The 83428-nt window shown below is 63.3% G+C and carries 77 protein-coding genes, 3 tRNA genes, 2 rRNA genes and 1 pseudogene (1 of these 83 cut by a window edge); 47 read left to right on the top strand and 36 right to left on the bottom strand.

The window, feature by feature from the left end; all coding sequences use genetic code 11:
• The first annotated feature begins 227 nt into the window (after positions 1-227).
• Together FCS99_RS07250 and rrf are read left to right on the top strand one after the other, a co-directional pair.
• Positions 228-3018: ribosomal RNA gene (locus FCS99_RS07250) — 23S ribosomal RNA — on the top strand.
• Positions 3019-3115: 97 nt separating this feature from the next.
• Positions 3116-3230: ribosomal RNA gene (rrf, locus tag FCS99_RS07245) — 5S ribosomal RNA — on the top strand.
• A gap of 98 nt (positions 3231-3328) precedes the next feature.
• Here rrf and FCS99_RS07240 read toward each other — a convergent pair.
• Positions 3329-4564 (bottom strand): prolyl hydroxylase family protein, encoded by a 1236-nt coding sequence (locus tag FCS99_RS07240; protein WP_138511416.1) that lies wholly within the window; start codon positions 4562-4564, stop codon positions 3329-3331.
• Positions 4565-4686: 122 nt separating this feature from the next.
• Here FCS99_RS07240 and FCS99_RS07235 point away from each other — a divergent pair.
• Positions 4687-4763: transfer RNA gene (locus FCS99_RS07235), tRNA-Met, on the top strand.
• 275 nt (positions 4764-5038) lie between these two features.
• Entirely contained in the window at positions 5039-5890 is an 852-nt protein-coding gene (locus tag FCS99_RS07230) for an HNH endonuclease (RefSeq protein WP_138511415.1), read from the top strand.
• 112 nt (positions 5891-6002) lie between these two features.
• On the opposite strand, the gene FCS99_RS07225 is transcribed toward FCS99_RS07230, so the two are convergent.
• The 7 genes from FCS99_RS07225 to FCS99_RS07195 all read right to left on the bottom strand — a co-directional run bounded on the left by FCS99_RS07225 (position 6003) and on the right by FCS99_RS07195 (position 13916).
• On the bottom strand, positions 6003-6374 hold the full coding sequence (locus FCS99_RS07225; protein WP_138511414.1) for a hypothetical protein: 372 nt from the start codon (positions 6372-6374) through the stop codon (positions 6003-6005).
• Between the two features lie 140 nt (positions 6375-6514).
• On the bottom strand, positions 6515-7381 hold the full coding sequence (locus FCS99_RS07220; RefSeq protein ID WP_138511413.1) for a hypothetical protein: 867 nt from the start codon (positions 7379-7381) through the stop codon (positions 6515-6517).
• Complete coding sequence (locus FCS99_RS07215; protein ID WP_171036278.1) at positions 7378-9783, bottom strand: fimbria/pilus outer membrane usher protein; 2406 nt, start codon at positions 9781-9783, stop codon at positions 7378-7380. Before FCS99_RS07215 ends, FCS99_RS07220 begins: the two co-directional genes overlap by 4 nt.
• Positions 9784-9803: 20 nt before the next feature.
• Positions 9804-10514 (bottom strand): fimbrial biogenesis chaperone, encoded by a 711-nt coding sequence (locus FCS99_RS07210; protein ID WP_138511411.1) that lies wholly within the window; start codon positions 10512-10514, stop codon positions 9804-9806.
• Between the two features lie 90 nt (positions 10515-10604).
• On the bottom strand, positions 10605-11162 hold the full coding sequence (locus FCS99_RS07205) for a hypothetical protein (RefSeq protein WP_138511410.1): 558 nt from the start codon (positions 11160-11162) through the stop codon (positions 10605-10607).
• Between the two features lie 214 nt (positions 11163-11376).
• Positions 11377-12024 carry a response regulator gene (locus FCS99_RS07200; protein ID WP_138511409.1) on the bottom strand — a complete coding sequence of 216 codons (648 nt, stop codon included), beginning with the start codon at positions 12022-12024 and terminating at the stop codon, positions 11377-11379.
• Complete coding sequence (locus tag FCS99_RS07195; RefSeq protein ID WP_138511408.1) at positions 12021-13916, bottom strand: sensor histidine kinase; 1896 nt, start codon at positions 13914-13916, stop codon at positions 12021-12023. Before FCS99_RS07195 ends, FCS99_RS07200 begins: the two co-directional genes overlap by 4 nt.
• A 166-nt stretch (positions 13917-14082) precedes the next feature.
• On the opposite strand from FCS99_RS07195, the gene FCS99_RS07190 reads away from it, so the two are divergent.
• Complete coding sequence (locus tag FCS99_RS07190) at positions 14083-14430, top strand: hypothetical protein (RefSeq protein ID WP_138511407.1); 348 nt, start codon at positions 14083-14085, stop codon at positions 14428-14430.
• A gap of 2 nt (positions 14431-14432) precedes the next feature.
• Here FCS99_RS07190 and thrC read toward each other — a convergent pair whose 3' ends face one another.
• From thrC to FCS99_RS07170, 5 genes are all read right to left on the bottom strand, one after another.
• Positions 14433-15731: a threonine synthase gene (gene thrC / locus FCS99_RS07185; protein WP_138511406.1), complete on the bottom strand. Its 1299-nt coding sequence runs from the start codon at positions 15729-15731 to the stop codon at positions 14433-14435.
• 2 nt (positions 15732-15733) lie between these two features.
• Positions 15734-16687, bottom strand: a complete 954-nt coding sequence (locus FCS99_RS07180) for a homoserine kinase (protein WP_138511405.1) — start codon at positions 16685-16687, stop codon at positions 15734-15736.
• The gene (locus FCS99_RS07175) at positions 16684-18468 is read right to left on the bottom strand and encodes a homoserine dehydrogenase (protein ID WP_138511404.1); all 1785 of its coding nucleotides are present in this window, start codon (positions 18466-18468) and stop codon (positions 16684-16686) included. The genes FCS99_RS07180 and FCS99_RS07175 overlap by 4 nt, the downstream gene beginning before the upstream one ends.
• Before the next feature lie 113 nt (positions 18469-18581).
• The gene (locus FCS99_RS16095; protein ID WP_171036277.1) at positions 18582-18731 is read right to left on the bottom strand and encodes a hypothetical protein; all 150 of its coding nucleotides are present in this window, start codon (positions 18729-18731) and stop codon (positions 18582-18584) included.
• A 235-nt stretch (positions 18732-18966) separates the two neighbouring features.
• Positions 18967-20592 (bottom strand): phosphoenolpyruvate carboxykinase, encoded by a 1626-nt coding sequence (locus tag FCS99_RS07170; protein ID WP_138511403.1) that lies wholly within the window; start codon positions 20590-20592, stop codon positions 18967-18969.
• Between the two features lie 308 nt (positions 20593-20900).
• On the opposite strand from FCS99_RS07170, the gene FCS99_RS07165 reads away from it, so the two are divergent.
• Positions 20901-21932 (top strand): DUF2891 domain-containing protein, encoded by a 1032-nt coding sequence (locus FCS99_RS07165; RefSeq protein ID WP_233352698.1) that lies wholly within the window; start codon positions 20901-20903, stop codon positions 21930-21932.
• A gap of 6 nt (positions 21933-21938) precedes the next feature.
• Here the strand turns inward: FCS99_RS07165 and FCS99_RS07160 are convergent, their stop codons facing one another.
• Positions 21939-22841, bottom strand: a complete 903-nt coding sequence (locus FCS99_RS07160; RefSeq protein ID WP_138511401.1) for a pirin family protein — start codon at positions 22839-22841, stop codon at positions 21939-21941.
• A gap of 166 nt (positions 22842-23007) precedes the next feature.
• On the opposite strand from FCS99_RS07160, the gene FCS99_RS07155 reads away from it, so the two are divergent.
• Complete coding sequence (locus FCS99_RS07155) at positions 23008-24357, top strand: M20/M25/M40 family metallo-hydrolase (RefSeq protein WP_407658276.1); 1350 nt, start codon at positions 23008-23010, stop codon at positions 24355-24357.
• Positions 24358-24439: 82 nt separating this feature from the next.
• Here FCS99_RS07155 and FCS99_RS07150 read toward each other — a convergent pair whose 3' ends face one another.
• The 4 genes from FCS99_RS07150 to FCS99_RS07135 all read right to left on the bottom strand — a co-directional run bounded on the left by FCS99_RS07150 (position 24440) and on the right by FCS99_RS07135 (position 27412).
• Positions 24440-25111, bottom strand: coding sequence for a glutathione S-transferase family protein (locus tag FCS99_RS07150; RefSeq protein ID WP_138511399.1), 672 nt, complete (start codon positions 25109-25111; stop codon positions 24440-24442).
• Between the two features lie 74 nt (positions 25112-25185).
• Positions 25186-25512: a hypothetical protein gene (locus FCS99_RS07145; protein ID WP_138511398.1), complete on the bottom strand. Its 327-nt coding sequence runs from the start codon at positions 25510-25512 to the stop codon at positions 25186-25188.
• A 127-nt stretch (positions 25513-25639) separates the two neighbouring features.
• A complete protein-coding gene (locus FCS99_RS07140; RefSeq protein WP_138511397.1) occupies positions 25640-26425 on the bottom strand; it encodes a hypothetical protein in 786 nt (261 codons plus the stop codon).
• A 57-nt stretch (positions 26426-26482) separates the two neighbouring features.
• Positions 26483-27412 carry a hypothetical protein gene (locus tag FCS99_RS07135; protein ID WP_138511396.1) on the bottom strand — a complete coding sequence of 310 codons (930 nt, stop codon included), beginning with the start codon at positions 27410-27412 and terminating at the stop codon, positions 26483-26485.
• 185 nt (positions 27413-27597) lie between these two features.
• Here FCS99_RS07135 and FCS99_RS07130 point away from each other — a divergent pair, with 185 nt between their 5' ends.
• Together FCS99_RS07130 and FCS99_RS07125 are read left to right on the top strand one after the other, a co-directional pair.
• Complete coding sequence (locus tag FCS99_RS07130) at positions 27598-29316, top strand: amidase (RefSeq protein ID WP_138511395.1); 1719 nt, start codon at positions 27598-27600, stop codon at positions 29314-29316.
• A gap of 48 nt (positions 29317-29364) precedes the next feature.
• A complete protein-coding gene (locus FCS99_RS07125) occupies positions 29365-29994 on the top strand; it encodes a glutathione S-transferase family protein (RefSeq protein WP_138511394.1) in 630 nt (209 codons plus the stop codon).
• Here the strand turns inward: FCS99_RS07125 and FCS99_RS07120 are convergent.
• Complete coding sequence (locus FCS99_RS07120; RefSeq protein ID WP_233352697.1) at positions 29991-32042, bottom strand: S9 family peptidase; 2052 nt, start codon at positions 32040-32042, stop codon at positions 29991-29993. The genes FCS99_RS07125 and FCS99_RS07120 overlap by 4 nt on opposite strands.
• Before the next feature lie 273 nt (positions 32043-32315).
• On the opposite strand from FCS99_RS07120, the gene FCS99_RS07115 reads away from it, so the two are divergent.
• From FCS99_RS07115 to FCS99_RS07100, 4 genes are all read left to right on the top strand, one after another.
• Positions 32316-34862, top strand: coding sequence for a TonB-dependent receptor (locus FCS99_RS07115; protein ID WP_138511392.1), 2547 nt, complete (start codon positions 32316-32318; stop codon positions 34860-34862).
• A 205-nt stretch (positions 34863-35067) separates the two neighbouring features.
• Complete coding sequence (locus tag FCS99_RS07110) at positions 35068-36102, top strand: hypothetical protein (RefSeq protein ID WP_138511391.1); 1035 nt, start codon at positions 35068-35070, stop codon at positions 36100-36102.
• A gap of 3 nt (positions 36103-36105) precedes the next feature.
• Complete coding sequence (locus tag FCS99_RS07105) at positions 36106-36681, top strand: hypothetical protein (protein WP_138511390.1); 576 nt, start codon at positions 36106-36108, stop codon at positions 36679-36681.
• Between the two features lie 4 nt (positions 36682-36685).
• Positions 36686-37048, top strand: a complete 363-nt coding sequence (locus tag FCS99_RS07100; protein WP_233352696.1) for an MmcQ/YjbR family DNA-binding protein — start codon at positions 36686-36688, stop codon at positions 37046-37048.
• Between the two features lie 13 nt (positions 37049-37061).
• Here the strand turns inward: FCS99_RS07100 and FCS99_RS07095 are convergent, their stop codons facing one another.
• The 4 genes from FCS99_RS07095 to FCS99_RS07080 all read right to left on the bottom strand — a co-directional run bounded on the left by FCS99_RS07095 (position 37062) and on the right by FCS99_RS07080 (position 41551).
• Entirely contained in the window at positions 37062-37538 is a 477-nt protein-coding gene (locus FCS99_RS07095; protein WP_138511389.1) for a CC0125/CC1285 family lipoprotein, read from the bottom strand.
• A 73-nt stretch (positions 37539-37611) separates the two neighbouring features.
• Positions 37612-39756, bottom strand: a complete 2145-nt coding sequence (gene scpA / locus FCS99_RS07090) for a methylmalonyl-CoA mutase (RefSeq protein ID WP_138511388.1) — start codon at positions 39754-39756, stop codon at positions 37612-37614.
• On the bottom strand, positions 39753-40124 hold the full coding sequence (locus FCS99_RS07085; RefSeq protein ID WP_138511387.1) for a hypothetical protein: 372 nt from the start codon (positions 40122-40124) through the stop codon (positions 39753-39755). Before FCS99_RS07085 ends, scpA begins: the two co-directional genes overlap by 4 nt.
• The gene (locus FCS99_RS07080) at positions 40124-41551 is read right to left on the bottom strand and encodes a methylmalonyl-CoA mutase family protein (RefSeq protein ID WP_138511386.1); all 1428 of its coding nucleotides are present in this window, start codon (positions 41549-41551) and stop codon (positions 40124-40126) included. Before FCS99_RS07080 ends, FCS99_RS07085 begins: the two co-directional genes overlap by 1 nt.
• Positions 41552-41722: 171 nt before the next feature.
• Between FCS99_RS07080 and FCS99_RS07075 the strand changes: the two genes are divergently transcribed.
• Positions 41723-42451: a DUF2793 domain-containing protein gene (locus FCS99_RS07075; RefSeq protein ID WP_233352695.1), complete on the top strand. Its 729-nt coding sequence runs from the start codon at positions 41723-41725 to the stop codon at positions 42449-42451.
• On the opposite strand, the gene pip is transcribed toward FCS99_RS07075, so the two are convergent.
• The 3 genes from pip to FCS99_RS07060 form a co-directional block, all read right to left on the bottom strand.
• On the bottom strand, positions 42448-43470 hold the full coding sequence (pip, locus tag FCS99_RS07070; protein WP_138511384.1) for a prolyl aminopeptidase: 1023 nt from the start codon (positions 43468-43470) through the stop codon (positions 42448-42450). The genes FCS99_RS07075 and pip overlap by 4 nt on opposite strands.
• A gap of 47 nt (positions 43471-43517) precedes the next feature.
• Positions 43518-43973: a hypothetical protein gene (locus FCS99_RS07065; protein ID WP_138511383.1), complete on the bottom strand. Its 456-nt coding sequence runs from the start codon at positions 43971-43973 to the stop codon at positions 43518-43520.
• A 90-nt stretch (positions 43974-44063) separates the two neighbouring features.
• Positions 44064-45131, bottom strand: a complete 1068-nt coding sequence (locus FCS99_RS07060; protein ID WP_138511382.1) for a serine hydrolase domain-containing protein — start codon at positions 45129-45131, stop codon at positions 44064-44066.
• A gap of 93 nt (positions 45132-45224) precedes the next feature.
• On the opposite strand from FCS99_RS07060, the gene FCS99_RS07055 reads away from it, so the two are divergent.
• On the top strand, positions 45225-45779 hold the full coding sequence (locus FCS99_RS07055; protein ID WP_138511381.1) for a winged helix-turn-helix domain-containing protein: 555 nt from the start codon (positions 45225-45227) through the stop codon (positions 45777-45779).
• Positions 45780-45806: 27 nt separating this feature from the next.
• Here the strand turns inward: FCS99_RS07055 and FCS99_RS07050 are convergent, their stop codons facing one another.
• Together FCS99_RS07050 and FCS99_RS07045 are read right to left on the bottom strand one after the other, a co-directional pair.
• Positions 45807-46001, bottom strand: coding sequence for a hypothetical protein (locus tag FCS99_RS07050; protein WP_138511380.1), 195 nt, complete (start codon positions 45999-46001; stop codon positions 45807-45809).
• Between the two features lie 211 nt (positions 46002-46212).
• Positions 46213-46287 (bottom strand) — tRNA-Thr (locus tag FCS99_RS07045).
• Between the two features lie 104 nt (positions 46288-46391).
• On the opposite strand from FCS99_RS07045, the gene FCS99_RS07040 reads away from it, so the two are divergent.
• From FCS99_RS07040 to FCS99_RS07000, 9 genes are all read left to right on the top strand, one after another.
• Positions 46392-46613, top strand: a complete 222-nt coding sequence (locus FCS99_RS07040; RefSeq protein WP_138511379.1) for a hypothetical protein — start codon at positions 46392-46394, stop codon at positions 46611-46613.
• A 63-nt stretch (positions 46614-46676) separates the two neighbouring features.
• Complete coding sequence (murA, locus tag FCS99_RS07035) at positions 46677-47942, top strand: UDP-N-acetylglucosamine 1-carboxyvinyltransferase (protein ID WP_138511378.1); 1266 nt, start codon at positions 46677-46679, stop codon at positions 47940-47942.
• 27 nt (positions 47943-47969) lie between these two features.
• Positions 47970-48419, top strand: coding sequence for a DUF2948 family protein (locus tag FCS99_RS07030; RefSeq protein WP_171036276.1), 450 nt, complete (start codon positions 47970-47972; stop codon positions 48417-48419).
• Positions 48412-48894, top strand: a complete 483-nt coding sequence (locus FCS99_RS07025; RefSeq protein ID WP_138511377.1) for a UPF0262 family protein — start codon at positions 48412-48414, stop codon at positions 48892-48894. Before FCS99_RS07030 ends, FCS99_RS07025 begins: the two co-directional genes overlap by 8 nt.
• Entirely contained in the window at positions 48891-49322 is a 432-nt protein-coding gene (locus tag FCS99_RS07020; protein ID WP_138511376.1) for an arsenate-mycothiol transferase ArsC, read from the top strand. Before FCS99_RS07025 ends, FCS99_RS07020 begins: the two co-directional genes overlap by 4 nt.
• Positions 49323-49440: 118 nt before the next feature.
• On the top strand, positions 49441-49659 hold the full coding sequence (infA, locus tag FCS99_RS07015) for a translation initiation factor IF-1 (RefSeq protein WP_019961978.1): 219 nt from the start codon (positions 49441-49443) through the stop codon (positions 49657-49659).
• A gap of 19 nt (positions 49660-49678) precedes the next feature.
• Positions 49679-50308, top strand: coding sequence for a Maf family nucleotide pyrophosphatase (locus FCS99_RS07010; RefSeq protein WP_138511375.1), 630 nt, complete (start codon positions 49679-49681; stop codon positions 50306-50308).
• Complete coding sequence (locus FCS99_RS07005; RefSeq protein ID WP_138511374.1) at positions 50305-51378, top strand: ribonuclease E/G; 1074 nt, start codon at positions 50305-50307, stop codon at positions 51376-51378. The genes FCS99_RS07010 and FCS99_RS07005 overlap by 4 nt, the downstream gene beginning before the upstream one ends.
• Positions 51379-51401: 23 nt before the next feature.
• Positions 51402-51569, top strand: coding sequence for a DNA gyrase inhibitor YacG (locus FCS99_RS07000; protein WP_138511747.1), 168 nt, complete (start codon positions 51402-51404; stop codon positions 51567-51569).
• 434 nt (positions 51570-52003) lie between these two features.
• Here the strand turns inward: FCS99_RS07000 and FCS99_RS06995 are convergent.
• A tRNA-Phe gene (locus tag FCS99_RS06995) sits at positions 52004-52079 on the bottom strand.
• Positions 52080-52330: 251 nt separating this feature from the next.
• On the opposite strand from FCS99_RS06995, the gene FCS99_RS06990 reads away from it, so the two are divergent.
• Positions 52331-53170: a flagellin gene (locus FCS99_RS06990; protein ID WP_138511373.1), complete on the top strand. Its 840-nt coding sequence runs from the start codon at positions 52331-52333 to the stop codon at positions 53168-53170.
• Between the two features lie 18 nt (positions 53171-53188).
• Here FCS99_RS06990 and FCS99_RS06985 read toward each other — a convergent pair whose 3' ends face one another.
• On the bottom strand, positions 53189-54607 hold the full coding sequence (locus FCS99_RS06985) for a hypothetical protein (RefSeq protein ID WP_138511372.1): 1419 nt from the start codon (positions 54605-54607) through the stop codon (positions 53189-53191).
• Between the two features lie 273 nt (positions 54608-54880).
• A complete protein-coding gene (locus FCS99_RS06980; protein WP_138511371.1) occupies positions 54881-55981 on the bottom strand; it encodes an NADH:flavin oxidoreductase in 1101 nt (366 codons plus the stop codon).
• A 129-nt stretch (positions 55982-56110) separates the two neighbouring features.
• On the opposite strand from FCS99_RS06980, the gene FCS99_RS06975 reads away from it, so the two are divergent.
• From FCS99_RS06975 to FCS99_RS06965, 3 genes are read left to right on the top strand one after another with little or no spacing between them, the layout of a single operon-like run.
• Complete coding sequence (locus FCS99_RS06975; protein ID WP_407658275.1) at positions 56111-57673, top strand: flavin-containing monooxygenase; 1563 nt, start codon at positions 56111-56113, stop codon at positions 57671-57673.
• A complete protein-coding gene (locus FCS99_RS06970; protein ID WP_138511369.1) occupies positions 57670-58497 on the top strand; it encodes an SDR family NAD(P)-dependent oxidoreductase in 828 nt (275 codons plus the stop codon). Before FCS99_RS06975 ends, FCS99_RS06970 begins: the two co-directional genes overlap by 4 nt.
• Before the next feature lie 10 nt (positions 58498-58507).
• Positions 58508-59461 (top strand): alpha/beta fold hydrolase, encoded by a 954-nt coding sequence (locus tag FCS99_RS06965; RefSeq protein WP_138511368.1) that lies wholly within the window; start codon positions 58508-58510, stop codon positions 59459-59461.
• Here the strand turns inward: FCS99_RS06965 and mnmH are convergent.
• Positions 59458-60516, bottom strand: coding sequence for a tRNA 2-selenouridine(34) synthase MnmH (gene mnmH / locus FCS99_RS06960; protein WP_138511367.1), 1059 nt, complete (start codon positions 60514-60516; stop codon positions 59458-59460). The genes FCS99_RS06965 and mnmH overlap by 4 nt on opposite strands.
• A 54-nt stretch (positions 60517-60570) precedes the next feature.
• Here mnmH and selD point away from each other — a divergent pair, with 54 nt between their 5' ends.
• Both selD and FCS99_RS06950 read left to right on the top strand, forming a co-directional pair.
• Entirely contained in the window at positions 60571-61623 is a 1053-nt protein-coding gene (gene selD, locus FCS99_RS06955; protein WP_138511366.1) for a selenide, water dikinase SelD, read from the top strand.
• A 101-nt stretch (positions 61624-61724) separates the two neighbouring features.
• Positions 61725-62753 (top strand): hypothetical protein, encoded by a 1029-nt coding sequence (locus FCS99_RS06950; protein WP_138511365.1) that lies wholly within the window; start codon positions 61725-61727, stop codon positions 62751-62753.
• An 11-nt stretch (positions 62754-62764) separates the two neighbouring features.
• Here FCS99_RS06950 and FCS99_RS06945 read toward each other — a convergent pair whose 3' ends face one another.
• Entirely contained in the window at positions 62765-63553 is a 789-nt protein-coding gene (locus FCS99_RS06945) for an exodeoxyribonuclease III (protein ID WP_138511364.1), read from the bottom strand.
• 99 nt (positions 63554-63652) lie between these two features.
• Here FCS99_RS06945 and FCS99_RS06940 point away from each other — a divergent pair, with 99 nt between their 5' ends.
• Positions 63653-64003: a hypothetical protein gene (locus FCS99_RS06940; RefSeq protein ID WP_138511363.1), complete on the top strand. Its 351-nt coding sequence runs from the start codon at positions 63653-63655 to the stop codon at positions 64001-64003.
• A 63-nt stretch (positions 64004-64066) separates the two neighbouring features.
• Complete coding sequence (locus tag FCS99_RS06935) at positions 64067-65317, top strand: M1 family aminopeptidase (RefSeq protein WP_138511362.1); 1251 nt, start codon at positions 64067-64069, stop codon at positions 65315-65317.
• A 1-nt stretch (position 65318) separates the two neighbouring features.
• Here the strand turns inward: FCS99_RS06935 and FCS99_RS06930 are convergent, their stop codons facing one another.
• The 3 genes from FCS99_RS06930 to erpA are packed head-to-tail and all read right to left on the bottom strand — an operon-like array spanning position 65319 to position 66714.
• Complete coding sequence (locus tag FCS99_RS06930; protein WP_138511361.1) at positions 65319-65999, bottom strand: nitroreductase; 681 nt, start codon at positions 65997-65999, stop codon at positions 65319-65321.
• A 15-nt stretch (positions 66000-66014) separates the two neighbouring features.
• Positions 66015-66368 carry a DUF1428 domain-containing protein gene (locus FCS99_RS06925; RefSeq protein WP_138511360.1) on the bottom strand — a complete coding sequence of 118 codons (354 nt, stop codon included), beginning with the start codon at positions 66366-66368 and terminating at the stop codon, positions 66015-66017.
• 16 nt (positions 66369-66384) lie between these two features.
• The gene (erpA, locus tag FCS99_RS06920) at positions 66385-66714 is read right to left on the bottom strand and encodes an iron-sulfur cluster insertion protein ErpA (RefSeq protein WP_138511359.1); all 330 of its coding nucleotides are present in this window, start codon (positions 66712-66714) and stop codon (positions 66385-66387) included.
• A gap of 82 nt (positions 66715-66796) precedes the next feature.
• Here erpA and FCS99_RS06915 point away from each other — a divergent pair, with 82 nt between their 5' ends.
• The 15 genes and pseudogenes from FCS99_RS06915 to FCS99_RS06850 all read left to right on the top strand — a co-directional run.
• Complete coding sequence (locus FCS99_RS06915; protein WP_138511358.1) at positions 66797-67987, top strand: deoxyguanosinetriphosphate triphosphohydrolase; 1191 nt, start codon at positions 66797-66799, stop codon at positions 67985-67987.
• Positions 67988-68103: 116 nt separating this feature from the next.
• Positions 68104-68961, top strand: coding sequence for an SPOR domain-containing protein (locus FCS99_RS06910; protein ID WP_138511357.1), 858 nt, complete (start codon positions 68104-68106; stop codon positions 68959-68961).
• The gene (nagZ, locus tag FCS99_RS06905; protein WP_138511356.1) at positions 68958-69986 is read left to right on the top strand and encodes a beta-N-acetylhexosaminidase; all 1029 of its coding nucleotides are present in this window, start codon (positions 68958-68960) and stop codon (positions 69984-69986) included. The genes FCS99_RS06910 and nagZ overlap by 4 nt, the downstream gene beginning before the upstream one ends.
• A 13-nt stretch (positions 69987-69999) precedes the next feature.
• On the top strand, positions 70000-70809 hold the full coding sequence (locus FCS99_RS06900; protein ID WP_138511355.1) for a segregation and condensation protein A: 810 nt from the start codon (positions 70000-70002) through the stop codon (positions 70807-70809).
• Complete coding sequence (scpB, locus tag FCS99_RS06895; protein ID WP_138511354.1) at positions 70802-71611, top strand: SMC-Scp complex subunit ScpB; 810 nt, start codon at positions 70802-70804, stop codon at positions 71609-71611. The genes FCS99_RS06900 and scpB overlap by 8 nt, the downstream gene beginning before the upstream one ends.
• A gap of 103 nt (positions 71612-71714) precedes the next feature.
• Positions 71715-71933, top strand: a complete 219-nt coding sequence (locus FCS99_RS06890) for a twin-arginine translocase TatA/TatE family subunit (protein ID WP_138511353.1) — start codon at positions 71715-71717, stop codon at positions 71931-71933.
• A 3-nt stretch (positions 71934-71936) separates the two neighbouring features.
• Positions 71937-72338 (top strand): Sec-independent protein translocase protein TatB, encoded by a 402-nt coding sequence (gene tatB / locus FCS99_RS06885; protein WP_138511352.1) that lies wholly within the window; start codon positions 71937-71939, stop codon positions 72336-72338.
• Positions 72339-72340: 2 nt separating this feature from the next.
• Positions 72341-73153: a twin-arginine translocase subunit TatC gene (gene tatC / locus FCS99_RS06880; RefSeq protein WP_138511351.1), complete on the top strand. Its 813-nt coding sequence runs from the start codon at positions 72341-72343 to the stop codon at positions 73151-73153.
• Positions 73154-73232: 79 nt separating this feature from the next.
• Entirely contained in the window at positions 73233-74510 is a 1278-nt protein-coding gene (gene serS, locus FCS99_RS06875; RefSeq protein ID WP_138511350.1) for a serine--tRNA ligase, read from the top strand.
• 220 nt (positions 74511-74730) lie between these two features.
• Positions 74731-75105, top strand: a pseudogene (locus FCS99_RS16390) (calcium-binding protein); the annotation flags it as partial.
• 63 nt (positions 75106-75168) lie between these two features.
• The gene (locus tag FCS99_RS06870) at positions 75169-80439 is read left to right on the top strand and encodes a VCBS domain-containing protein (protein ID WP_233352692.1); all 5271 of its coding nucleotides are present in this window, start codon (positions 75169-75171) and stop codon (positions 80437-80439) included.
• A gap of 139 nt (positions 80440-80578) precedes the next feature.
• Positions 80579-81373, top strand: a complete 795-nt coding sequence (gene surE, locus FCS99_RS06865) for a 5'/3'-nucleotidase SurE (protein ID WP_138511348.1) — start codon at positions 80579-80581, stop codon at positions 81371-81373.
• 14 nt (positions 81374-81387) lie between these two features.
• Positions 81388-82029 carry a protein-L-isoaspartate(D-aspartate) O-methyltransferase gene (locus FCS99_RS06860; protein WP_138511347.1) on the top strand — a complete coding sequence of 214 codons (642 nt, stop codon included), beginning with the start codon at positions 81388-81390 and terminating at the stop codon, positions 82027-82029.
• A 234-nt stretch (positions 82030-82263) separates the two neighbouring features.
• Entirely contained in the window at positions 82264-82497 is a 234-nt protein-coding gene (locus FCS99_RS06855; RefSeq protein WP_138511346.1) for a hypothetical protein, read from the top strand.
• A gap of 131 nt (positions 82498-82628) precedes the next feature.
• A protein-coding gene (locus tag FCS99_RS06850) for a M23 family metallopeptidase (RefSeq protein ID WP_171036275.1) crosses the window boundary here: on the top strand, positions 82629-83428 show its 5' portion. 124 nt of this gene lie beyond the right edge of the window; the window shows 800 of its 924 coding nt (coding positions 1-800); it begins with the start codon at positions 82629-82631; the stop codon falls past the right edge of the window.

Here is an 83428-nt window from a genome sequence, read left to right as displayed (position 1 = left end):
GCGGTAGAAAGACACAAGTTTCGGGTCCTGCGGAAGCGTGGATCTGAATATTTGACATAGTTGTGGAGGGCATGGCCGCTTAGGTCATGTCGAAGAGACATCCTGACCGAGGTTCATGTACCGGGTCTTGTCGCAATCGCCATCGGCTCTTCTGGTTTGCACGACCAGGGGATCAAGCCGGCGGAATGAGCGGCGAGGCGTTCACCGTGCATGAGCATCAATTTCAAGATCAAGTGTCAAAAGGGCGTTTAGTGGATGCCTTGGCATGTAGAGGCGATGAAGGACGTGGCACGCTGCGATAAGTCTCGGGGAGTTGCGAGCAGACTTTGATCCGAGAATATCCGAATGGGGAAACCCACCTTTACGGACCCTGGCGGTCGTTCGGTTGAGCAATCAGCCGGCCGATCACCAGAGTTCGTGTGAGGTATCTAAACCTGAATACATAGGGTTTAGAAGCAAACCCGGGGAACTGAAACATCTAAGTACCCGGAGGAAAGGACATCAATTGAGACTCCGCTAGTAGTGGCGAGCGAACGCGGATCAGGCCAGTGCTCTTATCAATGGAAGTGGAATCGTCTGGAAAGTCGGGCCGCAGTGGGTGACAGCCCCGTACACGTAGCAAAGATAAGAGACTCGAGTAGGGCGGGACACGTGAAATCCTGTCTGAACATGGGGGGACCATCCTCCAAGCCTAAGTACTCCTACATGACCGATAGTGAACCAGTACCGTGAGGGAAAGGTGAAAAGCACCCCGACGAGGGGAGTGAAACAGACCCTGAAACTGGACGCCTACAAGCAGTCGGAGGGCGCAAGCCTGACGGCGTACCTTTTGTATAATGGGTCAGCGACTTCGTCTCTCGAGCAAGCTTAAGCCGATAGGTGTAGGCGTAGCGAAAGCGAGTCTGAATAGGGCGACTGAGTTCGAGGGATGAGACCCGAAGCCGGGTGATCTAGCCATGAGCAGGTTGAAGGTGAGGTAACACTCACTGGAGGACCGAACCCACGTCTGTTGAAAAAGACGGGGATGACTTGTGGCTAGGGGTGAAAGGCCAATCAAACCCGGAAATAGCTGGTTCTCCGCGAAATCTATTTAGGTAGAGCGTCATCCTTATACCCATGGGGGTAGAGCACTGGATGGGCTAGGGGGCCCCAACGGCTTACCAAACCTAACCAAACTCCGAATACCATGGAGTACTAGATGGCAGACACACTGCGGGTGCTAAGGTCCGTAGTGGAGAGGGAAACAGCCCTGACCGCCAGCTAAGGTCCCTAAGTTATCACTAAGTGGGAAACGATGTGGGAGTGCTTAGACAACCAGGAGGTTGGCTTAGAAGCAGCCATCCTTTAAAGAAAGCGTAACAGCTCACTGGTCAAGCGCTCCTGCGCGGAAAATGTAACGGGGCTTAAGTGATACACCGAAGCTGCGGGCTCAACTTTGTTGAGCGGTAGCGGAGCGTTCCGTAGGCCGATGAAGGCAGACCCGCGAGGGCTGCTGGAGGTATCGGAAGTGAGAATGCTGACATGAGTAGCGATAAAGGGGGTGAGAGACCCCCTCGCCGAAAGTCCAAGGGTTCCTGCGCAATGCTAATCAGCGCAGGGTTAGTCGGCCCCTAAGGCGAGGCTGAAAAGCGTAGTCGATGGGAAGCAGGTTAATATTCCTGCACCGGCGGGTAGTGACGGATTCCGTAAGTCGTCAATCCTTATCGGATTGAATTGGCGGCGATGGCGTCCCTGGAAATAGCTCCCGCATTAGACCGTACCCGAAACCGACACAGGTGGACTGGTAGAGCATACCAAGGCGCTTGAGAGAACTATGCTGAAGGAACTCGGCAAATTGCTCCCGTAAGTTCGCGAGAAGGGAGCCTTCGCATTGGGCAACCAGTGCGGAGGGGCACAGACCAGGGGGTGGCGACTGTTTACTAAAAACACAGGGCTCTGCGAAGTCGCAAGACGACGTATAGGGTCTGACGCCTGCCCGGTGCCGGAAGGTTAAAAGGAGGAGTGAGAGCTCCGAATTGAAGCCCCGGTAAACGGCGGCCGTAACTATAACGGTCCTAAGGTAGCGAAATTCCTTGTCGGGTAAGTTCCGACCTGCACGAATGGCGTAACGACTTCCCCGCTGTCTCCAGCATAGACTCAGCGAAATTGAATTCTCCGTGAAGATGCGGAGTTCCCGCGGTCAGACGGAAAGACCCCGTGCACCTTTACTACAGCTTCACAGTGGTATTAGCGATTATTTGTGTAGGATAGGCGGGAGACTTTGAAACCATGGCGCCAGCTGTGGTGGAGTCATCCTTGAAATACCGCCCTGATAATTGTTGATATCTAACCGCGGCCCATGAACCTGGGTCCGGGACCCTGTGTGGCGGGTAGTTTGACTGGGGCGGTCGCCTCCCAAAGAGTAACGGAGGCGCGCGATGGTGGGCTCAGAGCGGTCGGAAATCGCTCGTTGAGTGCAATGGCATAAGCCCGCCTGACTGAGAGACTGACAGGTCGATCAGAGTCGAAAGACGGCCATAGTGATCCGGTGGTCCCGCATGGAAGGGCCATCGCTCAACGGATAAAAGGTACGCCGGGGATAACAGGCTGATGATGCCCAAGAGTCCATATCGACGGCATTGTTTGGCACCTCGATGTCGGCTCATCGCATCCTGGGGCTGGAGCAGGTCCCAAGGGTTTGGCTGTTCGCCAATTAAAGCGGTACGTGAGCTGGGTTTAGAACGTCGTGAGACAGTTCGGTCCCTATCTGCCGTGGGTGTCGGAAAATTGAGAGGAGCTGCCCCTAGTACGAGAGGACCGGGGTGGACGTATCTCTGGTGGACCTGTTGTTGCGCCAGCAGCATAGCAGGGTAGCTATATACGGAAGGGATAACCGCTGAATGCATCTAAGCGGGAAGCCCCCCTCAAAACCAGTTTTCCCTTGAGAGTCGAGGAAGACTACCTCGTTGATAGGCCAGATGTGGAAGTGTGGTGACACATGAAGCTGACTGGTACTAATTACTCGATAGGCTTGATCTTATGATGCTCATGCCCGGCGATCGCTTCGTCGGACTAAGCAAAGCAACACCTCAAACAAAATCAGAAATGTCTCTTCTTTCCGGATCTAACGCGCTGACCGGGTGGTTATTGCAGGGGGACCACACACGTTCCCATCCCGAACACGACCGTTAAGACCCCTAGCGCCGATGGTACTGCATCTTAAGGTGTGGGAGAGTAGGTCGCTGCCCGGTCTGCCCGTTAGATCCCGATTACTCCACGATTTATGTTCTTAAAAAGCCCCGCTCAGCGGGGCTTTTTTTGTGTCCGGATTCCGGAAAATGCGTTGAAATCAGGCGCGTTCCCGCAGCCAGAGGCTGGCCAGGATCTTCATGCCGGCCGTCACGGGCTCGCCCGAATGAAGCGTGCGTTTGTCGGGCTCCCCCTCGGCGTCGACATTCGCGAAGCTGAAGCCGTCGCCGATAACGCCCTGATCCCATTTGATATCCAGGCGCGGAAAGGCGGTCGCGCCACCGGTAAAACCCTCATTCAGGCGCACCAGGCTGGTCGCAATGCGCTGGCCGCGCGCCGCCAGATCGGCACTGGCCCGGGCACCATCATCCACCATGAAGTCGAAATGTGCCCGATATTCCTCGCCGGGCCGGTAGACCAGGACCGAGAGCGGCTCGCCCTGGGCATAGTGACAGCCGGACAGGCCGGCCATGACCGACTTGATGCCCCACAGCGCCAGATCCATGGCACCGTCCGACAGTGTTGCCGTCAGCGACGTGCGATAGGGATCGGCGCGGGTCTGCCCGGTTTGAGGATCGAAGATCTGGGCCGGTTGCAGCAGCGGTGCCGCGCCGGCGGCGAGATAATCACAGGCCACCGCCGGCAGTGCCGCCGGAAAGCGGGTCAGCCGTGGGGCGTCACTCAACACGTCCGCCTGGCCTCGCGGCGTGAGACCGTCCAGGGACAGGTCGCCGAGCTCAGTCAGACTGACGGAGGATCCGGCCTCGTCCTCTGTTTCGGGCAAAGCCTTGACCGGCTCAACCAGCGCCGCCGCCAGCGGGTGGCCGGCCCGGGCCAGGGCCTGGCCCTGTTCCACCAGTCCGGCGGGCCGGGTGCCCGTCTCGGCACAGCGCCGCAAGCGGGCCGCAATCGCGTGGCCCGACCCGTTGCGTGCGGCAAAGGCAAAGGCCCGGTCGGCCAGCTCGTCCTGTCCCGCAAGCAGCGCCAGAAGGCCCAGCTCGAACGCTGCACCGGCATCTTGCCGGTCCAGGGCATCGGTCCGTCTCAACGCCAGGCCGGCCGCTGGCCCGGCGCCATGAACGGCCTCCAGAAAGGCGTGGTGCCGATCGCGGGCAGGTGAGGGCGGCGCGGCCGCAATCCAAGCCCGCGGGCGCTCAGCGAGCCCGGCAGGGGCATCCGGCAGCCCGGTCAGGTGCAGGGCCAGATACATGGCCTGGGCATGCCCGGCACATACCCCGTGCTCCAGCCCGTCCAAGGCGCTTTCAAACTGGCCGGACTGCCAGGCCGCCAGGGCAGCCTGAAGCGTTTCGGCGTCGGATGTCGGCGCGTGGCTCATGCCCTTATCTTACCGCATGCTTCGGGCTGCCCGTAAAGCGCAGCTGGCTGGTTGACGACACATGTCTGTCATCCTACATACGCGCCTCTTCCCGGCTCTGTTGCGCCGCGAAGCCATCCTGATGCGGGGTGGAGCAGTCCGGTAGCTCGTCAGGCTCATAACCTGAAGGTCGTAGGTTCAAATCCTACCCCCGCACCCAATGAAAAGGCGTCCCGTCCGGGGCGCCTTTTTTGGTTTCTGGATTGGTCCGCTGAGGAAGTGGAGCACTCGTTTTGAGCGCGATCCAGCCGTGATCGATTTCGTTGAGTTGGCGCCTCAGAGGGCGAAGCGAACTCCAGCAATTGTAATGCGCGTGCCGGAAGCTAGCGCGTCGATTGCTCAAGGGATCGTTAGAGCTCCGAGACCCTTACAATTGACGCCGCGTGTGTTGCGGAATTCTATGGCGCAAGCTGTGGGCAAGCGAAGGGGATTCTTTTGGATTTCGTATTGAACCGAGAATATTCGCGGAGAGACGACATCCACGAAATTTTCGGAGGGCAACAGCAAGGCGGGATTTCGACCCCAAATTCTCATCCTTACGTCTTTCTGTTCACCGGCGGACCCGGAACCGCATATGGCTACGAAGACAGATGGATTGACGAAGATTGCTTCACCTACACGGGTGAGGGCCAAGTCGGCGACATGGAATTCGTACGAGGCAATCGAGCGATCCGAGATCACCTTCAAAACGGAAAAGCTCTCTTATTGTTTGAAACGACGGGTAAGGGCGGACCGGTCGTGTTTAGGGGGCAGTTCTTCTGTCAAAGTTGGGAGTATTTTCAGGGCCCGGATGTCGAAGACAATTTGAGGCGGTCCATCCGGTTTCATCTTATCCGTCTCGGAACGGACCGAAGTGGTGGACGCAGAAACGGCTCTGCAACTGCGCCGAATGCTTCCAAATCCTTTGCCGAGTTACGGGGGAAGGCCCTGGCTGTCGGAACAGAGCCACTAAATTCGGATTCCAAAGTCGCAAGTCGAAATTACTATGAGCGAAGCGACTTAGTTCGTGAATACGTGTTGGCGCGGGCGAATGGAATTTGTGAGCTGACCGGGCGCCCCGCTCCGTTTTTTCGCAAAGACGGATCCCCGTATTTGGAGGTGCACCATACGCGTATGGTGTCCGATGAGGGGCCAGACCATCCTCTTTATGTGGGCGCAATTCATCCTGCTGTTCACCGCGAAATTCACTATGGAATAAACGGAGAGCAATTGAACCAGGAACTGCTCCAGAAAATAGCCAGGATCGAAACAGCCCTCGCCGAGAGTGTTGATGACGGAGTCGGGTAGGCGGCCTGCAGCAATCGAAATGACAGCTGGGTTGGTTTCCGCCGCCCCGCACCCATTGAAAAGGCGTCCCGTCCGGGGCGCCTTTTTTGTTTCGGGCTTCAGAAGCTTGGGCTCAAACCGCCTCGATGCGGATGGCCAGGGCGCCGGTCAGGTCGAAAGGGTTTTCGACGCGGATGCTGATCTGGCGGGTGCCGGGACGGGTCTGGGTGACCAGAACCTGGCCGGAGCGCAGCTGGATGCCGGCATCGCCGACCAGGCTTTCGGCACCGTCCAGGACGATGTCCTGATCTCCGACCAGAAGCCGGATCCGGTATTGCTCGGCATTGCAGCGGGTTTCCAGGCGCAGCACGCCGTCTTCCCAGTTCTCGGCATTGATATCCGCGATGGCGCAGCGGGTGGAGACGTGGGCGTTGAGACCGTAGGAGAGCTCGTGGGCGGTAGCCGGGGCGCTCGCGAGCAGGCTCGCCGACACAAGTGCCGCCATGCCCGTCACACCGCGAATTGTCCCTAACACACGCATTCCAGACCCAGTCGGTTGTCCGATCAGGGCCCATGGATACCTGCTCCGGCGCCATCGCGCGCGCGAAACTTGTTTTCAGGGCTAATGCGACTTTAAGAAAATATCTAAAATGGGATGAAACTCAGCGTCACCACGTCCGAGTAGCGACCGGCATAGCTGGCAGGGACGGCATCGACATCCACGGTCATGCGCCCGGTCTGGATGTCGCTGGACCGGTAGGGCAAATCCACGGTGGCGCCGGCCGCACCGGTCAGGTCTACCGGCGTGCCGGACAGGCTGGCGCGATAGGGAATGCGCCCAAAGGCTTCACCGCGTTCATGGACGAGATAGCCGCGATTGTCGGAAACCAGAGTGACCGCCACTGCACTATTGGTCCGGTAGAAGAAGTCCGACTCGCCCCTCGCCCCATTGCCGACATCGCCCAGATCAATGGCCTGGTGTCCGCCAGCGCTTTCGCCTTCAAAGCGCAGGGCGGGTTCCGCCTGGACCTGGACGGGCAGGCGGGTCTCGCGGTCTCCGGTGGTGAAATTCAAGGTCTGGCCGTAACTGTCCGGCACCACGAACTGGCCCGCCGCCAGTCGGTAGAATTCAAAGGTCAGCGTCTCACCATTGACCAGACGCCGGACGGCCTGCGAGCTCATCCGCCAGGTGGAGCCGTCCTGACGGACCGCGTCGGACCGCTCCCAATCAGCTTGCAGAAACGAGCCGGAGGCTTGAAGGAGCGGATTGGCGGCACTGCCATTCTCGATGGCGATCGTGATCACTTCGCGCTCGCAGCTGCGGCTCAGATCCTGCGCCTCCACGCGCAGCTGGAGGGCGATGATCGTGTCGGTGGCGCGGCTGGCATCATAGCTGAAACCGGATTGCTGGGAGGCCTCGACACCGAAGCCCTCGCACGGGGCCGGTTGTGCACGGGCCGGGGCGGACAGGGCCAGCGCGCCCAGGGCGATCAGGCTGCACAGGCGGATCATGGCTCTCGCTCCGCGGTCAGGGGGCCCAGATCGATATAGGCCGCATCACCGTCCGGCACGCTGAAGCGGAAACGCCAGCCCGGCCGGGAATCCAGGCGTGCTTCATATTCGCCCGGCAGGAGGGCGTTGAAGGCGGCCCGGCCGGTCCGGTTGGTGAAGAAGGGCTGCTGGGCCCCGGTTTCCAGATTTTCCAGCATGCCAAACTCCAGCTGGGCCGGCCCTTCTTCCAGCAGAAGGGTCGCGACGGCCGTGCGGAAGGCCGCCGTTCCGACTACGATCCGCGTTCCGGTCAGGCTGCCGGGCAGGACGGTGTAGCGGCCCGGTCCGATATCATAGCCCGGCGGTGCGTCGGGCGCATCCACGCGCAGGGGCAGGGGTCGGAAAGGGGCTTCGGTGCGGATGATGGCGGGCCCGAATTCGTCCACTTGGGCCAAGGCGACGGTGGAGGCTCCGGTCGTGATCTGAACCGCACTGTCGTGCAGGCTGGCATGCCGGTCAAACATGACGAAGCCGCGCCCCGGATCCCGACCCATCCCCCATTGCCCGTCGGCATAGGCGAGGCCGGTCTGAAGGCGAAGGCCCAGCGTGGCGCGCTCGTCCAGCGTTGCGGTCTCCGGCGTATAGGCGCCGTCCAGCTGCACGCCCAGGCGCGAGGTCTCAACGCCGATCGAGCTCTGCCAGTCGGTCTGAGACTCCCGGTGCACGGCAGACGCCCGGGCCTGCAGGTTGGGAATTCCGCCACCACGCGAGCGGCGGACGTCAAACCGCGAGGTGCCGCTCAGACTGTCATGGCTGTAGCTGGCATAATTGCGCCCCCCGAAGCGGCGGCTCAGCGTCAGGAAGAGGCCGGTCTCGTCGTCGCGGGCCTCATAGGCGGTGTGGCGCAGCGTGGCCGAGGCGATGACCTCGCCAAAGCGCCGGTTGATCCCGGAGAAGACGGATGCGCTCCGGCCGTCCGGGGAGTGGGTGTCCTGATATTGCGCTCCTGCCGTGATCGAGAGCCGGTCCGACAGATTGACCCGGGCATCGCCGCCCAGGCTCCAGCGCGTATCGGACAGGCTGGCCGGATCGGCCAGGTTGGCGAAGTGGTCGCCATAATAGTCCAGCCGGAGATTGAGCGTCGTATAGCGGGTGTCCGGCCAGTAAGGCCCTCCGGAAAAGGCAAGTGCGATGGCCCCGTCTGCCGGGCTGAAGCGGCCATCGCTGGCCGTGAATTCACCTTGCAGGACACCGCCCCAGACCGGCCAGGCGCCGCCGCCGCTCAGCGATTGGAGGTCGGGCGTCACGGCCAGACCGCCGGTCACCGTCAGGCTGGAATGGATACCCCTTGTCCACATCGCGCCCAAGACAGGCCTGTCGAAGTCATAGCTGAATCCGGTCGCGTCCGCGTCCCGGGCAAAGCCGGCCGCCCAGACCATTTCGTCCAGGCCCGGGGCCAGGAGCGCGATATTGGCGGACAGGGAGAAGCTGTCGACTTCATGGCGGCCCAGATCATCCTCGACCATGATGGTCACGGTGTTGGAAGTGTTGGCCAGCGGAATGTCGCGCAGGTCAATCGGGCCGGGCCCGGCCGAGAACCGGTCGACCAGGGCACCGTTGACATAGACTTCGACCGTGGAGGGCCGCTCCAGAAGAAGGGAGCGGTCGCCGGTTGGGCGGATATTCCGGGTGGGCTGCAGCGCGCGGTAATTGGTTTCGTAGGACAGGCCCAGCAGGTTGAGAACGCCCTGGTTTCGCGCCAGTTGCGGGGCGAGGTCGCCGGCTGAGAGGCGTTCGGCAGATGCGGGACGGTCGATGAAGGCCAGGACGCGGTCGCGCCGCAGGCTTTCCTCGCCGCTCGCGGTAAACGCATAGCGGCCGCCCCAGTCGATTGAGACGCCCCGGGCGCCGCCGAAATTCAGGAAGCCATTGAGGCTGAGATCACCGCTCGCCCCCCGCGAGTCTGTCACGCTGTCATTGAGACGGGCGGCACCGGTCACGCCAAAGGCAAAGCCGGATGGCTCGATCACCTCATCGCCCCAGATCACCCAGTCCGGGGCCAGCGATGTGGAACTTGCCGCCCGCCGCTCAAGCGCGATTTCCAGCTCCAGTGTCAGGCTCTGCGGATTGAGAGACAGGTCCAGGCCGAGGGCCGCGATCTGTTCCACGGGCAAAGGGGCAGAGCCCAGGGCCAGAAGCGCTTCCCGGGTTTCCGCATTGACCAGCCCGTCGATCGCGGCCGCGAGGCCTGTGGGCGAAATGCGGATCAGCTCACGGGTCGTGGTGTCGACCAGGACGGACGGGTAGCGTGTCTCATCGACGATGAGGGGCAGGCTGACCGTGAAGGCCTGATCGGGCTGACGGGCCTCGGCCGGCTCCGGTGCCAGGACCAGCAGGGCGGTGGTCAGGAGAAAAGTTCGCACGGCCCCCACGCTGCGCGCGCCTAGTCCAAGCTGATCCGAACGTCGCCGTCCGGCAGGTCTGTGATCGCCAGGTGGAAGTCGCGGACCGAATGGGGCGGGATGATCGGGTTCTCGACCAGTTCAGCCAGTTGGGCGGGCTCGAGGCGCAGGGTCTCGCTGCCAAGGCTGATGCGTAGCGACATGTCGGACAGCATGGCGAAGTCCGTACCCTCATTGACCGCCTGGAAGTGCAGCCCGTCGGCCTCGCGGCGGATCTCCGTCAGCGTAACATCGGCCTCGGCCGCGTCCGCGCGCAGATAGACGGCGACGCCGAAATTATAGGCGAAGACCACACCGGTGAAGCCGGGCTGGGAGACCGGGACTTCCTGCACTTCGGCGACATAGGCCTGGCTGTCCGTGATCGTGGGGTCGCCGATATAGGTGAGGCGCACGGCCTGGCTCTCACCCGGTTCGATCAGGGCGAGGGGCGGAAAGACGGAGAAGTCCTCGTCCGCGACCACGAATTCCTGGCGACCGTCCGGATGCACGATCCGGCGCTTCATCACGATCTCCACCGGCAGGCGGGTCTCGCGCGTATTGGTGATGGAGATGACGGTGGAGGTCCGGTTGCTGCCCAGATCGAGGATCAGGCGCATCGGCTCGACTTCATAGGCCAGGGCCAGGCCGGCGGCGCAGATCATGGCGATGATGGCAGCCGCCAGGCGGGCGATGGGACGGGACCAGACAGTCATGACAGGCGCTCCGGACGGAAGACCGGCCCGAGGGCCGGAGACGTGCAGGCAGTTTCAAACCGCCTCTGCACGCTTCTAGCACGTTGCGGCTTATTTGGCAGTGACGGTGATCGTCACGACATCCGAATAATCACCCGCAAAAACGAAGGTATAGCTGGCACCGTCGGCCGAGGCATTGGTCGAGCGCACGCCATAGACGCGGAAGTCGACATTGCCGGTCACGCCGGTCAGGAAGCTGTTCCCGCTCAGATCGGCATTGGCGGCGCCGGTCAGCTGGGTCCAGTTCATGTTCAGGCCATTGGTCCCGGTATGGCGCATCTCATAGGCGATCTGGTTCTGCGTCCCGCCATTGGTGCCGCTGCGATACAGATAGCCGCCATTGGTCGAGCTGATCGTGCGGGTGAAACCGTTCGGCGAGTTACAGGCATAGGAAGCCGTACCGGCGGATTGCTCGACCGTGGCCGTGGTTTCCGTGTTTGACAGGTCGCCGAAATCGACATCGATGCTGGAACCGGTGGAATTGTACACACCGCAGACCGAGCTGACTTGCGCGCTCAAATCATAGGAAAGTTGATTGTTCTGGGCGAAGGCCGAACCGGACAGCAGGGCTGCGGCGGCGACGGCCGAAGTAAGAATGGTCTTGGTCAATTGCAGCCCCCAATAGGCTCGGTTTCTCTCTGCGCCGCCATCCATCCGGATCGGCAACGCTACTGAATTGGGGGGCGTTTCAGGCTAAAAACAGGGCAGAAAAAGGCCGAACCGCGAATTTGCGGCCCGATTTCCGCCATGGTTCGGACGGTTTTGCGCCCGATTTGTTCAGCTGCGGTTCACATGGTTCACACGCATTAAGGTAAACCGTTTATTATGAACGGGAATTCGAGGTAAGCCCCATTCGGGTCGCGTGCCAGGACGCTTCAGCGCGCGACGAGATTCCGAGCTTGCGATAGATGGATTTAATATGACTGGCGACCGTGCTTTCGGCGAGATCGAGGGCCTGAGCGACATCGACATTGCGATGCCCCCGTCCGATGAGGGCCAAAACCTCCCTTTCGCGGCCGGTCAGGTCCTCCTCCGGGTCGGCCGCCGGGCCGGTGAAGCGGAAATGTTCCATGATCCGTCGGGCAATTGAAGGCGACAGGGCCGGCAGGCCATCAGCCAGCCGGCGCAATTGCGTGGTGAGAAGCTCGGCCGGATTCTCCTTGAGCAGATAGCCCTGCGCGCCGGCCGAAAGGGCCGCAACGATATGCGCATCATCCCCCATCACCGTGGTCACGATCGGGATCGCGCCCGGGCAGACCAGGGTCAAGCTGCGCAGGACTTCCAGTCCGGACCCGTCGGGCAGGCCGAGATCGATGAGGGCGAGGTCGAAATCGGAGGCCGCCGCGGCAGCCAGTCCGGCGCGCATGCTGGAGGCTTCCTCGATCCGGCTGTCGGGAAAGGCGGTCTGCACAATGTCACCGAGCCATTCGCGGGTCTGGGCTATGTCTTCGACGATCAGGACGCGTTTCATGAGGGGATCTCCCGCGACTTCAGCGCAAACACCAATTCTATCCGCGTGCCCGTCTCGGAGGCGTCCACGGTCAGTTCACCGGCCAGCCCGGTGGCTCGGGTCTTCATGTTGGACAGGCCATTGCCCCGTCCCTGTCTGGAGACGTCATATCCGCGGCCATCATCGGCAATCACCAGTTTGACCCTGTCGCCGGCCCGGTCGAGATGCACTTCCAGTTTTTCGGCGCCGGAATGCCGGATCGTATTGCTGACGGCTTCGCGCAAGATTGAACGCAGGGCGTGGGTGGCCGAAGTCGATAAATCGGGGGCTTGGCCGATGGCGTTGTGCCAATCCAGCGCGATCCCGACCGCCGCCAGGCGATCGGCGGTTTCCATACGAAGATCGGCCAAGGTTTCGTCCAGGTCGAGACCCGGCTTGGAGGCATTGTTGATGATATCGCGCAGGTCGGTGAGGGTTTCGCGGATCATGACATCCTTGCGGTCGCGATCGCCCGAATGCAGCGCGCCCAGCAATTGGGCACCGATATTGTCGTGCATGTCGCGTGCGATCCGGCCGCGCTCCTCGGCGACGCCGCGATCATAGGCCTGCCGGCTTTCCTCTGCGCGGGCCATCAGCGAGATCAACTGGCGCACGGTGTCGACATGGCGCGGTGAGAACAGGGCGCGACCCTGCCAAGGATAGCGCAGGGTCAGGCCGGGATGGCCGGCCAGGGCAGGTACATGGAGTTCCACGCCGTCCTCACCCAGCCGGGGTTCATCGCTTGCGTCGGATCCGGTCGCGATCTCCAGCGGAGAGAAGAGCCGGTCGAGAAGGGTCCGCCAACGGGCATGCCGGTCACGATCCGACCTGCCAAACGCGATGTCGACAACCGACAGGAAGAGCTCGTCTTCCTTCAGTCCCGGCCGGGGCAAGAGCCGGCGCCCGATCAGGTCGCGCAAGGGGAGGTAGACCAGGGCGACGGCCAGAAGGGAGATACCGAAAGCGGAGGACGGCTCCAGCGAAACCAGGGATACCAGCGCGCCGTCCAGGACCAGCAGCAGGGCAGCACCGGCGACGTAAAACAGAATGCGATAGGCCCAGTCGCCCAGTTCGAACAGGCGGAACTGGCGCAGGCCGGCGGCCACCCCGATATAGATCAGGAGGAAGAAGGCAAAGGAATACTGGGCTTCCAGGATGGGCGGTCTTCTGAGCGCGCCAGGAATGGCGGTCAGCGTGATGAAGCCACCGGCGCCGAACAGAACCGCCAGGCCGAACCAGATAGCCACAGCCCGAGCCTTGGGATCCCGGTCTGTTGCCAGGACCTGTGCCGAGACGGCGACACAGATCAACAGCATTTCCAGCACGGTGATCAGATGCAGATTGAGACCGTTGAAGGAGCCAGTGCTGAACGCCATGGTCAGATCGAACAGGGTCCATCCGCCGAAGACGAGGACCGCCGCCAGGGTCAGACTGCGATGGGCGGGCAGGCGGGCCGGATAGTTGATGAACAGAGCCACCATCACAATGCCGAAGACTGACGCCCCTGCGGCGTTGAGCGTGATCAGGCCTGTGGCCACGTCATCGCCGACTCCCGCTTGGGCAAAGCGGAAAGGAATGGGCGCATAGGTGAAGCACAATGTGGCCAGGCCGCTCAGCGCGAACAGGCGGGCCGCCGTGTCGCGCGGGCGCAAAGCCCAGACCCAGCCGGAAATCGCCAGCGCACCGAAGCCGGTGACAATCTGGATCCAGTAGACCGGAGAGACCTCCAGCAATGATCGGTAGGGCTGGCCGGGTTCAGCCGGCCGCATCACGGCCCAGCTGGCCAGGGCAGTTGCCAGCATGCCGATTGTCAGGACCAGGGCCAGACGCGTGTTGGGCGTCATCCAGGGTGTATGGGCTCGGGCCTGGGACATGAGGCTGGTTTACTCCTGACGGGACGGCGTCACTGAACAGGTCTTGTACGCGGTCCCTTCTCCCCCTGCGCTCCCCGGAACGGGGGATATTGGGCGGGTATTACAGCGCTAGTATGCGCCCAAGTCCAATGGCAATCGGGCCAGGGCAGGGAGAGGGGGAAGCCTCATGAAAATGAGTGTGAAACTGGCTGTGATCGCAATGGCCGGGATCATCCTGACAGGGTGTGTGAGTGTCGGGCCACTGGTGCGTCCGGGGGACCCCACCGGCGTCATCGAGATCATCAACCGGGCCAATGGCCCGATCGAAATCGTTACCATGTCGCGCTGCAGCGCGTCCTGGTACGGGCCCAATCGTTTGCCCCGGGGCATGGTCATCCCTGCCGGTCGATCCTATCGCTTCACCGTTTCGGCCGGATGCTGGGATGTCGCCGCCGGCACGGTCGGGATGGGCAGTGCAACGCAGCGCATGCAGGTCCGGGCCGGTGGCGGTGTCCGCTACACCGTGACCCGCTAGACTCAGGCCGGAACACCGCTCTCCAGAGCCCGGGCCAGCGCGTCCGATGAGCCGGGAATATCCCGGACGCGCACCGGCCGCTCCAGAACGTCGGCGAGGGCTGGCGGCAGATCGACCGTCCGGCCGATGACCGGTTCCACCACATCGGCGAACTTGGCCGGATGGGCGGTGGCACCGAGCACCCAGGGGCGTTCGGCTTTCTGGTCTGCCGGAATACGGGCATGGGCTTCCAGGGCCGTGGCGGTGTGCGGGCAGGCGACATAGCCGGTCGTCTCGAAAACCTGCTTCATCCGGGCGCGGATCGCCTCATCCGTCACCCGCTCCACGCCATCGATACGGGCCTCGGCCAGACCGGCCAACCGTTCAAAATTGCTCGGCGCGCCGACGTCCATGGCATTGGCGATCGTGGCGATGGAGGGGCGGGCCTCATACTGGCCGGAGGCGTGCCAGTCCGCCAGCGTGGCATTGGCATTGGTCGCCAGCACGACCGGTCCGATCGGCAGGCCCAGCTCCCGCGCCATCAGCGCGGCCAGCGCATTGCCCAGATTGCCGGTGGGGATCACCAGGCCCGGCTTTTTGCCGGTCCGGGCGTACACATCCAGTGCGGCGCGGGCCCAGTAGACCATTTGCGGCAGGAGCCGGCCGATGCTGATGGAATTGGCCGAGGTGAGGGCATGCTCCGCGCTCAGGGCCTTGTCCGCGAAAGCGGCCTTCACCAGGGCTTGGCAGGTATCGAAATCACCTTCCACGCGCAGGGCTTCCACCGGCGGTTCCCAGCAGCACAATTGATGCTCCTGGAAAGCGGAGATCCGGCTCTTGGGAAACAGGATGACCGCGCGGGTGCCCGGCAGGCCTTCCGCGGCACAACCGACGGCCCCGCCGGTATCGCCGGAGGTCGCGACCAGGACCGTGATGGGCGTTTCCGCACCCTGGCCCAGGGCCGAGAAACAGCGGAACAGGAAGCGCGCGCCGAAATCCTTGAAAGCGCCGGTCGGGCCGTGAAACAGCTCCAGCACTTGCAGGTCGTGTTGATCCGGATCCGGCTGCACCAGCGGGGCGGGGAAGTTGAACGCATCGGCGCAGATCGCCGGGGCCTGCCCGTCCAGCGGGGAGTCCGCAAAGAAGGGAGCCAGCATGATGCAGCCCAGATCGCCCAGGCCTGTCGTGGCCTCAAGCGCTGCGAGATTTAGCCCAGGCAGGGCTTCGGGCAGGTAGAGGCCGCCATCGGGCGCGGCGCCGGCCTTCAGCGCTGCGTCGGCGGTCACCTTGGGCGCCTGGCCCCGCGTAGATTGGTACAGCATGCTCAGCCCACCTGTTCGAGCAGTTCGATCCGCAAGCCGGACGAATCCAGCGGCGCGGCATAGGCCTTGGCTTCGCAATCGGCCAGGGCAAAGGCCGCGGCCATCGCGCTTTCCACGCGGTCCCGATCCTCGGTGCGCGCCCAGGCAAAGACGGAGGGTCCCGATCCGGAGAAGGAACAGCCGAGTGCGCCCGCCTCCAGGGCGGCCGCCTGGACATCACCGAGTTCCGGAAGCAGGGGCAGGCGCTGGGGCTCGATGAAGATGTCCTTCAAACCGCTGGCGACGAGGTCGAGATCATTGGTGACACAGCCGGCCACGAAGGCGGCCATGTTGCGAGAATGCTCCAGCGCCGTACCGCGCGCCACATCAGGGGCGAGCAGGTCACGGGCCTGTTGGGTTTCGATCTTCCGCTTGGGATGAAAAAGGATGCAGGCCACCCCGGAGGGAAGGGGCAGCCTGCGGATAAGCGGAGGGTCCAGCCGTGCCGCCAGGACGAGCCCGCCATGCAGGGCGGCCATGACATTGTCCCAGGGGGGCGGATCGGCGGAAACTTTCTCGCCTTCCATGGCCAGAGGCAGCAGGGCCTCCGGCGAGAAGGCTTCGGCGAGTACCGCATTGGCGGCACCGGCGGCGGCCACGGCAGACGCCGCGGACCCGCCCATGCCGGCACTCAGCGGCACGCCCTTGTGCACATCGACCCGCAGGCCGAAATCGGCCTTGGCGGCATCGAGCACGGCGGCCGCCGCGGCAAGGGCGCAATTGCGGTCGGTTGCGGCGGGCAGGCTGTCGACCAGGCCGCTCACCTGACCCAGGCGGACACCGCGCTGGGCCTCGACCGTGACCGAGACCGTGTCCCGGGCGGCATCGAAGGCGAGCCCGAGCACATCGAATCCGACGCCGACATTGCCGACACTGGCCGGTGCGCTGGCACGTGCGGTATTGAGCTTGGCTTTCATGCGACCTGTCCCGACGACATTCGCGGAATACGGCTCAGCGGGGTTTCCTGCAAGGGAGACGCGTGCAGATCCCCGGACAGATAGGCGCGCTGGATGTCCATGATGTCGGCAAACACGGCTTCGGCAGTGGGCCAGCGTCCGGCGCCCTTGCCTTGCACGGAGACCGTCCGCTGGGGCATGCGGATGAGAAAGCCATTGCCTTCATTCACCAGGCCCGCAAACGGATGTTCCGGCGGCAGGGCCTCGATATCGACCCGGGCCTCGACCCGGCCGTCGGCCGTGACTTCACAACGGGCCACCTGTTTGAACACCAGGCCCTGTTCCTGAACCGCCTTGATCCGCTGGGCGCTCAGATCATTCAGGCTCTCGCAGGCGATCTGGTCGGGCGCCAGGGTTACGCCGAAGGCGTGACGGATGATGATGGAGAGTTTGTCGGCCGCGTCGAGACCGTCCAGATCCGTGCTCGGATCGGCCTCGGCAAAGCCCAGGCGCTGGGCCTCGGAGACGGCTTCGGCGAGGCGGACCCCTTTCTGCATTTGGCCGAAGATGAAATTGCACGTCCCGTTCATCACGCCCTCGACGGACAGGATGGAGCCCTGGGCGCCGAGCAGGTCGATCAGTTCGAGCACCGGCACACCGCCGCCGACAGCGGCCGAGTATTTCAGCTCCCGCCCATGCTGGCGGGCGAGATCGTGCAGGCGTTCCAGGTCCAGGGCCACGACGGCCTTGTTGGCGGAGACGAGATGATGGCCCTCGCGCAGCACGGTCTGGCTCAGCGAGCGGGCGATGTCCGTGCCGCCCATGGCTTCAACCACGATGTCCGGATTGCCCTCCAGGGCCTCGGCCGGATCACTGGTGAAGCGAAGCTCAGGGGCGTTGGCGGCGTGCTGGTCCGGATCGCGCACGAGGACCGGGCCCAGTTCGAACCGGCCGGGATGGGCGAGCAAGTGGGAGCAGACACCGGCACCGACAGCGCCGTGGCCGAGGACGGCGACGCGCAGGCGCTTGGGCGTTTCCACCGGGCCGGCCTGTTTCTCCACGGCGGCGATGCGCGTGGCGAACGGGCTGCCCAGGGCCGCGACTTCGATCACGACATTGTTCTGCTTGGCGCGGAAGATGGCCTTTTCCTGTACCAGGCCGCGGCTCACCTTGGCCGCTTCATCATAGTCCAGCTGGTCGAGACGGACGGCCTCCGGGTTCTTGGCCGGGTCATCCGTATAGACCCCGTCGACATCCTTGATCAGGCGGACGCGGTCGGCGCCCAGCCAGTGCGAGAACTCCACCGCCGTCAGGTCGGTCCCACCGCGGCCCAGGGTGACGGGCCCCTCGACGCCCTCACCGAAGAAACCGGGTGCCACGATGACATCGGCGCTTTCGAAATGGGCGAGAACCCGGTCGGCATCCAGCCCGGTCAGATTGGCGTCCAGGGCTTCACCTTCAGCCTGCAAATCCATCTCGTGCGGATCCAGAACGGCAGACGGAACGCCGGAGCGCTGCAGCGCCAGACCCATCAGGGCTGCAGACTTCAGCTCGCCGCAGCGCACGAGGCGGGCGAGCAGGGCGTCGGAACATCCTTCCCCGACATCGCCACCGACAGCGAACAGGGAATCGGTTTCTCCCTCGAGTGCGGAGACCACCGCGACAACTTTCTCGCCATTGCGCGTATGGCGGTAGATCTCGTGGGCAGCGCGGGCATAGTCATCCGGCTTCTGGAGAACGGAACTGCCGAATTTGAGCACACAAAGCTTCAGCGGTTTTCGGGCATCGAGGTCGAGGGGCATGATCTGGGTCCTTGGGTCTGTCGGTGAAGGTGAAGTCTGAAAATCGGGCATGAAAAAACCCGCTTCCCGGGGCCGGGGAGCGGGTTCGGTGTGTTGCGGTTCTTGATTAACCGCTAGCGCACGCCGGCCGCCCCCCGTGTCCAGGAGGTCGTGGTAATCATGGTAATGGTACCGAGGCCGCCATCGATCGCGCAGCCGAGACCGGACAGACCGGTGGCGGTCTGGGTCGTGAGGCTGTCGAGGATCATCAACTGGCGTTGCATGTCGGTCGTTTCCATGACGCGGCGTTGTGCTGCGTTTGCGAATTCGTGCCAAGAAAGGCGCATTTGAGAGCCTGGGTCAAACAGTTTTTTTGTGACAACCCGGTTTCAGCTGTCATTCGTGCAATATTTTCTCTCAAGATATTCCTAACAGAAAAATCTTGCCTCACCGGTTTCCGGGCATGAAAAAGCCCCGGCCGATCGGCCGGGGCTGTTCCTGTCGCGCTCTGTGGAAACGCTATTCTGCGGCTGTTTCCAGCGTCTTGGCGCGTTCGCGCAGTTTCGGCGCGGCGGCCCGGACTTCCGGGCTGACATGGGCGTCGAAGGTTTTGAAATTTTCGACGAACATGGCGACCAGCTTGGCGGCCTGGGCGTCATAGGCTGCGGGGTCCGACCAGGTGGAACGCGGGTCGAGGATGCTGTCATCCACGCCCGGCACGGAGACCGGCACCATGAAGCCGAAATTGGGGTCTTCGCGGAACTGGGCCGCATTCAGCGATCCGTCCAGGGCCGCATTGAGCAGGCCGCGCGTGGCCTTGATCGGCATGCGCTGGCCGGCCCCATAGGCGCCGCCCGTCCAGCCGGTGGAGACCAGCCAGCAATCCACATCATGTTCGGCGATCAGCTCGCGCAGCAGATTGCCGTACTCGCTGGGGTGACGCGGCATGAAGGGCGCCCCGAAACAGGTCGAGAAGGTCGCCGACGGCTCGGTCACGCCCTTTTCCGTGCCGGCCACCTTGGCGGTATAGCCGGACAGGAAATGGTACATGGCCTGCGCCGGGGTCAGCTTGGCGATCGGCGGCATGACACCGAACGCGTCGCAGGTCAGCATGACCAGGTTTTTCGGCTGGCCACAGCGTCCGGTCTCCGACGCGTTCGGAATGGCGCTCATCGGATAGGCGCCGCGGCTATTCTCGGCCAGGGATCCGTCATCGAGGTCGAGCTGGCGGGAGACCGGGTCCATGACCACGTTTTCCAGCACCGTGCCCCACATCTTGGTGGTCGCGAAGATTTCCGGCTCGGCCTCGGCCGACAGGCGGATCATCTTGGCGTAGCAACCGCCCTCGAAATTGAAGAGTCCGTTCTCCGACCAGCCATGCTCGTCATCGCCCACCAGGGTGCGGGAGGCGTCGGCGGAGAGGGTGGTCTTTCCGGTTCCCGACAGGCCGAAGAAGATCGCGGCGTCATCCCTGTCGCCGACATTCACCGAGCAGTGCATCGGCATGATCTTCTTCTTGGGCAGCAGATAATTGAGGATGGTGAAGACCGACTTCTTGGTCTCGCCGGCATAGGATGTACCACCGATCAGCACCATGCGGCGATTGAAGTCGACCGCGATCACCGTCTCCGACCGGCAGCCATGACGGGCTGGATCGGCCTTGAAGCTCGGCAGGTTGATGATCGTGAATTTGGCGTCGAAACCGGCATATTCGTCAGCCTCCGGCACGCGAAGCAGGTGCCGGATGAAGAGCGAGTGCCAGGCCAGTTCATTGACCACGCGCACGGGCAGGCGATGATCGAGATCGGCACCGCCGAACAATTGCTGGACGAAGACTTCCTTGCCTTCCATGTGGGCCTGGAAATCCTGCCACAGGGCTTCGAAATTCTCCGGTGTGATGGCGGCATTGCTGTCCCACCAGACTTGGTCCTCGGTCTCCGCATCGCGGACCGTGAACTTGTCCTTGGCGGACCGGCCCGTATGGGCGCCGGTCTTCACGACGAGCGGGCCGCCTTCCGCAACCTCGCCTTCGCCACGCCGGACGGCTTCTTCATAAAGACGGGCTTCATTCCAGTTCAGATTCACCTGACCGGCCTTGATACCCAGACCCTCGAGCCCGCCGTCGCGGACCTCTGTATTGGACATTTGTCTTCCCCCAGTGAATCCGGGGCCTTGGGCCGTCCGGATGGGTCACTTTCCTCGTGGCGAACGGTCTGCAGAGCATCCGTCACGCGCGTTTATGTCCGGACTCCAGCAATAAGCTTGCCAGTCAATCCGAATGCTTTTGTATGATCGCGGTAGCAGATCGCCGGGGGGTGGAAAAGCCCTTACGGCACGAGGGAAATTGAAAGCAAAGCCCGGGGAAGTCCATGTTATCGCGAACATTTTTGAGCGCCATTGCGATTTTTACGTTTCATTGCAGCGACATCGCTCAAGCACAGGCTGATGAGGCCATGACAAATCAAAATCAGCACTTTCTCCAGCTTGCCCTGGACTGCGTGCAGCGCGAATACCCGAACAAGATCTCTCACGTGCTGCAGTCGGATTCGGACGCGCTCACCCCGCGCGAACTCCATCCGGCCTTTTACGGTTGCTATGACTGGCATTCGGCCGTGCATGGCCATTGGCTGATTGTCCGCCTGCTGCGCGAGGATCCGGACAATCCGCTGGCCGAGGCGGCGACGGCTGCGCTGGACGCCAATCTCAATGCGGACACCATGATCGGCGAAGTGGCTTATTTCCAGGGTGAGGGCCGGGCCTCCTATGAACGCCCCTATGGCCTGGCCTGGTTGCTTCAGCTGGATATGGAATTGCGTGAATGGGATGATCCGCGAGCCGAGCGCTGGCGCACCGCCCTGACCCCCTTGGTCGAGGTCGTGGCCGAACGGTATCGCAGCTGGCTGCCGAACCTGCTCTACCCGATCCGGATCGGTACCCACAACCAGTCCGCCTTCGGCTTTGCCCTGGCGCTGGACTGGGCCCGGACCGCCGGGGATGAGGAACTCGAGGTGATGCTGGTCGAGAAAACCCTGTCTTTTCACGAAGGGGATGTGAACTGCCCGATCGGATATGAACCCTCCGGCGAGGACTTCCTCTCACCCTGTCTGATGGAGGCGGACCTGATGCGTCGCGTTCTGCCGCAGGCCGAGTTCGCAGCCTGGCTGACGGACTTCCTGCCGGGCATCCCGACGGATGGCAGCGCGGACTGGCTGGAGCCTGGTCAGGTGCTCGATCCGAGTGACGGCAAGCTGGTCCATCTGGACGGTGTGAACCTGTCGCGGGCCTGGAATCTCGACGCTATCGCCCATGCCCTGCCGGAGGGGGATGCCCGCATCCCGTCCCTGCTGGCCGCCGCCCAGGCGCATGGCGAAACCGGGACCGCTTCCGTGACCGGGGATGATTATGCCGGCGGTCACTGGCTGGCCAGTTTCGCGACCTATTACGTCACCGGTCGCGGCCGGGAAGCGCCGGCCGCTTCAGAATAGCACGCGCTAGCCCGGCTTGGCGGGCAGGGGAATGTGCTCGTGCTCGTGCGGCGGCAGGGTGAAACGGCCTGTCTCCGGGAAGTTCGTCTCGGCCGCCATCGCCCAGTCCTGACGGGCCTGGTCGATATGGGCCTGGTCGGTTGAGACCAGATTCCAGTCGATCAGGCGCGGCCCCAGGGGCGCGCCGCCGGAAATCATGATCCGGCTGTCGGCCTTTGCGCTCAGTTCGGCGCTCGCACCGGGCTCCAGCACCGCCATTTCGCCGGGCACGAGGGATTGGCCGTCGATGCTGATATCGCCGGTCACCAGATAGATGGAGACTTCCTCATGCTCCAAATCGATCCGGCTGGTCGAGCCGGCCGGTGCTTCTCCATGCAGGTAGACGATCGGCGAGAAGACCTCGACCGGTGACGTCTCATCCCAGGCCGTGCCCAGGATGAGCACATAATCGATCCCGTCCCGCGTGAAGCGCGGCAGGCTGTCGGCACCATGGTGGAAAAAGGCCGGCTCCATGTCCTGCTTGTCTTCCGGCAGCGCCACCCAGGTCTGGATGCCGAACATGTCGTGTCCGGCCTCGCGTTCTTCCGGCGGTGTGCGTTCGGAGTGCACCACGCCGCGCCCGGCCGTCATCCAGTTCACATCACCCGGGCGGATCACCTGTTCCACGCCCAGACTGTCGCGATGGCCCAGCGCGCCGTCGAACAGATAGGTCACCGTGGCCAGACCGATATGCGGGTGCGGGCGGACATCAATGCCATGGCCCGGCTCGAACCGGGCCGGACCCATCTGGTCGAAGAAGATGAACGGGCCGACCATCCGGTGGCCGGGGGCGGGCAGGACGCGTTTCACTTCAAAACCGCCCAGATCGCGGGTCCGTCCCTTGATGATCCGTGTCAGTGTCGTTGTCATCGCATCTCTCCCTGGCCGGGCTGTCCCGGCTTCCGTCTCGGATTACACCGGCATCACTTGCGCCAGCGCTTCAGGCCATCATAGTGGCGTCCGTCCAATGTGTGGGGAGGTCCCGATGAAAGCAATTATCGCGCTTGGAATGACCGTTTTTCTGTCTGCGGAAACAATGGGTCAGGAGCGCTTCGAGATCCCGGCGGAAAACGCCGCCACGGCGCAGGCTCTGGTCGAGACCGCGCTGGAGAGTGATCTGGGTTACGAGATCGTGGAATCCCTGACCACGGACGTCGGGCCGCGCCTGGCCGGTTCCGAAGCCGAAGCCCGGGCCCGTGCCTGGGGTGAGGCGCTCGGCACCGAGCTGGGGTTCGACCGGGTGGACGTGGAAGGCTTCACCATGCCCTTCTGGGATCGTGGCGAGCTGAGCATCACCATGACCGCGCCCTATGAGCAGGACCTCTACGGCACCGCCCTGGGCGGGTCCGGCACGGGGGAGTTCGAGGCGGAGATCGTCTATTTCCGCACGGTGGATGACCTGATCGCGGTTGAGGATGGCGCTCTGGAGGGCCGGATTGCCTTCATCGATGGCGACATCATGGTCCCCAGCCAGACCGGTGCCGGTTACGGGCCCGCCAATCAGCGTCGCCGCATCGGCTGGCAGCATGCCGAGCGTGCCGGGGCGGAAGCCCTGGTCGTGCGCTCGGTGGGCTCGGACAGCCACCGTTTCCCGCATACGGGCATGATGAGCGCCATGAATGGCCGCTGGGCCGAAATCCCGGTGATCGCCGTCTCCAATCCCGATGCCGACCATCTGCGCCGCCTGCACAATTCGGGTACGCCGATCGCGCTGAGCATCGACTCCACCGCCGGATGGCATGGTGAAGTGACCAGCGGCAATGTCGTGCTGGAACTGACCGGCCGGGAAAATCCGGAAGAGATCGTCCTGATCGGCGGCCATCTGGACAGCTGGGATCTGGGTACGGGTGCGGTCGATGACGGCGCCGGTGTGGCCATTACGACGGCCGCGGCGGCCTTGATCGCCGATCTGCCCGAGCGTCCGCGCCGCACCATCCGTGTGGTCATGTTCGGGGCCGAGGAAGTCGGTCTTCTGGGCGCCTTTGCCTATGCCGAACAGCATGCCGACGAGCTGGAGAACCATGTCCTGGCCACCGAATCCGACTTTGGCGCCCGGACGATCTGGCAATTGGTGTCCAACGTGTCCGGCGAGGCCAATCCGGCCGTCGACGAGATCGGCCGCATCATTGCGCCGCTGGGGATCATCCGCGGCGGGTCCGATGTGCCCGGTGGCGGGCCGGATATCATCCCGCTGGCGGCCGCCGGCGTGCCGACCGTCCGTCTCAACCAGAACGGCACGGACTATTTCGACCTGCACCACACGCCGGATGACACGCTCGACAAGATTGACCCGGACGAGCTGGCCCAGAACGTCGCGGCCTATGCCGCCCTGGTCTATCTCGCCGCCGAGCTGGACGTGGACTTCCGGGACGCGGCCGACGACTAGGCCCGGCCCCAACCGAGACAGCAGAAAGGCGGACCGGATGACCGGCCCGCCTTTTTTCTTGGCGTCTCGCAATCGTGGCGCTCTAGCTGCCGACAATCCCGTATTCACCACCCTTTTCCAGGGCGCGCGCATAGGCGGGGCGGGAATGAATCCGGTCCAGCCAGGCATGGATGTTGGGATAGGTTGTCTTGTCGATACCGGCCCGAGCCGAGGCCGCTTCCAGCGGGAAGCTCATCTGGATGTCGGCGGCGGTGAAGCTGTCGCCAGCCAGCCAGTCCGATTGACCGAGTACGTCCTCGATATAGCGGAAAATATTGTCGATCTCCGGATCCACGAAGGCACGCAAACGGGCCACGATGGATTTGGCAATCGGTTTGGCGAAGAAGGGCATCTTGGCCTTGCCGATCTGGTCGACCAGGAGCCGGATCAGCATGGGCGGCATGGCCGAACCTTCGGAAAAATGCATCCAGTAGACATAGGCGCGATGGGCGGGGGTGCCGGCATCCGGCTTGAGCTGGGTCGCATAGGTATCAACCAGGTATTCAACGATCGCGCCGGACTCGGCGACGGTGATGTCCCCGTCCGTGATCACCGGTGACTTGCCCAGCGGATGGACCGCTTTGAGAGAGGCGGGTGCGCGCATGGTCTGGGCATCGCGCATGTATTTCTCGATCGTGTAATCGGTTCCGATCTCTTCCAGCAGCCAGAGCACGCGTTGGGAGCGGGAGTTGTTGAGGTGATGCACCGTTATCATGGCGGTCGTCCCGGTTGGTTATGTCCTTGACCGGGAAGATAGGCTGCTGACCCCGCAGGGCAATGCCTGGTGTGTCAGTCGATCAGCGGGGCAATTTCATCACCCGCCGGAGCCCGCCATCCGGGCAGATCAAGCCCCAGGCCGAGCCCGGCATGATTGAAGCGGTGCTGCAGTTCCTCAGCCAGGGCCCGGTGGCCGCCGGCGAAATCCATGATGGTGTAGAGGCTGAGTTGGGCCACATGCCCGACATGGGTGTGACCATGGTCGGCCAGGCAATAGGCCAGTTCGAGCAGGTGCGGCTGACGGGCACAGAAGGTAAGGATGTCCTTGTCGGCCAGGACCCGGGCCTCGGCCGTCAGACCCTCTGCGGACCGGTCATGTTTCAGCGCCGGAAACGGCATGGCTCACCCAATCGATAGCGGTGATCAAATCACCGAACACAAGATATTGTGTGGCACCGGCTGATTCAGGTGAATGCATATCCTATGCATCCACGGGTCTGGGATGTGGAAAACTGCGCAGAGGGGGTCAGATGTCGGCCCAGTAGGCGCGAATGCCCAATTGCTGGAAGACCGCATTCCAGTAGTCCATCAGGATGCCGCGCTGTTCCATCTCCCAGTTTTCCCGGGGGATGAGGCGGATTTCCAGCTGAACACCCCGCAGGCTGTCGCCATAGGTGTCGCGGATGGCGGCGGCCACTTCTTCGACCGGCGGAACCCGGTTCTCGAAGGCGCGACGGCGGCCATAGACCGAGAACACGTCCGAATTCTGCAGCATGTCGGAGACCAGCACGATGCGTCGGCCCGGGGCCGTGCGGTCGAAGGCGGGATCCAGGCCCAGGCGGGCCAGAGCCTCGATGATCGGGGAAGAGGGCGCGTCCTTGGGGGTCACCAGATCGGCCAGGGCCCGGTCCAGCGGATCCGCGAACAGGGCCTCATAGCGCGCCTGGATGCGTTCGGGATTGCGATAGAGCGGGTTCACCTGCTCGCCCGCACCCGGATTGCACAGCGAGAACCGGTTGGTATTGCGCAGTTCGCCGCTTTCATTGAGTTCGTACAGGGAAAGGCGTTCGCCGACCGCAAGGGCATCCCGTTCATGCAGGATCAGATCGGCGATACTGTCGGCCTGCTGCGGGGAGTAGAGATCGGTCTTGTCGATCACCACCACGCGGTGCGGCGGCACCGTGTCGGCCAAGCACAGGGTCTGGCTGTCATACTCGGCCGGTTTGAGGACAAAGGCGGCATAGCTGATGGCGCCAACGACCACCGCAATGATTGCCAGATTGAAAAGCCCGATGGCGTCGCGTCCGGACATGCCCCCTCCGTCGCTGGTGTCCCCGCTGGCGGCTTCGCGCCGCCAGTGGAAACAAGCTTAACGCTGCTCGCCCGGTCCGGCCAGATCGTTGCAGATCTCGTCCAGCAGGTTTTTCGCCTCGACCAGGTCTTCCAGCTCACCCTGGGAGAGTTTCTTGGCGTCTTTCCAGCCGGCTTCCAGCGCCTTTTCCAGGTCGCGGGACGCGGTTTCCAGGCGGCGGGTGACACCGCCATAGCCGGGAATGGCATCGTCGAATGTGCGGCCCTTGAAGGCGGCGATGACGGCAAATGTCGAGCCCAGCACGAAGAGCAGCAGCGCTTCCAGCGTCTCGATGCCGAACGGGTTGGTGCGCGCCTCGGTGACCGGCGTCAGCACGGTGCCGGTGGTTTCCGCACCGCCCAGCGCCAGCGTCGCCGCATTGAATTCCAGCAGGTCGCGGAAGTGCGAGGCGGTCAGGTTCAGCATCAGCAGGGCGATCACGGTGATGCCCACACCCACGGCGGCCAGACCGGCCAGGATCGGCTTGTGACGGTTGGACATGTGGCGCAGGCCGATGAAGCCGACCAGGAAGAAGGCGGCGATCACATTGGTGAAGGAGACGGTGATGGCTTGCAGCCAGCCGCCCAGCAGACCCAGATCGGAGCCCTTCGAGAAGAAATAGGCATTGGCCAGGCCCTCGAACAGGACCAGCGTGGCCAGCACGGAAAAGTGCAGGATGTGGGATTGCGGGTAGATGGCCGCGCGGTCGATCGGTTTGATCGCCGGCTTGGCGTCGGTGCCGGCGGTATCGTCCACGGCGCCGCCCCAGGTGCGGCGGAATTTGCGCAGATCGGCGAGCCGTGCGCGGGCGATGGCCGAGGCGCGCGACAGCGCAATCATGGCGGCCGGTGACCGCGTATCTCGAAATTCGGCGATGTCCGGACGCAGTTCGACGATGTCATCGTCACGGAACTCATTCCGGTCCAGGATAGTTTGATCCAAGGGCATGGCCTCTCCCCCCGCATTGAAGAGCCCGGATGGGCACGTGAATTAGGGTTAATGATCAATTGTGAAGTGAAATGGGGCGGATTAAGGCAATTTGTGGGTGAAAGTGTTCATCCACGCGATGGCCGGGATTGAACTGGACCCCGGACCAGCCCAGTTTTCCGGCGAGGATAATCGGGGGGAAATCCATGACCGCATTCGATTCTGGCCGCCGCAATCTGCTCATGGGCGGCACCATCGCGGCCATGACCGCCGGCACGGCCGGTGCCGCTTTCGGCCAGGAGCGCGTCACCGCCGAGACCGTCCAGTGTGCCGAGGCCTTGTTCGACATCAGCTATACGGATGCCGAGCGCGAACAGGTCGTGCTGGAAATCGACGACTGGATCGCCCAGAAATCCCGCCTGCGGGCCGTCGACAAACCCAATGATCTGTCCCCGGCCACCGTCTTCGATCCGCGCCTGCCCGGTATCGGCTTCCGCGACCAGATCGCCGGCCTGACACCGTCCGGCACCGAGCCCGGTCCGCTGCCGTCGAACGATTCCGACATCGCCTTTGCACCGGTCTGGAAACTCTCCGCCTGGATTGCCAGCGGGGCGCTGTCCTCACGCCGTCTTACCGAGATCTACCTGTCCCGCATCGACCAGCATGCCGGCCGGCTGGAGTGCTTCGTGACAGTCACTGCGGATGTGGCCCGGGCCGAGGCGGATGCCTGTGATGCCGATCTGGCCGCCGGACGCTATCGCGGTCCGCTGCACGGCATTCCCTACGGCATGAAGGACATTATCGATGTCGCCGGCATTCCCGCCACCTGGGGGGCCGAACCCTGGCGGGACCGGGTCGCGGACACCGACGCCCATATTGCCGGCCTTCTGCGCGAGGCCGGGGCCGTTCTGCTGGGCAAGACGACCAATGGTGCCATTGCCTATGGGGATCGCTGGTTCGACGGGCTGACGCGCAATCCCTTTAACCCGAATGAAGGCTCCTCCGGCTCCAGTGCCGGTTCCGCGTCCGCGACTGCGGCCGGCCTGGTCGGCTTTGCCATCGGAACCGAGACGCTGGGGTCCATCGTTTCGCCCTCCAATCGCTGTGGCACGACCGGGCTGCGCCCGACCTTCGGGCGCGTGTCCCGGGCCGGGGCCATGGCGCTGTGCTGGTCGCTCGACAAGATCGGTCCGATCGGCCGCGCGGTAGAGGACACCGGCTTCGTCCTGTCCGCGATCAATGGCCATGATGCAGCCGATGCCGGATCGATCCCGATGGGATTGGATATTGATGCCGGAATGGATGTGCGGGGCATGCGTGTCGGTTATGTCCCGGCATGGTTTGAGTCCGGTTCTGATGCCGATCGGGCCGCTTTGCAGGCCGCCCGTGATGCCGGTGTGGACCTGGTCGAGGTCACGCTGCCCGAGCGTCCGATCGATGCGCTCTACGCCGTTGTGGAAGCGGAATCCGCGGCCGCCTTCGAGCATCTGACCCTGTCCGGCGAGGATGATACGCTGAGCTGGCAGGCCCCGGCCGCCTGGCCCAATACCTGGCGCCGGGCCCGTTTCATCTCAGCGGTCGACCTGATCAATATCGACCGGCTCCGCCGTCAGGTGATGCAGGATATGCATGAGATTTTCCAAGGGCTTGATGCGATGATCGGGCCCAATTATGCCGGCGGCATGCTGGTCATTACCAATTATACCGGCCATCCGCAACTGGCCTTCCGCTCCGGCTTCTCCGACCAGCCCTCGCGGACGATTTTCGGTGGTGAACAGCCCGGTGCTGATGGGCCGCGCTTCCGTGTTCCGCAGACCACCAGCCTGTGGGCGCCCTTGTTCGAGGAAGGTAATCTGATCGCGCTGGGGCGGGCCCTGGAGGCGCGCCTCGGCGTTTCGGACGAACGACCTTCAGACTTCAGCTGATTGAATTTTCACAATAAAACGGACCGGTAACGGTCCATGGGGAGAGACATGAAATTCTACGATTACACCCGCGCACCCAATCCGCGCCGTGCTCGCATCTTCATGGCGGAGAAGGGGATCGAGGTCGAAACCGTTCAGGTCGATCTGGGGACGCAGGAACAATTCGAGGACTGGTTCCGGGCCATCAATCCCCGCTGCACCGTACCGGCGCTGCAGCTGGAGGACGGCACCGTGCTTTGCGACAATGCCTCCATCGCCCGCTATTTCGAGGAGGTTTATCCCGACCCGCCCCTGTTGGGCACGACCCCGACCGAGAAGGCCCTGGTCGCCGAATGGTGGGTCCGGGTCGAGAGCGAAGGCATGATGGGCGTTGCCGAAGCCCTGCGGAACACGTCCGAATTCTTCAAGAACAACGCCATTACCGGCTCAGAACGTTATGCCCAGATCCCCGAACTCGCCGAACGCGGCCGCGCCCGCGCCGCCGCCTTTCTCAAGGTGATGGACGAGCGCCTTCAGGAGAGCGCTTTCCTCGCCGGCGAGACTTTCAGCGCCGCCGATATTGCCGGTCTGACGCTGATCGATTTCTGCCGCTGGATCAAACTGCCGGTTCCCGAGGAATACGAGGCCTTGCACCGCTGGTACGAGGCCGTCGCAAACCGGCCCAGCGCCAAGGCCTAGTTTTCCGCCGCGTCGTCGGCGCCGGGATCATACATCTCGAACCAGCGCAGGATTTCCCCCACCTTGCTCAACAAGCGGCTCGGCCGCGAATTGGAGATGGAGTGGAAACTGTCCGGGATCACGACCAGCCGGGTCGGCACGCCGCGCAAATGCAGGGCCGAATAGTATTGTTCGGTCTCTGCGCGTGGTGTGCGGACATCGGCTCCGCCCACCATCATCAGGGTCGGGGTCTCCACATTGCCGACCAGGGAGAGCGGCGAGCGGCGCCAGTACTCGTCCGGGTCTTCCCAAGGCGCGCTGGCGAACCAGTAGCGGTAGAAGAATTGCGGCAGGTCCGAATAGAGGACGAAGCTGGCCCAGTTGATCACCGGTTTGACCACCGCGGCCGCGGCGAACCGGTCCGTATTACCGATGATCCAGGCGGTCAGCACACCGCCGCCAGACCCGCCGGTCACGAACAGCCGGTCCTCATCGATGAAGCCCCGGTCGATCATGTGATCCACCGCGCCCATCAGGTCGTCATAATCATTCCCCGGATAGTCATGATGGATCAGGTTCGCGAACTCATAGCCGTAGGAGGTTGAGCCGCGCGGATTGGTGTAGACCACGACATAGCCCGCCGCAGCATAAAGCTGGAATTCGGCCGAGAAGCTGGGCCCGTATGCGGAAAACGGACCGCCATGGATTTCCAGCAAAAGCGGGTATTCATTCGCCGGGTCGAATTCGGGCGGATAGAGTACCCAGCCCTGGATTTCCCGGCCGTCATGGGGTGAGGCCCAGCGGATTTCCTCCGCTTGTGACAGTGTCAGCCCGGGCAGGATGTCGGCATTGAGATCGGTCACGACGGTCAAGGCCTCGCCGGCCGGACCGGTCGCAATCTCGGACGGGTGTGTGGAATTGCCGGCGGTTATCGCCAGCACGTCATTGTCCGACACGGAGAAGCTTCCGCCTGTATAGGCTCGCCCGAAAGTCGGCCCGATCAGCGTGTCCGCGACGACCTCGACTTCGCCATCCAGACTGAGACGGGCGACTTCCGTGCCGCCTTCATTGTCGTACTGGACATAAAGGGACTGTCCGTCGCCGCTCCACTCAAACCCATTGATCGAGCGGTCCAGCTCCCTGGTCAGGGCGCGCGGTGCTGCGGCATCCGGCCCGGCCAGGTAGAGCTCCGTGTTGTGATAGCCCATTCGACGGTCGTCAAAGCCCAGATAGGCCAGCTGCGATCCGTCCGGTGAGGGGCGGGGGTGGCCGTCAGGGCCGGCCCGGTCGGTCAATTGGGTGATCTCGCCGGTCTCCAGAGACAGGCGGAAGAGTTCCGTGTCGGGTGCCTGACCTTCGCCATCGGGGCGCCGGTCGGCGGAAAAGACCAGGCTTTGCCCGTCAGCCGCCCAGGCGAAATCACCGGACGCGCCCAGGGTATCATTCGTCAGCTGCCGCACCTCGCCGCCCTCGGCCGACATGATGAAGAGTTGCAGATTGCCGGTCGGAATATCGCCGCTCCCGTCAAAGCGGAAATTCAGCCGGTCCTCGACCAAGGCTGCCGCCGCCCAGTCCCGATCCCCATGATCGGGCAGGTTTGCCGGTGCCACGCCGGCTGTCGGGATGAAGGCCGACCAGGCCAGCTGGCTGCCGTCGGGCGACCAGGCGAGGGCGCTCAGACCGGTGTCGAGATTGGTCAGTTTGCGGATGTCACCGCTGGACCGGTCAAAGATCTGCAGCGATGTGCCGGTATCGCTGGCCATGACAAAGGCCAGATGACGGCCGTCCGGCGACCAGACAGGGGAGTGGCTTTCACCAGCGGACGTCGGCAGGGCGCGGTGAGTCTGACCATCAGCGGAGACCAGCCAGATCGCGGATTGTGTGCGGTCCGTATCGAAGTCGTTTGTGCGGCGCACATAAGCCACCAGCATACCGTCCGATGTAATTTGCGGATCGGACGCCGCTTCCAGCTCAAACACGTCGACAGGCTGGATCGGGTGTGGCGGCTGGGCCCAAGCCGGGCTGACGGCCAAGGCCGCAATGATTAATGCTGCAATACGATTCGTCACACGCGTTCTCCCCTGAAGCAGGACCAAATGTAGGGCGGTTTTCCGATCCTCCGCAATGCCGGGCCCTGCCAGTTGTGACAGGTATGCAACACAGGGTGGGAAAACGCCGGAAAATGTCGCCGCTGCAGGTGCGAACGGCCAAAAATGCAGAAAAGTGGCTTCACCTCTGTGCCGATTTCTACCAATGTCCGCCAGCATCCATACCCGACTTAGGAAAACGGATGTGAACGACAGGCAGTCCCAAGCTGCCGACCAACGGGAGGAAGATAGAGTATGTCAGCGATTCATCGCACCCTTTTGCTTGCCGCAACTTCAGCCATCGCCCTGACTGCGGGCCAGGCTGCCGCCCAGGAAGCTCGCAGCGTCGACGTCATCACCGTGACGGCGCAGAAGCGTGAGCAGGGCATCCAGGACGTGCCGGTTGCCGTCACGGCCTATAATGAAGAGCTTCTCACCAATGCCGGTGTGAGCGACATCAAGGACCTCGCCGTCATCGCGCCGGGCCTGAACGTCACCTCGACCTCGAACGAATATTCCACCACGGCCCGTATCCGTGGCATCGGGACCGTGGGTGACAACCCGGGTCTGGAATCCTCCGTCGGTGTCGTGATCGACGGCGTGCCGCGTTCGCGCAACGGGATCAGCTTCGGCGATCTGGGCGAACTGTCCTCGATCGAAGTGCTGCGCGGCCCGCAGGGCACCCTGTTCGGTGCCAACACCTCGGCCGGTATTATCAACATCAACACCAAGCGCCCGGAATATGAGTTCGGTGCCCACGCCGAAGCCACGATCTCCGGCGGCGGTGCCGATGGCTGGGGCCTGGCCGGTGGCGTCACCGGTGGTCTGAGCGACAGCGTCGCCGTGCGCCTTTACGGCGCCCAGCGCGAACGTGACGGCTTCCAGACGGTGAACACCTTCTCCGGTCCGCGGACCGAAACGGAAGACGCCAACCAGAACTTCTACACGATGCGCGGTCAGATCCTGTTTGATCTGTCCGACGATGTGAGCCTGCTTCTGGGCGCCGACTACACCAGCCGCGACGAAGACTGCTGCGCGGCGCCGAGCCTCGTCTCCGGCCCGACGGCACCGATCGTCAATGCGCTGGTCCCGGGTGGCCGTGAAATGCCGGGTTCGGAAGATCCGTTTGCCCGCGTCGTCAATTCCAACCGCGACACCACGCAGGAAATCGAAGACTACGGCATCCAGGGCGAACTGAACTGGAATTTCGACAATTTCGATCTCACCGTGATCGCTTCTGACCGCGACTTCTCCCTGATGTCCGGCCAAGACACCGACTTCACGGGCATGGACGCTGTCTATCGCCTGCCGGAAGACAATACGGTCGATTTCGCCTCCACCACGTTCGAAGCGCGCGTGTCCGGCTCCACGGATAATTTCGACTGGATGTTCGGCACCTATTACGCCAACGAGACGCTGGTTCGTCGTGACGCTATCCTGACCGGCGTGCACTTTGAACCCTTCCTGTCGCTGCTGGCCTCCGGTGGTACTTCGCCGACAACGATCGTCGACATCGCCAATGCGGCTGCCGGCGTGTCGGCCTTCCTCGGCAATCCGGTTCCCGGCTTCACCGGCCTGACGGCGGGTTCGGGCATTCCGGCCGGTGCCTGGAACGTCAATGGCGACACCTATACGCAAGGTACCGAAAGCCTGTCCTTCTTCACGCACAATACGTGGCGGATCACGGACAGCACGGACCTGACCTTCGGTCTGCGTCACACGTCCACGGAAAAGATGGCCACCTTCGATTGGGGTGACAGCGAAAGCCCGGCTTGTGCTGTGTGGGAACACGCGGTGGGTCCGGCTCTCGACTTCTCCACGCCGCAGGCCCAGACCTTCCTGACGGTCCTGTCTGGTGCGTCCGGCCTGCCGGCCGCCAGCCTGGCCCAGCTGGGCACCTTCTCGTGCCTGCCGCAGAGCCGTGACGTGTTCTCGATGATCAGCCACACCCAGTCGTTCGAAGAGAACGAGCTGTCGGGCATGGCGTCCGTCTCGCACCGTTTCAACGAAGACCTGCTGGCCTATGGCACGTATTCGCGTGGCTACAAGGCGGGTGGCTTCAACCTGGACCGCTTCACGCAGGCCGGTTCCTCCGCGGTGAACTTCACCAACGTGCTGGCTGATCCGGAAACCTACCCGGCCGCCTTCGCGCCGGAGACGGTCGACAGCTTCGAGATCGGTATCAAGACCGAGTGGTTCAACGACTCGCTGCTGGCGAACTTCTACCTGTTCCGTTCGGACTTCGAGAACTACCAGCTCAACACGTTCAACGGTCTGTCCTTCTTCGTGACCTCGATCGACGGGGCCTCGACGCAGGGCGGTGAACTGGAACTGCTGTGGTATCCGGAATCCATGGAAGGCCTGACCGTCCAGGGTGGCATCACCTACGCCGACGCTTCCTATGACGAGTTCGCCCCGACCGGTACGCCGGACGTGGACGTGCTCTCCGGCCGTCAGTTCTCCCTGTCTCCGGAATGGTATGCGTCCGGTGCGATCACCTATGAAGGTGAGTTCGAGAACGGCCTGACCTGGCTGGCCCACCTCGACGGTCGCTGGATGTCCGAGCAGAACACGGGTTCCGACCTGGATCCGGAAAAGGTCCAGGAAGCCTACGCGATCTTCAATGGCCGCGTCGGTATCGGTTCGGAAGACGGCAGCTGGTCGCTTGAGGCCTGGGGTCGCAACCTGTTCGACGAAGACTACATCCAGGTCGGTTTTGACGGCCCGTTCCAGTCGGGTTCGTTCAATGCCTTCCTCGGCCAGCCGCGGACCTATGGTCTGACGCTGCGCGCCCGCTACTAAGCCCGTCAAACGGCTTTCAATCGCGGAAGGGCCGGGGCGTATGCTCCGGCCCTTTCACGTTGGGGTTACAAAGCGGCATTCTGCCCTCTGGAGAGGCGCGTTTTTTAATGCTACGTCCGAAATAGCCGGTTGCCCTGAAACCGCCGAATTCAACTGATTGAACCCTGCGCGGGGATGGTGTTTTCACGCGATGAAGAATTTTGAGATGACGACCCGGGTTCGCAACGTCCTGCTGATTTCGGCTGCGGCGATCCTGAGCACGGCTGTTTTGCTGTTTTCCGTCGGCCCGTTCTCGATCGGCGCGATCGAGGCCCGCCTTCAGGCCGGAGCCGAAAGCGCGCTCAGCCTGCGCGGACATGACTGGGCGCATGTCCGGATGGATGGCCAAACCGCCATCGTCACGGGTGCGGCGCCCACGGATACGGCCCGGGCCGATGCCCTGTCGACCGTGGCCGCGTCGACCTGGTCGGGCGGGCGCGTTGCGGGCGGTGTGACACGCGTCATTGATGAAACCATCGATGCCCGGCTTGAGCAGGGCTTTGTCTTTCGCGCCGACGTGGCCCTGAATGGGCGCGTCCTGTTGCGCGGTGATGCCACCACCGCTGCAGCGCGCTCGGCGCTGACGCAGTTTGCGGAATCGCAATTCACCCATGGGGCGGATACCGATCTGACCCTGGTGCCGGGCGGTTCGGCCTCGCCGGCCTGGCAAGATGCGGCGACCCGGCTTCTGGGCCAGTTGGCCCGGCTGGACCGGGGTGCGCTGGTCCTCCAGGGCCAGTATGGCGTCCTTGTCGGGGAAGCGGCCAATCCGCAGACGGTCCAATCCGTGGCAAGCGCGCTCCGCAACCTGCCGGAGCCCTATCAGGGGGCCTGGATCCTGACGCCGGCCGGCATGCCGCCGGACGCGCATATTCCTGATGTGGCAGCCTGTGCCGCCATCATCCGGGCCGCCCAAGGCGCCGATACGCTGCGGTTCGACCGTGAAGGTGCGGCGCCCAGCCCGCTGACGGCCGTGTCCCTGCGGCGGGTGGGACGGGTTTTCCAAGCCTGCCCGTCCGATACCCAGCTGACGGTCAGCGTGCTCCGTGAAGCCCTGGCCGCCGGTCTTGATGCGGCCCGCCTTGATGAGGTGTCGGTCCTGCTCGGCAATGGCGTGGCGGAAAATCCGCGGGTGTCCGTGGTATTGGTACAAGATCAGGACCGGGTCATCCGGTTCTCAGTTTCGACTTTCGGGGGTTAGCGCATGTTCTACCTGGTCTGGCAAATGGGTCTTCTTTTGCTCGCGGCGATCGCGGCCGGTGTCTTCATCGGCTACCAGATCTGGAGCGGTGATGCCCGCAGCGCCGAGGCCGACAAGGCCTTGGCCGAGAATGCGCGTCTGCGGCAGGAAAACGAAAACCTCGCTCGCCGTCTGGGCGAAGCCTCCGTGAAGTCCGTCACCGCCGAAGCAACGCCGGAAGCGCCGGTTGTCGAGGCCAAGCCCGAGCCCGCGCCCGAGCCTGAAAGCAAGCCGGCCGCCGCTGCAAAACCCGCAGCCAAATCCGAGGCGAAGGCGGCTGCGAAACCGAAAGCAGCAGCCAAGCCGAAAGCCAAGTCTATCCCCAAACCGGCAAGCCCGGCCGGCCAGGATGATCTGACCAGGATCAAGGGCCTGGGCCCGAAAGCGGCTGCGGCCCTGCAGGCCGGCGGCGTGACGACGATTGCGCAGATTGCGGAATGGACCGAGACGGATGTCGATGTCTGGGATGACCGCATCAATGGCCGTGGCCGGATCGCGCGCGATCAATGGGTGGAACAGGCCAAGTCCCTGACGGACTGACCCCTTGGACCAGATCGCTTTCAACACATTCTGCCAGACCATGCCGGCCACATCACACGTCGTGCAATGGGGCGGTTCGGATGTCTGGAAGGTCGGCGGCAAAGTCTTCGTTGTGGCCGGGTTTGACGCAGAGGAGGGGCCACGCTTCTCCTTCAAGGTCTCTGACCTGTCCTTTGAAATCCTCAAGGAACAGCCGGGCCTGCGACCGGCACCCTATCTGGCCTCGCGCGGCATGACCTGGATCCAGCATTATGCCGAACCGGGGCTGAGCGATGAGGACCTGAAAGTCTACATCGCGGAAAGCCATCGCATTGTGGCGTCCGGTCTCAGCCAGAAGAAACAGCGCGAGCTGGGTCTGCTGGACTAGGCGTCTGCCCTGATTAATTGTCCGCGGCGTATTCCAGGATGGCCCGGGCATCATAGGCATCGCCCTGTTCAGGGCGGGGGCCGTCACGCAGCAGGACTTCCAGCACGACCTCCTTGTCGCCGGCATTGCCGTCAATCCGGATGCCGATGCCGACACCACTTCCCGAGAAACCGCCTGACCCCCAGGTGTGCCCGACCGAGCCGCCCACACCGACCGGATTGCGGTCATTGCCCTCATGATGCCGGCTGACGACCTGGAACCAGTCCCGGCCTTCGCGCAGGGTCAGTTCGGCGGCCCGTCGCAGGGCATAGTCCTCGGCCTGCTGGAAGGTCGTATCCGACCCCGCTGCAAAGCGGACGCGATAGCGGTCCTGCTCGATCCGTGTTTCAGAGAAGCCGCGGTCTGATCCATTGGCGGCTTCGTACTGGGTCGGGGCAGAGGCACAAGCGGCTACGGCCAGCAGGGTCAGGGTGACTAGGATGCGCTTCATGATGGAACCTCGCTGAGTCAGTTCCATCATCCTGCCATACCCCGGCTGACCGTGCGATGAACATTGAACCGGTCTAGGCCAGCTCTGCCTTATCCATGCCCATGCGTTCCAGCATGACCACCGCACTATCGGCGATGATCGTGCCTGGCGGGAAGACCGCAGCCGCGCCCATCTGGCGCAGGACCGGCTCATCATCCGGCGGGATCACCCCGCCGACGATCACCAGAATGTCCTCGCGCCCCTGATCGCGCAGGGCATCGCGCAATTGCGGTACCAGGGTGAGGTGTCCGGCAGCGAGAGACGAGGCCGCGGCCGCGTCGACATTCTCCTGCGCGGCCAGTTCGGCGGCTTCTTCCGGCGTCTGGAAGAGCGGGCCGATGACCACATCCCAGCCCAGATCCATATAGGCCGAGGCGACCACTTTCTGGCCGCGGTCATGGCCGTCCTGGCCCAGCTTGGCGATCAGGATTTTCGGCTTCTTGCCATGACGCTTGGCATAGGCTTCCGCCATCGCTTTCGCCTTGGCGACCCGGTCATCATCACCGGCGGCCTCGCCATAAACACCCTTCACGGCACGGATTTCCGCGACATGGCGGTTGAAGGCCTTTTCCATTGCATCGGAAATCTCGCCGACCGTGGCTTTGGCGCGGGCCGCTTTGACAGCCAGATCGAGCAGATTGCCTTCGCCGGACTCTGCCGCCCGGGTGATATCCTCCAGCGTGCTCTGCACGGCGGCCGGATCGCGTTCGGCGCGCAGCTTTTCCAGCTTCTCGATCTGCTGTTTGCGCACCAGGTAATTGTCGACCTTGAGGACCGGGACATCTTCCTCTTCGGCAAGGCGGAATTTGTTGACGCCGGCGATGGTCTGGCGGCCACTGTCGATCAGGGCCTGGGTACGCGCGGCGGCTTCCTCGATGCGAAGCTTGGGAATGCCGGCCTCGATGGCCTTGGCCATGCCGCCCTGTTCATCGACCTCGGCGATATGGTCCAGCGCGCGGGCGGCCAGATCATGGGTCAGGCGTTCGATGTAATGGCTGCCGCCCCAGGGATCGATCGCATCACACAGATGCGCCTCACCCGCCAGCAAAAGCTGGGTGTTGCGGGCGATGCGGGCGGAGAAATCCGTCGGCAGGGCCAGCGCCTCGTCCAGCGAGTTGGTGTGCAGGGATTGGGTGTGTCCGTCCACGGCGGCGATGGCTTCCAGCGCCGTGCGGCCGACATTGTTGAACACGTCCTGCGCCGCCAGCGACCAGCCGGAGGTCTGGCAGTGCGTGCGCAGACAGATCGACTTGTCGGACTTTGGATTGAAACGTTCCTTCACCAACTTCGCCCAGAGCAGGCGCGCGGCGCGCAGCTTGGCGATCTCCATGAAGACATTCATGCCGATGCCGAAGAAGAAGGAGAGGCGCGGCGCGAAGGCGTCGACATCGAGCCCGGCATCAATCCCAGTCTGGATGTATTCCAGACCGTCCGCGATCGTATAGGCCAGTTCCAGATCCGCCGGCGCTCCGGCTTCCTGCATGTGATAGCCGGAGATCGAGATCGAGTTGAACCGCGGCATGTGCGTCGAGGTGTACTCGAAAATGTCCGAGATGATCCGCATGGAGGGCAGGGGCGGGTAGATATAGGTGTTGCGGACCATGAATTCCTTGAGGATGTCGTTCTGGATGGTCCCGGAGAGTTTCTCCGCACTGACGCCCTGTTCCTCGGCCGCCACGATATAGAGCGCCATCACCGGCAGGACGGCGCCATTCATCGTCATCGAGACCGACATCTCGTCCAGCGGAATGCCGTCGAACAGGGTGCGCGTGTCATAAATGCTGTCGATGGCGACACCGGCCATGCCGACATCGCCCGCCACACGCGGATGGTCACTGTCATAGCCGCGGTGCGTGGCCAGGTCGAAGGCCACCGAGAGGCCCTTCTGACCGGCGGCCAGATTGCGGCGATAGAAGGCGTTGGAATCCTCGGCGGTGGAGAAACCGGCATATTGCCGGATCGTCCAGGGCCGCTGCAGATACATGGTCGGATAGGGGCCGCGCACGAAGGGCGCCGCGCCCGGGACCGAGCCCAGGAAGTCGATACCCTCGGCATCGCTCGCCCGGTATTGCGACTGGACGGGAATGCCTTCAGCGGTGGTCAGCGGTTCACGCGAACCGGCACCGGCGGGCTGGGCGTCGCCCAGATCGATCGTGGTGAAATCGGGGAAAGTGCTCATTGGGCGGCCTCCTCGAAGTTCGCACTCGCGCGAGCCAGTCGGAACCACTCATCGCTTGGTTCATCGAGCAAGCTGGCCTCTTCAAGCAGCAACACATTATTTTGACCGCTAGGCTCAACCACGCCCAGAATCACCGTGTTTGAGTCATTTGCGTGAAGTTCTGCTTGAACGACCAAACCAGCTCGTCGCTCGCCGTCAACGGCGGTCCAAATAATCGGCCGGGGAAGTGTCAGGTTTTGGGCCAAGGCAGCCGCACCAGACTGCGCAAACACCGCACCACCGGGACCAACATCAATAGCTTGCGCTGGTCGATCCATAACGCAGGAGAACTCCGCCCAATCGGACGGCTCGTAAGGAAGCTCGCACATCACTTGGCCTCCTCGAAATCAGCCGCCAGCCGCATCGGCATCAGCGCGCCCTCCGGTTCGTCCAGGTCCGGCCAGGTGTCCAGCGTCTCAACCGCCCGCGGGTCCGGATCGACATATTGCGTCACCCCCAGGATCGGCGTCTGGCCGTCCTCGATCAGGGCCAGGCGCTTGTCTCGGACCTCGAAAATGTCCTCTTGCAGCCAGCCCTTGGCGAAGGCTTCGACCAGTCCGCCCTTGGCTTCGATCGTCTGGAACAGCGCCCAGGCCTCCCGGGCCAGACCGTCCGACAGGCTTTCATGCAGATAGGAGCCGGCAGCCGGGTCGGTGACGGCACCGAGATGGCTTTCCTCGGCCAGCAGGATGTGGAGATTGCGCGCCACGCGGCGGGCAAAGCCGGTCGGGCGTCCGATAGCCTCGGTCAGCGGGCGGACCGTGATGGCGTCGGCACCGCCGGCAGCGGCTGCAAACCCGGCACAGGCATTGCGGATGAGATTGGTCCAGGGATCCCGGGCCGACAGCATGCGGGCCGCGGTGCTGGCGTGCAGGCTGAGCCGTGTCGCATCGCCCGTGGCGCCGAAGCTCTGCGTGATGCGCGCGAAAAGGCGGCGTGCGGCGCGCAGCTTGGCAATGGTCAGATGGATGTCGGCATCGGCCGTCAGGCGCGCTTCGATCAGGCCGGCAGCGGTATCGGCATCCAGGCCCGCCTCCATCATCCAGCGCATATAGGTCGCGGCGGAGGCGGCCATCAGAGCCAGTTCCTGGGTTTCCGACCCGCCAGCCTCGAACGCGAGCGAGGCATCGAGGCGGAAGACTTTCAGTTTCGGGAAGGCCGCCTGGCTGAGTTCGACCAGCTCTATCGCCTTGGGCCGGCATTGATCGTCCAGCGCCACGCCCTGGCGGGCCGCGCGTTCCACCGGATGCAGGCCCAGCCCGCCTTCCAGCGTCTCACCATCGAGACGGCGGCGGGCGAACAGGGTGAGCAGGAGATGGGCGTGATGGCCCTGGCCGTCCAGACTGTCCAGATGGACCGGCGCCAGGGACAGGTCGACGCCTTTCAGGGCCGTGTCCAGCAGCTCGATCTCATTGGCCTTCAGCCCGTGCGTGCCCTTGGAGTGCAGGCGCAGTTCCAGTTCGGAGACGCCGCCCATCAGATCCTCCAGGGCGGCCTTGTTGGCGCCTTCCGGATCGGCTTCCACCAGGGTCTGGCGCATGCCCCAGGGCAGGTGGAGATCGCGTGGAGCTGCGTCCACAGCGTGGGCGCCATCGGGGCGGTCAAAGAAAACCGGGCCGCGTGTGATCCCGTCAATCGTCTCGCGATCCAGGGTTTCGAACGCGGCGCCGCGAAGCGCTTTTTCCGCCAGGCCTTGCCAGGCGGATGATTCAATAGCCGGAAATCCCGCAGCCAGGGCGCGGATAGTGTCACTCATCGTGCTGTCCTCTCCTCGCGCGCCTCCCCGGCCAGAGAGCGCCACACGCGCAGGAGAAAAGGCACCAAGCCTTCGAAGGTCAAGTCCGGATGCAGATCAGGGACAGTTGCGCGCGCTATCCGCAGGTCCGGACCTGTCCGCCAGTCTCAGGGAAAGCCTTGGAGAGCCCTGATGAGTGAAACCAGTCCGAATCTCGACCTGCCCCTGATCCAGCCGGCCCAGGCGCAAAAACATGTCACCGTGAATGAAGCCCTCCTGCGGCTGGACAGCCTGACCCAGGCCTGCGTGGAAAGCCGCAGCCTGCAGGCCCAGCCGGCCGGACCGGAGAATGGTCAGGCCTGGATCCTGCCGGACGGCGCGGTCGGTGATGATTGGTCGGCTGCGGCGACCGGCTCTCTTGCGGTCTTCCGGGATGGGGCCTGGCAGATGCTGGCGCCGAGGGAGGGCTGGTCTGTTCATGTCCGCGATGAAGGCCGACCCGTGCGGTATGACGGCCTGTCTGGTGTCTGGCACAGCGCGCCCGTGCGCCAGCCGCTGGCGCTGGGGCTCGCCGGGGCCGGTCTTGAAGCCCAGATCATCAGTGAGACCCTGACGGATGTGTCCGGTGCCAGTGTGGTGTCCAGCCAGCTCATTCCCGATCGGTCCATTCTGTTGGGCGTCAGCGTGCGCGTCGCGGAGACCATCACCGGGGCGGCGAGTTTCAATTGCGGGCTGGCCGGTGAGACCAGTGCTTTTGGCGGCTCGCTCGGCACGGCGCAGGGGAGTGCCAATATCGGCGTGATCGGTCCGCGCCCCTTCTATTCCGACACACCGGTCACGCTGACCGCAAATGGCGGGGATTTCACGGGCGGGCGCGTGGCGCTGGCGCTGCACCTCCTGCGACTGACCGCGTCCCTTTAGCCGATCTTGGTGACCAGGTCGGCCATGATCCGATTGAGCACGATCTGGGTCGTCTCGGTCATGCCATGCCCGTTGACCGGCACCAGATCGAAACCGGCATGCGGGCAGGCTGCGGCCAGTTCGAAGGCCGCGCTGGCCGGGCAGACCATGTCATAGCGCGATTGCAGGATATGCATCGGGACGCCGGCCAGGCGATGCGCATCGCGCAGCAACTGGTCCGGTTCCAGGAAACAGTCATGGCGGAAATAGTGCGCCTCGATCAGTGAATGCGCGGCGACAAACTTGGCGCCGCGGGCCTGCAAGCCCTCGCGGACGGCCTCGGCCGGATTGTCCAGATAGGAGAGCCGGTCCTCATACTCGGTCCAGCGGTAGAGCGCCGAACGGCGCAGGGCTTCCAGTGAAGCCTCCGGGTCGGCCAGGGCGGCATCCAGCTGTTTCAGCCCGTCGGCGACTTCCGCCAGCATGGCCTCGAAATACCAGTCCATCGTGGCGCGAACGGAGGCGCGGGCCGCGTCCGGTACCGGCGCGATGAAGTGTTCGAACGCGTCCGGGAATGCCATGCGGGACCCGTTGGGGCCTTGGGTCCAGTCAATATCGGCCGGGCGGCCCAGGAAAATGCCTTCCACGACCAGGCCGGACACCCGGTCCGGATGCGCCTGCGCATAGGCCAGGGCGAGGGTCGATCCCCAGGACGGGCCGAACACGGTCCAGCGGTCGATACCCAGATGCGTGCGCAGGGCTTCGATGTCCGCAATCAGGTGGGACGTCGTATTCGCTTCGAGGTCCAGATGCGGCGTGGACCGGCCGCAGCCGCGCTGGTCGAACAGGACCAGGTTGAACACGTCCGGATCGAACATGCGCCGGTATTTGGGCGCCGCGCCGGAACCGGGGCCGCCATGCAGGAAGAGCAGGGGGATGCCATCGGCCTTGGCGCACAGGTCATAGGCCAGCTCATGACCGTCCGTGACGGCCAGGCGTCCGGTGAAACGCGGTTCGGTATCCGGAAAGTAATGGGTCATGCGATCAGGCTAGCCCTGCCCGGCAATGCCCGCCAAGCGGGATTGCATCAGGGACGGACATCCAGAAGCAGCGGACGCGCCGACCGGCTGGCCCGTTCCAGGCTCGACAGGGCCGCGTCCGGCTGGTCGTCATGCGGGCCCTCCAGCCGGCCACCGATCAGAACCGTGCTCGACCATTGGCAATCGCCATTGCGTCGCACGGCTTCGACCTCATGGACGAGGACGTCCGGCCCGTCCGCGATCGGGCTGTAAACGGGGCGGACGGTTTGGCCCAGGCCGGTCTCGACCTTGTCGCGGGCAGCGGCCAAATCCAGCGGGCAGGCCTGGCGTGTATCCAGATCATCGGTGATGTTGATGAAGGTGTAGACGACATCGCGCTGGGGAGCCGGGTCCGGCAGAAGACCGGTCGCCCGCAATTCCGGCGTGAACACGATCAGCGCACCCGCAGCCGATCCCGTCACGGCCAGCGCCATCACGGCCCGGAAAACATCAGAACGAAACATGCCCGGCAATCCCCCGTCGAACGCGGGCAAACTAGGCGGGCCGGGCGTCTGCGTCCAGACGGGAAAGACGCCCGGCCTTGCCCGCCGGGGCTAGTCAGCCGTTTCGGCTGCCAGCAGGGCTCGCGCCAGCGCCCGCTCTGCGCTGTCCGGATCCACGTCCCACTGGTCCGATGTGACGAAGATCGCCACATCATGGTCGGCATAGTAGCGCCAATGGCCGTTGAAGGCCCGGCTGCCGCCATTGTGCCAGTAGACCCGGCCCAGATCCGGCAAATCCTCCACGACCAGGCCATATCCATAATGGCTGGGCGCATTCTCGCCTTCGCGTTGATAGGGCTGATGGGCGCGTTCTGTCGCTGCCGGACCGGCCAACTCACCCCGCTCATAGGCCAGCACCCAGGCCAGCATGTCGGACGGTGTCGACAGCATGCCGCCATTGCCGATCAGGTGCCAGGAGGCACGGTTCCCGCCCCAGGACGTCGCGGTCACCGCCTCAGCCGCCAGGCTGTCACAGCATTGCGATTCGTAGCCGGTGTGCGTCAGGCCGGCCGGTTCGAGAAAATTCCGGCGCAGATAGGTGTCATAGTCTTCGCCCGTGATGACTTCCACGACCGCCGCCAAGAGGGAGTAGCCGACATTGGAATACTCGTAGCGTGCGCCCGGCTCGAACAGGAGCGGGGTCTCCCAGGCGCGGGCGAGATAGGCGTCGCGATCCAGATACTCGGTGTCCTCGCCCAGCGCATGCGGCAGGCCGGCCGAATGCGTCAGCATCTGGTGGACGGTGATGTCCGCCTTGTCGGCCGGGACCGGTCCGAACAGGTCAGCCAGATTCGTGTCCGGGGTCAGCTGCCCGTCCTCGATCAGGCGGGCCAGCACCATGCCGGTGAAACTCTTGCTCATGGAGAGGATGTCGATCGGTGTGTCGGGGCCGAATTCCATTTCGGCGCTGTCCTCACCGCGGGCATACACGGTCTGGCCCTGGTGCGCGATCATGACAAAGCCGGTGAAGCCGGCCTCCACCAAACGGTCGAAGGCCACGTCGAGACGGGGCTGGACCTGCTCTTGTGACATCGCGGGCGGCTCGCCCGGCTGGGCGGAGGCCGCCGGGGGAACGGCCAGCAGGCTCAGGCCCAGGGCCAGACATGCGAAACGGGTCATGCTTGATTTCCTTTCATTTTCGCGGAAGGTGCGGGAAAGCCTGATCCGCTACGTTTGGCGGCGCTGCCTGACCTGACGAAAACGTTTCGAAACATGTCTGATCGCCTTCCCATCGCCTCCCACACCGCTGTGACGTCCTGTGTCCGTGTCGGCCAAGCGGTCTGCGAGCTGAAGTCGGGACGGGTCTGGCGCGAGGGCCGCGAAGACCGGCTGGAGCCGCGACTGTCTGGCGTGCTGGCCCTGTTGACCCAGCGGGCGCCGGACGTGATTTCCCGCGATGAGTTTCTCGACCTGGTCTGGGACGGGGAGGGGAGTGATGAGGCGCTGACGCAATCCATATCCCGCCTGCGCCGGCTGCTGGGCGACGCGGGCGCCATCAAGACACATCCGCGGATCGGCTACAGCCTCGCCGTGGCCATCGAGCCGTTGGAGTCGGTATCATCCGTGATGAAAAACAAGCCGGATTCGGCCATCCGGTTTGTGCGCCGGAACCCTTGGCGTTTGGCCGTGGCCGCTGTTCTTCTGGTGGCTGTCGCTTTGGCGGCAATTCGCTTGCTGTTCCCGCCGATGGAACGCGAAATCGAATTCATCGTCCAAGACAGTGAGGGCGGCGAGGTCGAGTTTGAAGTGCAGCGGGACGGCAATTGAGGCTAGCCCGGCCGAGAGAGCGGGCCGTCAGCGCAGGAAGAAATAGGCCAGCGCGACGAGAATCCAGAACACCGTCATGATCGCCAACCCATTGATCACGCCACGCGCCGGACGCGACGGGTCATCTTGTTCCGGAGCCTTCGATTCGGCTTGATCGGGACGGGATCGGGAAGTCGACCGCTTGGGCGGCGTGTCGAGCAGGGTCGCTGTAAAGGGTTTCAAGGCACTGACGGGGTTGGGTTACTACACGGGGTTCAAACTCGGGCCGTCTCGTTAGCACGGTTTGCCAAAGCGCCAAAATTCCTCGGGGTATTGGCCGGAGCTATTTAGCTCATTGCCCAGCAGCCTTGAGCGCATTCCATGTGAGCATCGACCCCAACACCGTTGGTCGGTGACAGGCTCGGGTCGAGCGGAACGGGAATAATCAGGAAAATGGTGCCGCTAGAGTGAATTGAACACTCGACCTCTCCCTTACCAAGGGAACGCTCTACCCCTGAGCTATAGCGGCGCACCGGGTGCCTGTCGGCAACGAGAGCCGGGCATATAACGCACCGGGCCCGCCACGCCAAGAGTGTCTTGACGTGATGTGCAGCGTTCGGCAGGACCAATTGCATGAGTGATGCAGAAAACACATCCGGGCCGGCGGCGCGCAAGCGGGCCGCCAAGCCTGAAGCCGGTTCCAAGGAAGAACGCCTGGCCGAGGCCCTGCGCGCCAATCTGCGCCGGCGCAAGGCTGCGGCGAAGAAGCCGGCTGCGTCGGGGACGGCTGATGAGGCAGGCAATGACAGTGCGCCTGCACAAAGCGCCTCAGAAAAACCCGCGAAATCGTCATAATGCCGCCGGTTTCCACCCTCTGGATGTCGGGCATCCGGACAGGCAATCGGTAAGGGAGTGAGCATGGACCGTATCGTCATCCAGGGCGGCACGCGGCTGGAAGGCCGTATTCCGATCAGCGGCGCCAAGAATTCGGCTCTGAAACTCATGGCGGCAGCCTTGCTCACCGACGAGCCGATGACGCTGACCAATATGCCGCGCCTCGCCGATTCGCGGTTCATGGGGCATTTGCTGGCCAGTCTCGGCGTCACGGTCGAGGAAGCGCCGAACGCGCAGCTCAATCTTCACGCCGCCGAATTCTCCGATACCTACGCATCCTATGATCTGGTGCGGAAAATGCGCGCGACCTTCAACGTACTCGGTCCGCTGATCGCGCGCGAAGGCAAGGCCAAGGTCTCCCTGCCGGGCGGATGCGCCATCGGGGCGCGTCCGGTCGATCTGCATCTCAAGGCGCTCGAGGCGCTGGGGGCGACAATCGAACTGTCGGAAGGCTATGTCGAGGCGACCGCGCCCAAGGGCGGTCTGGTCGGTGCCGAGATCGATCTGCCCTTCGCCTCTGTCGGGGCGACCGAGCACGCCATGCTCGCCGCAGCGCTCGCCCGCGGGGAAAGCGTGATCGAGAATGCGGCCCGCGAACCGGAGATCGGCGATCTGGCCGATTGTCTGACCGCCATGGGCGCCGTCGTGGACGGCGCCGGCACCAGCACGATCCGCATTCAGGGGCGCGAAAAGCTCAAGGGCATCACCCACCGCGTTGTGGGTGACCGGATCGAGACCGCCACCTATGCGCTGGCCGTGGCCGCTGCCGGCGGGGACGCCGTGCTGGACGGCGCCGTCCATGCCCACAACAAGGCGCTCTGGTCGGCCATGACCAAGGCCGGGGTCACGGTCGAAGCAGTCGAGAACGGCGTCCGCATTGCCCGCAATGGCAGCGGTCTGGACAGTGTCGATATCGAGACCCAGCCCTATCCGGGCTTCCCGACCGATGCGCAGGCCCAATTCATGGCGCTGATGACGCTGGCCTCGGGCACGTCCGTGATCCGCGAGACGATTTTCGAGAACCGCTTCATGCACGCGCCGGAACTGGCCCGCCTGGGTGCCGACATTACCGTGCACGGAAATGAGGCCGTGGTGCGCGGCGTGAAAACCCTCAAAGGGGCGCCGGTCATGGCGACCGATCTGCGCGCCTCCGTCAGTCTGGTCATTGCGGGACTTGCCGCGGAAGGTGAAACCGTGGTCAACCGGGTCTACCATCTCGATCGTGGTTTCGAACGCTTGGAAGCCAAGCTGACCGGCTGCGGAGCCCGCATCGAGCGCCAGGCTGAATAGTCACGACACAGCAGGAGCCTTTAGAGCGTGAGCCGAGATCCGATCCCCCTTCGCCTCGTCGCTTTTGACCAGCAGGACCTGGAGCCGATTTCGGCTGCCCTGCAGGATGCTGTGGCCCTGTTGGGTGATTTCGAGTTCGACCGCCGCAACAAGCGCTTCACCATCGCCTTCAACCGCTTCCAGTGGGAGGCCGGGCGCCGCAATCGCCGGGTCCGCGCCGGATTGCAGCTGGGCGGTGTCCTGGCCGCGCGCAGCCGCAATATCCGCCAGGGGGCGGAGGATGCCGTCGTCAATCTGCTGACCATCCGCTTCGACCCTGCCGAGGAACCGGCCGGACAGGTCGTGCTGGTATTTTCCGGTGGCGGAGAGCTCCAGCTTGATGTGGAATGCCTGGATGTGGTGATGGCCGACCTCAGCGGAAGCTGGCGGGCGTCCGGCCGGCCCGAGCATGCAGACGAGGCGAGCAGCAATGAGTGAAGCGCCGGACCGGATCGTCAGGATCGATCTTGATGCCGCCAGCATGGGGCCGGGCGATGTGAACGCCGACCATGAGCGGCGCGTGGCCATTGCCGACCTGCTGGAGTCCAACCAGTTCCGCCCGTCCGGGGATGCCGAGGGCCCCTTCGCCTTGCGCCTGGCGATCGAGGATGACCGCCTGGTCTTCGACGTCCGCCTGGAGGACGACACACCCGTGCGGGCCTTCGTGTTCGCGCTCGGCCCGCTGCGCCGGATCATCAAGGATTATTTTCTGATCTGCGAAAGCTATTACGAAGCCGTCCGCGATGCGCCGCTGGCCCAGATCGAGGCCATCGATATGGGGCGCCGCGGAGTCCATAATGAGGGCTCCACGCTTCTGCGCGAGCGCCTGCAGGGCAAGATCGAGGTCGACTTTGATACCGCACGGCGTCTCTTCACCCTGATCTGCGCCCTTCACCGGCGGGCGGCCGCATGAGCCATCCCTCCGTCCTTTTCGTCTGCGGGCGCAATGCCATCCGTTCGCCCATGGGTGCCGCGCTCTGGGACCAGCGCTTCGGGGCCGGTTCAGCGCGCTCCTGCGGCGTGATCCCGGCCGCTTTCGTCGACCCTTTCATGGTCTCGGTCATGCTGGAAAAAGGCATCGACCTGGAGGACTTTTCCCCCATCGCCCTCAATGGTGTCGGAGAGCCGGCCGCGCAGCTTGTAGTCTCCTTGTCGACCGCCGCCGAGCGGACAGCGCGGGACTATGCATCCCGCACCGGTGCCGAATTCCAGGCCTGGCCGATCCCTGATCCCAGCGAGACCGGCGGCAATCGGGATATGCGCATTGCAGCCTATCGCGAGACCCGCGATGCCATCGCGGCGCGCATCGCCCAGTGGGAAGCCAGCGCAAAAAGCGCCTGAAGCCTCGACTTTCCCCCATGCAAGGGACTATATAGCGCGCTCTGGCCCGCCGGGTGACTGGCGAGTCGGCGCTGCAATCCATGAATTTCATGCCTTTAGAAGGCGAATGAGGAGCCGCATGGCGAAAGAAGAGTTGTTGGAGTTCCCGGGCGAAGTCACTGAACTTCTTCCCAACGCGACCTTCCGGGTCAAGCTCGAGAACGACCATGAGATCATTGCCCACACGGCGGGCAAGATGCGCAAAAACCGCATCCGCGTACTGGCCGGCGACAAGGTTCTTGTCGAAATGACGCCTTATGATCTGACCAAGGGCCGGATCACCTATCGCTTCAAGTAAGCCCGGTGCGGGACGCGCGATGACGTCTGCCGAAACGGACAAACCGCGTCCACGCCTGATCCTGGCCTCTGCCTCGCCCCGCCGCCATGATTTGCTGCGCGGGGCCGGGCTGACGCCGGACGCGGTTGAACCCACTCATATCGACGAGTTCGAGATTCCCGGTGAATTGCCCGGACCGCTGGCCCTGCGCCTGGCGCAGGAAAAGTGTGCCGCGCATCCCGGCAGTGACGACGCCTACGTTCTGGCGGCCGACACGGTCGTCGGCGTGGGGCGCCGCATCCTGCCCAAGACGCTGGAAGCGGATGAGGCCCGGGCCTGTCTCAAACTCATGTCCGGCCGCAATCACCGTGTCTTCACCGGTATTGCCGCCCGCGCGCCCGACGGGCGCATGGCGGCGCGTGTGGTGGAGACACGGGTGAAGATGAAGCCGCTCTCGACGGATGAGATCGAGGCCTATATCGCGTCGGGCGAGTGGCACGGCAAGGCGGGCGGTTATGCCATCCAGGGCCGGGCCGGCTGTTTCATCGTCAATCTGATCGGCTCTTTCACCGGTGTGGTCGGCCTGCCGCTCTACGAAACCGCCAACCTTCTCGCCGGGCTGGGCTATCCGGTGACATCCTGCATCGCCCAGAAGGAGCCAGGCGCATGAACCGCCAGATCCTGATCGAGGAAAATATCGGCGAGACCCGCGCCGCCGTGGTCGAGAATGGCCGCATCGTGGAACTGCACCAGGAGCGCTGGAGCGAGGCCGGGCAGGGCGCCATTGAAGGCGAGATCTATCGCGGCCGCGTGCGCCGCGTCGAACCGGCCCTCAATGCCGCCTTTGTCGATCTCGGTGTCGGGCCGGAAGGCTTTCTGCCCTTCGGCAAGTCCGGGCGCCCGCGCGGCCTGCATGAAGGCGCCGCCCTTGGCGTCCGGGTCACGCGCGAAGCCTATGCCGAGAAAGGGCCCAACCTCGCCCTGGTCGAGGTGGAGGACGGCGACGCCCCGGAATGCCTGGAGCCCGCGCCCATCCTGGCCCAGCGCCTGGTGAAGGCCTTTGGCGATGCCGAAGCCGTCTGGGCCGATGAGACCAATTTCGATCTGGAAGCCGAGTTCGAGGAGGCCCTCGACCCGCGTGCCCCCATTCCCGGCGGTGGTTCACTCTGGATCGAGACCACGCGCGCCATGACGACCATTGATGTCGACGCCGATGGCCGCAAGGGGCAGGGCAATTCCGCCCAACTGGCCTCCCAACTCAATGTCTCCGCCGCCAAGGAAGCCGCGCGTCAGGTCCGCCTGCGCGGCCTGGGCGGCATCATCGCCATCGATTTCGTCCACATGCGCGGCCAGCCCGATCGCAAGGCCGTGGAACAGGCCATGCGCGGTGCTTTCAAGCGTGATCGGGCCAAGGTCGATGTCGCGCCGCTCTCGCAATTCTGTGTCGGGGAACTGGCCCGCCAGCGCCGCGGCCGGGCCTTGTCGGAAATCCTGCGGGATGACACGGGGGCCCTGTCCGTGGAAACCTGTGCGTTGAAAGCCCTGCGCCGCCTGCAGGCGGAAGCCCTGTCCGACCGTGGTCGCCGTCAGGTGCTCGAGGTCGGGCCGGACGTCTTCGCCTGGCTCGACGCTGACAGCATCGGCTGGAAAGCCGCACTCACCGACCGGATCGGGCCGCGCTTCGAACTGCGCGAGAACACCGATCTCGCCCGCGACCAGGAACGCGTCGCCCGCGCCTGAGACCAAAAGGGGAAACCCGAATGATGAAATGCCCGATCTGCCGCCAACCGGCGCATCCCGACTTCAAACCCTTCTGCTCGAAACGCTGCGCCGATCTCGACCTGGGCAAGTGGATGAATGACAGCTACGCGATCCCGGGAGAGCCCGCGGATGTGGCGGAGGACAATCCGCCGTCCGAGGAAGATCAGTAGGCCTTGCTGGGCCGCTTGCGCGGCCAACCCCTCACCCGGCGCTGCGCGCCACCTTCATCGCGTCAGACAGTCCCCCGGACTGTCTTTGGGCTCTTCAGCCCGCAAGGGGAGAGGGAGTGTCCACTTCGCTCTGACGCCCTCCTTCTCCCCTCGCGGGAGAAGGTGGTCCGAAGGACCGGATGAGGGGGCAGCGCGAAGCGCTTTCATGAACACGCCACATCACCCCGGGGCCAACGGCCCGCAAACGCGACCGCGCGCCGGCGCCTGATGCGCCGCCTCATTGGAGCGGTGAGCGAAGCAAACTGCCGTGAGATCAAAGTCCTCCGCCACATGCTCATTGCCAAGCAGCCTTGAGCGCATTCCATGTGAGCATCGACCCCAGCACAGAAGGTTGGTGCCAGTCTCGGGTCGAGCGGAGCGGGAATAACCAAAAATGGTGCCCGGGGGCGGATTCGAACCACCGACACGCGGATTTTCAATCCGCTGCTCTACCAACTGAGCTACCCGGGCGCCGGGCGGACAGGCGGCTGGGCCGCTGTCGAGAGCGCGGTTTATAGGAGGATGGATCAGGCCTGTCCATTCCCGTTTTCAGCGATTTCTGCGCTCTGCGGCCCGATTGCGCCAAGCGGCTGCTTTACCAATGGTAAACCTCTGCTCCCGTAATCGATTGAGAGACAGACTTTTGCGGCCTACGCAAACAGTCTGGACCTGTAACTGGCGGAAAAGCCGCCGGCCAAGCCAAGCACTCAGAAGGAGTGGGCATGAGTTTCTCGGTCAACACCAATTATGGTGCGATGATCGCCCTGCAGAACCTGAACAAGACCAATGCGCGTCTTGAGGTGGTTCAGCGCCAGATTTCCACCGGGCTCAAGGTCTCCTCCGCCAAGGACAATGGCTCCACCTATGCGATCGCGCAGAACATGCGCGCCAAGGTGGCCGGCTATAATGTCGTCAAGCAATCCCTGGATCGCGGCATCAGCGTGATGGACGTCACCATTGCCGCGACCGAGTCGATCTCCGACCTCCTGATCGAGATGCGCGAAAAAGCGCTGGCGGCGTCGGACCGCTCGCTCGATCAGTCCAGCCGCGATGCCCTGAACGCGGATTTCGTTGCGCTTCGTGATCAGGTGAAGACGATCATCGACAATGCTGAGTTCAACGGGATCAATCTGATCCAGTCCGGCGCGAATGATCTGACCGTGCTGGCCAATGACCAGGGCGGCTCCATGAGCTTTGCCGCCGAGGACCTGTCCTACGGACCGCCGGGCGGTCCGGGAACGAATATCATCCTGTCCGAGGATTCCACGATCAATGCCTTCGTGAATGCCGATCTGGCGATCACCGAGCTGGATCAGTCGATCGACAATATTGGCTCCGTGCTGGCCCGCCTGGGCGCCTCCTCCAAGCGGATGGAGATCCAGCGGACCTTCACCGACAAGCTGACGGACACGCTGGAAGTCGGGATCGGCAATCTGGTGGATGCCGACCTCGCCAAGGCCTCGGCCGAACTCCAGGCCCTGCAGGTCAAGCAGCAATTGGGCATCCAGGCCCTGTCTATTGCCAATCAGGGCCCGTCGGTTCTCTTGGGTCTCTTCCGGTAGGCGCGTAACGCGCTCGGGTCAGCTGGCCTGCTTCAGCAGGGTCGGGCGAGGCAGCTGGACCAAGGGCATGGGTCGTGACTGGTCCTTGCCGACGACATCTCCCGTGAAAATCTCGTAGCCGGCATCCAGTCCGAACTGGAGCAGTTCCGGGCAATCAACCTGGGTCAGCGCGCCCCGGCATCCTGCCCGCTGGATGGAAACAGACTGCTGCGCCAGTTTCGAAGCGACCCCGTCCGGCAGGCCGAGCGCATTCCATTCCGGCTTCATCGATGTCGAATAGATGTCGACCCGGCACCCGGAAAACCGGCCGAAATCCACAGTGCCGGCCGGGACTTTCGCCAGCAGGTTGGAGCCGAACAGTTTCATCGACCGGAACAATTCTTCCATCTGCCCGATCGGCGCACCGTCCGGGATTTCATCGACACGGATGTAGAAGTATTTCCGCATGCGCAGGGGGACGCATTGCAGGATGGAGAAATAGCGGATCCGGTCCTGCACGCCGATCACGGTCTGGTAGTGAACCGGGATGACGATGGCGCATTTGCGGCCGACGGTCAGCATTTTGAGGAAGCCGCGCTGGGCGGCGACCGCTACGCAATGGTCCATGGTCTCCAGCAGGTCCGGATCATCATTCCCGACCAGTGTGGCGCGTCCATAGACATTCCGCCCGTCCAGCGAGCGGCGCGGGAGGCAGAAATTGGCCGTCACATATTCGTGCTGGGCATCCCAGCAGGGCTTGAAAATGATGTCTTCCCATTCCGGGTCCGGAATCTTGAAGGGCAGGGTCGTGAGACCGGCCAGATCGGCCGTCGGGTCGATGAGCGGGTCGTGGTCCTGGTGCGGCCGGTGAAGGTCGCTTTGATCGCTGATCCGCGGCGCGGCACCGTCCTGCCGGGCCGGCCCTTGCTCTGCCTGCGCCTGGGCGGATGACAGGTTCGGGGCGGAAGACGTTCGGGATTCGCTCTGGATCGGGCGCCAGGTCGCGGCGGCCGCCGCGCGGCGGTCTTCCGGAAGGTCTGTCCTGTCATTGGCAGCAGCCGGTGTCAGGGATTTCGCGACGAAATCGGCCAGGTCACTGGTTTTGACGGTCCGGGACGTGGCTTCAATGGCCAGCTTGCCCAGTATCCGGTCGCCCAGAAAAAAGCGGTTCAGTTCGGTCGACAGGGCTTGGGTGCGTTCGTCAGCGTCTTCGCCTTGCAGCTCGGCGAAAAAGAGCACAAAGCCGCCGCGGCACCGGATCAGCACGTCGTCGTCACTGATGCGCTTCTCCAGAAAGGTATGGGCTGCATTATAGATCTTGGTCCGGATCGTCTCCCACTGATCGCCGACCTCGTCCTTGACCATTTCCAGGTTCACCCACTGGAAATTGCCTATATCGATGTCGGGGCGTCCTGAGAGGACGTCCTTGATCCGATCAACTACGGCGTTGTGGGGCACGTGACCCGTCCTGTTCAGCGCGCCTTACCGGTCCAGCGCACCCTGATTATCCAGTCAGAGCTGTTAAGTCCGGCCCTATGAAGTGTTTCAAATTGTATTTGTTTGCAGGGGCAATTGTCGGAAAATCAGAGACTTGGCGGACTGAGTTTCGAGTTTTTTATGCGGAGGCTCTTTTGAGGGCCAAGCATCGCCTGGCCGGAGAGAGCGCGGTTCCCCAAACCAAAAACGCCCGGCCGAAGGGCCGGGCGCTTCCGTTTCAGCTGGCGTGATCCGTCAGACCAGTTCTTTCAGCTTTTCCGCGTTGAAATCGGTCAGCTCGTCGAAACGGCCGTCGCGGACCTTGGCGGCCCATTCCGGATCGTTGATCAGGGCGCGGCCGACCGCGACGAGGTCGAACTCGTCGTTTTCCAGCCGCTCGATCAGGCCGTCCAGCGAGGACTGTTCCGAATTCTCGCCCATGAAGGAGCCGAGGAAGTCGGAATTGAGACCGACAGAGCCCACCGTGATGGTCGGCTTGCCGATCAGCTTCTTGGTCCAGCCGGCTAGGTTGAGCTCGGAGCCCACGAATTCGGGGATCCAGAAACGGCGGGTGGAGCAGTGGAAGACATCCACACCGGCATCGGAGAGCGGGCCCAGGAATTCGGCCAGCTCGTCCGGCGTCTGGGCGAGGCGGGCATTGTAGTCCTGCTGTTTCCACTGCGAGAAACGCAGGATGAGCGGTAGGTCGGCCGGGATGTTCTCGCGGACTTTCTTGACGATTTCCTGCACGATCGTGGTGCGTTCCACCAGACCACCGCCGAACCGGTCATCGCGCTGGTTCATGCCGTCCCAGAAGAACTGGTCGAGCAGATAGCCATGGGCGCCGTGCAGTTCGATCGCATCGAAGCCGATCTCGGCAGCGGCCTTGGCCGCTTTGGCGAAGGCGTCGATCGTATCGGCAATGTCTTCCGCGCTCATCGGCTCACCGACTTCCTTGCCGCCGGGCAGGATGCCGGACGGGCTGTCAGAGGCGGCTTCCGGATGCGGGCCGGTGCCCGGACGGCGGGCAAGCCCGACATGCCAGAGCTGCGGCGCAATCTTGCCGCCGGCCTTGTGCACGGTGTCCACGACATGCTTCCAGCCGGCCAGGGAGTCCGGGTTATGAAAGTTCGGTATGGCCGGGTCGAAGCTGGCACCCGGACGGTCAACCGTCGTGCCCTCCGTGATGATCAGGCCCACAGCGTTTTCCGCGCGGCGGCGATAATAGTCGGCCACGGGCTGGCCCGGAATGCCTTCGGGGGATTTCGAGCGCGTCATGGGGGCCATGACAATGCGGTTCTCCAGCTCCAGTGATCCCAGGGACCAGGGGCGGAAGAGGGCGGACGTGTCGGTCATGCGTTTTATCTCCTCGACCAAAGCGTGGCGCATCAGTTAGGCGGTGGATCATCAATGTCCAGAGGTGCGCTTGCATTTCGAATATTCGGAATCTTTCGGCCGCGTCCAGTCCCGACCGGAAACGGACGCTTGCGGAAAGCGCGCGAACGGTGTTCACTTTTTGCAGATAACAAAGCCTATCGGGGAGATCAGATGACCAGCCAGGACCTGGATGTCGTCATCGTGGGCGCCGGCCTGTCGGGTATCGGCGCCGCCTATCATCTGCAGAAGCGCTGCCCGGGACGCAGCTATGCCATCCTGGAAGCGCGCCAGGCGATGGGCGGGACCTGGGATCTGTTCCGCTATCCGGGCATCCGGTCCGACAGCGACATGTACACATTCGGGTACAATTTCCGGCCCTGGACCAGCGGCAAGGTGTTTGCCGACGGGCCGTCCATCCGCGCCTATGTCGAGGACACGGCGCGCGAGGCCGGGATCAATCCGCACATCCATTACGGCCACAAGGTCGTCGCGGCGAACTGGGACAGTGATGCGGCCCGCTGGACCGTGGTGGCGGAGACCGCGGACGGCAAGGTCAGCTTCACCTGCCGCTTCCTGATCCAGTGTTCCGGCTATTACCGCTATGAGCAGGGCTATATGCCCGAGTTCGAGGGCATGAATGATTTCAAGGGCGAGATCATCCATCCCCAGCTCTGGCCGGAAGACACGGACTATACCGGCAAGAAGGTCGTGATCATCGGCTCCGGTGCGACCGCCGTGACCCTGGTCCCGGCGATGGCGGAGAAAGCCGCGCATGTCACCATGCTGCAGCGCTCGCCGACCTATATCGCGGCCCGGCCGTCACGGGATGCGATCGCGGATTTCCTGCGCAAGATACTGCCCTCGCGCATGGCCTACACCCTGTCGCGTTTCAAGAATGTGCTGTTGTCGATCTTCTTCTTCCAGCTCTCCCGTCGCCGGCCGGCAGCGGTGAAGCGGAATGTCATCAAGCTGGTGAAGGATCAGCTGGGCGAGGGGTTCGATGTCGAGAAGCATTTTACGCCCGACTACAATCCCTGGGACCAGCGCTTCTGCCTCGCCCCGGATGGCGATTTCTTCGAGGTCCTGAAAGACGGGTCGGCCTCCATTGTCACCGACCATATCGACCGCTTCACCGAAACCGGCATCCGGCTGAAATCCGGCGAGGAGATCGAGGCCGATCTCATCATCCCGGCCACCGGTCTGGACATGCAGCTGGCCGGCGGGGCGGTCTTCACCGTTGATCGCCGCATCGTGCAGCCGCATGACCTCTTCACCTATCGCGGCATGATGTTGTCCAACATGCCCAACATGGCGCTGGCCTTTGGCTATACGAATGCCTCCTGGACCCTCAAGGTTGATCTCACCTTCGAACGGGTCTGCCGCATGCTCAATCACATGAAGAAGACCGGCGATGATATCGCTGTTCCGGTCCCGCCCGCCGATCTGGAACCGGCCCCGCTGCTGGATTTCTCCTCCGGCTATGTCCAGCGCGCCCTGCCGCATTTGCCGCAACAGGGCAGCTATGCGCCCTGGCGGACCTATCAGAACTACATCCAGGACATGCTCGCCATCCGCTATGGCAAGCTGGAGGATGGCCACATGCAGTTCTGCAAGGCCGGTGACTGGCATGCCGAGCCGGGCGATGTCCGTCGCCGGGAGGCCGCCGAATGAGCATCTGGTCGCTGGCAGGGGAACGCGCCCTGATCACGGGCGCGGCCTCGGGCATCGGTGCCGCCCTGGCCGAGGGGCTGGCGGAGCGCGGGTGTCATCTCATCCTGACGGATATCAATGAGGCGGGTCTCGAGGCGGTTGCGGAAAAAGCGCGGGCGCATGGCGTCGAAGTCGACACTTACACGCTCGACGTCGCCGATCCGGAAGCGATCAAGGCGCTGGCTGAGGCCGTTACATTAAAATGCGCGTCGATTGCGCTGCTCTTCAACAATGCCGGCGTGGCTTTGGGCGGCACATTCGAGGAAGCAAGCGCGGAGAATTTCGACTGGTTGATGTCGATCAATTTCTTCGGCGTGGTGCGCATGACGCGGGCTTTCCTGCCGCTCCTCAAAAAGGCCGACAAGGCCCAGATCGTCAATATTTCCAGCATCTTCGGGATCGTCGCCCCGCCCGGCCAGACGGCCTATTCCAGCGCCAAGTTCGCGGTTCGGGGCTTTTCCAACGCCCTGCGGCACGAGCTGAAGGACAGTACGGTCGGCGTAACGACTATCCATCCCGGCGGTATCGCCACCTCCATCGCCACCAGTGCGAGAATGCCTGACGGGGCAGATGAATCCGAGGTCGCGGCGGGTCGGGAGCGGGCCAACAAGGCGCTGGTTATGCCGCCCTCAAAGGCCGCCGCTATCATCCTCAAGGGCGTCGCACGCCGCCGCGGCCGTGTCCTGGTCGGAAATGATGCCCACGTCCTGGCCTGGTTGGAACGCCTCTTCCCGGTCTCCTATTGGGGCAAGGTGGAAGGCCTGTTGGCCTCGCGCATGAAGTAGGGAAATCTCCATGGCTTATCTCGCTGCAATCATTGTCGGAATTCTTGTCGCCATCGTGGTGCTGGCCTGGTGGTTCACGCAGACAGTCGCCAAGAAGGCCGAAGCCGCCTTGCCGCCGACGGGCAAGTTCACAGACGTCCCCGGTGGCCGCTTGCACTGGGTCGAAAAGGGGGAAGGCCAGCCGGTCGTGATGATCCATGGCCTGGCCGGCAGCCACTACAATTTCACCTATGCGATGCTGGACAAGCTGGCGGAGAAGGGGTTTCGCGCCATTGCCTTGGACCGTCCGGGATGTGGCTGGTCGGAACGGGACGGGGATGAACAGGCCCGCATCCCGAACCAGGCTGCCATGATTGCTGCCTGGCTTGAAAAGGAGGGGATCGGGAAACCCCTTCTGGTCGGCCATTCGCTGGGCGGGGCGGTGTCTCTGGCGCTGGCGGTGAACCATCCTGACCGGGTGGCCGGCCTGGCCCTGATTTCCGCCTTGGTCCAGGCGCCTGAAGCGCCGTCCGACGCCTTTTCCGGGATCAATATTGCCAATCCGGGCATCCGCAATTTCGTGGCCCACACCATCGCCACACCGATGGCGATCCGGACCGGTGAGAAGACCTTGTCCATCGTGTTCGGTCCCGATCCGGCGCCGGCGGATTTCCGCACGCGGGGCGGGGGGCTGCTCGGCCTGCGCCCGCGCGCCTTCTATGCTGCAGCCACGGACCTGCATGCCGTGGAAAAGGACATGGACAGCGTCACCGCCCGGATCGGCGAGATTTCCGTTCCGGTCGGCATGTTCTACGGTGAGGATGACCTGATCCTGGTTGCGCCGGAGCAGATTTCTGCACTGACGGCCCGGCTGCCCCATGCCGTCATCGAGGCGGTCCCCAATCACGGTCACATGCCGCTCATCATCATCCCTGACGAGGTCACGGGCTTCGTTGAACGAATGGCCGCCAAGTCTTTCTCTTAAAAGACGGATTTCCTGAGGATTTGTGCCACCGCGGCATCGCGGCCCGCGGCATCCAGGCGGTCCAGCCGGATGATGGCGTCCGGGGCGGGCGGGGTCTGCCGCTTGCGGGCCCTGTCATAAGCCGGGTCGTAATGCTCGGTGACAAGCTCGGCTGCGAGGTCCGTCCAGGCACCTTGATCGGCGCGGGATAGCCAGTCCTCGATGCGGGCTTTCGCATGGAAGGGACGCAGTCCGTTGATCGCATCCTTGAGCTTGGCCCTGTCGGCCAGCAGATCGGGATAAGCCGTCACCAGATACTCGGCGCGAGCGCCGACCGTCGCATGGATAACCAGGCGCGGCGCACTCTGCATGGCGGCCCACAATCCCGGGGGAACGCGGCGTTTGCCGACCTGCCGGGACTCCGCTTCCACATAGACGGGACGTTCCGGATCGAGTGACCGTGTGATCGCGTGGAGGGCTGTTTCGAAGGCTTTCTGGCTGGGCTGGTCGGCGCCCGGGAAATCCCCGAAAATCGAGCCGCGGTGACGGGCCAGGCCTTCCAGATCAATCACCTGTTCGCCGGCGTCCGACAGCGCCTGCAGTATGGCGGTCTTGGCCGTGCCGGTCTGACCATCCAGCACGATGAGGCGCGGCAGGACGAGGGCGTCCTGGAGCTCGACCACCTGCCGCCGCCAGGTCCGGTAACCGCCCTCAACCAGCACGGGTTTCCAGCCGACCGAGGCCAATACCAGGGCCATGGACTGGGACCGCATCCCGCCCCGCCAGCAATAGACCAGAGGACGGAATTGCTTGGGCTTGTCGGCCAGTGCCGTCTCCAGGTGCCGGGCAATATTGCGCGAGACCAGGGCCGCGCCCATCCGCCGGGCCTCGAACACGGAGACCTGGGTATAATGCGTGCCGACCCGGGCCCGCTCCGCATCGTCCAGAACGGGGAGATTGATCGCGCCGGGCAGGTGGTCCCCGGCGAATTCGGAGGGGCTTCTCACATCAATGATGGCATCGAAGCGTTCCAATCCGGCCGCGGATAGGTCATTGGTGTGGGCGAGGTGGGGCATGGACATCCTGTCGTGGACAAGAGCCCCACACTAACCAAAACGGGGAAGAACGGCATGATGGATGACACAAGCCCGGTCCGGCTCACCTCTCTGGCCCATGGCGGGGGGTGCGGTTGCAAGCTGGACCCGGGTGTCCTGACGGAAATCCTCGGGGCACCGTCCGCCTTTCCCATGCCCAAAGACCTGCTTGTGGACGCCGCCACGCGTGATGATGCCGCAGTCTACCGGATCAATGGCGAGACGGCCCTGGTCGCCACGACGGATTTCTTCACACCCATCGTCGATGACCCATTCGTCTTCGGCCAGATCGCGGCAACCAATGCGCTGTCAGACATTTACGCCATGGGGGCGACGCCGATCTTCTGCCTCGCCATTGTCGGCATGCCGGTCAATGACCTGCCGCGCGAGACGGTGCGGGCCATTCTCGAGGGCGGCCGCACCGTGGCCGAAACCGCCGGCGCCCCGATTGCCGGTGGGCATTCCATCGATGCCGCCGAACCGATCTATGGCCTGGTCGCCCTCGGCACGGTTCATCCGGACAAGCTGCTGACCAATGCCGGGGCCAAGCCGGGCGATGTCCTTATCCTTGGCAAGCCGCTGGGGATCGGCATCTATTCCGCCGCGCTCAAGAAAGAGATCCTGCCGCCCGAGGCCTATGCCGAAATGGTAGCCTCCACAACGCGCCTCAACACGCCGGGACAGGCCCTGAGCCGGATGCAAGGCGTCCATGCCCTGACCGATGTCACGGGTTTCGGACTTCTGGGCCATCTGTCTGAAATGGCTCAGGGCGCTGGTGTCCGCGCTGTGGTGGATCGCAAAAAGCTTCCCGTCTTCGAGACGGCCCGCCGCATGGCCGGGGAGGGTATCAAGACCGGCGCTTCGGGACGCAATTGGAAAGCCATCGAAGCCGGTGTTCAGACCCCGGCTGACTGGTCCGACACCGACCAGACCCTGCTCTGCGATCCTCAGACCTCCGGCGGTCTTTTGGTCGCTTGTGCCCCGGAAGCTGTTGATGCCGTTCTCGCGGAGTTTGCGGCCACAGGTCATTCCGGTGCCGCCATTATCGGCCATGTCGAAGTCGGGCCCGCGGGCGTTCGGGTAGCCTAGACCCGGAAAGCGCGAAAATTCCTTTTGTTTCAACCATTCATTGCGTGGTCATACGAAGTCTGCCCTTAATGCCTCAGGTCGGAACACGGGGGCGATAGGTCATGATCCGCATAATACTGGTTTTGGGTGCGGCCCTTTTGGGCCTGTTTTCGGGCTCCGATGCACACGCCCAGTCAGCTGGGCAATTGCCCAGCGGGTCGTGGGCGCAGACCTGTCCCAGCATCGTGTGGGAAGGCGATATCATCGTTGCCCGCTGCCACGACACACGCGGGCAGCCAGCCTATACCCGCTGGGATACTCGTTCCGGGGTGGCGGTGGTCCAGAACTGCAATGGCGATCTGGTGGGCGCTGCGGACTGCCGGAATGCGGCCTCCATGCACGCCCTTGGCGGTAGCTGGCGACGCGAGCCTTGTGACTTTGCCCGCTTCGATGGGTCCGTCATGGTGGCCTATTGCTACTATGGCGGCGAAAGTCGTGAACTGCGCTATGACCTGGCACGCGGGTCCGGTCCGCTTGAGCTGTGCGGAGGAGAGCTGGTGATTGAAGGCCGGTGCCATGCATCGGCGCCGCGCCCGGAACCTCGCCCGTCTCCGAACCCCACACCCTCACCGAACATGCCGGCGGGCTTCCCCTCCGGCAGCTGGCAGCACACCTGCACCAATGCGCGCTGGGAAGACCGTCTCCTGGTCGCCAATTGCCAGACCTCGCGCGGCGGCTGGGTGAGGGCGAGTTTCGACACCAATCTCCCCTTCTTCACCCTGTCCAATTGCGATGGCCGGCTGGTCGCCTCTGCTGACTGCGGTTCGAACCCGGGAACGACGCCGCCGCGCCCCAATCCGCCCGCTCCGGTCACGCCGGCGCCGGCACCCCGGCCGACGCCCCAGCCAGCATCGCAGCCGGCTCAGGCGAGCCTGCCCGGCGGAAGCTGGACGGAGCATTGCCGGAATTCACGTGTCGAACGGGAACTCCTGATCACGGAATGTCACGCCTCGGGGCAATGGGTGCAGTCGAACGGGCGCTATGTCTGGCAAGCCGGTGAATGGCGGTCCTATCAGCGGTCCTTGCGCGGCTATAATGGTCCGCTCGCCTTCTGTGATGGCGATCTGGTGCGGCGGGGCAGCTGCGACTGATCCGGGAGGCGTCAGAGCGAAAAGGTGCCTACGATCGGAATGTGATCCGACGCCTTCGCTTTGCCGCGAGTCTTGGTGTGGATCTCGATCTTCTCCAGCTGATCCGCCGCTTGCGGCGAGCACAGGAGGTGATCGATCCGGATACCGTGACCCTTTTGCCAGCGGCCGGCTTGGTAGTCGTAGAATGTGTACTGGTGACCGCGCCCGTCGAGCTGTTCGAAGGCCTCGGTCAGGCCCAGCCATTTCAGCGCCTTGAAGGCGGCGCGGGTCTGCGGCAGGGCGAGCGCATCACGCTCCCATTCCGCAATGTCCCAGCAATCGCTGTCGCGTGGGATGCAATTATAATCACCGGCCAGGATGAGCGGTTCCTCGAAGGCCAGCAGGCCCTTGGCGTGCCGGTGAAGGCGCTCCATCCAGGCCAGTTTGTAATCATATTTCGGACCCGGTGCCGGATTGCCATTGGGCAGGTAGATCGAGGCGATCCGCACTGGCCCACTCTCCGCCGAGATCACGACTTCAAGATAGCGCGCCTGTTCATCCTCATCATCGCCGGGCAGGCGGGGATTCACTTCCTCGATCGGATACTTCGAAAGGATGGCGACGCCGTTATAGGTCTTTTGCCCGTGGGTCTCGACATTATAACCGAGCGCCTCGATCTCCAGCCGGGGGAAGCCCTCATCGACTGTCTTGATCTCCTGCAGGCAGGCGACGTCCGGCTTGGCTTCTTCCAGCCATTCCAGAACATTGGGCAGGCGGGCCTTGATCGAATTGACGTTCCAGGAAGCAATTGTCAGGGTCATGGTGAAGTCTTCATGTCGGCGTGGAGAGCGGCAGCTTAAGCCGTTTCGGCCACGAGGAAAGCGGGGAGGGCGGTGCGCGATGCGATCCGCCGGACGAGAATGAGTGACACACCCAAACGCCTCTCCCTGATCTGGCCCAGCCTGGCGACCCTCGTGGTCATTGCCTTCGGCTTTGTGACCACCGGCCTGTGGTTCCCCGGCCTGATGATCCTGGCCTCTCCGGGCACGGAGGGCGAAGTCGCGGCCAAGGCGTTTGCGCTTTACTCCATGGCCGGTCCGGTGGCGGCGGCCCTGGCTGTTCTGACCGGCTGGGTTCGTGTGGCCATGGGCAAGCGTTTTTCCGGCCTCAAATGGATGATTGCCATTCCCATCATCTGGCTGGTCAGCCTGTTCGGCTGGCTTGCCATTGCCAACGCGTTTTGCGACGGTCAGTTCAGCTGCGGGGCTTGATCCTCTGCATCCGATGACGGGCCTTCGGGCATCACGGGTGCAGAAGACAGATGGGGGACTGGAATGATCCGGACCGGACTGGCCGCGCTGGCGGCCTGCGGCCTTGCCTCGGCTGCGTGGGCGCAAGATGCCCGTTTTCACTATGATGGCGAGATGACGATTCAGCCGGAGGCCGGCACGCTCAGCCTCGACTGGACCATCACCGCATTTGAGGACGATCTCGACAGCGTCACCTTCGCATTGAACACCGCTTTGGGCATCGCCGAGATCGGCGGACCCGGGGTTGCGTCGGTCGATGTCGAGGAAATGGCGGGGTTTGACGGGGCCCTGCAGGCCTACACGATCCACCTGATCCCGTCCGAGGGCGGTGCCGACCGTGCGATCGAGATGGCCTATGCCGGGCCGCTCTTTCCCGAAGCGCCGGACATGCCCATCAACACGCTGGATGCGCACAAGGTCGAGCTGACGGTCGACAGTTTCTGGATGCCGTTCGACACCCGTTTTGAATCCCTGATCACGGCAGAGCTCGATATCGCGATCGCCGGTGATTGGGCCGGGGTCACGATGCAGCGGATCGAGCGCACGGATGACGGTTTCCGCATAGAGCAGGATCAGCCGGCCCTCGATCTCGCCTTCACGCTGATGGCGGATTACACCAGCGTCGAGGCGGACGGGTATGTCATCTATGACACGCGCGCTGCCCGGGCCGAGGCTGACCTCACACCGGTCGTGGAAGCTCTGGATTTCTGCACGACCTTCCTGAATGACTGGGCCGGGCCCGGCGGTCCGCTTCCCAAGGCCTCGATCACCGTCAATGACCGTGATGAAGGCGGCTATTCCCGCGGCACGCTGATCGCCCTGACCGATGTTTCCGAGACGTCACCGGAAAGCCTGACCCAGTTCATCTGCCACGAGCTCTCCCATTATTGGAGCCACGGCAATGCTATGACGATCGAGAACTGGCTCAATGAAAGCTTCGCCGACCAGATGGCCAACGTCGGCTTGCGGGCACGTTTCGGCGAAGACGCCTATGAGGCGCGCCTGACGCACTACCGGGATCAGCTGGATGGCCGGGATCTGACACCGGTCTGGACGCCGGAGATCACAGAACGGCCCTCCTTCTTCGTCATGTATCGTCAGGGCCCTCTGGCCCTGGATGCACTGGAGAAGGAGATCGGTGAAGCCGCCTTCGCCGATTTCATGCACCGCTATATGGCCCAGCCGGTCCGCACGACCCCGCAAATGCTCGACCTGTTGGAAGACGCGGCGGGCCCCGAGGTGCGGGACTGGTTCATCGCGCGCCTGGCGGAATAGGTCAGAACCCCTCGAACGCCGCAAACTCATCAACCGGCGCGCGCTCCGTGCGCGTCGTGTTGATGGGGGCGTCCGGATCGGCATGGCCCAGGGCAATACCGCAGAACAGGGTGTAATCGTCGGAGATGCCGACGCTGGTTTTCACGGCCGTCGGGAAGGCGGCCCAGAATTCCTGCGCACAGGTCGCCAGGCCGGCTTCCTCAGCCGCCAGCAGGAAGGACTGGATGAACATGCCGCAATCGGACCATTGGCCCGGCTGCATGGATTTGTGCAGGGATACAAACAGGCCGACCGGGGCTCCGAAGAACTCGAAATTGCGCGCAAACTGCAGCAGGCGGGCCGTCTTGTCCTCGCGCGGCACACCGATGGAGGCGTACATGGCCTCGCCACAGGCAAAGCGGCGCGCGCGCCACGGGTCGACTATGGGTTTGGGGTAAACTTGATACTCGAGTTCCGGCTCACCCAGCGGATTTTCCGCCTGGCTGGCCTGCGCCGCTTCGATGACGCGCTGCCGCGCCTCGCCGGTCACGACATTGACTTGCCAGGGTTGGAGATTGCCGCCGGACGGTGACCGGCTGGCCGTCTTCAACAGATCGCGGACCTGCGCTTCGCTGACCGGCGTGTCGAGAAAGGCGCGCGTGGAAATGCGGCGCTCAAGCGCATCAGAAACACTGAGGGACATGAAAACTCCGGAAGTCTACGCGGCAAAAACGGTTTCAAATCCGCCGAAAATCATGCGCTGGCCGTCAAATGGCATGGCCATCGTTTCCGGGTCCATGCGCGGATCGTCCATCATGGCGGCCATGGCTTGGTCGCAACTCGCCCTGTCCGGCCACTTGATCCAGGAGAGTACGACCACTTCACCCGGTTCGCACTTCACGGCCATCGGGAAGGAGGTCACCGCGCCATCGGGCACGTCCACACCCCAGTTCTCGGTGATCTCGAGCGCGCCGTGATCCTTGAAAATCTCAGCCGCCACCTTGGCGTGGTCAATGAAGGCTTGCTTGTTCGCGACCGGAACGGCCGCCACAAATCCGCTGACATAGCTCATGCTCGTCCCCCGATTGTTAGATCGAGAAACTTGTACCACAGCCGCAGGCAGCGGTCGCATTGGGATTGTGGATCTTGAAGGCCGCGCCGATCAGTTCGTCGACATAGTCGATCTCAGATCCTTCCAGAAAGGGCAGTGAGGCCTCGTCGATCACGACCTGGGCCCCGTCACGTTCGATCAGCTGGTCGTCGGCATTCACCGCCGTGTCCAGGTCGAAAGTGTAGGAGAATCCGGAACACCCGCCGCCCTCGACACCGATCCGCAGCAGCGTGCCGGCGGTCTGGGCGGCGAGGATGGTGTTGATCTGTTTGGCGGCCGAAGCCGAAAGCGTGACATTGGCTGTCATGGCAAACCCGTCCGGGGTGTTTGTGTTTACTGGTCTCCCCGTATATGGACCTCAACACGCGTAGATGAAAGGCCCGAGCCACATGACCATTGCGGCCACCGACCGGACCCGTGCCCGTTTCGCCTGTCATCCCGGCCAGTCCCGCGGGCGTCGCTTTCCGACGGCCGACAGCGAAATGCGCAATGCGTTCCAGCGCGATCGCGACCGGATCATCCATTCCGCCGCTTTTCGCCGGCTGAAAGAAAAGACCCAGGTTTTCGTGGCCCATGAGGGCGATCAGTACCGCACGCGACTGACCCACTCCCTGGAAGTCTCCCAGATTGCGCGCACCCTGTCGCGCATGCTGGGCGGGGACGAGGATCTCGCGGAAGCCCTGGCTTTGGCCCATGATCTGGGCCATCCCCCCTTCGGTCATGAAGGCGAGCGGGTCCTCGCCGAGAAAATGAAGGACTTTGGCGGGTTCGATCACAATGCCCAGACGCTGCGCGTCGTGACCAAGCTGGAGACCCGTTACCCCGAGTTCGAAGGGCTCAATCTGACCTGGGAAACCCTGGAGGGTGTGGTCAAGCACAATGGCCCGCTGCTGACGTCCGAGACATCCCGCGAGGATCTGGCCTGGGCCTTCCGCGCCTATGACGGGCTGGACGAGCTGGAGCTTCACACGCATGCCGGGCTGGAAGCCCAGATCGCCGCTCTGGCCGACGATATTGCCTACAATAATCACGATATTGATGACGGGCTTCGCTCCGGCCTGCTGGAGCTGGAGCCGCTGTTGGAACTGCCCTTGGTGGGCGACATCTTCAAACGGGCGATGGAACGCTGGCCGGACGCCGACCGCGCCATCATCATTCACGAGGCCGTGCGGGACCTGATCGGCGTGATGGTGGCCGATGTGCTGACCGAGACCCGGTCACGCCTGGAGGCCGCCAAACCGGCAAGTGCGGCAGACATTCGGGCCCTGGACGCTCCGGTCGTGGCCTTTACCGAAGAGATGACCCTGCATCTGGCAGCCCTGCGCCGCCATCTCTTTGCCAACATGTACCGGCACTACAAGGTCAATCGCATGATGAGCCAGGCCAGCCGAGTGATGGGAGAGTTGTTCGATCTGTATCTCCGCGACCCCGGCGTTCTGCCGAATGACGTCCAGGCCGGGATGAGCGGGGCGGGGACCGCCGGGTCGGCGCGGCATGTCTGTGACTACATCGCCGGGATGACCGACCGCTTTGCTGTGGAAGAGCATCGCCGGCTGTTCACGGTTCAGGGATATTTCTGAGTCAGAACAGTGGGAAGACCATGCGGCCGAGTGAACCTAAAGGCCGGACAATGCTATCGTTTGAACAGTGCCATGCGATTCGCGTGACACACGTAATCTGAGACGCCGGGACACGCATGACGGACCAGGACGAAGACGAGCGGATCGGCGCCTACGCCCCGCCGACGGATGAATACGCAACCTTTGATGCGCGCGAGGAAGATGCCCGCCGCGGCCCGCTTCTGCTGACCGCAGCGCTGGCGGTCTTCATCCTGTTTCTGGGGGTTGTCTGGAGCGCCTACAATCAGGGCCTGCGTGAAAGCGGTCGTGATGGTGCGCCGCGACTCGTGGCGAACGAAGAACCCTATCGCGAACGTCCGGTCGATCCGGGCGGCGAGGAAACGCCGGGCACAGAGCTGGGTGTCTATGACCGTTTGACCGGTGATGCGGAAACCGGCGATGAGGATGTCTCCCTGCGACCGGCACCGGAAGAACCCATCGAGGACTCCCGGCCGGCCCTGCGGGTGGAGACGGTGGATGCTGACGAGGCTGCCGCACCTGACAATCGCGAGACCCAGCCGGATGTGACGCCGCGCCCGGCGCCGGCCCGCCCGGAACGCCAGCCCGATCCGGATCCGGAACCCGCCCCGCAGCCGGAAGTCCAGACACCGGTCCAGACTCCCGATCCGGAACCCCAGCCCGAACCGGCGTCCCCGGAATCCTCCGGTCCGACGGTTGATCTCAGCGGCGGATGGGTCGTCCAGATTGCTTCCTTCCGCAGTGAAGCGGATGCCGAGGCGGCCTGGGTCGCTTTCCGCACGCGCTTTTCGGATGTTGCGTCGGGCGCAGCGCCCGATGTGCTGCAGGTCGATATTCCCGACCGGGGGACCTATCACCGCCTGCGCATCGCCGCCTTTGCCTCGCGGGATGAAGCCGTCAACTTCTGCTCGATCCTGCAGTCGCGCGGCCAGGACTGTCTGGTGGCCCGCCGATGAGCCTGTCTTCCGCAATCTACGGGCTGCAGGGCCTGACGCTCAGTGCCGATGAGAAAGCCTTTTTCCGTGATGCGGACCCATGGGGCTTCATCCTGTTTGCCCGCAACGTGGAAGGCGTCCGCCAGCTGTCGCGCCTGACCCTGGAATTGCGCGATTGTGTCGGGCGCGATGCGCCGATCCTGATCGACCAGGAAGGCGGCCGTGTGGCGCGCCTGAAACCGCCGGCCTGGCGCAAGGCTCCGCCGGCCCAGGTCTTCGGTGATCTTTTCCTGAAAGATGAGGAAGCCGGCATCGAGGCCACGCGCATCAATCACCGTCTCTTGGCGCATGAGCTCCGGACCGTCGGCCTTGATGTCGATTGTGCCCCGGTGGCTGATCTGCGCATTGAAGGCGCTGATGCCATTATCGGCGATCGCGCCTTCGGCACCACGCCGGAACCGATCGCCCATCTGGGCCGGGCGGCCATGGAAGGCCTGATGGCGGGCGGAGTCGCGCCGATCATCAAGCATGTTCCGGGACACGGTCGGGCCCAGGCCGACAGCCATCTGGAATTGCCGGTTGTGCCGGAAGAGCACGGCCTGCTGTCCGAAACCGATTTCGCCCCCTTCAAGGCGCTCAATGACGCGCCGATGGCGATGACGGCCCATATTGTCTACGCCGATATCGATGACGAAAACCCGGCCACCCAATCGGCAGAGCTGATCGGCAGGATCATTCGCGGCGAGATCGGGTTCGACGGGCTGATCATGACGGATGATTTGTCCATGAAGGCGCTGTCCGGCAGTTTCCGGGAACGGGGTGAGCGTTCGCTGGCGGCCGGATGCGATATGCTGCTGCACTGCAATGGCGAGATGGCCGAGATGATCGCGGTCGCTGAAGGCGCCACAACGCTCACCGGCAAGGCTCTGGACCGTGCCCTGGCAGCGGAAGCGGCGCGCGACCGTATCGAAGAATTCGACCCGGACGAGGCCGAATCGCGGCTCAATGATCTTTTGGCACCGGTAAGCGGGACGGCGATGTCCTGATTTGGAGCAAGGCTTGATCGAGGAATTCGAGGAAGACGTCCGGTTCGAGGCCGCCGAGGAGGCGGAAACCGATGCGCTGATCGTCGATCTCGACGGGTTCGAGGGGCCGCTCCACCTTCTGCTCGCCCTGGCGCGCAAGAAGAAGATCGATCTCGCAAAGATTTCCATTCTCGAACTGGCCGAGCAGTATCTCCAATTCATGGAAGCAGCGCGCCAGCGTCGTCTGGATCTGGCTGCCGACTATCTGGTCATGGCCGCCTGGCTGGCCTTCCTGAAGTCCAAGCTCCTGCTTCCCAAGCCGAAAAAGGATGAGGACGACGCGCCTGCTGAAGTGCTGGCGGCTGCGCTGGCCTTCCGTCTGCGCCGGCTGGAGGCAATGCGGGCCGCCGGTGAAGCGCTGTTCGCGCAGCCACTCCTGCACACGGATGTGCATATGCGCGGGGCGCCGGAAGGGGTGCGGTCGACCCGGTCCGTGATCTATGCTGCCGACCTTCACGACCTGTTGTCGGCCTATTCGCAACGCCGCATCCGGCAGGCCCGGTCAAGCTATCGACCTCCCACGCCCAAGGTTTACGGTCTGGAAACTGCAAGAGAGCGTCTTGAAACGCTGATGCCCGAGATTCGGGAGTGGAAAGACTTGGACAGCTTGCTTCCCGGCCCCGGGGAGCTGGGCGCGGATCCGCCGCCTTTGCGGTCCGTCCGGGCAAGTTCCATGTTGGCCGCGCTTGAAATCACCAAGGAGGGCCATGCACGATTGCGTCAGCGTGAGGCCTATGCGCCGCTGTATGTGCGCGCCACGGAGAGAGACGCACCGCATGACTGACGAAACCGAGACGGGCACGACCGACCCGATTTCTAGCGCCATCGAAGCGCTGCGCGAACGTGCCAATCACCAGGGCCCGTCGGCCATGGCTGATGAGGAGGCGTCGAAATCGCTGGGGGTTCATCTCGCGGTGAACACCGAGAAGCGCAATTTGCGCATCCTCGAAGCGCTCCTCTTTGCGGCCAATGAGCCGCTGGATGAGGAAACGCTGATCGGTCGTCTGCCGTCCGAGGCCAATATCCAGGAATTGCTGGCGGCCCTGTCGGCGGAGTATGCCGAGCGGGGTGTCCGTCTCATCGAGGTGGGAGGACGCTGGCGCTTCGAGACCGCGCCGGACCTGGCCGATGTCCTGACGGAAGTCCGGCAGGAACCGCGCAAACTGTCCCAGGCGGCGCTGGAGACGCTGTCCATCATTGCCTATCACCAGCCGGTGACGCGGGCCGAGATCGAGGAAATCCGGGGCGTGGCCGTGTCCAAGGGTACGCTGGACCTGTTGTTCGAATTGCGCTGGATCCGCCCGCGCGGCCGTCGCCGCACGCCGGGACGCCCGGTCACCTATGGCACCACCCCGCAATTCCTCGAATATTTCTCGCTCGAGACGATCGGCGATCTGCCGGGAATGTCCGACCTGAAGGCCGCCGGCCTGCTGGATGCGCGCCTGCCGCCGGATTTCACCGTGCCGGACCCGTCGCGTCCCGATCAGATGGAATTGCTGGAAGATCCGCTCGACGACGAAGAAGCGCATGCTTTCCATGTCGATTTCATGGACGGCGATGATGACGAGCCCGATGGTGCCGCGTAACGCAGCACATGCGATAGATTGTCCGTGAGCGTGATTGACGGGTTGGACGCCACGCGGCAAACGCAGTAGACCCATTTGACGTGTTCTAGAGACGGAGAAGCCTATGGCTCCGGGTATGTGGCAAATTCTGCTGGTCCTTCTTCTCGCCGTCCTGCTGTTTGGCGGCCGGGGAAAGATCGCTTCGGTCATGGGCGATTTCGCCAAGGGCATCACCAGCTTCCGCAAAGGGCTGCGTGACGAGGAGAATACCGAGGAAACGTCCAATGACGCCTCTGGTTCGCTCGGCGCTGAAACCCGCGACGACGAAAAGACCGGGAGCTAGGCCATGAGCCCCGGCATCGGCATGCCGGAATTGCTGGTTGTGCTCGTTCTGGCGCTGGTCGTCGTCGGGCCGCAGCAATTGCCTGTCATGATGCGCCGCGTGGGCCAGCTCATGAACCAGGCCCGCGGTCTGGCCAAAGAATTCCAGAACTCCTTTGAGGAAATCGGTCGCGAGACCGAATTGTCCGAGCTGCGCAAGGAAATCGAGGCGCTCAAACAGGCCAATCCGGTGAACCAGATCAAGGGCGAGTTCGACAAGGTGGCCAAGGACGTCCAGTCGGAGACGCTGGCCAAGCCGGACGCGCCGGCGAAGGCTGATGCGCCCGCCAAACCGGATGAGAGCGCCAAGGTTGAAGCCCCCAAGAAGACCGCGGCTGCAAGCAAGTCGGGCAGGATTGACGGTTAGGCATGGCCCAGCTGGAACATGACACGGACGAAGTCGAGGCAAGCCGCGCCCCGCTGCTGGATCATCTGATCGAGCTGCGCTCGCGCCTGGTCGTGATCCTGGCCTTCCTGTCGGTCGGCTTCATCGTCTGCTTCATTTTCTCCGGCCAGATCTATCAATGGCTGCTTTTGCCGTATCGCGATGCCGCCGCCTCAGTGCGCGGCGTGCCGGTGGAAGAGCTGGATCTGACCGCCAATTTCTTTGCGCCGCTGGAGTTTTTCTTCGTCCGGCTGAAACTCTCCCTCGTCGGCGCGATCATTATCGGCTTCCCGGTGATTGCTTGGCAGATCTACGGTTTCGTGGCGCCGGGCCTGTACAAGAATGAGCGCGGCGCTTTCGCGCCCTTCCTCGCCATGTCGCCCGTGCTGTTCGGCGTGGGTGTGGCCTTCGTCTATTTCTTTGTCCTGCCCATGGTGATGCGCTTTTCGCTGGGGCAGGAACAGGTGCCGGAACTGGCCGGGACGCGGATCGAGCTTCTGCTCAACGTGTCCGACTATATGAGTTTGATCACCACGCTGATGCTGGTTTTCGGGATTTCCTTCCAGATGCCGGTCTTCCTCATGCTGCTGGCCAAGGCCGGCATCCTGCGCGGGGCCACCCTGCTCAAGGGCTGGCGCTTTGCTGTGGTTGGCATTGCCCTCTTCGCCGCCTTTGCGACGCCGCCGGACCCGATCAGCCAGCTCATGCTCGGGGGTGCCTTGCTGCTGCTCTACTTCCTCTCGATTGTCGGGATGGGGTGGATGGAACCGAAACCGCTCGAAGACGAGGAGTCCTGAGGCGACGCGCGGTTTACGGCGGCCGCGGGCAGGGCTATAGCCGCCTGCGATATTCCTCCAACCCGCACCGGTTATTCCCATGCACGACATCAAGCTGATCCGCGACAATCCTGAAGCGTTCGACCAGGGCCTTGCCCTGCGGGGCCTCGAGCCGCAATCAGCCTCCCTGCTGGAGCTGGATGCGAACCGTCGTGAGGCCCTCACCAAGCACCAGGACGCCGAGACCGAGCGCAATGCCCTGTCCAAGCAGATCGGCAAGGCCAAGGCGACAGGGGATGAGGACGAATTCAACCGTTTGCGCGGTGAAGTCGACCGTCTCAAAACCGTGCTCGAGGAAGCCGGCCAGCAAGCCCGCCACTTCGAGGAAACCCTCAACCAGCACCTGGCCGCCATTCCGAACCTGCCCGAGCACGACGTGCCGGCCGGGGCTGACGAGGCGGACAATGAGGAAGTGCGGGGCTGGGGCACGCCGCGCGAGTTCAGCTTCAAGCCGAAGGACCATGTCGATCTGGGTGAGGGGCTCGGCCTGATGGACTTCGAGAAGGCTGCCGAGATTTCCGGTGCCCGTTTCGTCGCCCTCAAGGGGGGGCTGGCCCGCTTGGAACGGGCCCTCGCGCATTTCATGCTGGACCTGCACACGGGCGAACACGGCTATACCGAAGTGAGCCCGCCGCTCATGGTGCGGGACGAGGCCATGTTCGGCACCAGCCAGCTGCCCAAATTCGCCGAGGACCTGTTCCGGACGACGGATCATCGCTGGCTGATCCCGACGGCTGAAGTGCCGCTGACCAATCTGGCGCGCGATGCGATCCATGAGGAAGCGAACCTGCCGATGCGCTTTACGGCCCATACGCCGTGCTTCCGCGCCGAAGCCGGTTCCGCCGGCCGCGACACACGCGGCATGATCCGCATGCACCAGTTCAACAAGGTCGAAATGGTCTCCATCGTCCCGGCCGAGCAGAGCGCGGACGAGCTGGACCGCATGACCGGTGCTGCCGAACGCGTCCTGCAGCTGCTGGAGCTGCCCTATCGCGTCATGCTGCTGTGCTCAGGCGATATGGGCTTTGCTGCCAAGCGGACTTATGACCTTGAAGTCTGGCTGCCCAGCCAGGGGACGTATCGCGAGATCTCGTCCTGCTCGAATTGCGGGGACTTCCAGGCGCGCCGCATGAATGCGCGCTATCGCAAGGCTGGCGAAAAGCGTCCGCAATTCCTGCATACGCTGAATGGATCCGGCGTGGCCACCGGACGGGCCCTGCTGGCCGTGATGGAGAACCACCAGAACGACGACGGCTCGATCACCATTCCGGATGTGTTGCGTCCCTATATGGGCGGCGCAGAGCGCATCGAAGCCTGAGCCGCTTCCGTCTTTCCCGGGATCGAAAACCGCCCCGTCAGCAGATTCGCTGACGGGGTCTTTTTTCGCTTGAAACGCGAAATTCCAAACCTCTTTTCCTGGCCTGACCCAACCCTTTGGGTGATTGTCGCTATCCCCGATTTTCGAGACCCTCGCGCCCTCGTGCTTTGAAAGCACACAAGAAATTCAAAGGGGGCGTCGCGGTTGCGGCGTATGGGGCATGCCTGGAAAATCTGATCGCAATCCGCAGCAATCCGACACGCTTCCGGCACAGGCCGGGAATTCCGGAAACGCGTCTGCCGCGGCGGCACAAGGGGGCGGTCCTTCAAATCGCCGGGAAATCCATGTCGGTTCGCGCCGGGACGATGTCATTGAGGGAGGTGATGGCCGGGACCTCATGCTCGGCCTTCGCGGTGACGACGAATTGTCCGGCGGCAATGGCAATGACCAGATCTTCGGCGGACGCGGCGATGACACGCTCCTGGGCGGAGCTGGTAACGACATCCTCAGCGGTGGCCGCGGTAATGATGTACTGGAGGGCGGCGAGGGCAATGACGTCCTGTCCGGCGGAGCCGGTGACGACATTCTGTCCGGCGGAGGGGGTGATGATGTGATCCTCGGCGGACGAGGCCATGACACGGTCCTTTTCTCAGGCAGCGTGCGAGACGTATCGGTCGATGAAAACCGCGGCTACTACACGATCACGACGGATAACGGGACGACCACAGTTAGCGGTGTTGAAGCCCTGACCTTTGACGACGGGACCGTGTACCTGGATGGTCGCAATAATGGTCCCATGATCGATGCGGACCAGACGGCACAGATCCAGGAAAACGGGACGGTCACCGTCGACGTTCTGGCCAGCGCCTTCGATTTCGACGGCGATGCGGTGACGCTCTCCTATCTCGATACGGCCGCGTTCAACGGCCAGATCGGTATCGACCCCGAAACCGGCGCCCTCATCTTCGATACGCTGACGGGCTATGAGTATCTGGCTGAAGGCGAGACGCTGGATGTTGAAATCGCCTTCTCCGTCACGGATGGAACGGATACCGCCAACGGCACTGTGACGCTGACCATTGTCGGCACCAATGACGCGCCGGTGGTCTCGGCGCTGGATGCCGGCAGCCAGTCAGAAGATGCCGGGCTCTTCTCCGTCGATCTCGTGGCGCATGCAACGGATCCGGACCAGGGCGATGTGCTCGGCATTGAGGAAATCCAGTCAGTCAGCTCGTCGAATCCTGACCGGACGATCATCTGGACACTCGACCCGAATAACAATGATGCGATCCAGCTTGATCTGGACCAGTTCACCGACTTGCAGGATGGGGAGACAGAGACGGTCACGGTTACCTATCTGGTCGGGGACAATCATGGGGGTGTCACGGCCACTACGGCGAGTTTCACTGTTGTCGGCAGCAATGACACGCCGACCTTTGTCGACTTCTCGCCGGTTATTCCGGAGGACGAGCCGTTTTCGGTCAATCTTCTCGCCAGTGTCGAGGATGCCGATGGCGATACCGTCATCGCGCGCGATGTCACGATCTTCCAGTCCAGTTCCGGCCGGAATGTCGAAGGCAGCTTTGATCCAGATACCGGTTGGGTGACATTCCCGGCGGGGCAGTTTGATGATCTGGCCGAGGGCCAGACCGAGACGGTTGTGATCGGATTCTACCTCGATGATGGCAATGGCGGCATCGTGCCGCGCGACCTGACGATCACCATTACCGGCAGTAATGATGCTCCGATAGTCACCCCGATTGATGCCGGGACCCAGAGCGAGGATGACGGCCTGTTCTCGGTCGACCTCATGGCGACAGCGAGCGATGTTGACCAGGGTGATCTGATCGGGATCGAGGAAATCCAGTCAGTGTCTTCGTCCAATCCCGACCGGACCATCACCTGGACACTCGACCCGAACAATTACGACGCTGTCCAGCTTGATCTGGACCAGTTCACCGACCTGCAGGAGGGCGAGAACGAGACGGTCACGATCACCTACCTGGTCGGCGACAATCAGGGCGGTGTGTCTCAAAACACCGCCACTTTCACCGTGACTGGTACGAACGACCTGCCGTCCTTCGTCGATTTCACGCTTTCACTGGGTGAGAGCGAGCCTCTGTGGGTCAATCTCCTGTCCAGTGTGGAAGACGTCGACAGTGACAGCGTCATCGCGACCGATGTGACGGCCTACACCGACAATCCGGACCGTGATGTCACCGTCAATGTCGACCTGGAAGCAGGCACGGTTCGTCTCCCCTCTGGCCAGTTCGAGGATCTCGCCGAGGGACAGGTGGAGGTGCTGACCATCGCCTTCAATCTGGATGACGGCGATGGCGGGGTGGTGCCGCGCACGCTGAGTTTCACCGTGATCGGGCAGAATGATGTGCCCTATATCGAGCCGTGGAACTCCACGCTGGAGGCGACGTTCGACGAGAATGACGCCGCGACCCTGACCACGTCCGGCAGCATTGCCTTCGACGACCCTGATGCCGGTGACAGCCATTATGGCTGGTTCAGCGACCTGACGCTGACGGGCAATGCGGGCGACCTCAATCCGAACAATCTCTACGGCCTGCTGCGTCTGGACGACAATGCCGCCGACGGCGAGCTGGGCTGGACCTTCAATGCCGATAGCAGCCTGTTCGACTATCTGCAGGAAGGCGAGAGCGTCACTCTGACCTATGATGTCGTGCTCTCGGATGGGCGCTCCGAGGAAAGCACCACCGTATCGATCACGGTGACGGGGACCAATGATGCGCCGACCTTCAGTGACTTCACTCTGAGCCTGACGGAAAGCGAGCCGCTCTGGGTGAATCTTCTGGCCGGCGTCCAGGACCCTGACAGCGACACCATCACAGCCCGGGATGTGACGGCCTACACCGACAATCCGGACCGTGATGTCACCGTCAATGTCGACCTGGAAGCAGGCACGGTTCGTCTCCCCTCTGGCCAGTTCGAGGATCTCGCCGAGGGACAGGTGGAGGTGCTGACCATCGCCTTCAATCTGGATGACGGCGATGGCGGGGTGGTGCCGCGCACGCTGAGTTTCACCGTGATCGGGCAGAATGATGTGCCCTATATCGAGCCGTGGAACTCCACGCTGGAGGCGACGTTCGACGAGAATGACGCCGCGACCCTGACCACGTCCGGCAGCATTGCCTTCGACGACCCTGATGCCGGTGACAGCCATTATGGCTGGTTCAGCGACCTGACGCTGACGGGCAATGCGGGCGACCTCAATCCGAACAATCTCTACGGCCTGCTGCGTCTGGACGACAATGCCGCCGACGGCGAGCTGGGCTGGACCTTCAATGCCGATAGCAGCCTGTTCGACTATCTGCAGGAAGGCGAGAGCGTCACTCTGACCTATGATGTCGTGCTCTCGGACGGACGCTCCGAGGAAAGCACCACTGTGAGTGTCACGATCGAGGGGACGAACGATCTTCCGACCTTCGTTGATTTCACGCTGTCACTGGGTGAGAGCGAGCCGCTTTGGGTCAATCTTCTGGCCAGTGTCGAGGACGTCGACAGTGACAGTGTCATCGTAACGGATGTCACCGCCTACACCGACAATCCCGACCGGGTCGTGACCGCCAATGTCAATCTGGAGGAGGGGACGGTCACCTTCCCTTACGGCCAGTATGAAGACCTGGCGGAGGGTGAAACCGAAATCCTCACCATCAGCTTCAACCTGGAGGACTCCGATGGCGGTGTGGTTCCCTGCGAACTCCACTTCACGGTCGTTGGCCAGAATGATGCGCCGTATTTCGAGCCCTGGAACTCCCAGCTTCAGGTCGAGGCCGGCGTGGATGCCCAGGGTGATTTCGAAGCAGAGGGTGTGATTGGCATTTGGGATCCCGATGCCAGTGACACGCATACGGGCACAGCGCTCGGTGTCAGCCTGGCCGGTGAAACCGGTTCCCTGACGGCGGAGGACGTGTTGGGATTGATCAGCTTTGACGCCAGCGAAACCGGTCCGTCGGTCGCCTGGTCCTTCTCCGCCGATCCCGCCCTGTTCGAGCATCTGTCGACGGGCCAGGTCATGACGCTGACCTATGACGTCGAAATCAGCGATGGTCATGACACGGTCATGGCGCCGGTCGAGATCACGATCATCGGCCAGAACACGGCACCGGATGCACCGGCCGTGTCCGTCAGCATGCCGGAAGACGCCGGTTTCTTCTCGGTCGATTTGCTGGATGGGGCCAGCGATGCCGATGGCGACAGTCTGAGTGTCAGCAATGTCGTGCTGGAGTTCGCCAATCCGGACCGCAATGCGATCTACAGTCTCGATGAAGAGTCCGGCAGCATCACCTTCTATCCGGGCTTCTTCGATGATCTGTCCGAAGGTGAAACGGAAACCATCACGCTGCGCTTTGATGTCGAGGACGGTCAGGGGGGTGTCACACCGCGAACGGTGACCATTTCCGTCGATGGAGCCAATGATCCCGTCCTCTATTATGACGGCGCGTCTCTGTCCTTCGGTGAAGATGACGCCGCCACGCTGAGTGAAAGCGGGACGGTGTCCTATACCGACCAGGACGCCAATGACACGCATACCGCGACGGTCAGCCAGGTCCGCGCCATGGGCGTTTCGGCGGGCCTGGCCGGCGTTGATCTGGCGTCCATGATGACGCTGGATGCGGCTGATGGCGTGCTGAGCTGGTCCTTCGACGCCGATGCAGCCGTTTTCGACTATCTCGACGATGGCGAGAGCGTGATGCTCAACTTCTCGGTCGAGATCAGCGATGGTCAAACCAGCGGCACGTCCCAGTTCACCGTCATGATCACGGGCAGCAATGATATGCCGACCGTGTCCGGTCCGCTTTCCGTGACGGTGGGCGAGAACGCGGCGCCTGTGACGCTGAACCTGCTCGAGAACGCGACCGATGCAGAAGGTGACGCCATGGCGGTCACCGGCGTTACCGTGACCACGCAGGCCGGCGATGACGTGGCCTTCACCGTTGATGCCCTGACCGGTGAGCTTGTGGTCGACCCGGCCCAGTTCGGTGACCTTCCGGATGGCACGACCGAGACGCTGAACGTGGACTATAATGTGTCGCATGCCGACACGGTGATCACGGGCGGCAGTGATGCCACGCAATCGATCGGCAATGCCGGCATGTATTTCATCGTCGACTTCGATACGGGGCAGGTGTTCAGCGAGGTCCGCACATCGGCCAATGCGTCCCAGCCCAATGGTCAGCCAACCAATGGCGTGGTCTTCCACCTCAATGGCAATAATGCCGATTATGGGATCTCGGCGACGATCCATGTTGACGGGGTCGCGACGAGTGTCGACCCGGACGAGATCGACGTGTCCGGCTATACGGGCAGCTATAGCAGCAACGGTGTGTGGGCGTCTTTTGCGAACTCCATCACCGACGCCACGGTCAGCTGGTCCGGCACGGTCGACACGGCGGATGGTCCGCGGGAAGTGAGCTTCACTTTCGACAGTCTCGACTTTGTCGACAATCGCGTCGGAAACTCCTCCATTGACGGCTTCTCCGTCGAGGTTTCCGGACCGTCAACGCCGGCCTCCGCCACGATCATCGTCGAAGACACCGATGCCCCGGCACCGAGCATGGAAGCGATTGTCGATCCGCTGCGCGACGGCAAGGCCTCGAGCGCGTCCCAGGACAATTTCCTGGTCAAGCTGTCCGACGATACGGATGCGCCGCGTGAAATGGGCGAAGCCGATCTTGCGGGCGTTGATACCGACGTTCCGATTGACACAGCCGGCCTTGATGGCCTGACCGGACTGCAATCCCTGTCGGAGGGGGCGATGGGGGCTGCCACCGGGGGCGCGAACCCGTTTGCCGGGCTCGCGCCCTCCGGTACCGGCATTGGTCCGGATACATATTTTGATCCGCTTGAGGGCGAGACTTGGATACAGCCGACCGTTGATACGCCGGAAGGCTGGTAACTCGCAGCAGGCGGATCATGAGCCAGGCGACCGCCCAGTCGCCTGGCTCACACTTTCTTGGATGACAGACTTGTGGGCTGGCAGGCCCGGCCAAATCGTCTAGAAGCGTGCTCGAAACGATGCCGAGGACGACAAGACGATGATCCCTGAAAACCCGCGAATTCTCCTGACCAATGATGACGGCATCCGGGCCCATGGCCTGAAAGTGCTGGAGAAGATTGCCCGGCAATTGTCCGATGATGTCTGGATCGTCGCTCCGGCTGAGGAACAGTCGGGGGCCGGGCGCTCCCTGACGCTGCATTCCCCGCTGCGTGTGCGCAAATGGGGGGATCAGAAATTCTCCGTCTCCGGCACGCCGACCGATTGCGTCCTCATGGGCGTCCAGGACATCGTCCCGGGCAAAAAGCCCGATCTGGTCCTGTCCGGCGTCAATCGCGGCCAGAACATCGCCGAGGACGTGACTTTTTCCGGCACGGTCGCCGGCGCCATGCAGGGCATGCAGCTGGGTATTCCCGCCGTGGCCCTGTCGCAGGCCTATGGCTTCAAGAAGGATGATCCGATCGAGTGGGAGACCGCCGAGCTCTACGGCGCCCCGATCCTGCGCCGTCTTTTCGACCTGAAATGGCCGGAAGACGTGCTCATCAACATCAATTTCCCGGACCGCAAGCCGGAGGATGTGACCGAGGTGGAGGTGACTCGCCAGGGGCGTCGCGACCAGCACATCCTGCACGCCGAGCACCGGACCGATCCGCGCGGCATGGATTATTACTGGCTTGCCTTCAAGGGTATCCTGTCAAATCCTCCCGAGGGCGTGGACCTGAAGGCTGTCTATGACGGCAAGATTTCCGTGACGCCGCTCCATATGGATCTGACCCACGGCGAAACCCTGGGCAATCTGAAGAAAATGCTGGGCGGCGTTCCGCCCAAGAGCTGAGGCAGGCTAAGCGCATGCAACTCCCCGATCCCCGCATGATCCAGCTGGTCATGAGCCTGAGAGGCGGGGGTGTGACCGATGCCAAGGTGATGGGCGCGCTGGAGCGGACGCCGCGTCATCTCTTCGTGCCACAGCGCTTTGGCGACCAGGCCTATGATGACCGGGCCCTGCCCATCGATTGCGGCCAAACGATTTCCCAGCCTCTGATCGTCGCCCTGATGACCCAGGCGCTCAAACTCGATGATCGCTGCAAGGTGCTCGAGATCGGGACCGGGTCCGGCTACCAGGCCGCCGTGCTGGCGCGGCTGGCGCGCCGTGTCTATTCCGTCGAGCGCTACCGGACCCTGTCCCGCGAGGCCGAGGCCCGGTTCGAGGCCCTGCGCCTGACCAATATCGTCACCAAGATCGGAGACGGCACGCTGGGGTGGGCCGAGCAGGCGCCCTTCGACCGGATCATTCTCACCGCTTCGGCGCCGGAACGGCCGGACACCATCCTGCAGCAGCTCAAGGATGGCGGGATTGCGGTGGCCCCCGTGGACCGCGGCACCAAACAGGTCTTGGTGCGCTATGTCCGTGAGGGCGGTGAGATTGTGGAGAGCGACATCATGGACGTGCGCTTTGTACCGCTGGTGAAAGGCGAAGCCCGCGCGCTCTGATTTCTTTCTCGCAAGGCACTGAATAATTTCATCTAATTATCATCTCTCATCCCTGAGGTCTTGTGTTAGACCATGGGTATGGGCATCACTCTGGATGTCACGTCTGATCCCCGGATTTGGGTCCAGTCTCTGGACGGGCAGATCAGCCGACGTGACCACTCAACTTTGAATTTTCGGGTTGCTGACTTGTGCGAGTCCGGCAAGCTCGCTGCCATGATCGTGGATGCTCGTCGCGTGCGTGATTACCCGCCAATCAGCCTGCTTCGCGAAATCTGGAATGACGGGCTGGAGGTTCTGGCAGGCCGCCATGTCGCTTATTTGCCCCCCAAGGGCCATGATGAAGAGCTGGAGCGCCTGCTGCAGGTGTATGTCGACGAATGGGACATCACCTATCAGCGGTTCGAAGCGCAAGAGCAGGCCGAGGACTGGTGCCGTGACCAGCTGGAGGCGGCTGGAAGCGCCCGCTAACCGGTTCTGGCGACGGGTCTCGGCATAATCTAAAATCGTGATATCTTCACTTGGCCCGCCATGGATAACCGGCGGTTAAGCCTTGCCATGGCTGTATGTCGGGCAATCTGGCTCCGGAGCGTCCTATCGTCATGCGTGTAGCAAACCTGATCTGCCTTGTTGCGGTCCTCAGTGCCGGCCTCGCGGCCTGTGCGTCGACCCCGCGCGAGCCGGCCCGGGTGGAACACCGCTCCTATTCCGGCGGATCGGGCTCATCGGGCCCGTCCCGGATCACGCGCATGGATTGCGGCAATGCCTACACGGTACGCCGCGGCGATACGCTGTCCGAGATCGCCGTGCGCTGTGGTGTCGCCATGGAAGCCTTGGCCAGTGCCAATTCGCTCTATCGGCCCTATGCGCTGAATGTCGGACAGGTCCTGTCCATGCCGCGCCCGGCCGTCCACGTCGTCCGACGTGGCGAAAACCTCTACCGGATCGGCCTGCAGTATGACGTGCCTTTCCAGCAGCTGGCGGCCCATAACGGGATCCGTCCGCCGTACAATCTGGAAGTGGGCCAACAGATCCGCCTGCCGCAAGGGGCCACCGTGGTCAATCTGGCCAGCCGGGACACCAGTGCCGGCTCTTCCTCAACCGCCGCACCGTCGCCGCGCGAAAACCGTCCGCCGCCCGCTCAGGCCGGAGCGCCCAGCTTTGCCTGGCCGATCCGGGGTTCGGTCCTGTCCAGTTTCGGTCGCAAGCCCGATGGTGGCCGCAATGATGGCATCAATATCGAAGCCCGGTCCGGTGACAGTGTCCGTGCCGCCGCTGCCGGGCAGGTCGTTTATGCCGGGTCCGAACTGGCGGGCTATGGCCAGCTTGTCCTCTTGCGTCATTCCGGTGGTTTCGTAACGGCTTACGCCCATAACTCCCGGCTTCTGGTCCGCGAAGGTGA

Origin of the sequence: Maricaulis alexandrii (genome assembly GCF_005871165.1) — a bacterium.
Classification (GTDB): Bacteria; Pseudomonadota; Alphaproteobacteria; order Caulobacterales; family Maricaulaceae; genus Maricaulis; species Maricaulis alexandrii.
Note: the sequence above shows the minus strand (reverse complement) of the source record. Positions and strands in the feature narration are given on the sequence as shown.

Excerpts from the sequence above, each read along its gene's own strand:
- FCS99_RS07240 (WP_138511416.1), bottom strand. The coding sequence starts at position 4,564 with ATGAGCCACGCGCCGACATCCGACGCCGAAACGCTTCAGGCTGCCCTG.
- FCS99_RS07225 (WP_138511414.1), bottom strand. The coding sequence starts at position 6,374 with ATGGCGGCACTTGTGTCGGCGAGCCTGCTCGCGAGCGCCCCGGCTACC.
- FCS99_RS07220 (WP_138511413.1), bottom strand. The coding sequence starts at position 7,381 with ATGATCCGCCTGTGCAGCCTGATCGCCCTGGGCGCGCTGGCCCTGTCC.
- FCS99_RS07210 (WP_138511411.1), bottom strand. The coding sequence starts at position 10,514 with ATGACTGTCTGGTCCCGTCCCATCGCCCGCCTGGCGGCTGCCATCATC.
- FCS99_RS07200 (WP_138511409.1), bottom strand. The coding sequence starts at position 12,024 with ATGAAACGCGTCCTGATCGTCGAAGACATAGCCCAGACCCGCGAATGG.
- FCS99_RS07195 (WP_138511408.1), bottom strand. The coding sequence starts at position 13,916 with ATGTCCCAGGCCCGAGCCCATACACCCTGGATGACGCCCAACACGCGT.
- FCS99_RS07190 (WP_138511407.1), top strand. The coding sequence starts at position 14,083 with ATGAAAATGAGTGTGAAACTGGCTGTGATCGCAATGGCCGGGATCATC.
- thrC (WP_138511406.1), bottom strand. The coding sequence starts at position 15,731 with ATGCTGTACCAATCTACGCGGGGCCAGGCGCCCAAGGTGACCGCCGAC.
- FCS99_RS07180 (WP_138511405.1), bottom strand. The coding sequence starts at position 16,687 with ATGAAAGCCAAGCTCAATACCGCACGTGCCAGCGCACCGGCCAGTGTC.
- FCS99_RS07175 (WP_138511404.1), bottom strand. The coding sequence starts at position 18,468 with ATGCCCCTCGACCTCGATGCCCGAAAACCGCTGAAGCTTTGTGTGCTC.
- FCS99_RS16095 (WP_171036277.1), bottom strand. The coding sequence starts at position 18,731 with ATGCAACGCCAGTTGATGATCCTCGACAGCCTCACGACCCAGACCGCC.
- FCS99_RS07170 (WP_138511403.1), bottom strand. The coding sequence starts at position 20,592 with ATGTCCAATACAGAGGTCCGCGACGGCGGGCTCGAGGGTCTGGGTATC.
- FCS99_RS07165 (WP_233352698.1), top strand. The coding sequence starts at position 20,901 with ATGACAAATCAAAATCAGCACTTTCTCCAGCTTGCCCTGGACTGCGTG.
- FCS99_RS07160 (WP_138511401.1), bottom strand. The coding sequence starts at position 22,841 with ATGACAACGACACTGACACGGATCATCAAGGGACGGACCCGCGATCTG.
- FCS99_RS07155 (WP_407658276.1), top strand. The coding sequence starts at position 23,008 with ATGGGTCAGGAGCGCTTCGAGATCCCGGCGGAAAACGCCGCCACGGCG.
- FCS99_RS07150 (WP_138511399.1), bottom strand. The coding sequence starts at position 25,111 with ATGATAACGGTGCATCACCTCAACAACTCCCGCTCCCAACGCGTGCTC.
- FCS99_RS07145 (WP_138511398.1), bottom strand. The coding sequence starts at position 25,512 with ATGCCGTTTCCGGCGCTGAAACATGACCGGTCCGCAGAGGGTCTGACG.
- FCS99_RS07140 (WP_138511397.1), bottom strand. The coding sequence starts at position 26,425 with ATGTCCGGACGCGACGCCATCGGGCTTTTCAATCTGGCAATCATTGCG.
- FCS99_RS07135 (WP_138511396.1), bottom strand. The coding sequence starts at position 27,412 with ATGCCCTTGGATCAAACTATCCTGGACCGGAATGAGTTCCGTGACGAT.
- FCS99_RS07130 (WP_138511395.1), top strand. The coding sequence starts at position 27,598 with ATGACCGCATTCGATTCTGGCCGCCGCAATCTGCTCATGGGCGGCACC.
- FCS99_RS07125 (WP_138511394.1), top strand. The coding sequence starts at position 29,365 with ATGAAATTCTACGATTACACCCGCGCACCCAATCCGCGCCGTGCTCGC.
- FCS99_RS07115 (WP_138511392.1), top strand. The coding sequence starts at position 32,316 with ATGTCAGCGATTCATCGCACCCTTTTGCTTGCCGCAACTTCAGCCATC.
- FCS99_RS07110 (WP_138511391.1), top strand. The coding sequence starts at position 35,068 with ATGACGACCCGGGTTCGCAACGTCCTGCTGATTTCGGCTGCGGCGATC.
- FCS99_RS07105 (WP_138511390.1), top strand. The coding sequence starts at position 36,106 with ATGTTCTACCTGGTCTGGCAAATGGGTCTTCTTTTGCTCGCGGCGATC.
- FCS99_RS07095 (WP_138511389.1), bottom strand. The coding sequence starts at position 37,538 with ATGAAGCGCATCCTAGTCACCCTGACCCTGCTGGCCGTAGCCGCTTGT.
- scpA (WP_138511388.1), bottom strand. The coding sequence starts at position 39,756 with ATGAGCACTTTCCCCGATTTCACCACGATCGATCTGGGCGACGCCCAG.
- FCS99_RS07085 (WP_138511387.1), bottom strand. The coding sequence starts at position 40,124 with ATGTGCGAGCTTCCTTACGAGCCGTCCGATTGGGCGGAGTTCTCCTGC.
- FCS99_RS07080 (WP_138511386.1), bottom strand. The coding sequence starts at position 41,551 with ATGAGTGACACTATCCGCGCCCTGGCTGCGGGATTTCCGGCTATTGAA.
- FCS99_RS07075 (WP_233352695.1), top strand. The coding sequence starts at position 41,723 with ATGAGTGAAACCAGTCCGAATCTCGACCTGCCCCTGATCCAGCCGGCC.
- pip (WP_138511384.1), bottom strand. The coding sequence starts at position 43,470 with ATGACCCATTACTTTCCGGATACCGAACCGCGTTTCACCGGACGCCTG.
- FCS99_RS07065 (WP_138511383.1), bottom strand. The coding sequence starts at position 43,973 with ATGTTTCGTTCTGATGTTTTCCGGGCCGTGATGGCGCTGGCCGTGACG.
- FCS99_RS07060 (WP_138511382.1), bottom strand. The coding sequence starts at position 45,131 with ATGACCCGTTTCGCATGTCTGGCCCTGGGCCTGAGCCTGCTGGCCGTT.
- FCS99_RS07055 (WP_138511381.1), top strand. The coding sequence starts at position 45,225 with ATGTCTGATCGCCTTCCCATCGCCTCCCACACCGCTGTGACGTCCTGT.
- FCS99_RS07040 (WP_138511379.1), top strand. The coding sequence starts at position 46,392 with ATGAGTGATGCAGAAAACACATCCGGGCCGGCGGCGCGCAAGCGGGCC.
- murA (WP_138511378.1), top strand. The coding sequence starts at position 46,677 with ATGGACCGTATCGTCATCCAGGGCGGCACGCGGCTGGAAGGCCGTATT.
- FCS99_RS07025 (WP_138511377.1), top strand. The coding sequence starts at position 48,412 with ATGAGTGAAGCGCCGGACCGGATCGTCAGGATCGATCTTGATGCCGCC.
- FCS99_RS07020 (WP_138511376.1), top strand. The coding sequence starts at position 48,891 with ATGAGCCATCCCTCCGTCCTTTTCGTCTGCGGGCGCAATGCCATCCGT.
- infA (WP_019961978.1), top strand. The coding sequence starts at position 49,441 with ATGGCGAAAGAAGAGTTGTTGGAGTTCCCGGGCGAAGTCACTGAACTT.
- FCS99_RS07010 (WP_138511375.1), top strand. The coding sequence starts at position 49,679 with ATGACGTCTGCCGAAACGGACAAACCGCGTCCACGCCTGATCCTGGCC.
- FCS99_RS07005 (WP_138511374.1), top strand. The coding sequence starts at position 50,305 with ATGAACCGCCAGATCCTGATCGAGGAAAATATCGGCGAGACCCGCGCC.
- FCS99_RS07000 (WP_138511747.1), top strand. The coding sequence starts at position 51,402 with ATGAAATGCCCGATCTGCCGCCAACCGGCGCATCCCGACTTCAAACCC.
- FCS99_RS06990 (WP_138511373.1), top strand. The coding sequence starts at position 52,331 with ATGAGTTTCTCGGTCAACACCAATTATGGTGCGATGATCGCCCTGCAG.
- FCS99_RS06980 (WP_138511371.1), bottom strand. The coding sequence starts at position 55,981 with ATGACCGACACGTCCGCCCTCTTCCGCCCCTGGTCCCTGGGATCACTG.
- FCS99_RS06970 (WP_138511369.1), top strand. The coding sequence starts at position 57,670 with ATGAGCATCTGGTCGCTGGCAGGGGAACGCGCCCTGATCACGGGCGCG.
- FCS99_RS06965 (WP_138511368.1), top strand. The coding sequence starts at position 58,508 with ATGGCTTATCTCGCTGCAATCATTGTCGGAATTCTTGTCGCCATCGTG.
- mnmH (WP_138511367.1), bottom strand. The coding sequence starts at position 60,516 with ATGCCCCACCTCGCCCACACCAATGACCTATCCGCGGCCGGATTGGAA.
- selD (WP_138511366.1), top strand. The coding sequence starts at position 60,571 with ATGATGGATGACACAAGCCCGGTCCGGCTCACCTCTCTGGCCCATGGC.
- FCS99_RS06950 (WP_138511365.1), top strand. The coding sequence starts at position 61,725 with ATGATCCGCATAATACTGGTTTTGGGTGCGGCCCTTTTGGGCCTGTTT.
- FCS99_RS06945 (WP_138511364.1), bottom strand. The coding sequence starts at position 63,553 with ATGACCCTGACAATTGCTTCCTGGAACGTCAATTCGATCAAGGCCCGC.
- FCS99_RS06940 (WP_138511363.1), top strand. The coding sequence starts at position 63,653 with ATGAGTGACACACCCAAACGCCTCTCCCTGATCTGGCCCAGCCTGGCG.
- FCS99_RS06935 (WP_138511362.1), top strand. The coding sequence starts at position 64,067 with ATGATCCGGACCGGACTGGCCGCGCTGGCGGCCTGCGGCCTTGCCTCG.
- FCS99_RS06930 (WP_138511361.1), bottom strand. The coding sequence starts at position 65,999 with ATGTCCCTCAGTGTTTCTGATGCGCTTGAGCGCCGCATTTCCACGCGC.
- FCS99_RS06925 (WP_138511360.1), bottom strand. The coding sequence starts at position 66,368 with ATGAGCTATGTCAGCGGATTTGTGGCGGCCGTTCCGGTCGCGAACAAG.
- erpA (WP_138511359.1), bottom strand. The coding sequence starts at position 66,714 with ATGACAGCCAATGTCACGCTTTCGGCTTCGGCCGCCAAACAGATCAAC.
- FCS99_RS06915 (WP_138511358.1), top strand. The coding sequence starts at position 66,797 with ATGACCATTGCGGCCACCGACCGGACCCGTGCCCGTTTCGCCTGTCAT.
- FCS99_RS06910 (WP_138511357.1), top strand. The coding sequence starts at position 68,104 with ATGACGGACCAGGACGAAGACGAGCGGATCGGCGCCTACGCCCCGCCG.
- nagZ (WP_138511356.1), top strand. The coding sequence starts at position 68,958 with ATGAGCCTGTCTTCCGCAATCTACGGGCTGCAGGGCCTGACGCTCAGT.
- scpB (WP_138511354.1), top strand. The coding sequence starts at position 70,802 with ATGACTGACGAAACCGAGACGGGCACGACCGACCCGATTTCTAGCGCC.
- FCS99_RS06890 (WP_138511353.1), top strand. The coding sequence starts at position 71,715 with ATGGCTCCGGGTATGTGGCAAATTCTGCTGGTCCTTCTTCTCGCCGTC.
- tatB (WP_138511352.1), top strand. The coding sequence starts at position 71,937 with ATGAGCCCCGGCATCGGCATGCCGGAATTGCTGGTTGTGCTCGTTCTG.
- tatC (WP_138511351.1), top strand. The coding sequence starts at position 72,341 with ATGGCCCAGCTGGAACATGACACGGACGAAGTCGAGGCAAGCCGCGCC.
- serS (WP_138511350.1), top strand. The coding sequence starts at position 73,233 with ATGCACGACATCAAGCTGATCCGCGACAATCCTGAAGCGTTCGACCAG.
- surE (WP_138511348.1), top strand. The coding sequence starts at position 80,579 with ATGATCCCTGAAAACCCGCGAATTCTCCTGACCAATGATGACGGCATC.
- FCS99_RS06860 (WP_138511347.1), top strand. The coding sequence starts at position 81,388 with ATGCAACTCCCCGATCCCCGCATGATCCAGCTGGTCATGAGCCTGAGA.